This is a genomic window from Amycolatopsis sp. NPDC051758 (genome assembly GCF_044453095.1).
Taxonomy (GTDB): domain Bacteria; phylum Actinomycetota; class Actinomycetes; order Mycobacteriales; family Pseudonocardiaceae; genus Amycolatopsis.
Map to the genome: position 1 here is coordinate 392,632 of NZ_JBITCJ010000003.1, position 112,450 is coordinate 505,081.

At 71.1% G+C, this 112,450-nt stretch carries 104 protein-coding genes (2 of these 104 running past the window's edge); 42 read left to right on the plus strand and 62 right to left on the minus strand.

Annotated elements, in window-relative coordinates:
• Positions 1-616 carry the 3' portion of a potassium channel family protein gene (locus ACIA5G_RS17205; protein ID WP_395924053.1) on the plus strand. 41 nt of this gene lie to the left of the window's left edge, so the window shows 616 of its 657 coding nt (coding positions 42-657); the start codon falls outside the window, past its left edge; it ends in the stop codon at positions 614-616.
• A 49-nt stretch (positions 617-665) separates the two neighbouring features.
• On the opposite strand, the gene ACIA5G_RS17210 is transcribed toward ACIA5G_RS17205, so the two are convergent.
• Both ACIA5G_RS17210 and ACIA5G_RS17215 read right to left on the minus strand, forming a co-directional pair.
• Positions 666-1,391: a DUF3159 domain-containing protein gene (locus tag ACIA5G_RS17210; protein ID WP_395924055.1), complete on the minus strand. Its 726-nt coding sequence runs from the start codon at positions 1,389-1,391 to the stop codon at positions 666-668.
• Between the two features lie 9 nt (positions 1,392-1,400).
• Positions 1,401-1,781, minus strand: coding sequence for an OB-fold nucleic acid binding domain-containing protein (locus ACIA5G_RS17215; protein ID WP_072480405.1), 381 nt, complete (start codon positions 1,779-1,781; stop codon positions 1,401-1,403).
• 136 nt (positions 1,782-1,917) lie between these two features.
• On the opposite strand from ACIA5G_RS17215, the gene ACIA5G_RS17220 reads away from it, so the two are divergent.
• Complete coding sequence (locus ACIA5G_RS17220; RefSeq protein WP_395924927.1) at positions 1,918-2,601, plus strand: alpha/beta fold hydrolase; 684 nt, start codon at positions 1,918-1,920, stop codon at positions 2,599-2,601.
• Between the two features lie 57 nt (positions 2,602-2,658).
• Here the strand turns inward: ACIA5G_RS17220 and ACIA5G_RS17225 are convergent, their stop codons facing one another.
• Both ACIA5G_RS17225 and dut read right to left on the minus strand, forming a co-directional pair.
• Entirely contained in the window at positions 2,659-3,321 is a 663-nt protein-coding gene (locus tag ACIA5G_RS17225) for a DUF3710 domain-containing protein (protein ID WP_395924058.1), read from the minus strand.
• Positions 3,321-3,824 carry a dUTP diphosphatase gene (dut, locus tag ACIA5G_RS17230; RefSeq protein WP_395924060.1) on the minus strand — a complete coding sequence of 168 codons (504 nt, stop codon included), beginning with the start codon at positions 3,822-3,824 and terminating at the stop codon, positions 3,321-3,323. The genes ACIA5G_RS17225 and dut overlap by 1 nt, the downstream gene beginning before the upstream one ends.
• A 24-nt stretch (positions 3,825-3,848) precedes the next feature.
• Here dut and ACIA5G_RS17235 point away from each other — a divergent pair, with 24 nt between their 5' ends.
• Positions 3,849-4,331: a DUF3093 domain-containing protein gene (locus tag ACIA5G_RS17235; RefSeq protein ID WP_395924062.1), complete on the plus strand. Its 483-nt coding sequence runs from the start codon at positions 3,849-3,851 to the stop codon at positions 4,329-4,331.
• 135 nt (positions 4,332-4,466) lie between these two features.
• On the opposite strand, the gene ACIA5G_RS17240 is transcribed toward ACIA5G_RS17235, so the two are convergent.
• Positions 4,467-4,775 (minus strand): DUF4193 domain-containing protein, encoded by a 309-nt coding sequence (locus tag ACIA5G_RS17240; RefSeq protein ID WP_086676737.1) that lies wholly within the window; start codon positions 4,773-4,775, stop codon positions 4,467-4,469.
• 514 nt (positions 4,776-5,289) lie between these two features.
• Here ACIA5G_RS17240 and cei point away from each other — a divergent pair.
• Positions 5,290-5,973: an envelope integrity protein Cei gene (gene cei / locus ACIA5G_RS17245; RefSeq protein WP_395924064.1), complete on the plus strand. Its 684-nt coding sequence runs from the start codon at positions 5,290-5,292 to the stop codon at positions 5,971-5,973.
• A gap of 243 nt (positions 5,974-6,216) precedes the next feature.
• On the opposite strand, the gene ACIA5G_RS17250 is transcribed toward cei, so the two are convergent.
• Positions 6,217-7,035 carry an inositol monophosphatase family protein gene (locus ACIA5G_RS17250; RefSeq protein ID WP_395924066.1) on the minus strand — a complete coding sequence of 273 codons (819 nt, stop codon included), beginning with the start codon at positions 7,033-7,035 and terminating at the stop codon, positions 6,217-6,219.
• Positions 7,036-7,099: 64 nt separating this feature from the next.
• On the opposite strand from ACIA5G_RS17250, the gene ppgK reads away from it, so the two are divergent.
• The 3 genes from ppgK (at position 7,100) to ACIA5G_RS17265 (ending at position 10,409) form a co-directional block, all read left to right on the plus strand.
• Positions 7,100-7,867: a polyphosphate--glucose phosphotransferase gene (ppgK, locus tag ACIA5G_RS17255; protein ID WP_395924929.1), complete on the plus strand. Its 768-nt coding sequence runs from the start codon at positions 7,100-7,102 to the stop codon at positions 7,865-7,867.
• A gap of 197 nt (positions 7,868-8,064) precedes the next feature.
• The gene (locus ACIA5G_RS17260) at positions 8,065-9,456 is read left to right on the plus strand and encodes an RNA polymerase sigma factor (protein ID WP_395924068.1); all 1,392 of its coding nucleotides are present in this window, start codon (positions 8,065-8,067) and stop codon (positions 9,454-9,456) included.
• Between the two features lie 101 nt (positions 9,457-9,557).
• A complete protein-coding gene (locus ACIA5G_RS17265) occupies positions 9,558-10,409 on the plus strand; it encodes an LLM class flavin-dependent oxidoreductase (RefSeq protein WP_395924070.1) in 852 nt (283 codons plus the stop codon).
• 6 nt (positions 10,410-10,415) lie between these two features.
• Here the strand turns inward: ACIA5G_RS17265 and ACIA5G_RS17270 are convergent, their stop codons facing one another.
• From ACIA5G_RS17270 to ACIA5G_RS17330, 13 genes are all read right to left on the minus strand, one after another.
• The gene (locus tag ACIA5G_RS17270) at positions 10,416-11,609 is read right to left on the minus strand and encodes a hypothetical protein (protein WP_395924072.1); all 1,194 of its coding nucleotides are present in this window, start codon (positions 11,607-11,609) and stop codon (positions 10,416-10,418) included.
• Between the two features lie 40 nt (positions 11,610-11,649).
• Complete coding sequence (locus tag ACIA5G_RS17275; RefSeq protein WP_395924074.1) at positions 11,650-12,042, minus strand: hypothetical protein; 393 nt, start codon at positions 12,040-12,042, stop codon at positions 11,650-11,652.
• Positions 12,043-12,197: 155 nt separating this feature from the next.
• On the minus strand, positions 12,198-14,405 hold the full coding sequence (glgB, locus tag ACIA5G_RS17280) for a 1,4-alpha-glucan branching protein GlgB (protein ID WP_395924076.1): 2,208 nt from the start codon (positions 14,403-14,405) through the stop codon (positions 12,198-12,200).
• Positions 14,406-14,409: 4 nt separating this feature from the next.
• A complete protein-coding gene (locus ACIA5G_RS17285; protein WP_395924078.1) occupies positions 14,410-15,786 on the minus strand; it encodes a phosphotransferase in 1,377 nt (458 codons plus the stop codon).
• A gap of 5 nt (positions 15,787-15,791) precedes the next feature.
• Positions 15,792-17,600 (minus strand): maltose alpha-D-glucosyltransferase, encoded by a 1,809-nt coding sequence (gene treS / locus ACIA5G_RS17290; protein WP_395924080.1) that lies wholly within the window; start codon positions 17,598-17,600, stop codon positions 15,792-15,794.
• Between the two features lie 36 nt (positions 17,601-17,636).
• A complete protein-coding gene (locus ACIA5G_RS17295; protein WP_395924082.1) occupies positions 17,637-19,619 on the minus strand; it encodes a maltotransferase domain-containing protein in 1,983 nt (660 codons plus the stop codon).
• Between the two features lie 300 nt (positions 19,620-19,919).
• Entirely contained in the window at positions 19,920-22,067 is a 2,148-nt protein-coding gene (gene glgX, locus ACIA5G_RS17300) for a glycogen debranching protein GlgX (RefSeq protein WP_395924084.1), read from the minus strand.
• Between the two features lie 51 nt (positions 22,068-22,118).
• Positions 22,119-23,831 carry a malto-oligosyltrehalose trehalohydrolase gene (gene treZ, locus ACIA5G_RS17305; RefSeq protein ID WP_395924086.1) on the minus strand — a complete coding sequence of 571 codons (1,713 nt, stop codon included), beginning with the start codon at positions 23,829-23,831 and terminating at the stop codon, positions 22,119-22,121.
• Positions 23,828-26,104, minus strand: a complete 2,277-nt coding sequence (gene treY / locus ACIA5G_RS17310) for a malto-oligosyltrehalose synthase (RefSeq protein WP_395924088.1) — start codon at positions 26,102-26,104, stop codon at positions 23,828-23,830. The genes treZ and treY overlap by 4 nt, the downstream gene beginning before the upstream one ends.
• Positions 26,101-28,221, minus strand: a complete 2,121-nt coding sequence (gene glgX / locus ACIA5G_RS17315) for a glycogen debranching protein GlgX (protein WP_395924090.1) — start codon at positions 28,219-28,221, stop codon at positions 26,101-26,103. The genes treY and glgX (ACIA5G_RS17315) overlap by 4 nt, the downstream gene beginning before the upstream one ends.
• A 91-nt stretch (positions 28,222-28,312) precedes the next feature.
• Positions 28,313-30,277: a 4-alpha-glucanotransferase gene (gene malQ, locus ACIA5G_RS17320; RefSeq protein ID WP_395924092.1), complete on the minus strand. Its 1,965-nt coding sequence runs from the start codon at positions 30,275-30,277 to the stop codon at positions 28,313-28,315.
• 60 nt (positions 30,278-30,337) lie between these two features.
• On the minus strand, positions 30,338-30,538 hold the full coding sequence (locus tag ACIA5G_RS17325; protein WP_395924094.1) for a hypothetical protein: 201 nt from the start codon (positions 30,536-30,538) through the stop codon (positions 30,338-30,340).
• Positions 30,535-31,119: a hypothetical protein gene (locus ACIA5G_RS17330; protein WP_395924096.1), complete on the minus strand. Its 585-nt coding sequence runs from the start codon at positions 31,117-31,119 to the stop codon at positions 30,535-30,537. The genes ACIA5G_RS17325 and ACIA5G_RS17330 overlap by 4 nt, the downstream gene beginning before the upstream one ends.
• A gap of 109 nt (positions 31,120-31,228) precedes the next feature.
• On the opposite strand from ACIA5G_RS17330, the gene ACIA5G_RS17335 reads away from it, so the two are divergent.
• The 3 genes from ACIA5G_RS17335 (at position 31,229) to ACIA5G_RS17345 (ending at position 34,712) form a co-directional block, all read left to right on the plus strand.
• Entirely contained in the window at positions 31,229-32,401 is a 1,173-nt protein-coding gene (locus tag ACIA5G_RS17335; RefSeq protein ID WP_395924098.1) for a sensor histidine kinase, read from the plus strand.
• A 34-nt stretch (positions 32,402-32,435) separates the two neighbouring features.
• Positions 32,436-33,089: a response regulator gene (locus ACIA5G_RS17340; RefSeq protein ID WP_395924100.1), complete on the plus strand. Its 654-nt coding sequence runs from the start codon at positions 32,436-32,438 to the stop codon at positions 33,087-33,089.
• A 150-nt stretch (positions 33,090-33,239) separates the two neighbouring features.
• Entirely contained in the window at positions 33,240-34,712 is a 1,473-nt protein-coding gene (locus ACIA5G_RS17345; RefSeq protein ID WP_395924102.1) for an amino acid permease, read from the plus strand.
• On the opposite strand, the gene ACIA5G_RS17350 is transcribed toward ACIA5G_RS17345, so the two are convergent.
• The 3 genes from ACIA5G_RS17350 to ACIA5G_RS17360 form a co-directional block, all read right to left on the minus strand.
• Positions 34,690-35,472: a DUF6885 family protein gene (locus ACIA5G_RS17350; RefSeq protein ID WP_395924104.1), complete on the minus strand. Its 783-nt coding sequence runs from the start codon at positions 35,470-35,472 to the stop codon at positions 34,690-34,692. The two genes, ACIA5G_RS17345 and ACIA5G_RS17350, sit on opposite strands and share 23 nt — an antisense overlap.
• An 8-nt stretch (positions 35,473-35,480) precedes the next feature.
• Positions 35,481-36,833 carry a glutamine synthetase gene (locus ACIA5G_RS17355; RefSeq protein WP_395924931.1) on the minus strand — a complete coding sequence of 451 codons (1,353 nt, stop codon included), beginning with the start codon at positions 36,831-36,833 and terminating at the stop codon, positions 35,481-35,483.
• A 592-nt stretch (positions 36,834-37,425) separates the two neighbouring features.
• Positions 37,426-38,229, minus strand: a complete 804-nt coding sequence (locus ACIA5G_RS17360; protein ID WP_395924106.1) for an EamA family transporter — start codon at positions 38,227-38,229, stop codon at positions 37,426-37,428.
• Positions 38,230-38,571: 342 nt separating this feature from the next.
• On the opposite strand from ACIA5G_RS17360, the gene ACIA5G_RS17365 reads away from it, so the two are divergent.
• Positions 38,572-38,751 carry a hypothetical protein gene (locus ACIA5G_RS17365; protein WP_013224457.1) on the plus strand — a complete coding sequence of 60 codons (180 nt, stop codon included), beginning with the start codon at positions 38,572-38,574 and terminating at the stop codon, positions 38,749-38,751.
• 138 nt (positions 38,752-38,889) lie between these two features.
• On the opposite strand, the gene ACIA5G_RS17370 is transcribed toward ACIA5G_RS17365, so the two are convergent.
• The 5 genes from ACIA5G_RS17370 to ACIA5G_RS17390 all read right to left on the minus strand — a co-directional run bounded on the left by ACIA5G_RS17370 (position 38,890) and on the right by ACIA5G_RS17390 (position 46,062).
• Positions 38,890-40,071, minus strand: coding sequence for an ROK family protein (locus tag ACIA5G_RS17370; RefSeq protein ID WP_395924108.1), 1,182 nt, complete (start codon positions 40,069-40,071; stop codon positions 38,890-38,892).
• Between the two features lie 11 nt (positions 40,072-40,082).
• Positions 40,083-41,549, minus strand: a complete 1,467-nt coding sequence (locus ACIA5G_RS17375) for a sugar ABC transporter permease (RefSeq protein ID WP_395924110.1) — start codon at positions 41,547-41,549, stop codon at positions 40,083-40,085.
• A 20-nt stretch (positions 41,550-41,569) separates the two neighbouring features.
• Positions 41,570-42,343: an ATP-binding cassette domain-containing protein gene (locus ACIA5G_RS17380; RefSeq protein ID WP_247063508.1), complete on the minus strand. Its 774-nt coding sequence runs from the start codon at positions 42,341-42,343 to the stop codon at positions 41,570-41,572.
• A 142-nt stretch (positions 42,344-42,485) separates the two neighbouring features.
• Entirely contained in the window at positions 42,486-43,625 is a 1,140-nt protein-coding gene (locus ACIA5G_RS17385) for a sugar ABC transporter substrate-binding protein (protein ID WP_395924113.1), read from the minus strand.
• 700 nt (positions 43,626-44,325) lie between these two features.
• On the minus strand, positions 44,326-46,062 hold the full coding sequence (locus ACIA5G_RS17390; protein ID WP_395924115.1) for a DEAD/DEAH box helicase: 1,737 nt from the start codon (positions 46,060-46,062) through the stop codon (positions 44,326-44,328).
• 212 nt (positions 46,063-46,274) lie between these two features.
• Here ACIA5G_RS17390 and ACIA5G_RS17395 point away from each other — a divergent pair, with 212 nt between their 5' ends.
• Positions 46,275-47,423, plus strand: a complete 1,149-nt coding sequence (locus tag ACIA5G_RS17395; protein ID WP_395924117.1) for a YihY/virulence factor BrkB family protein — start codon at positions 46,275-46,277, stop codon at positions 47,421-47,423.
• Between the two features lie 88 nt (positions 47,424-47,511).
• Entirely contained in the window at positions 47,512-50,664 is a 3,153-nt protein-coding gene (locus ACIA5G_RS17400) for an efflux RND transporter permease subunit (protein WP_395924119.1), read from the plus strand.
• Positions 50,665-50,893: 229 nt separating this feature from the next.
• Here ACIA5G_RS17400 and ACIA5G_RS17405 read toward each other — a convergent pair whose 3' ends face one another.
• Positions 50,894-51,730 (minus strand): hypothetical protein, encoded by an 837-nt coding sequence (locus ACIA5G_RS17405; protein WP_395924121.1) that lies wholly within the window; start codon positions 51,728-51,730, stop codon positions 50,894-50,896.
• Positions 51,731-51,893: 163 nt separating this feature from the next.
• Positions 51,894-52,136, minus strand: coding sequence for a DUF3039 domain-containing protein (locus ACIA5G_RS17410; RefSeq protein WP_328458792.1), 243 nt, complete (start codon positions 52,134-52,136; stop codon positions 51,894-51,896).
• Positions 52,137-52,203: 67 nt separating this feature from the next.
• Here ACIA5G_RS17410 and ACIA5G_RS17415 point away from each other — a divergent pair, with 67 nt between their 5' ends.
• From ACIA5G_RS17415 to ACIA5G_RS17435, 5 genes are read left to right on the plus strand one after another with little or no spacing between them, the layout of a single operon-like run.
• Positions 52,204-52,992: a sporulation protein gene (locus ACIA5G_RS17415; protein WP_395924123.1), complete on the plus strand. Its 789-nt coding sequence runs from the start codon at positions 52,204-52,206 to the stop codon at positions 52,990-52,992.
• Positions 52,992-53,483: a pyridoxamine 5'-phosphate oxidase family protein gene (locus ACIA5G_RS17420; RefSeq protein WP_395924125.1), complete on the plus strand. Its 492-nt coding sequence runs from the start codon at positions 52,992-52,994 to the stop codon at positions 53,481-53,483. Before ACIA5G_RS17415 ends, ACIA5G_RS17420 begins: the two co-directional genes overlap by 1 nt.
• Positions 53,480-54,097 (plus strand): HD domain-containing protein, encoded by a 618-nt coding sequence (locus tag ACIA5G_RS17425; RefSeq protein WP_395924127.1) that lies wholly within the window; start codon positions 53,480-53,482, stop codon positions 54,095-54,097. The genes ACIA5G_RS17420 and ACIA5G_RS17425 overlap by 4 nt, the downstream gene beginning before the upstream one ends.
• A gap of 9 nt (positions 54,098-54,106) precedes the next feature.
• Entirely contained in the window at positions 54,107-55,012 is a 906-nt protein-coding gene (locus tag ACIA5G_RS17430) for a pseudouridine-5'-phosphate glycosidase (protein ID WP_395924129.1), read from the plus strand.
• Entirely contained in the window at positions 55,009-55,881 is an 873-nt protein-coding gene (locus ACIA5G_RS17435; protein ID WP_395924131.1) for a carbohydrate kinase family protein, read from the plus strand. Before ACIA5G_RS17430 ends, ACIA5G_RS17435 begins: the two co-directional genes overlap by 4 nt.
• On the opposite strand, the gene ACIA5G_RS17440 is transcribed toward ACIA5G_RS17435, so the two are convergent.
• Both ACIA5G_RS17440 and ACIA5G_RS17445 read right to left on the minus strand, forming a co-directional pair.
• Positions 55,878-56,213 (minus strand): DUF3099 domain-containing protein, encoded by a 336-nt coding sequence (locus ACIA5G_RS17440; protein ID WP_395924133.1) that lies wholly within the window; start codon positions 56,211-56,213, stop codon positions 55,878-55,880. The two genes, ACIA5G_RS17435 and ACIA5G_RS17440, sit on opposite strands and share 4 nt — an antisense overlap.
• Before the next feature lie 17 nt (positions 56,214-56,230).
• Positions 56,231-57,496, minus strand: a complete 1,266-nt coding sequence (locus tag ACIA5G_RS17445) for an amidohydrolase (RefSeq protein WP_395924135.1) — start codon at positions 57,494-57,496, stop codon at positions 56,231-56,233.
• 28 nt (positions 57,497-57,524) lie between these two features.
• On the opposite strand from ACIA5G_RS17445, the gene ACIA5G_RS17450 reads away from it, so the two are divergent.
• From ACIA5G_RS17450 to ACIA5G_RS17465, 4 genes are all read left to right on the plus strand, one after another.
• Positions 57,525-59,027 (plus strand): methyltransferase, encoded by a 1,503-nt coding sequence (locus ACIA5G_RS17450; protein ID WP_395924137.1) that lies wholly within the window; start codon positions 57,525-57,527, stop codon positions 59,025-59,027.
• Positions 59,024-59,449, plus strand: coding sequence for a D-aminoacyl-tRNA deacylase (dtd, locus tag ACIA5G_RS17455; RefSeq protein WP_395924139.1), 426 nt, complete (start codon positions 59,024-59,026; stop codon positions 59,447-59,449). The genes ACIA5G_RS17450 and dtd overlap by 4 nt, the downstream gene beginning before the upstream one ends.
• A gap of 287 nt (positions 59,450-59,736) precedes the next feature.
• A complete protein-coding gene (locus ACIA5G_RS17460) occupies positions 59,737-60,765 on the plus strand; it encodes a sigma-70 family RNA polymerase sigma factor (protein ID WP_395924141.1) in 1,029 nt (342 codons plus the stop codon).
• 723 nt (positions 60,766-61,488) lie between these two features.
• Entirely contained in the window at positions 61,489-63,150 is a 1,662-nt protein-coding gene (locus ACIA5G_RS17465; protein ID WP_395924143.1) for a fumarate hydratase, read from the plus strand.
• Between the two features lie 112 nt (positions 63,151-63,262).
• Here ACIA5G_RS17465 and ACIA5G_RS17470 read toward each other — a convergent pair whose 3' ends face one another.
• The 13 genes from ACIA5G_RS17470 to ACIA5G_RS17530 all read right to left on the minus strand — a co-directional run bounded on the left by ACIA5G_RS17470 (position 63,263) and on the right by ACIA5G_RS17530 (position 74,199).
• A complete protein-coding gene (locus ACIA5G_RS17470) occupies positions 63,263-63,964 on the minus strand; it encodes a hypothetical protein (RefSeq protein ID WP_395924145.1) in 702 nt (233 codons plus the stop codon).
• A gap of 102 nt (positions 63,965-64,066) precedes the next feature.
• A complete protein-coding gene (locus tag ACIA5G_RS17475; protein ID WP_395924147.1) occupies positions 64,067-65,476 on the minus strand; it encodes a DHA2 family efflux MFS transporter permease subunit in 1,410 nt (469 codons plus the stop codon).
• A 65-nt stretch (positions 65,477-65,541) separates the two neighbouring features.
• On the minus strand, positions 65,542-65,979 hold the full coding sequence (locus ACIA5G_RS17480; RefSeq protein WP_395924149.1) for an SRPBCC family protein: 438 nt from the start codon (positions 65,977-65,979) through the stop codon (positions 65,542-65,544).
• Positions 65,980-65,993: 14 nt separating this feature from the next.
• Entirely contained in the window at positions 65,994-66,503 is a 510-nt protein-coding gene (locus tag ACIA5G_RS17485; protein WP_395924151.1) for a hypothetical protein, read from the minus strand.
• Positions 66,504-66,642: 139 nt separating this feature from the next.
• The gene (locus ACIA5G_RS17490; RefSeq protein WP_395924153.1) at positions 66,643-67,146 is read right to left on the minus strand and encodes a hypothetical protein; all 504 of its coding nucleotides are present in this window, start codon (positions 67,144-67,146) and stop codon (positions 66,643-66,645) included.
• Positions 67,147-67,195: 49 nt separating this feature from the next.
• Complete coding sequence (locus ACIA5G_RS17495) at positions 67,196-67,993, minus strand: ABC transporter permease (RefSeq protein WP_395924155.1); 798 nt, start codon at positions 67,991-67,993, stop codon at positions 67,196-67,198.
• Positions 67,971-68,822: a 2-aminoethylphosphonate ABC transporter permease subunit gene (locus tag ACIA5G_RS17500; RefSeq protein ID WP_395924157.1), complete on the minus strand. Its 852-nt coding sequence runs from the start codon at positions 68,820-68,822 to the stop codon at positions 67,971-67,973. The genes ACIA5G_RS17495 and ACIA5G_RS17500 overlap by 23 nt, the downstream gene beginning before the upstream one ends.
• Positions 68,819-69,868, minus strand: a complete 1,050-nt coding sequence (locus ACIA5G_RS17505) for an ABC transporter ATP-binding protein (protein WP_395924159.1) — start codon at positions 69,866-69,868, stop codon at positions 68,819-68,821. The genes ACIA5G_RS17500 and ACIA5G_RS17505 overlap by 4 nt, the downstream gene beginning before the upstream one ends.
• On the minus strand, positions 69,865-70,869 hold the full coding sequence (locus ACIA5G_RS17510; protein WP_395924161.1) for a 2-aminoethylphosphonate ABC transporter substrate-binding protein: 1,005 nt from the start codon (positions 70,867-70,869) through the stop codon (positions 69,865-69,867). Before ACIA5G_RS17510 ends, ACIA5G_RS17505 begins: the two co-directional genes overlap by 4 nt.
• On the minus strand, positions 70,866-71,534 hold the full coding sequence (locus ACIA5G_RS17515; protein ID WP_395924163.1) for a phosphonatase-like hydrolase: 669 nt from the start codon (positions 71,532-71,534) through the stop codon (positions 70,866-70,868). The genes ACIA5G_RS17510 and ACIA5G_RS17515 overlap by 4 nt, the downstream gene beginning before the upstream one ends.
• On the minus strand, positions 71,531-72,649 hold the full coding sequence (locus ACIA5G_RS17520) for a TIGR03364 family FAD-dependent oxidoreductase (RefSeq protein WP_395924165.1): 1,119 nt from the start codon (positions 72,647-72,649) through the stop codon (positions 71,531-71,533). Before ACIA5G_RS17520 ends, ACIA5G_RS17515 begins: the two co-directional genes overlap by 4 nt.
• A gap of 333 nt (positions 72,650-72,982) precedes the next feature.
• Positions 72,983-73,363 (minus strand): DoxX family protein, encoded by a 381-nt coding sequence (locus ACIA5G_RS17525; RefSeq protein ID WP_395924167.1) that lies wholly within the window; start codon positions 73,361-73,363, stop codon positions 72,983-72,985.
• 59 nt (positions 73,364-73,422) lie between these two features.
• Positions 73,423-74,199 carry a GntR family transcriptional regulator gene (locus ACIA5G_RS17530; RefSeq protein ID WP_395924169.1) on the minus strand — a complete coding sequence of 259 codons (777 nt, stop codon included), beginning with the start codon at positions 74,197-74,199 and terminating at the stop codon, positions 73,423-73,425.
• Positions 74,200-74,576: 377 nt separating this feature from the next.
• Between ACIA5G_RS17530 and ACIA5G_RS17535 the strand changes: the two genes are divergently transcribed.
• Complete coding sequence (locus ACIA5G_RS17535) at positions 74,577-75,383, plus strand: S1 family peptidase (RefSeq protein WP_395924171.1); 807 nt, start codon at positions 74,577-74,579, stop codon at positions 75,381-75,383.
• A 66-nt stretch (positions 75,384-75,449) separates the two neighbouring features.
• On the opposite strand, the gene ACIA5G_RS17540 is transcribed toward ACIA5G_RS17535, so the two are convergent.
• On the minus strand, positions 75,450-76,550 hold the full coding sequence (locus ACIA5G_RS17540; RefSeq protein ID WP_395924173.1) for an NAD(P)H-dependent flavin oxidoreductase: 1,101 nt from the start codon (positions 76,548-76,550) through the stop codon (positions 75,450-75,452).
• Positions 76,551-76,564: 14 nt separating this feature from the next.
• On the minus strand, positions 76,565-78,181 hold the full coding sequence (locus tag ACIA5G_RS17545; RefSeq protein ID WP_395924175.1) for an acyl-CoA synthetase: 1,617 nt from the start codon (positions 78,179-78,181) through the stop codon (positions 76,565-76,567).
• Positions 78,182-78,256: 75 nt separating this feature from the next.
• Between ACIA5G_RS17545 and ACIA5G_RS17550 the strand changes: the two genes are divergently transcribed.
• The gene (locus tag ACIA5G_RS17550; RefSeq protein ID WP_395924177.1) at positions 78,257-79,045 is read left to right on the plus strand and encodes a crotonase/enoyl-CoA hydratase family protein; all 789 of its coding nucleotides are present in this window, start codon (positions 78,257-78,259) and stop codon (positions 79,043-79,045) included.
• 3 nt (positions 79,046-79,048) lie between these two features.
• Here the strand turns inward: ACIA5G_RS17550 and ACIA5G_RS17555 are convergent, their stop codons facing one another.
• Positions 79,049-80,242 (minus strand): FAD-dependent monooxygenase, encoded by a 1,194-nt coding sequence (locus tag ACIA5G_RS17555; RefSeq protein WP_395924179.1) that lies wholly within the window; start codon positions 80,240-80,242, stop codon positions 79,049-79,051.
• A 62-nt stretch (positions 80,243-80,304) separates the two neighbouring features.
• On the opposite strand from ACIA5G_RS17555, the gene ACIA5G_RS17560 reads away from it, so the two are divergent.
• Positions 80,305-81,036, plus strand: a complete 732-nt coding sequence (locus ACIA5G_RS17560) for a TetR/AcrR family transcriptional regulator (protein WP_395924181.1) — start codon at positions 80,305-80,307, stop codon at positions 81,034-81,036.
• 25 nt (positions 81,037-81,061) lie between these two features.
• Positions 81,062-81,211 (plus strand): hypothetical protein, encoded by a 150-nt coding sequence (locus ACIA5G_RS17565; RefSeq protein ID WP_395924183.1) that lies wholly within the window; start codon positions 81,062-81,064, stop codon positions 81,209-81,211.
• A 1-nt stretch (position 81,212) separates the two neighbouring features.
• Here the strand turns inward: ACIA5G_RS17565 and ACIA5G_RS17570 are convergent, their stop codons facing one another.
• Positions 81,213-82,748 (minus strand): acyl-CoA synthetase, encoded by a 1,536-nt coding sequence (locus ACIA5G_RS17570; RefSeq protein WP_395924185.1) that lies wholly within the window; start codon positions 82,746-82,748, stop codon positions 81,213-81,215.
• Between the two features lie 82 nt (positions 82,749-82,830).
• Between ACIA5G_RS17570 and ACIA5G_RS17575 the strand changes: the two genes are divergently transcribed.
• Genes ACIA5G_RS17575 through ACIA5G_RS17590 form a run of 4 tightly spaced genes read left to right on the plus strand, consistent with a single transcriptional unit; the run spans position 82,831 to position 86,622 of the window.
• Positions 82,831-83,814, plus strand: a complete 984-nt coding sequence (locus tag ACIA5G_RS17575; RefSeq protein ID WP_395924187.1) for a Zn-ribbon domain-containing OB-fold protein — start codon at positions 82,831-82,833, stop codon at positions 83,812-83,814.
• Positions 83,815-83,821: 7 nt separating this feature from the next.
• Positions 83,822-84,835, plus strand: coding sequence for a thiolase domain-containing protein (locus ACIA5G_RS17580; RefSeq protein WP_395924189.1), 1,014 nt, complete (start codon positions 83,822-83,824; stop codon positions 84,833-84,835).
• A complete protein-coding gene (locus ACIA5G_RS17585; protein WP_395924191.1) occupies positions 84,832-85,995 on the plus strand; it encodes a thiolase domain-containing protein in 1,164 nt (387 codons plus the stop codon). The genes ACIA5G_RS17580 and ACIA5G_RS17585 overlap by 4 nt, the downstream gene beginning before the upstream one ends.
• Before the next feature lie 15 nt (positions 85,996-86,010).
• Positions 86,011-86,622, plus strand: coding sequence for a TetR/AcrR family transcriptional regulator (locus ACIA5G_RS17590; protein WP_395924193.1), 612 nt, complete (start codon positions 86,011-86,013; stop codon positions 86,620-86,622).
• Here ACIA5G_RS17590 and ACIA5G_RS17595 read toward each other — a convergent pair.
• The gene (locus ACIA5G_RS17595) at positions 86,597-87,616 is read right to left on the minus strand and encodes a YhjD/YihY/BrkB family envelope integrity protein (protein WP_395924195.1); all 1,020 of its coding nucleotides are present in this window, start codon (positions 87,614-87,616) and stop codon (positions 86,597-86,599) included. The two genes, ACIA5G_RS17590 and ACIA5G_RS17595, sit on opposite strands and share 26 nt — an antisense overlap.
• A 145-nt stretch (positions 87,617-87,761) precedes the next feature.
• On the opposite strand from ACIA5G_RS17595, the gene ACIA5G_RS17600 reads away from it, so the two are divergent.
• A complete protein-coding gene (locus tag ACIA5G_RS17600; protein ID WP_395924197.1) occupies positions 87,762-89,948 on the plus strand; it encodes a GH92 family glycosyl hydrolase in 2,187 nt (728 codons plus the stop codon).
• Here ACIA5G_RS17600 and ACIA5G_RS17605 read toward each other — a convergent pair.
• Positions 89,941-90,732 carry a transglutaminase family protein gene (locus ACIA5G_RS17605; RefSeq protein WP_395924199.1) on the minus strand — a complete coding sequence of 264 codons (792 nt, stop codon included), beginning with the start codon at positions 90,730-90,732 and terminating at the stop codon, positions 89,941-89,943. The genes ACIA5G_RS17600 and ACIA5G_RS17605 overlap by 8 nt on opposite strands.
• Positions 90,733-90,754: 22 nt before the next feature.
• Here ACIA5G_RS17605 and ACIA5G_RS17610 point away from each other — a divergent pair, with 22 nt between their 5' ends.
• On the plus strand, positions 90,755-91,336 hold the full coding sequence (locus tag ACIA5G_RS17610) for a dienelactone hydrolase family protein (protein ID WP_395924201.1): 582 nt from the start codon (positions 90,755-90,757) through the stop codon (positions 91,334-91,336).
• Here the strand turns inward: ACIA5G_RS17610 and ACIA5G_RS17615 are convergent.
• On the minus strand, positions 91,308-92,534 hold the full coding sequence (locus tag ACIA5G_RS17615; protein ID WP_395924203.1) for a cytochrome P450: 1,227 nt from the start codon (positions 92,532-92,534) through the stop codon (positions 91,308-91,310). The two genes, ACIA5G_RS17610 and ACIA5G_RS17615, sit on opposite strands and share 29 nt — an antisense overlap.
• Before the next feature lie 232 nt (positions 92,535-92,766).
• Here ACIA5G_RS17615 and ACIA5G_RS17620 point away from each other — a divergent pair, with 232 nt between their 5' ends.
• Positions 92,767-93,924 carry a steroid 3-ketoacyl-CoA thiolase gene (locus tag ACIA5G_RS17620; protein WP_395924205.1) on the plus strand — a complete coding sequence of 386 codons (1,158 nt, stop codon included), beginning with the start codon at positions 92,767-92,769 and terminating at the stop codon, positions 93,922-93,924.
• On the opposite strand, the gene ACIA5G_RS17625 is transcribed toward ACIA5G_RS17620, so the two are convergent.
• Positions 93,908-94,141 carry a hypothetical protein gene (locus tag ACIA5G_RS17625; protein WP_395924207.1) on the minus strand — a complete coding sequence of 78 codons (234 nt, stop codon included), beginning with the start codon at positions 94,139-94,141 and terminating at the stop codon, positions 93,908-93,910. The genes ACIA5G_RS17620 and ACIA5G_RS17625 overlap by 17 nt on opposite strands.
• On the opposite strand from ACIA5G_RS17625, the gene ACIA5G_RS17630 reads away from it, so the two are divergent.
• Complete coding sequence (locus ACIA5G_RS17630; protein WP_395924209.1) at positions 94,121-94,594, plus strand: asparagine synthase-related protein; 474 nt, start codon at positions 94,121-94,123, stop codon at positions 94,592-94,594. The genes ACIA5G_RS17625 and ACIA5G_RS17630 overlap by 21 nt on opposite strands.
• Before the next feature lie 4 nt (positions 94,595-94,598).
• Here the strand turns inward: ACIA5G_RS17630 and ACIA5G_RS17635 are convergent, their stop codons facing one another.
• A complete protein-coding gene (locus ACIA5G_RS17635) occupies positions 94,599-94,985 on the minus strand; it encodes a RidA family protein (protein ID WP_395924211.1) in 387 nt (128 codons plus the stop codon).
• Positions 94,986-95,028: 43 nt separating this feature from the next.
• Between ACIA5G_RS17635 and ACIA5G_RS17640 the strand changes: the two genes are divergently transcribed.
• Complete coding sequence (locus ACIA5G_RS17640) at positions 95,029-95,826, plus strand: alpha/beta fold hydrolase (protein WP_395924213.1); 798 nt, start codon at positions 95,029-95,031, stop codon at positions 95,824-95,826.
• A gap of 146 nt (positions 95,827-95,972) precedes the next feature.
• Positions 95,973-97,517, plus strand: a complete 1,545-nt coding sequence (locus ACIA5G_RS17645; RefSeq protein WP_395924215.1) for a hypothetical protein — start codon at positions 95,973-95,975, stop codon at positions 97,515-97,517.
• A 14-nt stretch (positions 97,518-97,531) separates the two neighbouring features.
• On the opposite strand, the gene ACIA5G_RS17650 is transcribed toward ACIA5G_RS17645, so the two are convergent.
• The 4 genes from ACIA5G_RS17650 to ACIA5G_RS17665 are packed head-to-tail and all read right to left on the minus strand — an operon-like array spanning position 97,532 to position 101,544.
• A complete protein-coding gene (locus tag ACIA5G_RS17650; protein ID WP_395924217.1) occupies positions 97,532-98,734 on the minus strand; it encodes an amidohydrolase family protein in 1,203 nt (400 codons plus the stop codon).
• Positions 98,731-100,152, minus strand: coding sequence for a sodium:solute symporter (locus tag ACIA5G_RS17655; RefSeq protein WP_395924219.1), 1,422 nt, complete (start codon positions 100,150-100,152; stop codon positions 98,731-98,733). Before ACIA5G_RS17655 ends, ACIA5G_RS17650 begins: the two co-directional genes overlap by 4 nt.
• Positions 100,149-100,346, minus strand: coding sequence for a hypothetical protein (locus ACIA5G_RS17660; protein ID WP_395924221.1), 198 nt, complete (start codon positions 100,344-100,346; stop codon positions 100,149-100,151). The genes ACIA5G_RS17655 and ACIA5G_RS17660 overlap by 4 nt, the downstream gene beginning before the upstream one ends.
• Positions 100,347-100,350: 4 nt before the next feature.
• Positions 100,351-101,544 (minus strand): M20 family metallopeptidase, encoded by a 1,194-nt coding sequence (locus ACIA5G_RS17665; RefSeq protein WP_395924223.1) that lies wholly within the window; start codon positions 101,542-101,544, stop codon positions 100,351-100,353.
• A gap of 68 nt (positions 101,545-101,612) precedes the next feature.
• On the opposite strand from ACIA5G_RS17665, the gene ACIA5G_RS17670 reads away from it, so the two are divergent.
• Positions 101,613-102,677, plus strand: coding sequence for an Lrp/AsnC family transcriptional regulator (locus ACIA5G_RS17670; protein ID WP_395924225.1), 1,065 nt, complete (start codon positions 101,613-101,615; stop codon positions 102,675-102,677).
• Positions 102,678-103,506: 829 nt separating this feature from the next.
• Here ACIA5G_RS17670 and ACIA5G_RS17675 read toward each other — a convergent pair.
• From ACIA5G_RS17675 to ACIA5G_RS17690, 4 genes are all read right to left on the minus strand, one after another.
• The gene (locus ACIA5G_RS17675) at positions 103,507-104,460 is read right to left on the minus strand and encodes an SCO0930 family lipoprotein (RefSeq protein WP_395924227.1); all 954 of its coding nucleotides are present in this window, start codon (positions 104,458-104,460) and stop codon (positions 103,507-103,509) included.
• Positions 104,461-104,499: 39 nt separating this feature from the next.
• A complete protein-coding gene (locus tag ACIA5G_RS17680; protein ID WP_395924229.1) occupies positions 104,500-106,011 on the minus strand; it encodes a DUF1996 domain-containing protein in 1,512 nt (503 codons plus the stop codon).
• Between the two features lie 314 nt (positions 106,012-106,325).
• A complete protein-coding gene (locus ACIA5G_RS17685) occupies positions 106,326-107,117 on the minus strand; it encodes a zf-HC2 domain-containing protein (protein ID WP_395924231.1) in 792 nt (263 codons plus the stop codon).
• A 7-nt stretch (positions 107,118-107,124) separates the two neighbouring features.
• On the minus strand, positions 107,125-107,685 hold the full coding sequence (locus tag ACIA5G_RS17690; RefSeq protein WP_395924233.1) for a sigma-70 family RNA polymerase sigma factor: 561 nt from the start codon (positions 107,683-107,685) through the stop codon (positions 107,125-107,127).
• 241 nt (positions 107,686-107,926) lie between these two features.
• Here ACIA5G_RS17690 and ACIA5G_RS17695 point away from each other — a divergent pair, with 241 nt between their 5' ends.
• From ACIA5G_RS17695 to ACIA5G_RS17715, 5 genes are read left to right on the plus strand one after another with little or no spacing between them, the layout of a single operon-like run.
• The gene (locus ACIA5G_RS17695; RefSeq protein WP_395924235.1) at positions 107,927-108,505 is read left to right on the plus strand and encodes a hypothetical protein; all 579 of its coding nucleotides are present in this window, start codon (positions 107,927-107,929) and stop codon (positions 108,503-108,505) included.
• Positions 108,489-109,289, plus strand: coding sequence for a DUF4142 domain-containing protein (locus ACIA5G_RS17700; protein WP_395924237.1), 801 nt, complete (start codon positions 108,489-108,491; stop codon positions 109,287-109,289). The genes ACIA5G_RS17695 and ACIA5G_RS17700 overlap by 17 nt, the downstream gene beginning before the upstream one ends.
• Entirely contained in the window at positions 109,282-109,899 is a 618-nt protein-coding gene (locus ACIA5G_RS17705) for a ferric reductase-like transmembrane domain-containing protein (RefSeq protein WP_372668320.1), read from the plus strand. Before ACIA5G_RS17700 ends, ACIA5G_RS17705 begins: the two co-directional genes overlap by 8 nt.
• Position 109,900: 1 nt before the next feature.
• Positions 109,901-110,131, plus strand: a complete 231-nt coding sequence (locus tag ACIA5G_RS17710) for a ferredoxin (protein WP_093953060.1) — start codon at positions 109,901-109,903, stop codon at positions 110,129-110,131.
• Positions 110,124-111,563 (plus strand): NAD(P)/FAD-dependent oxidoreductase, encoded by a 1,440-nt coding sequence (locus tag ACIA5G_RS17715; protein WP_395924240.1) that lies wholly within the window; start codon positions 110,124-110,126, stop codon positions 111,561-111,563. The genes ACIA5G_RS17710 and ACIA5G_RS17715 overlap by 8 nt, the downstream gene beginning before the upstream one ends.
• Positions 111,564-111,930: 367 nt before the next feature.
• Here the strand turns inward: ACIA5G_RS17715 and ACIA5G_RS17720 are convergent, their stop codons facing one another.
• A protein-coding gene (locus tag ACIA5G_RS17720; RefSeq protein ID WP_395924933.1) for an MFS transporter crosses the window boundary here: on the minus strand, positions 111,931-112,450 show its 3' portion. It continues 968 nt past the right edge of the window; only the last 520 of its 1,488 coding nucleotides appear in the window; its start codon lies beyond the right edge, outside the window; it ends in the stop codon at positions 111,931-111,933.

Sequence of the window (112,450 nt, forward strand, 5' to 3'; positions counted from 1 at the left end):
CATCGCCGCCGAGCTGATCGACGGCAGGCACCAGGTGATGCTCATCGAGCGGGAGGCCGACCAGTTCGAGCCGCACACCGTCGAGGAGGCCGACTGGGTGCTGGGTGACGCCTGCGAGGTGTCGACCCTGGAGGAGTCCGGGATCGAGCAGTGCGACGTCGTCATCGCCGCCACCGGCGACGACAAGGCGAACCTCGTGGTCTCGCTGCTGGCCAAGACGGAGTTCGCGGTCCGGCGCGTCGTGGCGCGGGTCAACAACCCGGCCAACGAGTGGCTGTTCACCGACGCCTGGGGTGTCGACGTCGCCGTCTCGACCCCGCGGATGCTCGCGGCGATGGTCGAGGAGGCGGTCAGCGTCGGCGACCTGGTGCGGCTGATGACGTTCCGGCAGAGCAACGCGAACCTCGTCGAGCTCACCCTGCCGGCAGAGACCCCGCTGGCCGGCAAGCCGGTGAGCGCCGTCCAGCTCCCCCGCGACGCGGCCCTGGTGACCATCCTGCGCGGCGACCGCGTGATCGTGCCGCAGCCGGAGGACCCCCTGGAGCCGGGCGACGAGCTGCTGTTCGTGGCCACCGCGGACGTCGAACCGGAGATCCGGACGGCCCTGGGTTACTGACGCTCACGAGAAAGGCCCCCGACGAGCGTCGGGGGCCTTTCTCGTGGACTCAGGCTTCGGGGGCTGCGTACTTTTCGCGCAGCCGGGCTTCGACCTCGGCGTCGGTCTCCGGCTTCGGCTCGTCCTCGGCCAGGGCTTTCAGCCGCTTGTCCGAGCGCCGGACCGCCCAGACGACCACCAGCAGGCCCAGCGCGTAGAGCGGGTAGCCCATGGCGATCTTCGCGAAGGCCAGCCAGCCGGTGTAGTCCTCCTGGTAGAGCCACCGCTGCACGACGAACCGGGCGGCGAAGATCAGCGCCATGGCCAGCGTGGCGACGTCGTAGCCGTAGCGGGACGGCTTGTCCTTGCGCCACGCCTGGCCGGTGCCGTTGAGCATGTTCCAGACGACACCCGCGATCGGCCGGCGGACCACCACGGACAGCACGAAGATGCCGCAGTAGACCAGGCTGGCGTAGATCCCGAAGAGGAAGAACCCCTTCGCCGACCCCGTCCGGTAGGCGATGAACGCGGCGATCGCGACGCCGAAGAACCCGGAGATCGCCGGCTGCAGCGGCTCCTTGCGGACCACTCGCAGCACGGTGATGGCCACCGCGCTGCCGATCGAGGTCCAGATGGCCGCGGTCAGCCCGAAGAACGAGTTGGCCAGCACGAACACGATCACCGGCAGCGAGGAGTAGATCAGGCCGGACACGCCGCCCATCTGCTCCAGCAGGGTCGGCTGCGGCTCGTCTTCGCCGCTGTCGGTCTTCTTCTCGCTCGGGGCGGGATCAGTCACGATAGGTGATCAACTCACTGGGCTCTGGAGCTCGTAATAGGGGTTGTACAGCACCTTCTGGCCGTCACGCTCGGCCATCCGGCCGCGCACCTTGATCGTCCGGCCAGGCTCGATGCCCGGGATCCGGCGGCGGCCGAGCCAGATTAGCGTCACGCCCTGTGTCCCGTCGAACAGCTCCGCCTCCAGCGTGGCGGCCTCGTTCGTCGGGCAGAGCTCCACGCTGCGGAGTCTCCCCATCACGGTGACCTCTTCGCCGGAACGGCAGTCACAGGCCCGCTGCGCGCCCTCGGCGCCGGACCTCATCGACATCTCGTCGGCGTCGAGCTCATCGACGTCGCTGGTCAGCTTGCGTACCAACCGGCTGAAGTAGCCGCCGTCTTTGGCGGACATAGGTGCTCCTGTGCTCCGGGGCCCGGCGACAAACTGCTTGCGGCCCGTGCGATTCCAGCGTACTGCGGTCCCCGCCAGGGAAACGCCTTTGCGCAAAGATCGCAACGTGACGTCCGCAATCAAGGTTCCCGCCGCGGTGCTCCTGCCCGGCACCGGCTCGGACGAGGTGTTCGTCCGGGCGGTCTTCGCCGGCCCTCTGCGCGCCCTCGGTGTCCCGCTCATCGCGCCACCGCCGCCGGCCGGTGCGGCCCTCGCCGACGGCTACCTGGCGACCCTGGACGCGCTGGCGGACGAATACGGCGAACTGCTCGTCGGCGGCATTTCGTTCGGCGCGCACCTGGCCGCGGAGTGGGCGGTGCGCAACCCGGGCCGTTGCGGGGGCCTGCTGGCCGCGCTCCCGGCCTGGAACGGCGTCCCCGGCTCAGCACCCGCGTCGCTGGCCGCGACGCTGTCCGCGGATCTGGTGGCCGGTTCCGGGGTGGACGCGGCCCTGGCGCAGACCGCGGGCAGCCCGGACTGGCTGCGGGCGGAGCTGGACCGGGCGTGGCGGCGCCACGGCGACGGGCTCGCGGCCGGTCTGCGGGTCGCGGCCAGCCGCCCGGCGCCGACCCTGGACGAGCTGGCGGCGCTGGCCGTCCCGGCCGGGATCGGCACCTGCACCGACGACCCGATCCACCCGACGAAAGTCGCATCGGAGTGGGCCGCGGCACTCCCCCGCGCGGCCCTCGGCGAGACGACGCTCACGGCGCTGGGTGCCGAGCGCGAGTCCCTGGGCCGCGCGACGGTCCTGGCCTACCTCCGGGCGGCGCAAAAACCGTGAAGGGCACCTTCAGGGCGTCTCAAGCCGTGAAGGTGCCCTTCAGGACATCGGGTGGGGTCAGCCCTGCTCCTGCTGCGCCGCGATGTGCTCCGCGACGGCTTCCGGCAGCGTGATGGTCAGCGGGGTGCGGACCGGCATCGGCGCGTCGCCGCGGTCGACGATCGTCCGGCGGACGATCCCCCGCAGCACCTCCACCGCCGCCGCGGCCTCCGACTGCGGCCCGGCGATGACGCCGCGCAGCATCCAGCGCGGCCGGTCGATGCCGACGAAGCGCAGCGAGACGTCGCCGACGATGGCCGAGATCTCCAGGCCCCACACACCGCGGCCGATGTTGACCTTGGCGCCGTCGGCCCGCAGCTGCTCGGCCAGCTCGGTGCTGACCTCCCGCCAGAGCCCGCCCGTGCGCGGCGCGGCGTAGGCGCTGACCGTGATCTGGCCCTGCTCGGTGACGACGTGCACGGCACGCACGCCCCCGGTCTCCGGGTCCATCTCGACCTGCACCTGGGAGCCGTCCGGCACCGGCACCTTCACCGAGCCGAGGTCGATCCGCGGGACGCCGTCGTCCTCGAAGTCCGCGACGTCGAACGGCCCGTCGGACACGTCCGACAGCTCGTCCTCCTCGTCGTACGCCTCGTCCTCGATCGTGTCGTCGGCCTCGGGCGCGCCGTGCCTTCCGCCGGACCCGCCCTCGGTCCGCCGCTTGCGTCCGAAAATCCCCACTACTTCTCCGTTCCTTCCCCAGCCCCGGCGCTCGCGGCGAGCGCGTCTGCTCCCAGTGTGGCGTGTCCGCCCGTGGAGCCGTAGCCGCCGGCACCCCGTTCGGTGGCGTCGAGCTCGGCGACCTCGACGAACTCGGCGACCTCGACCCGCTGCACGACCAGCTGGGCGATGCGGTCGCCGCGCGTGAGCTTCACCGGGTGCACCGGGTCGTGGTTGATCAGGCAGACCTTGATCTCCCCGCGGTACCCCGCGTCGATCGTGCCCGGCGTGTTCACCACCGAGAGGCCGACCCGGGCGGCCAGGCCCGACCGCGGGTGGACGAACCCCGCGTAACCCGGGGGGAGCGCGATCGCGACGCCGGTGCCGACCACCCCGCGTTCCCCGGGCTCGAGGACGATATCCGAGGTGGTGACGAGATCGGCGCCCGCGTCGCCCGGTCGGGCGTAGGCGGGCAGCGGGACATCCGGGTCGAGCCGGGAGAGGAGTACCTGAACGCTGGACACGGGCGGCGAGATTACTCTCTACCCGTGGGTGAATCAGCGAAGACGGCCGCGAGCGCCGCGGTCCGGCACTCCGAGCGGCTCTACGTCCCGTGGTGGGGCTGGCCGCTGCCGGTGCTGGGCGCGATCCTGCTGGCCGCCGAGATCGACCTCGGGTACCCGGGGATCCGGGCGTGGCTGCCGTACGTGATCGCGCTGCCGGTCGTCGTGGCGCTGCTGCTGTCACTCGGCCGGTCGAAGGTCCGGGTCACCGGCGGTGACGAGCCGGAGCTGTGGGTCGGCGACGCGCACCTGCCGCTGCGCTACGTCGGCGAGGTGGAGATCTTCGACAAGGAAGCCAAGCGCAAGGCCCTCGGCCGTGACGGCGACCCCGCCGCCTTCGTGCTGCACCGCGGCTGGGTCGGCCCGGTCGTCCGGATCCGGCTCACCGACGCCGAGGACCCGACGCCGTACTGGCTGTTCAGCACCCGGCACCCCGAGCGGGTCGCCGAGCTGCTCAAGGGCGCCTGAGCCAGGACATGGGAAGGGGGCCGGCCTGCCCGGCCGGCCCCCTTGTCCCCAGCGCGCTTCGAGCCCTCCCCTGTCCCTCAGGGCCCTCCGTCGCGTCTGTTCGTCCCCTGAACCCTGGTCGAGATCCCGCGCGTGTCAGGCGCAGTCGCGGCAGATCAGGCGTCCGCCGCTCTCCTCGGCCAGCCGGCTGCGGTGGTGCACCAGGAAGCACACGGAGCAGGTGAACTCGTCCGCCTGCTTCGGCACCACCTTCACGGTCATGTCCTCACCGGAAAGCCCGGAGAGGTCGGCACCCGGCAGCTCGAAGTTCTCGGCGGTCGCGTCCTCGTCGACGTCGACGACGCCGGACTGGTTCTCGTTCCGCCGGGCCTTGAGCTCCTCCAACGAGTCTTCGGCCAGCTCGTCGGCTTCGCTGCGGCGCGGAGCGTCGTAGTCGGTAGCCATGTGTCCCTCACCCCTGCGATCAGCTTGTGTAGTCGTTTTCCCGGACCCCCGGGTGCGCCCGAAAGTCCGCCGTGCCGCTGGTCAACGTTCCAGGGCCGCTGTTTGTGCCCGACGGCCGAAGTGACCGAGGTCTCTTCTTTTGCGCCTCTTCCTGCGGCCGGAGCCCGGGAAGGGTAGCTCACCGCCCCGCGCGTTCTGCAACGAGTCAGACATTGCCCGGGAATCGTCACCCGACAGGGGGAACCCGCAGGTAAGACGCGTTGTCGTCCATTCGGGTTGCCCCCGGGTGGAGAACTTCACGCGCGGCCCGTGTCCGCTTGCTCCGGCGGTCCCCGTCGTGGTGCGATCGCCGCACGGGGATCGGTCCCGGGCGACGCCTCGGACCGCGGTCAGGACACCGGGAACCAGCGGGGTGCCCCGGGACGCCGGGCGCCGGTCGTTACGCCTAGGCTCATCGGCCACGACGGTGCCGGTGCGCACCGTGCGGTTTCGGCGTTCGGGAAGGGACGGGCAGGTGGCGTCGGGGAACGGCATCGGGGACCGTGGGGCGCGGCCGTATCGCAAGCACAAGCCGCTGCCGGCGCTGATCGTGATCGGCGTACTGGCCCTCGGCGCGATCATCGTCTGGATCAACGCCGCCGTCGGCAAGGGCGACGTCGACGAGGCCGTCCGCTGCGACCCGCCGGCCAGCCCGCCGCCGGGTGTCACGCTGAACACCCTCCCCCACACCGCGCTCGACGACCGCGCGCCGGTCCCGCCCGACAAGGTCGCGGTGAAGGTGCTCAACGCCTCGAGCACCCGCGGCCAGGGTGGCATCACGACGACGTCGCTGAAGGAGCTCGGCTTCACCGGCGCCGGTGAGCCCGGCAACGACCCCGCCTACGAAGGCCGCGAGGCCAAGTGCCGCGGCCAGATCCGCTTCGGCGAGAACGGCGTCACCGCGGCCCGGACGCTCAGCCTCGTGGTGCCGTGCGCCGAGCTGGTCCAGGACAACCGCAAGGACGCGAGCGTCGACCTGGTGACGGGCACGCTCTTCGGCGACCTCCGGCCCCGCGCCGAGGCCCGCCAGATCCTCACCCAGCTCGCCGAGTGGTCCAAGGCCCACCAGGGCGGCGGCAGCAACGAGCAGTCGGCCGGCGGCCAGGCCCCGGTCATCGACCAGACGCTGCTGGCCTCGGCCCGCGACGTCGCCTGCTGAACCTCACCCTCGAGCGCCCCAATGTGGCGTTGGGTGCGTCCAACGCACCCAATGTGGCGTTCGGTGCATCCAACGCACCCAATGTGGCGTTCGGTGCGTCAGATGCACCCAACGCCACATTGGGGCGTTTGAGACGACCCTCCAGGCACGCGAGCCGACTCCCTGGGTACGCGAGTCGTCCGTCCGGGTACACGAGTCGGCCGTCCAGGTACGCGAGTCGTCCGGTTTCGCTTGGCGAACCCGTCAGACCTCCGCCGCGCCGCAGTCCACGAGTGCCTTCCGCAGCGGGTCCGCGATCGACGGCGCCGCCGCGTACGTCGCGTCCGCGCCCAGTTCCGGCACCGAACCCGGGACGAACACCTCCGCGCCTGCCTCCGCCGCGATCAGCGCCCCGGCCGCCCAGTCCCAGCGGTGCAGCCCGTGCTCGACGTAGGCGTCCAGCCAGCCCGCCGCCACCGCGCACAGGTCGAGCGACGCCGCTCCGTTGCGGCGGATGTCGCGCACCCGGCCCACCAGCTCCGCCGCGAACCGCGACTGCCGCCTCCGCCGCTCGGCCGAGTACGCGAACCCGGTGCCCACGAGCGTCAGCTCCAGCCGCGCCGGCGCCGACACGGCCAGCCGGCGGCCGTCCAGGAACGCACCCTGGCCGCGGGCCGCCGACCACACGCGGCCGCTCACCGGCTCGACGACCGCGCCGGCCAGCGAGACCCCGCCGACCTGCGCCGCCACCGACACCGCGAACCACGGCAGGCCGTAGAGGAAGTTGACCGTCCCGTCGATCGGGTCGACCACCCAGGTCACGCCGTCGCCGGCCGCGCCGCCGCCCTCCTCGCCCAGCACCGGCTCACCCGGGCGCAGCTCGGCCAGGCGCGCGCGCACGAGCCGTTCCGACTCGTGGTCGACCGCGGTCACCACGTCGGTGTCGGCGGACTTGGTGTCCACCGCGACCGACCGACCCCCCGCCATCTCTTCCCAGGCGGTGCGAACCAGCCTGGCGGCCTCCGTCGCGACCTGCTCCGCGACGCTTTTCAGCAACGACTCGTCAACTCCCACGTCCGCCATGTCACCACATCCGGTTAAAGTCTCCGAGGCAGGCTTCTGAATCGTGCGAGAAGGGACCACGTCCGTGGTGGAGGCGACCCGCCGAGGTTTCGGCATCGACATCGGCGGCAGCGGGATCAAGGGTGCCTTGGTCGACCTGGACAAGGGGCAGCTCATCGGCGACCGGATCCGGATCGAGACGCCGAAGCCGTCGACCCCGTCGGCGGTGGCGGACGTCGTCGCCGAAATCGTGACCCAGGCGGGCTGGACCGGCGCGGTCGGCGTGACGCTGCCGGCGGTGGTCAAGAAGGGCGTCGCGCACACCGCGGCCAACATCGACAAGCAGTGGATCGGCACCGACGCGGACGCGCTGTTCGCCAAGCGGCTCGGGGTCGGCGTCGACCAGGTCGCGATGCTCAACGACGCCGACGCGGCGGGCATGGCGGAGGTCCGCTTCGGCGACCCGGTCGCGCGCAAGGGCGTCACGGCGCTGCTCACCTTCGGCACCGGCATCGGCAGCGCGGTGTTCCAGGACGGCAAGCTCGTCCCGAACACCGAGTTCGGCCACCTGGAGATCGACGGCCACGACGCCGAGAAGCGCGCGGCCGCGTCGGTGAAGGACAACGAGGGCCTGTCCTACCCCGAATGGGCCAAGCGGGTGCACCGTTATCTGACCGTGCTCGAAAACCTGATCTGGCCGGATCTGTTCATCGTCGGCGGCGGGGTCAGCAAGAAGGCCGAGAAATGGGTGCCGCTGCTGGACCTCCGCACTCCGGTGCTGGTCGCGACGCTGCAGAACAACGCTGGAATCGTGGGCGCCGCGGCGGCCGCGGCCGAGGGCATCGAGCACTAGCACGGGGCGCGATCCGGGCCCGCCGGCGGCCCGGAGGGTGATCGCTTCGCGACGCATGCGCGTACCGTCGTTACAATGGAACACGGCCCACGGCTGCGGAGGCCAAAACCGCAGGCCGAGGCGTGTTCCCCGAATGTGAGGCAGCAGCGACCCCGTGTCCGCTGCTCGTCATGATCGACCGCTGCGAAAGGGCGTAAGTGGCAGCCGCAAGAACCGCAACCCGAGGCGGGACGAAGACAGCGACCGCAGCCGGCGAGCCGGCCGCCGAAGAGGCAGCCACCGGGACGGCGAAGCCAGCGGCGCGCAAGACCACCACCGCCAAGAAGGCGCCGGCCAAGAAGGCACCGGCGAAGAAGCCTGCGACCAAGGGCGCCGACGGCGAGCCGGACGGTCCCGCCGAGCTCGACGAGGCCGAGCTCGACACGCCCGACCTGTCGGACCTGGAAGAGGTCGAGGTCGACGTCGTCGACGAAACGGTCACCGACGAGCCGGAGGCCGATTCGGCCGACGACGATGACGATGACGACGAGGAGACCCCGGCGCAGCGTCGTCGCGGCGCGGCCGCCGACACGGCGGCCGCGGCCAAGAGCTCCGACAACCCGGACTTCGTCTGGGACGAGGAGGAGTCGGAAGCCCTGCGCCAGGCGCGCAAGGACGCCGAGCTCACCGCGTCGGCCGACTCCGTGCGTGCCTACCTCAAGCAGATCGGCAAGGTCGCGCTGCTGAACGCCGAGGAGGAGGTGGAGCTCGCCAAGCGGATCGAGGCCGGGCTCTACGCCGCCGAGCGCGTGCGCACCGCCGAGGAGGAGGGCGAGAAGCTCGTCACCCAGATGCGCCGCGATCTCAAGTGGATCGTGCGTGACGGCGAGCGTGCCAAGAACCACCTGCTGGAGGCGAACCTCCGGCTCGTGGTGTCGCTGGCCAAGCGCTACACCGGCCGCGGCATGGCGTTCCTGGACCTGATCCAGGAGGGCAACCTCGGCCTGATCCGCGCGGTGGAGAAGTTCGACTACACCAAGGGCTACAAGTTCTCGACGTACGCCACGTGGTGGATCCGCCAGGCGATCACCCGCGCGATGGCCGACCAGGCCCGCACCATCCGCATCCCGGTGCACATGGTCGAGGTCATCAACAAGCTCGGCCGTATACAGCGCGAACTCCTGCAGGACCTCGGCCGCGAGCCGACGCCCGAGGAGCTCGCCAAGGAAATGGACATCTCCCCGGAGAAGGTCCTGGAGATCCAGCAGTACGCGCGTGAGCCGATCTCGCTCGACCAGACGATCGGCGACGAGGGCGACTCGCAGCTCGGTGACTTCATCGAAGACTCCGAAGCGGTCGTCGCGGTCGACGCGGTGTCGTTCACGCTGCTGCAGGACCAGCTCCAGTCGGTGCTGCAGACGCTGTCCGAGCGCGAGGCGGGTGTGGTCCGGCTGCGCTTCGGCCTCACCGACGGCCAGCCGCGCACGCTCGACGAGATCGGCCAGGTGTACGGGGTGACCCGGGAGCGCATCCGGCAGATCGAGTCGAAGACGATGTCGAAGCTCCGGCACCCGTCGCGGTCGCAGGTCCTCCGGGACTACCTCGACTGATTTCCTTACGGAACAACGAAGAACCCCGTCACCATCGTGGCGGGGTTCTTCGTTTTCCGGGATCTTGGAAGGAAGATCGACTTTCCTTCCGAGGAGTATTCATGCAGATCGGCATCGGACTGCCGAACCAGGTCCGGGACATGCGCCCGGCCCTCCTTCCCGAGTGGGCTTCGCGCGCCGAAGCCGCCGGGTTCGCCACACTCGGCACCGTCGGCCGGATCGCCTACCCCGGCGTGATGGACACCGTCGCGCTGGCCGCCGCGGCCGGCGCCACGTCGCGGATCGGCCTGGTCAGCAACGTCCTGCTCGGCACCGTGTGGCCGCCCGTGCTGCTGGCGAAGGAGATCGCCGGCATCGACGGCGTCTCCGGCGGCCGGCTCACCCTGGGCATCGGGATCGGCGGCCGGCCGGACGACTTCGTCACCGATGGCCTCGGCCCGAAGGGGCTCGGCAAGCGGATCGACGCCGACCTCGAGGTCTACCGGGACGTCTGGAACGGCAAACCCGTCGGCGGCGGCGACAACCCCGCGGTGCCGCCCGGCACCCGCGAGGTGCCACTGCTGTTCGGCGGGTTCGCGCCGAACGCCCTGGCCCGGATGGCGAAGTGGGGCCGGGGTTACGTCGGCGGCTCGATGCCGCCCGCGATGGTCGCCGGAGCGTTCGACAAGGCCCGTGAAGCCTGGCGCGAAGGCGGCCGGGACGGCGAGCCGCGGCTCGTCGCCATCGTCTACTACGCGCTCGGCGAGCCGGACACCGGACGCGAGAAGGTCGGCGACTACTACAGCAACATGGGCGACATGGCCAAGGTCGTCGTGGACAACATTCGCACCACACCGGACGCCGTGCGGGCCGCGGTCAAGGAGTTCGCCGACCTCGGCGCGGACGAGCTGATCTTCAACCCGGCCACCGACGAGATCGACGGTGTAGAGCGGCTCGCCGAGCTCGTGCTCTGACGCCGGTCACGGCCGGCCGGTGAGCGCCGTCCACGGGACGTGCACTGTCACGCGCTCGCGGAGCTGCTCGTTGAGCAGCCACAGCTCACCGGTGGCCGGCCAGTAGGACAGGTTCTGGCTGTTCACCGGCGCCTGCCCGGACAGGCGTGCCGTCGAGACGCCGCCGACCCCGCCGTGCAGGCACGACGGGTGGTCGCCGGCCACCCCGGCGTACTCCGGGCAGACGCCGGTGAGCACGAAGTAGCCGTTGCGGGAGACCGCGCCCTGCATCCCCCACACCGGTGACGAGAAACCCTCCTTCGCGTGCACTTGCCCGTCGGCGGCCGGCTTCAGGCGGCCGGTGGCCGGGTCGAACGGCCAGCGCAGGATCCGGCCGCCCGCCGCGGCCGGGACGTGCTCGGCGGTGACGAACGTGGAATCGGTGTGGTCGAAGGAAAGCGTCGACAGGCACGGCCGCGCGCCGGTCGCCGTGATGCACGCGCCGCCGCCGGGGTACCAGTAGGCGCCGACCTGCGGCATCGCGTAGTCGTAGTAGGCGGCGTGGTACTTGCCGTCGCTGCCCAGGCCGACGGTCGCAGAACTGGCGTCGACCTTCCAGAAGTGCGTGGTGTCGAAGACGCGGATCAGGCCGCCGGTGGTCGCGACGTAGAGCAGGTTGCCGGCCCAGGTGATTCCGTGCCCGTGCCCGGCGACCGCGGCGAAGTTGTTGTCGGACGTCGGTTCCACGAGCAGGACGTGCCGGTAGCCGAGGCCAGTGGCGTCCACAAAGGACAGTCGGACCATGGTGTCGCCGGGGGTGTGCCACGACGTCACGACGACGCGCTTGCCGCCGACGGTCCCGGTCGCCGGTTCGGCGTCGCCGGAGCCGGTGAGGCCCTGCGGGATCCAGTCGTTGGTCTTGTCGTCGTTGGCGTCTTCCCAGCAGAAGCCGGCGGGCTTGAGCGCGGCGGCGAGGTACGTGCCGTGGCAGAGCGGGCGGGCCTTGCGGTTGGTGTCGCCGAGCAGCGTCGAGAGGCCGAGCGGCGGCAGTTTCTGGTCGAGCGCGGCGACCCGGCTGCCGTAGGTGGCGAAGGTGTCCCCCGCGGTGAGCCGGTAACCGTCGACGGTGGCCGCGTCGAGCCGGGGGAAGTTCGCGGCGGCCTGGGCCGTCGTCGTCAGGCTGAGCAGCAAGACCGCCACTACGCCGAGCAGGAATCGCATGCCGGCAGCGTGCCCGGCGGGTGTACACGTCCCGTACAACTCAGGGGACGGCCAGGCCGCGCTCCCGCAGCGACTGCTCGACGCGCAGGCGTTCGATCTCGCGGTCCATCCCCTCGGGCAGCTCCTCGAGCCGGTGCAGGACGCCGATCTGGCGGCAGGCCTGGGTGAGCAGCTCGTCGTAGGCCTGCCGCGTGCCGAACCGCCGCGCGGCCGGGGTGCCGGACGGATAACCGGCCAGCAGCCGGTGCACCCGGCGCAGGTCCGCGGCGACCCGTTCGATCGGCGGCCCTTGCGGCTGGGGCTTCACACGCTTCTCGCGCACCCAGCGCAGGAGCGCGGGGAAGCGCAGGGCACACCAGAAGAGCACCGTGGGAGCAATGCAGACCACGGCGAACAGGATCAGGTTCGCGAGGACGCCGCCGGCGCCGGTCATGAAGTGATGGTAAGCCCGCGACGCGCGTCGTCAGAAAGAATTTTTGCGCCGGCCCCATGATCGGACCCGGAACTCGCGTGATCGAGCACGTAACTCGCGTGATCAGAGACGGAACTCGTGAGTTCCGGCTTCGATCACGCGAGTTACGGCTCAGATCACGTGAGATCGGGGTCGGCGGGGGTCTCTTCGGTGAGCCAGAGGACGCCGGCCGGCGGGAGCTGGAGGACGGCCGAGGCCGGTTGGCCGTGCCACGGTGAATCCACGGCCTCCACCGTGCCGAGGTTGCCGACCCCCGAGCCGCCGTAGGCTTCGGCGTCGGTGTTGACCACCTCGTGCCAGCGGCCCGCCGACGGCAGGCCGACCCGGTAGTCGTGGTGCGGGACACCGGCGAAGTTGGCGACGCAGGCCAGCCGCGAGCCGTCGGCGCCGATGCGCAGGAAGCTGAGCACGTTGCCGCCGGAGTCGTTGGCGTCGATCCAGCTGAAGCCGTCCGGGGACGTGTCCTGGCTGAACAGCGCCGGAGTCGACTTGTACACCGAGTTCAGCGACCGCAGCAGCTCCTGGACGCCGCGGTGCAGCGGCTCCTCCAGCAGGTGCCAGTCCAGCGACCGCTGCTCGGACCACTCGCCTTCCTGGCCGAACTCGCCGCCCATGAACAGCAGCTGCTTGCCCGGGTGCGCCCACATGAACGCCAGCAGCGAGCGCAGCCCGGCCGCCTTGTTCCACGCGTCGCCCGGCATCCGGCCCCACAGGGATCCCTTGCCGTGCACCACTTCGTCGTGCGACAGCGGCAGGACGAAGTTCTCGCTCCACGCGTACACGAGCGAGAACGTCATCTCGTTGTGGTGGTACGCGCGGTGGATCGGCTCGTGCGAAAGGTACCGGAGCGTGTCGTGCATCCAGCCCATGTTCCACTTGAAGCCGAACCCGAGCCCGCCCAGGTGCGTCGGGCGCGTGACGCCCGGCCACGCGGTCGACTCCTCCGCCACCATCACGACACCCGGGTGTCGCTTGTAGACGGTCGCGTTCAGCTCCTGCAGGAACTTCACCGCGTCCAGGTTCTCGCGGCCGCCGTACTGGTTCGGCAGCCACTCCCCGTCCTTGCGGGAGTAGTCCAGGTAGAGCATCGACGCCACCGCGTCGACGCGCAGGCCGTCGAGGTGGAACTCCTCGATCCAGAACAGCGCGTTGGCCACGAGGAAGTTGCGGACCTCGTTGCGGCCGAAGTCGAACACGAGCGTGCCCCAGTCGGGCTGCTCGCCACGGCGCGGGTCCGCGTGCTCGTACAGCGCGGTGCCGTCGAACTTCGCCAGCGCCCAGCTGTCCTTCGGGAAGTGCGCGGGCACCCAGTCCACGAGCACGCCGATCCCCCGCTGGTGCAGGCGGTCGACGAAGTACCTGAAGTCGTCCGGGGAGCCGAAGCGGGACGTCGGCGCGTAGTAGGACGTCACCTGGTAGCCCCAGGAGCCCCCGAACGGGTGCTCCGACACCGGCAGCAGCTCCACGTGCGTGAAGCCGGTCTCGAGGACGTAGTCGCCGAGCTGGTCGGCCAGCTCGCGGTAGTCCAGGCCGGGCCGCCACGACCCGAGGTGGACCTCGTAGACGCTCATCGGCGCCGACGCCCACTGGGTCGCCTCGCGCCGCGCGACCCACTCGTCGTCTTCCCACGCGTGCGCGGTGCCGGTGACGACCGACGCCGTCGCGGGCGGCTGCTCGGTGCCGAACGCCATCGGGTCGGCCTTCTCGTACCAGTTCCCGTCGGCGCCGAGGATGCGGAACTTGTAGCAGGTGCCGGTGCCGACGCCGGGCACGAAGATCTCCCAGATCCCGGACGAGCCGAGCGAGCGCATCGCGTGCCCGCGCCCGTCCCAGCCGTTGAAGTCGCCGATCACGCGGATGCCGCGGGCGTTCGGCGCCCACACCGCGAACGACGTCCCCTCGACGTCGCCGTGGGGCGTCTCGTACGACCGGACGTGCGCGCCGAGGGCCTCCCAGAGCCGCTCGTGCCGGCCCTCCCCGATCAGGTGCAGGTCCAGCTCGCCGACGGTGGGCAGCCAGCGGTACGGGTCGTCGGAGGTGACGGTGTGCCCGTCGTACTCGACCTCCAGCCGGTAGTCGCCGGGGTGCTCGGGCACCGCGACGGCGAACAGCGCGTCGATCACGGGCTCCATCGGGTACCGCTGCTCCCCCGCCCGCAGCGTGACGGCCTTGGCGCCGGGCAGCAGTGCGCGAGCCGCGAAGGCGCGGCCCACGGCGTGCACACCCAGCACCGAGTGCGGGTCGTGGTGGGACCCGGCGAGCAGCCGGTCGATGTCCGCGGCCGGCGGGGCCGCGGCGGGGAAGCCTTCCGGAACGGCGTTCACGGCGTCATCCCTCTCCGCTAGTGATCCGGGCGATCGAAGCGAGCGGCACACCCAGCCAGTCGGGCCGGTTGGCGTGCTCGTAGCCCACCTCGTAGATCGCCTTGTCCAGTTCGAAGGCGCGCAGCAGCACGCCCTGGTCGCGCGGGTCGGCCGCGACCGCGGCGTACCCCTCGCAGAACGCCGCCCGGTTGCGGTCGGACCACTCCTGGGCCCGTGCGGCCAGCGCCGGCTCGTCCGGCTGGCCGACCAGCAGCTGCTGGGCCGCGTAGTCGAACGACCTCAGCATGCCCGCCACGTCGCGCAACGGCGACCGCAGCGCGTGGCGTTCCTCCACCGGGGCCGCCGGTTCACCCTCGAAGTCGATCAGCAGCCAGCCGCCGACGGTCCGCAGCACCTGGCCGAGGTGCAGGTCGCCGTGGATGAACTGCATCCGCACCGAGTCGGCGGGCAGCATGCGCAGCTTCTCGAACGCCGCCTTCAGCCCCGGGACGTGCTCCGCCAGCTCGGGCACCCGCTCGGCGAGGTGCTCCAGCCGGGTGACCATCGCCTTCATCGTGCGTTCCAGCTCGTCGGCGTCGACCGCCTCGGTGCCCAGCGCCTCGGCCAGGTCGGCGTGCACCTCGGCGACCGCGCGCCCGAGCCGCTCGGCCTCGCCGGCGAAGTCGCCGCCGACCTCCTCGGCGTGCAGCTCCGGCGCGGCCATCAGGTCGCGGACGCTGGTGGTGGCCATCGCCCAGCCGTCGACGGCGTCCGCGACGAACTGCTGGAGCATGCCGACCGTGGTCGGCTCGCCGCCGAGGTCGCCGGTGATCGAGCCGAGCACCTGCGCGATGTGCTTGCTGCCGACGCCCTGCAGCGCCCGGTGCAGCAGCAGGTCCTTGTTCTTGCCCGGGGTGAGCTTGCGGAACAGCTTGAGGATGTACTGCCCGCCGTAGACCAGCGAGGTGTTGCTCTGCTCCGACGTGATCGGTCGGGCCCGGAGGCCGCTTTCCAGCTCGACGCCGGGCTCGCGCTCGAAGATCAGCGAGCCGACGCGGCCTTCGGTGGCCATCAGGTCCAGCAGCACGCCGGTGAGGTCCAGGTCCCCGGCCGCCTCGTAGGCGTTGAGGTCCCCGCCGGCCGCTCCGATCCAGCTGCCCGACGAGATCTCCGGCGGGTGCGTCCGCCGGCCCAGGAGCAGCTGGTAGGGCTCGCGCCGGTCACCCTGGGCGACCTCGACGACCACGTGCAGCAGCTGCGGGTCGCCTTCGACCAGCTCGGTCACGCCGAGCGGCCGGACACCGGTCACCGGCCGGTCCTTGCCGGCGAACCAGCGCTGCTCCGGCAGCCAGCGCTTCAGGTCCTCGGCCAGTTCGTCGACCAGCTCACGCGGGTCGGACAAGGGACTCACCTCGTTTCGCCTTCGTCTCCCGGGCTCGTCAGCTGGAACCAGTAGAAGCCGTGCCCCGGCAGCGTCAGCAGGTACGACAGGTCCCCGATGCTGGGGAACCGCACGCCGCCGGTGAGCTCCACCGGCGTGCACCCGCGGTGCGCGGAGAGATCCAGCTCCACCGGCTGCGGGAACCGGGAGAGGTTGTTCACGCAGAGCACGACGTCTTCGCCGCCGTCCGGGCGCAGCCACTGCCGCTTGTAGGCCAGCACGCTCGGGTTGGACCCGCCGAGGTCGACGAACTCGCCCTCGGCGAACGCGTGGTGCTGCTTGCGCACCTCGATCATCCGCCGGGTCCAGTTGAGCAGCGAGGACGCGTTGTTCGACTGCGCCTCGACGTTCAGGCCCTGGTAGCCGTACACCGGGTCCATGATCACCGGCAGGTAGATGCGGCCCGGGTCGCAGGCGGAGAACCCGGCGTTGCGGTCCGGGGTCCACTGCATGGGTGTGCGCACCGCGTCGCGGTCACCGAGCCAGATGTTGTCTCCCATGCCGATCTCGTCACCGTAGTACAGAACGGGCGAGCCCGGGAGGGACAGCAGCATCGCGGTGAACAGCTCCTGCTGGTTCCGGTCGTTGTCCAGCAGCGGGGCCAGCCGGCGGCGGATGCCGATGTTGGCCTTCATCCGCGGGTCCTTGGCGTACTCCGCGTACATGTAGTCGCGCTCGTCGTCGGTGACCATCTCGAGGGTCAGCTCGTCGTGGTTGCGCAGGAAGATGCCCCACTGGCTGCCGCTGGGGATCTCCGGGGTCTGGGTCATGATCTCCGAGATCGGGAACCGCGACTCCCGCCGCACCGCCATGAAGATCCGCGGCATCAGCGGGAAGTGGAACGCCATGTGGCACTCGTCGCCGCCGACCGCCGGGTCGCCGAAGTACTCGACGACGTCCGACGGCCACTGGTTCGCCTCGGCGAGGAGAATGCGCCCCGGGTACTCGTCGTCGACGACCTTGCGACAGCGCTTCAGGAACTCGTGCGTGCGCGGCAGGTTCTCGCAGTTGGTGCCCTCCTGCTCGAACAGGTACGGCACGGCGTCCAGGCGGAACCCGTCGATGCCCAGGTCGAGCCAGAAGCGCAGGGTGTCGATCATCGCGTTCTGGACGTCGACGTTCTCGAAGTTCAGGTCGGGCTGGTGGGAGAAGAACCGGTGCCAGTAGAACTGGCCGCGCACCGGGTCGTAGGTCCAGTTCGACGTCTCGGTGTCGACGAAGATGATCCGTGCGTCGGCGTAGCGGGAGTCGTCGTCGCTCCACACGTAGTAGTCGCCGTACGGGCCGTCGGGGTCGCTGCGGGACTGCTGGAACCACGGGTGCGCGTCCGAGGTGTGGTTGAGCACCAGGTCGGTGATCACCCGGATGCCCCGCCGGTGCGCCTCGTTCAGCAGGAACACGAAGTCCTCGACACTGCCGAACTCCGGCAGCACGGCGCGGAAGTCGCTGATGTCGTACCCGCCGTCGCGCAACGGCGACGCGTAGAACGGCGGCAGCCACAGGCAGTCGATGCCGAGCCACGCCAGGTAGTCCAGCCGGCCGGCCAGGCCGCGCAGGTCGCCGGTGCCGTCGCCGTTCGAGTCGGCGAACGCGCGCACCAGCACTTCGTAGAACACCGCGCCCTTGAACCACTCCGGGTTGCTGGGCGCCTGTTGCGCCGAGCGGAAGTCCCCGGCCTGCGGCTCGACGAGCATGCCGTCCGCGGTCATCGCCTCACCGGTGTGCGGCACGCCTTCCAGCCCGAGCGCCGCGTCGGGGCGGGCTTCCTCCGCCATGTGTTCCACCTCAGTCCTCGATCCGTTCCTTCCCTGCTACCCGGCCAGCCGCCGCCGGACCGACACCACGTGGGCCACCGCCCGCCACGGCTCGAGCCGGACGAAGTTCGCCTGGCCCCAGTCCCAGGTGTCGCCGGTGACCTCGTCGTGCGCGATCAGCCGCTCGTGCGCCTCGAAGCCCAGCGCCCCGGTGTCGAGCCAGAGCGTGCCCTCCTGCGGCCCGTACGGGTCGAGGGTGACGACGGTGACCACGGTGTCGCCGGTGGCCGGGTCCTGTTTGGAGTAGGCCAGCAGCGCGTCGTTGTCGACGTGGTGGAAGTGCAGGGTGCGCATCTGCTGCAACGCCGGGTGCGCACGGCGGACGGCGTTCAGCTTCGCGATCCACGGCTCCAGCGACCGGCCTTCGGCGAGCGCGCGCTCGAAGTCACGCGGGCGAAGCTGGTACTTCTCGGAGTCGAGGTACTCCTCGCTGCCCTCGCGGACCGGGACGTGCTCGAACAGCTCGTAGCCCGAGTAGACGCCCCACGTCGGCGAGATCGTCGCGGCGAGCGCGGCCCGCAGCGCGAACATGCCCGGGCCGCCGCGCTGCAGCGACTCGTGGAGGATGTCCGGGGTGTTGACGAACAGGTTCGGCCGGCCCTCGTTCCAGTGGTCCCGCAGGTCCACGGCGAAGTCGATCAGCTCCTGCTTGCCGGTCCGCCAGGTGAAGTAGGTGTAGCTCTGGGTGAAGCCGAGCCGGGCCAGGCCCCACAGCCGCGCCGGGCGGGTGAACGCCTCGGCGAGGAACAGGACGTCCGGGTGGGCGTCCTTCACCGACTGGATCAGCCAGGCCCAGAAGTCCGGCGGCTTGGTGTGCGGGTTGTCGACCCGGAAGATCTTCACCCCGTGGTCGATCCAGACCGTGATGACCCGCAGCATCTCCTCGTAGACGCCCTTGGGGTCGTTGTCGAAGTTGATCGGGTAGATGTCCTGGTACTTCTTCGGCGGGTTCTCCGCGTAGGCGATCGAGCCGTCCGGGCGGGTGGTGAAGAACTCCTGGTTCTTGAGCACCCAGGGGTGGTCGGGCGCGGCCTGCAGCGCGAAGTCCAGCGCCACCTCCATGCCGAGTTCTTCGGACCGGGCGACGAAGGCGTCAAAGTCGTCGAAGGTGCCGAGGTCCGGGTGGATCGCGTCGTGCCCGCCCTCGTCGGCGCCGATGGCCCACGGCGAGCCGACGTCGTCCGGGGTCGCGTCGAGGGTGTTGTTGGGGCCCTTGCGGTTGACCCGGCCGATCGGGTGGATCGGCGGCAGGTAGACGACGTCGAAGCCCATCTTCGCGACCCGGTCGAGCGCGGCCGCGGCGGTGGTGAAGGTGCCGTGCACCGCCTTGCCCTCGGCGTCGAGCCCGCCGGTGGAGCGGGGGAACAGCTCGTACCAGGAGCCGTACGCGGCCCGCCGGCGGTCGACCCACAGCTTGTGCGGCTTGCCCTTGGTGATCAGCTCGCGCACCGGGAACTCGTGCATGAGCTGGCGGATCTCGGGTGACAGCGCGGGCCCGACACGCTCGGCGAGGCTGCGCGTCCCGTCGCGCAACGCCGTCACCGCGCCGGTCAGCAGCGCCTTTTCCGCGCGGCGGTCCGGGCGGCGGGAGACGCGCTCCAGCAGCCGGGCGCCGTTCTCGATGTCGTTGGCGAGGTCTTCGGGACCCTGCCCGGCGGCGACCTTCACCTCGACGGCGTGCTCCCACGTCGCCCAGGGATCACCCCAGGCGTCGATGCGGTAGGTCCACATCCCGGTGGTGTCCGGGACGACCACCGCGGCGAACTCGTCGGGGTGGTCGGGACCGCGCGGCACCATCCTCGTCTGGCGCGTCAGGCGGTCGCCGGGACCGCGCCACGCGACGGTGGCCGCGACGGCGTCGTGACCCTCGCGCCAGACGGTCGCGGTGACCGGAATGTGTTCCCCCGCAACGGCTTTGGCCGGATACCGGCCGCAGCTCACGCTGGGGGAGACGTCATCGATGCCGAGCCGGCCGGTCATGGGCACGCCCCTCGGTGTGTCAGTTGGACGCAGGCAACGTCAGTCTGCCCGACTCGATCAAGCGCCCACGAGGCAGGGTTCTCTTGCGGTGTACCCAGGCTTCCCCGGACGAAACGCTTTCGCCGCAACGAATTTCCGGCGGATGTCCGGCAGGTTACGCCCGCGCGGCGACCCGGGGACGCACCGCGACGGCCGACACGCGGACCCGAACGGCCACCAGCCGTACCCGAATGGACGACACGCGTACGCAGATGGACGACTCGCGTGTCGTCTGTCCAGGTGCGCGTGTCGTCCGGTTCGTCAGGGGCCTTCGGTGGGGTGTTCCGCGGCCAGGCGCGGGGCGCGGAGCAGGAGGAGCGAACGGGACTGGAGCGTCACGCGGCTCTTGGCCTCGAGCGCGCCCGGGGTCGCCGGGCTGCCGTCGGCGGTGCTGGTGTCGAGCGTCGGTTTGAACGTCTCGCCGTACTCCCGGCCGGGGAGGACGACCTCGGTCGGCGCGTCGCCGGCGTGCATCCACAGCAGCCACGAGTGGTCGGGCACCAGCGCGCCCTCGCGGTTGCGCGCCTGGCTGTTCGAGCCGTCGATCCACATGCCCAGCGTGCGGCGGTCCTCGAACCAGTCGTTCTCGCCGAACTCCTCGCCGTCCGGGCGGAACCAGATCAGGTCCGGCTTGCCGGTCGGCGTCGTCCGGCCTTCGAAGAACTCCGGCTGCCGCAGCGCCGGGCTGCTCGCGCGCAGCCGCACCACCCGGCGGGCGAAGGCGAGCATGGCCTCGGCCTCCGGGTCGTCCGGCGTCCAGTCGAACCAGGACGTCTCGTCGTCGAGGCAGTACGCGTTGTTGTTGCCGCGCTGGGTCCGCCAGAACTCGTCACCCGCGGTGAGCATCGGCGTGCCGGTGGACAGCAGCAGGGTGGCGAAGAGGTTGCGCGCCTGCCGGGTCCGCAGCGCGCGGATCGCCGGGTCGGTGGTGTCCCCCTCGGCGCCGTGGTTCCACGAGCGGTTGTCGTTGGTGCCGTCGCGGTTGTCCTCGCCGTTGGCCTCGTTGTGCTTTTCGTTGTAGGACACCAGGTCCCGCAGCGTGAAGCCGTCGTGGGCGGTGATGAAGTTGATCGACTGCCACGGCCGGCGCAGGTTGTGGTCGTAGAGGTCCGACGAGCCGGACAGCCGGTAGGCGAGGTCGCGGACGCCGGTCGCGCCGCGCCAGAAGTCACGGATCGTGTCGCGGTAGCGGCCGTTCCACTCGGCCCACTGGGCGCCGAAGCCGCCGACGCGGTACCCCTCGCCGGTCGCGTCCCACGGCTCGGCGATCAGCTTGCAGCGCGAGAGCACCGGGTCGGTGGTGATCGCGGTGAGCAGCGTCGAGGCGTCGTCGAACGGGCCGCCGCGCGGCCGGCCGAGCGTGCTGGCCAGGTCGAACCGGAAACCGTCGACCCCCAGCTCCTGCGTCCAGTACCGCAGCGAGTCGGTGACCAGCCGGACGACCGTCGGCGAGCCGGCCTCGAGGGTGTTGCCGCAGCCGGTGATGTCGGCCATGTGGCCACGCTCGGTGTGCAGGTAGTACACCGGCGCGTTCAGCCCGCGGAAGCTCAGCGTCGGCCCGTCCGGCCCGCCCTCGCAGGTGTGGTTGAACACGACGTCGACGATCACCTCGATGCCGGCCGCGTGCAGCGCGGCCACCATCAGCCGGAACTCCTCGACCTCGTGGCCCGGTTCGCTGGCGTAGGCGGCGTGCGGCGCGAAGAAGCCGAGCGGCGAGTACCCCCAGTAGTTGTGCCGCCCGGCCCGCAGCAGCGACGGCTCGTCGAGGAACGAGTGCACCGGGAGCAGCTCCACCGACGTGACGCCGAGCCGGGTCAGGTACTCGATCGCCACCGGGTGGGCCAGGCCGAGGTAGGTGCCGCGCAGCGCCTCCGGGATGAACGGGTGCTGCTTCGTGAACCCCTTGACGTGCAGTTCGTAGACCACCGCCTCTTCGAACGGCACCTCCGGGTGGGCCCCGGTGTCGGGCCCGCCGGGCGAGGTGACCACCGACAGCGGCACACTGCCCAGTGAGTCCACAGTGGACATCGCGCCGCGGTCGGGGTCGCCGGTGAAGCCCTGCGCCGCGCGCAAGTCGGTGAGGCCGCCGGTGATCTGCCGGGCGTAGGGGTCGACGAGCAGCTTGTGCGGGTTGCACCGCAGGCCGCGGGCCGGGTCGTACGGGCCGTGCACGCGGTAGCCGTAGCGCTGCCCCGGCGTCACCCCCGGCACCAGGCCGTGCCAGACGCCGAAGGTGCGCTCGGTGAGCGCGATCCGGCGTTCGGACCCGTCGGCGTCGATCAGGCACAGGTCGACGGCGTCCGCGACGGCGGACGTGATCGCGAACCGCACGCCGCCGGCCTCCGGGTGGGCGCCGAGCGGAAAGGGGCGCCCGGCGAGGACGTGATCGGCGGAGGGTCGTGTGGCCATTCCTGAATCGTCCCAGATGCGGGCCGCTTCGCGCGCGGTGTGCTTCCGGGGTTACCGGGTCTCGACCAGAACGAAACCGTCCGGCGGCAGCTGCGCGGCGCCGCCCTCCACGCCGGACTCTCCCCAGGTCAGCAGGGTCGCGGTGGCTCCCAGCGGGAGCGTGACCGGGCCGGGGCCGAAGTTGACGGCCAGCCGCAGGCCGCCGCGGTGCAGCACGAGCCAAGAACCGTCCGGCGCGGCGTCCACCCGCAGGTCAGGCGTCCACGGGCCGGCCAGCTCCGGGTGTTCGCGGCGTAGCCGGATCAACGTCCGGTACAGCTCGAGCATTTCGCGGTGCCCGGGCGCGTCCACCTCGGCCCAGTCGAGCCGCGAGCGCTCCACGGTGGCCGGGTCCATCGGGTCGGGCACGTCGGACTCGCCCCAGCCGTGCCGCGCGAACTCGCGACGGCGGCCGGTGCGGACGGCCTCGGCCAGCTCCGGGTCCGGGAAGGAGGCGAAGAACTGCCACGGCGTGCTCGCCGCCCACTCCTCCCCCATGAACACCATCGGTGTGAACGGCGAGCAGAACAGGATCGCCGCGCCGCAGGCCAGCCGGCCCGCCGGGACGGTGGCCGACAGCCGATCGCCGGTCGCGCGGTTGCCGATCTGGTCGTGGTTCTGCAGGTAGGCGAGGAAGCGGTGACCGGGCACGGTCTTGGTGTCGACCGGGCGGCCGTGGGTCCGCTCGCGGAACGACGACCAGGTGCCGGCATGGAAGAACACCTCGCGCAGCACTCGCTCGACCGCGTCCTGCGCGGCGAAGTCGGTGTAGTAACCCGACGTCTCACCGGTGAGCTTGACGTGCAGCGCGTGGTGGAAGTCGTCCGACCACTGGGCGTGCAGGCCGTACCCGCCGCGCTCGCGGGGCGTGACGAGCTTCGGGTCGTTGAGGTCGGACTCGGCGATCAGCGTCAGCGGCCGGTTCAGCGCCGAGGACAGCGACTCGACCTCGACGGCGAGCTGTTCGAGCAGGTGGACGGCCCGCCGGTCGAGCAGCGCGTGCACGGCGTCCAGGCGCAGCGCGTCGACGTGGAAGTCGCGGAACCAGCTCAGCGCGTTGTCGACGACGTACCGGCGGACCTCGTCCGAGCCCGGCCCGTCGAGGTTCAGGCCCGGACCCCAGTCGTTCTGCCCGGCGAAGTACGGCCCGAACCGGTCGAGGTAGGCCCCCGAGGGCCCGAGGTGGTTGTAGACCACGTCGAGCACCACGGCCAGGCCGCGCGCGTGGGCCGCGTCGACGAACCGCTTGAAGCCGTCCGGCCCGCCGTAGGGCTCGTGGACCGCGCCCCAGAGGACACCGTCGTAACCCCAGCCCGCGGTGCCGTCGAAGGAGTTCACCGGCAGCAGCTCGACGTGCGTGATGCCGAGGTCGACGAGGTGGTCGAGCCGGTCGATCGCCGCGTCGAAGGTGCCGCCCTCGGTGAACGTCCCGACGTGCAGCTCGTAGACGACCCCGCCGGCGAGCTGCCGCCCGTGCCAGGCGTCGTCGGTCCAGTCGAACTCGGCGTGGTCGTAGACGCGCGACTCCTGGTGGACGCCGTGGGGCTGCCACCGCGACCTCGGGTCGGGCAGCGGCTTCTTGTCGTCGTCGATCAGGAAGGCGTAGTTGACACCCTCGGCGTCGGCGTGCCACCAGCCGCCCTCACCGGCGGTCATCTCGTGCACCCCGGCGTCGACGGTGACCCGGACCCGGCGGGCCGACGGAGCCCACAGGCTGAACCTCATGCGTCTCCTCGCACCAGCAACGCGACGGGGTAACGGCCGAACAGGGTGGCCAGGTCCGGGCTCGCTTCGCGGCCGGTCAGGACGTCGGTCCAGCGCCCGGCCGGCAACGGGAGCACGGTGTCGCGCCAGCCGCCGTCGGCCTCGAGACCGATCGGCAACCGGGTCACCGCGACGACCAGGTCCGCCGACCGCGTGAAGCTCAGGCAGTGCTTCGCCGCGGCACCCTCGGCCCGCAACGGCCGGTAGCCGCGGAACAGCGCGGGGTGCTCCTGGCGCAGCTTCAGCGCCCTGTGCACCACCAGCAGCTTCGCGGCGCCCGACGCGTCGACGTCCGGGAGTTCGCCGTCGGTCACGCGCGCCAGGATCTCGCGCCGGGCCGCGTAGTCGACAGGACGGCGGTTGTCCGGGTCGACCAGCGAGAAGTCCCACAGCTCGGTGCCCTGGTAGACGTCCGGGACGCCGGGCGCGGTCAGCTGCACCAGCTTCTGGCCGAGCGAGTTCGACCAGCCCGGCCGTTCGATCCGCGCGACGAAGTCCGCGATGTCGGCGGCGAGCTCGGCGTCGTCCATGACGTCTTCGGGCCAGGCGGCGACGGCGGCCTCGAACTCCTCGTCGTGGTCGGTCCAGCTGGTGCGGAGCTTGGCCTCCTTCGCCGCCTTGTCCAGGTAGTCGCGCAGCCGCGGCGGCTCGATCGGCCAGGTCGAGACCAGCGTCTGCCACGCCAGGAGGTTCAGTGACGGCTCGTTGATGCCGCGGCGCGCGGTCCACCGCCGGACGGCGGCAGCGAACTCGCCGGGCACCTCCGCGAGCACGGCCATCCGCGCGCGGGTGTCCTCCGAGCGCTTGGTGTCGTGGGTGGTCAGCGTGGTCATCGACGCCGGGTGCCCGGCTTCGCGCGCCGCGGCCAGCCGGTGGAACTCCTCGACGTCCAGGCCGAAGCGGTCCGGGTTGCCGCCCACCTCGTTCAGCGCGGCGAAGCGGGTGTAGCGGTAGAACGTGGTGTCTTCGGTGCCCTTGGCCACGACCATGCCGGACGTCTGCTGGATCCGGGTGGCCAGCTCGCTGCCGGGGTTCCGGCGCACGTGGGCGTCGAGGAGGACCAGCGCGTCGGCGAGGTCGGGCCGGGCCCGGCGGGCGCCGTCGATCGCGGCCGTCCAGTGCGCCGCGCCCTCGGGGAGGTACGAGCGGTAGACGGGGAAGGCGATCATCGTCTCGGCGACGGCTTGCCGGGCCTGCTCCGGATCGACGTCGGGCAGCAGCGCCGCGATCCGCCGGACCTCGGCCACCAGGATGTGGTCGGTGACCAGGCGCCGGGCCTCGGCCTCGACGCGGTGGTAGCCGGTCTTCACCCCGAGTTCCGTGGCCAGCACGGTGAAGTCGGGCTCGGCGGCCGGGTCGACGAAGACGCCGGCGATCTCGCGCAGCGCGTCGTAGCCGGTGGTGCCGTCGACCGGCCAGCTCTGCGGCAGCGGCTCCCCCGGGTGCAGGATCTTCTCCGCCACGATCCACGCGTTCGGCGCGCTCTCCCGCAGCCGCCGGAAGTAACCACCGGGGTCGGCGAGCCCGTCCGGGTGGTCGACGCGCAGACCCGTGACGTCACCGTCGGCGACCCAGCGCAGGACCTCCCCGTGCGTCTCGGCGAACACCGTCGGGTCCTCGACGCGGACCGCGGCCAGGTTCGTGATGTCGAAGAACCGGCGATAGGTCAGCTCCGCGTTGCCGCGGCGCCAGCCGATCAAGCGATAACTCTGCCGCTCGTGGACCTCTTGCGGCGTCCCGCTTTCCGTGCCGGGGGCCAGCGGGAAGCGGTGGTCGTAGTAGACGAGCTCATCGCCGTCGACGGTCAGTTCCGACACCGCGTCGTCGGCACCGAGGACCGGCAGCAGGATCGGGCCGCGGTCCCAGTCGACGTCGAAGAACGCGGCGAACTCGGAGCCGCGGCCGTGCTTCAGCACGTCCCACCACCAGCGGTTCACCTTCGGCACCTCGACCGACATGTGGTTCGGCACGATGTCGACGACCAGGCCCAGCCCGGCCTCCTTCAGCCGCTTCGACAGCTCCTGCCGGGCCGCCTCGCCGCCCAGCTCGGGCCGCGCGCGCGTCGGGTCGACCACGTCGTAACCGTGGGTCGAGCCGGGCGCCGCGTCCAGCACCGGTGACGCGTAGAGCGCCCCGACGCCCAGCTCACGCAGGTACCCGGCGATCTCCGCCGCGTCGCTGAAGGAGAACTCCGGGCGCAGCTGCACCCGGTAGGTCGACTCCGGCACCGTCATTCGGGCTCCGTCCGCTGCAGCACGATCAGGGAGCGGGCGGGGAGCGTGAGCTTGCCGCCGCCCTCGATGGGTTCCGCGTCGTGGGGCTCGACCTCGCCGGTCGCGGTGTCGATCACGACCGTCCAGGCCTCGCCGTACCCGTTGCCCGGCAGGGTGGTGTCGATGTCCTCGTAGTGCGCGTTGAACGCGAGCAGGAACGAGTCGTCCGACACCCCCATCCCGCGCGGGTCGAGGTCGGTGATCGCCTGGCCGTTGAGGAAGACGACGACCGCCTTGCCGAAGCCGTCGTCCCAGTTCTGCTCGGTCATCTCCTCGCCGGCCGGGGTGAACCAGGCGATGTCGCCGAGCTTGTCACCCTTGCCGACCGGGCCGCCCTGGAAGAACCGGCGGCGGCGGAACACCGGGTGGGCGTGCCGGAACGCCGTCACCCCGCCGGTGAACCGCACCAGGTCGGCGTTCTCCTTGGCGAGCTCCCAGTCCATCCAGGCGAGCTCGGAGTCCTGGCAGTAGACGTTGTTGTTGCCCTGCTGGGTGCGGCCGATCTCGTCGCCGTGCAGGATCATCGGCACGCCCTGCGACAGGAGGATCGTGGCGAGCATGTTGCGCTGCTGGCGGATGCGCAGCTCGTTCACCTCGGGGTCGTCGGTCTCGCCCTCGACCCCGCAGTTCCACGACCGGTTGTCGTCGGCGCCGTCGCGGCCGTCCTCGCCGTTGGCCTCGTTGTGCTTTTCGTTGTAGGACACCAGGTCCCGCAGCGTGAAGCCGTCGTGCGCGGTGACGAAGTTGATCGACGCGTACGGGCGGCGGCCGTCGTCCTGGTAGAGGTCCGACGAACCGGTGATCCGCGACGCGAACTCCCCCAGCGTCGACGGCTCGCCGCGCCAGAAGTCACGGACGGTGTCGCGGTACTGCCCGTTCCACTCCGTCCACAAGGGCGGGAAGTTGCCGACCTGGTACCCGCCGGGCCCGACGTCCCACGGCTCGGCGATCAGCTTCACCTGGCTCACGATCGGGTCCTGCTGAACCAGGTCGAAGAACGTGGACAGCCGGTCGACGTCGTAGAACTCGCGCGCCAGCGCCGAAGCGAGGTCGAACCGGAAGCCGTCGACGTGCATCTCGGTCACCCAGTACCGCAGCGAGTCCATGATCAGCTGCAACGTGTGCGGGTTGCGCACGTTCATCGAGTTGCCGGTGCCGGTGTAGTCCATGTAGTACTCCGGCTCCCCCTCGACCAAGCGGTAGTAGGCCTCGTTGTCGATGCCGCGCATCGACAGGGTCGGCCCGAGGTGGTTGCCCTCCGCGGTGTGGTTGTAAACCACGTCGAGGATCACTTCGATGCCGGCCTCGTGGAAGGCCTTGACCATGCCCTTGAACTCCTGGACCTGGCCGCCCTCGCCGGGCATCGCCGCGTACGCGTCGTGCGGCGCGAAGAACCCGATCGTGTTGTAACCCCAGTAGTTCGTGAGGCCCTTCTCCTCCAGGCCGTGGTCGGAGACGAACTGGTGCACCGGCAGCAGCTCCACCGCCGTCACCCCGAGTTTCTGCAGGTGCTCCACGACGGCGGGGTGCGCGAGCCCGGCGTAGGTGCCCCGCAGCGGCTCGGGCACGAACGGGTGGTTCACCGTCATGCCCTTGACGTGCGCCTCGTAGATGACCGTCTCGTTGTACGGCCGCTTCGGCTGGCGGTCGTTGCCCCAGTCGAAGAACGGGTTCGCCACCAGCGAGTACGGCACGCGCCCCGCCGAGTCCTCGTCGTTGCGCTCCTCCGGGTTGTCGAACTGGTAGCCGAACAGCGACTCGTCCCACTTCACGCCGTGTGAGACGGCCTTCGCGTACGGGTCGATGAGCAGCTTGTTCGGGTTGCACCGCAGGCCGCGCGCCGGGTCGTACGGGCCGTGCACGCGGAAGCCGTACCGCTGCCCCGGGCCGACGTTGAGCAGGTAACCGTGGTGGACGAAACCGTCGACCTCTTCGAGCGAGTACCGCGTCTCCTTGCCCTCGGCGTCGAACAGGCACAGTTCGACGCGCTCGGCCACCTCGGAGAACAGGGCGAAGTTCGTCCCGACTCCGTCGTAGGTGGCGCCGAGCGGGTAGGGCGTTCCGGGCCAGGGCCGCACTGGTGTCTCCTCGAGCTTTCACGGGTCGTGCCGGGCGCGTCCGCGTTTCACGGACACGCATCACTGGGGGTCGTGCGTCACCGGGTACCCGTTACCCGGGCAGGGGACGCGCCGCTGCGAGCGGCGCGACCGCGGCGCGCACTCCCTTCGCGGTGAAGAAGCCGTCGACGCTGACGGGAAGGGGAATCCGCCAGTTAGGGTACTGGTCGACCGTGCCGGGCAGATTCGGCTGCCGCACCTGGCCCGCGACGTCGGCCGGCGAGGTCAGCACCAGGCGTGACGCGGCTTCCGCGAGCAGGGTGTGCAGCGCGACGACCGGGTCGCCGGCCGGAATCCCTTCCCGGGCAACAAGTTCGAACAAAGCTTCACGTTCGGCGGCGGCCGACTCCGCTTCGGCTTCGGGGTCGCGGTCGAGCAGCCCCAGCTCGGCGCGCACCCGGACGTGCTCGGCGGCCAGCCAGCCGGAGACCGTCGGCAGGTCGTGCGTGGAGATGCTGGCCATCGCGTCCGGGTCCCAGTCCGCGGGGCGGGTGAACGGCTGCCCCGGCGCGTCCCAGTCGCGCTCGAACCACAGCACGGCCGAGCTGAGCATGCCGCGTTCGTGCATGGTTTCGGTGACGACGTCCTCGACGGTGCCGAGGTCCTCCCCCACCACCACCGCGCCGGCCCGGTGCGCTTCCAGCGCGAGCACGCCGACCATCGCCTCGGCGTCGTAGTGGACATACGTGCCGCGGTGCGCGGGCTCGCCCGGCGGGATCCACCACAGCCGCCAGAGCCCGGCGATGTGGTCGACGCGGATGCCGTCGGCGTAGCGCAGCACCCCCCGGATGACGTCCCGGAACGGCGCGTAACCCGCCTCGGCCAGCTTGTCCGGCCGCCACGGCGGCAGGTTCCAGTCCTGGCCCTGCTGGTTGAACGCGTCCGGCGGCGCGCCGACCCGCACGTCGGCGGCGAAGACGTCCCGCACCGCCCAGGTGTCGGCCCCGCCGGGGTGCACGCCGACCGGCAGGTCGTGCACGATGCCGACGGTCATCCCGGCGGCACGCGCTTCCTTGCGGGCCGTTTCCAGCTGCACCCGGCAGAGGTGCTGCAGCCACGCGTGGAACTCGACCCGCTCCTTGAGCTCTTCGCGCGCTTCCGCGACCTCGGGCCCGGCCGGGTCACGCAGCGGTTCCGGCCAGTCGCGCCAGTCCGCGCCGTGCCGCTCGGCGAGGGCGCAGAAGAGCGCGAAGTCCCGCAGGTCGCCGTCTTCGGGCGGCTCTTCGACGTGGTGCGGCCACAGCAGCTCGAGCGCGGCGCGCTTGGCCGTCCAGACGGCGTCGTAGTCGATCAGCTCACCGTCGCGGTCCGGGGCCAGGGAGGTGACGGCCTCCTGCGTCGCCGCGTCGGCTCGGGCGAAGGTCTCGGTGGCGGTGACCCGCAGGTAGATCGGGTTGGCGAAGCGGCGGCTCGCCGGCGAGTACGGCGAGCGCTCCACCGGGTGGGCCGGGCTGACGGCCTGGACGGGGTTGACCAGCAGCACCCCCGCGTCCAGCTCGGCGGCCGACCGGGCGGCGAAGGTGGCGAGGTCGCCGTAGTCGCCGATGCCCCACGAGCCGGCCGAGTGCAGGGCGTAGAGCTGCAGCATCCAGCCCCACGCGGGCGGCACCTCCGGCAGCTTCGCCGGCACGACGGCCAGCACGACGTCCTGCTCGGCGGTGACCACCCGGTGCCAGCCGAGCGGCAGGTCCGCGGGCAGCTCCGACTCGACGTGCCGGCTCGTGCCGTCCTCGAGCACCACCTCGGCGGCGGTCCCCAGCGGGTGGGTGGTGCCTTCCGTCACGACGATCGTCGGGGGCAGCGCGGCCGGGGCTTCCTTGGCGGTCAGCGCGTCGGCGATGGCTTCGTCACTGGTCGCGTCGACGCCGAACTGCCCCAGGATCGCGACGACGACGTCGTCGGCCACCTCGACCCAGACCTGGTCGGAGTTCTCGTACCGGGTGGCGACGCCGTAGCGGTCGGCGAGCCGGTGCAGGGCGCTGCGGGCGGGGATGTCGTCGGGCACGGGCCCCAGCATTCCGGTGCCCGGCCGTTCGCGCCATCCACACCGGACTACGTCACCCTGAGCCGGCGGCCCTCAGCCCGGGCTCTTCCGGGCCCGTCCCGCGAACAGCACCGCCGCGCCGGCCAGCAGCATCACCACGCTCGCCACGATGTGCAGCGACGGCGGCAGCAGGTGCAGCTGGACGAACCAGCTCGGCGAGTTCGCGCCGAGCAGCCGGTTGAGCAGCCCGCCGCCGCCCTGCACGACCAGCAGGATCCCGAGCAGCTCGGTCATCGCCGCACCTCGCGGGCCGGCTCGCGCTTGCCGAAGAGCTCTTCCCAGATCGGCCCGGTGGCCAGCCAGATCGCCGCCAGCACCCCCAGCCGCGGGAACCAGCCCCACAGCGGCGCGACCTGCTCCGGCGTGCCGATCGCGTAGATCGCCGCCAGCAGCGCCACCGCGGCCAGCCCGCAGGCCAGCACGCACTTGCCGAACTCGCGCCACTCGTGGCGCAGCTTCTCCCGCCCGTACCGCTTGGGCGGCGGGGGCGGCCCGCCGGCGAACCGGTGCGCGAACCGCGCGTCGGCCCAGCGGACCATGCTCGGCCCGAACACGACGCTGAAGCCCAGGTAGACGGCGGCGAGACCGTGGGTGAAGTTCGCCTTCGCCCCACCGGCCAGGTCGATCACGGTCGCCACCAGCACCACGACGTCGACCACCGGCACCATGGCGAGCAGCACCACCGACGCCCGCCGGGCGTGCAGCGCGTAGCGCACCGCCAGCCCGGCCACGATGAACACCCAGAACCCGATTTCCCCGGCCGCGATCACGGCGGCCATCGGATTCTCCGCGAGGAACTTCCCGATCTCGTTCACGTTCCCACCTTCGCCCGGGCGGGCACCCGGGCGCGTCGTCGATGAGCACGACGCTGCGTCATCACTTCGTAGGACGCGGACCCGCCACGCGATGTGATCAGATGAACTCGTGCACCTCCCACGCCTGCGCTCGCTCCCGGTGTGGCAGCAGGACGGCTTGATCGCGCTGACCACCTGGCTGATCGGCTTCCTGGTCTACGCGGCCGGGATCCACCGGCTGCTGGCGGGGTTCGACCACGCGCCGTTGTGGGTGCGGCTGCTGGAGCTGACGGCGCTGTGCGGCCTCGAGCTCCTTCGCCGCTGGGTGCCCGGCGCGCTCCTGCTGGCGACGGCGGTGCTGGCGGTGGACATCGCGCTGAGCCCGTCGCTGCCGGTGATGATCGTCTTCACCGACTTCCTCTACGCCGCGACGCTGTACGGCTCGCGGCGGACGAGCCGGGTGATGATCGGCGTCGCCGCCGCGTCGGTCGTCGTCGTGCTGGTCGCGGTGCTGGTGCTGGCCCAGCAGTGGCGCACGGCGGTGCTGGCCGGGCTGGGTGTGCTGCCGTTCGTGCTGACGCCGGTGTGGTGGGCGGCGAACGTCCGGCAGCAGCGCGACATCGCCGAGACGGAACGGGCGAACGCCGGGCAGCTGGCGAAGATCGCGGAGCTCGACAGGCGGGCGGCGGTGGCCGCCGAGCGCGGGCGGATGGCCCGCGACCTGCACGACGTGATCGCCGGGCACCTGTCGGCGATCGCGATCCAGTCGGAGGCGGCGCTGTCACTGCCGGACCCGAAGCTGGCGAAGACGGTGCTGGAGTCGGTGCGGGAGAACAGCGTCAGCGCGCTGGAGGAGATGCGGGCGATGATCGGCCTGCTCAAGGCCGAAGGCGGCGACGCGGAGACGACCGCGCCGGCGCGGCTGGCGGACCTGTCCAAGCTGGTGGAGTCGGCGCGGGCGAGCGGGCTGGAGGTGCGCGTCGGGTCCACAGTGGACGAAGTGCCGCTGCCGACGGCGGTCGACCTGACCGCGTACCGGATCGCGCAGGAAGCACTGACCAACGCGGTGAAACACGCGCCGGGCGGGCGGGTGGACGTCGACGTCCGCTACCTCGACGGCGTCCTGGCGGTGGAGGTCCGCAACGACGTCCACCACCGCCACGCGCCCCCGGCCGACGGCTCCGGCACGGGTCTGCTGAACATGCGCGAACGCGCGGACGCGGTCGGCGGCACGCTGACCGCGGGCCCGGCCGAGGGTGGCTGGCTGGTCCGCGCGGAGCTGCCGGTAGGAGGCACGACGTGAGGGAGACGACGCCGTCTCCGGCGAGGAGGACCCCATGACCGTCAAAGTCCTGGTCGCCGACGACCACAGCGCCATCCGGTCCGGCCTGATCATGATCCTCAACAACGCCGAGGGCATCCAGGTCGTCGGCGAGGCCGCCGACGGCGCCGCCGCCGTGCGCCAGGCCCGCGCGCTGCGGCCCGACGTCACGCTGATGGACGTCCGGATGCCGGGCACCGACGGCATCGCCGCCACCCGCGAACTGGTCGCCGAAGGGCTGACCGAGGTGCTGGTGCTGACGACGTTCGACCTCGACGAGTACGTGCACGCCGCACTGCGGGCCGGCGCCGCCGGGTTCCTGCTCAAGTCCGTCGCGGCGCCCCGCCTGATCGAAGCGGTGAAGCTCGTCGCGGCCGGCGAGGGCGTGCTCGCCCCGCAGGTCACGCGCAGGCTGATCACGGCGTTCGCTGCGAGCACCCGCGACCCGGCGCCCGCCCCGCACGGCCTCGACGACCTGACCGAGCGCGAGCGCGAAGTCCTCGGCTGCCTCGGCGCAGGCCTGTCCAACGCCCAGATCGGCTCCCGCCTGCACATCGGCGAGACCACGGTGAAGACGCACGTCTCCCGCGTCCTGACCAAGCTGGACCTCCGCTCCCGCGTCCAAGCGGCGATCCTCGCCCAGGAGACCGGCCTGGCCGAGGAAACCTGACCGCGGGCCGTTCTGCGGAGATGCTCGTACTCCGCGGCTGATCACCGGCGCGATGCTCAGCCGCAGCGGCGCCGTCTTGCGGGCCGCCGCCGTCATGGCCCGGCCGCGGGCCGTTCTGCGAAAAAGCTCGTTACCTTCTAACTTCTCCTCATGGGTGTGCGGAGAACGTTGAACGTGGACGAGGTCCTGAAGCGCCAGGACTCCGGTGAGCTCAAGCGGCGGCTGCGCGGGCGCGACCTGATCGGGTTCGGCGTCGGCATCATCATCGGCACCGGCATCTTCACCCTCGCGGGCGTCGAGGCGAAGACGCACGCCGGGCCCGCCGTCACGCTGTCGTTCGTGCTCGGCGCGGTGGTCGCCGGGCTCGCGGCGCTCTGCTACGCGGAGCTCGCCTCCAGCGTGCCGACGGCCGGAAGCGCTTACACCTACGCCTTCGCCACCCTCGGTGAAATCTTCGCCTGGATCATCGGCTGGGACCTGTTGCTCGAGTTCGCGCTCGGCGCCGCCGTGGTGTCGCGCGGCTGGTCGGGGTACCTGGCGAACCTGCTCGGGCTGTCACCGGAGTGGTTCGGCGAAGACGCGAAAGTCAACGTCGGCGCGGTGCTGATCATCGCCGTGCTGACCGTGGTGGCCGTGCTGGGCATCAAGGAATCGGCCTGGCTGACCAACGTGCTCGTGCTCGTGAAGGTCGCCGTCTGCGTGCTGGTGCTCGCCGTGGGCCTGTTCTTCGTCAAGGGCGCGAACCTCACGCCGTTCATCCCGCCCGCGAAGGCTCCCGAGGGCGGCTCCACCGTCTTGGAACAGCCGATCGTGCAAGCCGCGCTCGGCCTGGAACAGTCGGTCTACGGCATCGCCGGGATGGTCACCGCCGCCGCCGTGGTCTTCTTCGCCTACACCGGTTTCGAAGCGCTCGCGAACCTCGGCGAGGAGACGCTGAACCCGCGCAAGGACCTCCGGGTCGGCATCCTCGGCGCGCTGGGCGTCTGCGCGCTGCTCTACATCGGCGTGTCGATCGTGCTGACCGGCATGATCCCGTTCACCGACATCGACACGGGCGCGCCGCTGGCCGACGCGTTCGACCGGGTCGGCCAGCACTGGGTGGGCGCGCTGATCTCGCTCGGCGCGGTGACCGGGCTGACGTCGGTGATGATGGTCGAACTGGTGACGATCGGCCGGATCGGCTTCGCCATGGGCCGCGACGGCCTGCTGCCGAAGGCGCTCGGCCGCACCCACCCGAAGTGGGGCACCCCGCACCGGATGACCATCGGCGGCGCCGCGCTGATCGCCGTGCTGGCCGCGTTCATCCCGATCTCCGAGCTGGCCGACATGGTGAGCATCGGCGCGCTGTCGGCGATGATCATCGTGGCGGTGGCCGTCCCGGTGCTGCGCCGCCGCCGTCCCGACCTGGACCGGCCGTTCAAGGTGCCGTTCTCGCCGGCCGTCCCGGTGCTCGCGGCGCTGGCGTGCCTGTACCTGATGCTCAACCTCAACGTGCTGACCTGGATCCGGTTCGCCGCGTGGCTGGCGATCGGCCTGGTGATCTACTTCGCCTACGGCCGCCGCCACTCCCGCTTCGCGGGCCAGGACGAGACCACCGAGGTCAGTCCCAAAAGGACGGAGTGAGCCCGGCGACGCAGACCGCTTCGCGCGTCACGGCGGCTTGGTCCGCGTCGACGACCACCAGCACCCCGAGGCCGGCGAGCGCCGCCGTCACCCATTCGACCGGCTGGTCGTGGATCCCGTTGTCCCCCAACGACGCGTAGGTGTCCACAACGGACAGCAGGGTACCTTCGGCGCCGATGCGGATGCCCGCCAGGAGCACGAAGTGGCCGCCGGGCGGGCGCCAGCGGGACGTCCACAGTGGCGGGACACCGGTGTCGAGGTAGTCGAGCAGCGCGCGTTCCGGGGTGTCGGCGGCGCCCAGCTCGGCACCGTCGATCCGGGCGATCACCGCGACGCGCGGCACGTCCCACAGCCCGATCAGCAGGTCGAAGAGCGTCTCGGTGGTCCACTCCCCCGTCGCCGGCACCGCGGTGAGCGCACCGCCCGACAGCGAGGCGAGCGCCACCGCCAGCCCGGAAACCCGGGTGCCCGCCGCGGCCGGGTCGTCGACGACGGGCAGCGGCAGCCGGAAGTCCGGCCGGCCCGCCTCACCCGGCGCACGCACGACCGGCCCGCGGACGGTGCCCGCGGCCGCCGCGACGGCGTCCTGGTCGGGCACGTCGAGCCCGGCCGCCCGCAACGCCGCGAGCCCGCAGAACGCCGCGGCCAGGCCGTCCTTCTGGGGCAGTTCCGCCTGGGCCAGCGCAGCCAGCCGGGCCCCGCCCGGCAGCCACCGCACCCCGGACAGGTCGAGCTGCCCTCCGTCGATCCCCGAAGACATCGGTCCCCTCAGTAGCGCCACAGGTGTGCGGCGACGATCTCCTCGACACTCCGCTCCGCCGCCCACGCCGCGTCGGAGGCCCGGACCGCGCGGAAGGCCCCGAGCAGGTCGTCGCCGAGCACGCCGGCGATCCGGGGCGAGGCCAGCAGCGCGGTGTCCTGTCCGGCGGTGTCCGCCGGCAGCCGGCACACGCCGCGGGTTTCCCGCTCGCCTTCCGTCCAGCCGCCCGGGTCCTCGCCGATCGGCTCGGGCAGCGCGGGCGAGTCCTCGATGCCGGCCATCCCGGCGGCGAGCACCACGGCCAGCGCGAGGTACGGGTTGGCCGAGGCGTCGGAGGTCTTGAGCTCGACGTTCGCGTGGTCGGCGCCCAGGAGCGGCGAGCCGGGGACGTACCGCAGCGGCGCCTCCCGGTTTTCGACGCCCCAGAACGCGTACGCGCCGGCGAAGTAGCCGGGACGCAGCCGCAGCGTCGACGGGACGCTCGGCGCGGTGATCGCGGTCAGCGCCGGCAGGTCGCGCAGCAGCCCGGCCAGGTAGCCGGCGCCCTCACCGCCGGGCGCGCCTTCGCCGTCGAGCAGGTTGCGGCCCTTGCGGCGGACCGAGGTGTGCAGGTGCCAGCCGTTGCCGGCCGAACCCAGCCCGATCAGCGGCGCGAAGCTGACCACGAGGCCGTGCGCGTGCGCGGCGGCGTGGATGGTCTGGCGGGCCAGCAGCTGGTCGTCGGCGGCGGAGACGGGATCGGTGGCGGCCAGCGACAGCTCGAGCTGCGCGACGCCGTACTCGGCGTGCAGCTGGCCGATCCGCAGGCCGTTGGCCGCGAAGTCGTGCAAGAGGGCCGCGACGAAACCGTCGAGCCCGACAAGCGCGTGCGGGCTGTAGGCGGGGCCGGGGTGCCCGGGCGTCGTCACGATGTCGGCGCTGCCCGCGGGCGCGACGGCGAACTCGAGTTCGTAACCGGCGCGGAACTCCAGCCCGCGGCGCGCGCCCTCGGCAACCTGCGCCTCAAGGACGGCGCGCTGGCAGTAGGGCCACGGATCGCCGCTCTGCGTGAGCTGCCGCACGGGCGCCCAGGCGAGCGCGGGCTGCCCGGCGAGCCGCCGCAGCCGGTCGACGACGGGCACGAGCCGGACGTCCCCGGATGGCGTGGCGAGCCCGGCGTGCCCGTAGGTGATGGCGTCGTGGCTGTCGAAGACGGCGAAGAGCGAGGTCGCCCCGACCCCGCGCGAGGCGGCGTCGGCCAGGCCGCCGACGGGGACGATGCGCGAGCGCGGGATGCCGTTGTTGTCCGCCCAGGCCAGGTGCACCCCACCCACCCCGGCCGCGGCGAAGTCCTTCGCCGCCGCCGACGCCGCCTTGGTCATGGTCACCCGCTTCCGTACCGCCCGCGGTAAGTATCCCGGTCACGCCCGGCGACGGCCATCACGATCCTGCGCCCGCGGCGACCGTCAGGGACTCCGGCGAGGGTCGCGCCCGCCCGGCACAGCGCCCCGCCCGGCACAGCGCCCCGCCCGGCACAGCGCCCCGCCCGGCACAGCGCCCCGCCCGGCACAGCGCCCCGCCCGGCACAGCGCCCCGCCCTCCCAGGGGGTCCATCCCCGCTCCAGCGTATCGGCGGTGCCGGACACAAAGCCCCGAAAAGCGGCGGCCCGGGCCTGGTTGTCCACATCACGGTCGGCCTGTGGGCAACCCGGCTCGCCGGCGGAAGCCGCCACGGGCCGAGCCGGCCGTTCCGGCCACCGCTCGCGACGGCGCGCGACTCGTGCGGCCGAGTGCACCCAATGTGGCATTGGGTGCGTTGGACGCACCCAATGTGGCGTTCGCTGCATCCCACGCACCCAAAGTGGCGTTCGCTGCATGCGACCCGAGCGCCCCAAGGCGGCCTTGGTTGCGTCCGACGCACCGAAGGCCGCCTTCGTTGCGTCTCACGCACCGAAGGCCACCTTGGGACCGATCTCACCCAGGCGGCTCCGGCGCAGGCCGCGTCGACACCTCCCGCCGGCGCACCGCGACCCCCGCCACCACGGCCAACGTCCCCAAAGCCTCGACCACCGACGGCACCTGCCCCAGCAGCACGAACCCCATCACCCCGGCCGTCACCGGGAGCAACGCCAGCAGCACCGCGAACCGCGCCTGCCCCACGCGCCGCAGCACCACCTGGTCGAGCGCGTACGGCACCACCGTCGAGAGCACCCCCACGCCCACCCCCAGCAGCAGCATGCGTGGCGAAGACCACACCTCACCCGTGCCGAACGCCAGCGGGGACAACACCACCGTCGCCGCCGCGAAGCCGATTGCCAGGCTGGTGATGCCGTCGCCGTCCTCCGCCACGCGCTTGCCCAGCAGGATGTAGCCCGCCCAAGCCGCCGCCGCGCCCAGGGCGAACACGACACCGAGGAAGCTTCCGGACAGCCGGACGTCCGCGATCGCCACCACGCCGACCGCCACCAGCAGCACCGCCAGCACGTCGCGCAACGATCGCGAGCCGACCGCCGCCACGACCACCGGGCCGGCGAACTCCAGGGCGACGACGGTGCCCAGCGGGAGGCGGGCGATGGCCTCGTAGAAGAGCACGTTCATGCCCGCCGTCACGACGCCGAAGGCGATCGCCAGCAGCAGCCGGCGGCCCCGCCAGGCGGCCCGGGGCGGCCGGCGCCAGGCCAGGAGCACCACCGCCGCGCCGAGACACCGCAGCCACGCCACCCCGGCGGGCGTCGCGTGGCCGAAAAGGCCGACCGCGACGGCCGCTCCGGCGTACATGGAAATTCCGCTGAGAACGAACAACAGCGGAGCGGGTGGCGCGGAAAGCCTCCGCGACGGCGTCACCGTACTCACCACTCCATGGTGCCTGACCACGGAAAACGTAACTCTCCGGGTATTCGTCTCCTGCATTGCGGGATGCGGCTACGGCATCCGGGGTAAATCGACGTGACTCAGGTCCCACCGGCGCGGGAACACTTGCGGGCAGCGAAACGTCTGGAACAGTAGAAGCACGAACACCGCGGAGCCGGAGGCGATCGCCGCAGCCGGCATCAGTCCCGATGTGGGCGTAGCTGGATCGATGGCACCGGGCAACCGGTGCCGGGACGGAGGGAGACCCCCATGACAACGCCGACGCTCACCCGCCCCGAACTGACCGCCGCCGACCGCTGTGACCGGTGCGGAGCAGCAGCTCAGGTACGCGCCGTCCTCAGCACGGGCGGCGAGCTTCTCTTCTGCGGGCACCACGCCCGCGAGCACGAGGCCAAGCTCAAGGAACTGTCCGCCGACATCCAGCGGTAACGACCCCGAAACGCCGAAGGCGGCCGGTGCGCACAGGCACCGGCCGCCTTCGTTTTTCTGCAACTTGCAAAGTGCGTGGCGGTTATCACGGCAAGGCCACGGAAGATACCTATTCCGGACACGGAACCGGACAGGAAATCAGACAGAATCCAGCACGACTTCGAACGCGACTTCCGCGGCGCCCAGCAACTTCACGTCGGCCCCCAGGGCCGAGCTGATGATCCGGGTGCCGCCGACCGCCCGGCTCACCAGGCTGCGCCGCCGCACCTCGGTGCCGACGTGGCGCAGCACCGCCTCCGGCAGCACCGTCAGCAGGTCGCCGAGGATCACCAGCTGCGGCCCCAGCAGGTTGACGACGTTGATCAGTCCCAGCGTCAGCCACTCGGCGAACTCCGCGAGCCGGGAGAGCGCCGCATCGGGGTCCCGGCCGAGCTCGCGCAGCTCGAACAGGATCGCCCCGCGCGGGGTGTCCTCGGGCAGGCCGAGGGCCCGGCACAGCGCCGCCTCGCCGACCTCGGTCTCCCAGCAGCCGCTGCTGCCGCAGTAGCAGGGCCGCCCGTCCGGGCGGATCACCATGTGCCCGATCTCGCCGACGTAGCCGGAGCCGCCGCGCAGCGCCGAGCCTTCGGCGATGACACCGCCGCCGACCCCGACGTCCGCCGAGATGTACACCACGTCGGACGACCCGCGGGCCGCGCCGCGCAGGTGCTCGGCGACCGCGCCGAGCTCGGCGTCGTTGCCGACCAGGATCGGGATCTGCAGCACCGCGCCGAGCCGCTCACCGAGCGCGACGTCGGTCCAGCGCAGGTTCGGGGCCTCGTGCACGTACCCGTCCGCCCGCCGGACGACGCCCGGCACCGACACCCCGGCCGCCACCGGGGTCACGTCGAGGTCGCCGGCCAGCACGGCCGTCGACTCGATGACGTGGGTGATGACCTCGTCGGGCTGGCCCATCCGGCCGCGCAGGTTCCAGCTGTTGCGGCCCAGGATCTGGCCGCCCAGCCCGACCAGGGCGATCGCGACGTGCTCGACCTGCAGGTCGACCGCGAGCACGACCGCCGCGTGCGGCTGGGGCAGGACCAGGAGCGAGGGGCGGCCCGCCCCTCGTCCCGGCCTCGGCACCTTCTCCTCGACGACGCCGGCTTCCGCCAGCCCGTCGACGAGGGTCTTGATCGTGCTCCGGTTGAGCCCCAGCTCGGTGGCCAGGGTCGCCCGGGTGCTCGGCCCGCCGACGTGCAGCAGCCGGAGCAGGGTTGTGCGGTTGTGCCGGCGCACCTCGTCCGGTCGTGCAACGGGTGTGCTGGTCACGGGCCTGATCATTCCATGCTGGTTCAGCGCGTGGACGCAGCCGCGCGGCGCCGGGACAGCGCGTCGACCGTGGCGGCGAGCAACAGGACCAGACCGGTGACGATGTTGACCACCGCGGCCGGCTGCTTGAGCAGGCCCAGGCCGTTGATGACCACGGCGATCACCAGGCCACCGACGACGGCGTCGGCCACGCGGCCCTTGCCGCCGAACAGCGACGTGCCGCCGATGACGGCCGCACCGACCGAGTACAGCAGCGTGTTGAGGCCACCGGACTGCGGGCTGACCGAGCCGACCTTCGACGCGGCGACGATGCCGCCGATGGCCGCGACCGCCGAGCCGATGACGAACACGCTCGCCCGGATCTTCGGCACGTCGATACCGGCGCGGCGGGCGGCTTCCTTGTTGCCGCCGACCGCGTACACGTACCGGCCGTACTTGGTCCGGTTGAGCACGTAGGTCCCGGCCACCAGCAGCACCAGCATGATCGGGATGACGTACGGGATGCCCTGGATCGTGACGACCGCCTTGTTCGGCGAGCGGTTGACCGTCAGCAGCCAGGTGCCCAGCGCCGACAGCACCACGAGCGCGGCGACCTTGACGACCACCAGCGCCGTCGGCTGGACGACCAGGCCACGCTGCAGCCGCCGGAAGTGGCTGAGCAGCGTGATCACCGCGAACCCGCCGGCGGCGACGAGGAAGAAGATCCAGCTGCCGAGGACGTTCAGGTTGCCGTTGGCGATCTTGTACAGGACGTCGGAGTTGGTGATGCCGATCGTGCCGCCCTCACCGATGAACTGCAGCAGGACGCCCTGCCACACGATGAACAGCGCCAGCGTCACGACGAAGGACGGCATGCCGATCTTCGACACCAGGAAGCCGGTGATGCAGCCGATCGCGGTGCCGACGCAGATGGCCAGCAGGATCTCCAGCCAGGCGTTGGCGGGGACGCCGATCGCGACGAGCAGCAGGCCGAGCAGCGACAGCGCGGCGCCGGCCCAGATCCGCTGGTAGGCCGACAGCAGCATGGCCGCGGCGAGGACCGCGATGAACGTGATGAACACGCCGGATCCCATGGAGCCCAGCAAGTTGCCCGCATGGACGTAGTGCAGGGCCATCACCGAAGCCGCGGTGCCGGAAGCGACACCGGCGGCGAGGTCGATCTCACCGAGCAGCAGCACGAAGACGATGCCCATCGCGATGATGATCACGCCCGCGCCCTGCGGGAAGACGTTGGCGATGTTGGCCAGCGTGAAGAAGTTGTCCGACAGCGCGCTGAACAGGATGACCAGCACGAGCAGGCCGAACAGCGACGGCAGCGAGCCGAGCTCGCCGGCCCGCAGGCGGGCGAAGTAGTCGCGAAGGGCTTCGCCGGTTGACATCGATGTCGTGTCGATGCCGAAGTCGGTGATGGCCGCGGTGGGGTTCTGGGTCTGCGCGAGCGCTTCCGCGGCCGGCGTGCCGACCTCGGGCTTGGCAGGAGTTTCAGTCATTTCCGGTTCTTTCTTCCCGCTCACAGGACCACGGCTTCGGGCCGGGCCAGGCCGAGGTCACCGGAGCGACCGGCGGTGATCAGCTCCACGATCTGGCCGTGGGAGACGTCCTTCGTGTGCACCTCGGCGACGAGGCGGCCGAGGTAGAGCACCGAGATGCGGTCGGCGACCTCGAACACGTCGGCCATGTTGTGGCTGATCAGCACGACCCCCAGGCCCTGTTCGGCCAGCCGGCGGACCAGGTCGAGCACCTGCCGGGTCTGCGCGACGCCGAGGGCGGCGGTCGGCTCGTCCAGCACGACGACCTTGCTGTTCCACAGCACCGACTTGGCGATGGCCACGGTCTGGCGCTGCCCACCGGACAGCGAGGAGACCGGCGTCCGGACCGACTTCACGGTCCGCACCGACAGGGAGGCCAGTGTTTCGCGGGCGGCCTTCTCCATGCTCGCTTCGTCGAGCTTCCACGAATTCCCGCGCTCGCGACCGAGGAACATGTTCTGGACGATGTCGAGGTTGTCGGCGAGCGCGAGGTCCTGGTACACGACCTCGATGCCGAGGTCGGCCGCGTCCTTCGGACCGCGGATGTGGGCGTCCTGCCCGTTGAACCGCACGGCCCCCGAGTCGTACGGGTGGATGCCGGCGATGCACTTGACGAGGGTCGACTTGCCGGCGCCGTTGTCGCCGACCAGGGCGGTCACTTCGCCCGCACGCACGTCGAAGTCCACGTCGTGGAGGACGTGGACGGGGCCGAAGCTCTTGTTCAGGCCCTTGATCTCGAGAATGGGCTCACTCATGGATGGCAGTTCTCCGAATTTTTGATGCCCTGTGCCGCCGCTAGGGCCTGGCGATCCCCGCAAGCGGGGAGTGGGGACCGGGCCGGGACGCGCCGTCGGGGTGCGCGTCCCGGCCCGGCTGTTCATGGGTACTGCGGGCGGCTCAGGAGATGCCGAGCGAGCTGCACTTGGCGGCGAGGTCGCCACCGCAGATCTCGGTCGCCTTCACGTAGCCCTGGGTGACGACGGTCTTGACGTCCTTCTCCAGGATCGTCGTCGGGGTCAGCAGCACGGACTTGATGTCGCGGTTGCCCTTCGGGTCGCGCAGCTTCGCCGTGGCGATCGCGTCCGCACCGGCGGTGTCACCCTTGGCGAGGACGGCGGCCAGCTTGGCGGTGGCCTCGGCCTCTTCCTTGATCGGCTTGAAGACCGTCATGTACTGCTCGCCGCGCATGACCGCCATCAGGCCGTCGGCGGTCGCGTCCTGGCCGGTGACCGGGACCTTCCCGTTGAGGCCGTTCTTCTTGAGGATGGTGATGACCGCGCCGGCCAGGCCGTCGTTCGCCGCGACGACGCCGTCGACCTTGCCGCCGTTGGCGGTGAAGATCTGCTCGAACGTCGTGCCGCCGAGCTGGTTGTCCCAGTCGTTGATCGGCTGCTTCTGGATCCGCTTCAGCGTGCCCGCCGAGACCAGCGGCTCGAGGACGGAGTCCTGGCCCTTGGTGAACAGCGTGGCGTTGTTGTCGGTCGGGGCGCCCTCGATCTGGACGAAACCCGCACCCGGCTTGCTCTTCAGCGCGTCGGCCATGGCCTGGCCCTGCAGCTGGCCGACCTTCTCGTTGTCGAACGAGACGTAGTAGTCGGCGGACCCGCCGAGGCTCGGGCGGTCGTAGTCGATGACCGGGATGCCCGCGGTCTTCGCCTTGGCCTCGACCGCGGCACCGACGGCCGGGTCACCGGGGGCGATGACCAGGACCTTGACGCCGGAGCTGATGAAACCGTCGGCCAGGGTGGCGAACTTCTGGTTGTCGCCCTGGGCGTTCTGGACGTCGACCTCGAAGCCCTGCGCGGTCAGCGCGGCGGTCAGCATCGGCTTGTCGAACGCTTCCCAGCGCGCCGAGGTGGCGGTCTCCGGGAGGATGACGCCGACCTTGCCGCTGGCGCCGCCGGCGGCGGCCGGGGCGGACGAGGAGGCGGAGTTGCTCCCCGTGCCCCCGCTGTCTGAACTGTTGGCACCGCAAGCGGTCAGCACCAGGCCGGTGCTGACTGTCGCGGCGAGGAGGGTAAGGGTTCTGCTGCGCATCCTCGTTCCTTCCGGATCCAAGCATTGGTGACGAGCGGCCCTCGACGGTCTGCGTGTCTCGGGCCTGCGGGGCGGTGATCCGGAGAGGCCCGGCGCACCGACGCGCATATGTTGTGGGCGACAACATATGCCGCTGAGCGGCTGCGGGGAAGATAGCTGGATCGATTAAATGACACCAATTGGACACGGTTCGGCAACACGAGCTGAACCTCGCCCGGAAAGAGTAGATCCGCTGACGATGTGATCGCCGGCACTCACCCTGTGTTACATCCAGGTTTCTTGACGGCTTGAAGGTACTCCGACAGGCGGCTCCGGTGTACACCGAGCGCGACACGTGTTCCGTCCACGTCCTGTGCCGGTAATCGGTCGCCGACTTGCGGGATACGGGCGGTATCCGTGCCCGAACCGCCATCGGGAGACGGAAGGTCGGGCAGGCGACGGGCGACATTTCGGGCACGCAGCGTCACGCTGGTGTGGAAGGTGCGTTCGGGCCGGGCGGGACGGACAGTGACCGGAAGCTTCAGCCTGCTGGGCGACACGGGGAGCGGTCCTGGGGGTGGCGCGGGGTCGGGCCGCGAAGCTCCGAGGCGACGCTTGGCGCTACCCCGCGGAGTGGCGACGACCACCCCGCGATCCTGCCGCACGAGCGCGAGCCGGCGCTCGGGCAGACCGGGCCCCAGGTGGTGCGCGAGCACCCGGCCTACCAGGACCGCAGTGTCACGATCCGCTCTTCGAGCTGCTCCACCGTCGCCATCGCGGTGGGCGGCCCACCGCACACCCGCCGCAGCTCGTTGTGGATTGCGCCGTGGGCCTTCTTCGTGCGGTGGTGGTACATGCCCACCAGTGCGTTCAGCTCCTTGCGCAACGCGCCGAGCCGCTCGCTCACCGACGCGGGGCGGGCCGCGGGGGGCGGCGCCTCCTCCTTCGCGGGCTTGCGGCGCTTCTCGTCCGCGACCTGCTCCGCCTGCCGCTTCCGCAGCAGCGCGCGGACCTGGTCGGGCTCCAGGAGACCCGGCAGGCCGAGGTACTCCTGCTCCTCGTCCGACCCGGAGAACACCGCGGTGCCGAACGAGTTGCCGTCGTAGATGACCTGGTCGAGCTCGGCGGAGGCGCCCAGCGAGGTGAACGCCTTCTCCTCCTCGCCCGGCTCGTCCTCGGTGCGGTTGGCCTGGGCGAGAAGCTCGTCCTCCCAGCCCTCCTGCTCGCGGTGCGGCTTGCCCAGCACGTGGTCGCGCTGCGCCTCCAGCTCGCTGGCCAGCTCCAGCAGCACCGGCACCGACGGCAGGAACACGCTCGCCGTCTCGCCCTTCTTGCGCGCTCGCACGTAGCGGCCGATCGCCTGGGCGAAGAACAGCGGGGTCGACGCGCTCGTGGCGTACACCCCCACCGCGAGCCGCGGGACGTCGACGCCTTCCGAGACCATCCGGACGGCCACTATCCAGCGCTCGTTCGTCTCGGAGAACTCCTTGATCCGGCCCGAGGCCTTCGGGTCGTCCGAGAGCACGAGTGTCGGCATCTCCCCCGAGATGCGCTCCAGGATCTTCGCGTACGCGCGCGCCGTCTCCTGGTCGGTGGCGATCACCAGGCCACCCGCGTCCGGCACGCTCTGGCGCACCTGCGACAGCCGCGTGTCGGCGGCCTGCAGCACCGCCGGGATCCACTCGCCCGCCGGGTCGAGCGCGGTGCGCCACGCCCGGGCGTTCTGCTCCGCGGTCAGCGGCTCGCCGAGGCGGGCGGTGAACTCCTCCCCCGCGCTCGTGCGCCAGGAGGCCTCGCCGGAATAGGCCAGGAAGACGACCGGCCGGACCACGCCGTCGGCCAGCGCGTCGGCGTAGCCGTACGAGTGGTCGGCCTTGCTGCGCTGGAAGCCGCCCGAGTCGGGCTCGTAGGTGACGAACGGGATGGCCGAGTCGTCCGACCGGAACGGGGTCCCGGTCAGCGACAGGCGCCGCACGGCGGGGTGGAAGGCCTCGCGGATCGCGTCACCCCACGACTTCGCGTCACCGCCGTGGTGGATCTCGTCGAGGATGACCAGCGTCTTGCGGTTCTCGGTGCGCACCCGGTGCAGCGTCGGGTGCGCCGCGACCTGCGCGTACGTCAGCGCGACGCCGTTGTAGTCCGACGACGTCACGCCCGTGGTGTTGCGGAAGTTCGAGTCGATCTGGATCCCGGCCAGCGCCGCCGAAGCCGCCCACTGGTGCTTCAGGTGCTCGGTCGGGGTGACGATCGTGACCGCCTCGATCGTGCGGTCGCTGAGCAGTTCCGCGGCGATCCGCAGGCCGAACACCGTCTTGCCGGCGCCGGGCGTCGCCACCGCGAGGAAGTCCTTGGGCCGCGTCGTCAGGTACTTGGTCAGTGCCCGCCGCTGCCACGCCCGCAGCGGGCGCGCGGTCGAGTCCTTCTCCGCGGGAGGCGCCCCGAGCTGCGTCTCCGTCATGCCGGTCCCCCCTCGCTCAAGTGCTTTGACGTGCGAAAACCCTCACTGTGGTACCGACTTCGGCGTCGGCGACTGCGGTGAGGGCACTGGAGCGAGTCTACCGGCCGGGTCCGACAGTTCCCGGCACCGGCACGGGTGATGTCCCCCGACACGCCCGGGTGCAGGGGTGGTGACGAGCCAAATCTTCACGGATGGACCATGCTGGACACGTCATGGGTGAGGTTCAGCCGTCCGGAGGGACGAAGGTGGCCCGCAAGGGGCCGTGGCGCCTCATCACGCGCACGCTCGGCAAGGCGTGGGAAGGCAACATCTTCTCCGAGGCCGCCGAGGCCGCCTTCTGGCAGACGCTCTCGCTGCCGCCGCTGCTGCTGGGCCTGCTCGGCAGCCTCGGCTTCGTGGGCGAATGGTTCGGCCAGGACGTCGTCACCCAGGTGCACGACCGGATCATCGGCTTCTGCCGGACGGTCTTCAGCGACAACGCCGTCCACGACATCATCGAGCCGACCGTCAACAGCATCCTCACCGTCGGCAAGGGCGAAATCGTCTCGGTCGGCTTCCTGATCTCGCTGTGGGCGGGTTCGTCGGCGATGTCGTCGTTCGTCGACGCCATCACCGTCGCGCACGACCAGTACGGCGTCCGCAACGACGTGTGGCAGCGGATCTTCGCGCTGCTGCTGTACCTGTGCGGCCTGGTGATCCTGGTGGTCGGCCTGCCGCTGCTGGCGATCGGCCCGGACCTGCTGCCGGAGTTCTTCCCGACCGAGTGGCGCCCGACCGTGACGTCGTGGGTGAGCACGCTCTACTTCCCGACCCTCGGGGCGATGATCACCCTCGCGCTGACCACGCTGTACAAGCTCGCGCTGCCGCGGAAGCTGCCGTGGCACCGCGGGCTGCCGGGCGCGGTGCTCGCCATGGTCGTGTTCCTGCTGTCCTCGGTCGGCCTGCGCATCTACCTGAACTGGATCACCAAGACCGGCTACACCTACGGCGCGCTGGCCGCGCCGATCGCGTTCCTGCTGTTGATGTTCTTCATCGGGCTGGCCGTGGTGGGCGGGGCGTACTTCAACAGCGCGCTCCAGGAGCTGTGGCCGGCGAAGGCGACCCGGCGGCAGCGCCGCAAGTGGCGCCGGCTGGAGATGGAACGCGCCTCCGAGCGGCTGCGCACGGAAGAGGGCCGCAAGCTGTGGGAGCGCACGACCACACCGCTGCGGCGCCCGCGCGCCGAAGACGTCACCCCCAACGGCGCCGATGAAGCGTCCGAAGAGGACGAACCGTCACCCAGCGCACCGGAACCGGCACCCAGCGCGGTTCAGGGTCGCGATTCATCCCCGCGGAGTACGCGAAATCAACCCGCAGACTGAGTCGCTCCTCAGCAACGCCGTGAAAGGCTGCCCGGGTCACTGACGCAGGCGTCGGTCGCCGCGTCGTTCCCGAGGGGGTTCCCAAGTCATGTCCGTGCTGGCCAGATTGAGCCTGCGCAACCGAAGCCTGATCGGCCTGCTCGCGCTCGTCGTCGTCGGCTTCGGCGCCTTCGCGCTGCCGCAGATCAAGCAGCAGTTGTTCCCGTCGCTGCAGTTCCCGCAGGCGCAGATCGTCACGGCGTACGCGGGCGCGTCCCCGGACGCGGTCGACAAGCAGGTCACCGAGCCCCTCGAAGGCGGTCTCCAGGGCCTGAAGGGCCTGGAGCAGCTCAACTCGACGTCGTCCGACGGCGTTTCGCGGATCGTCGCGCAGTTCGAGTTCGGGACCGACATCGACGCCGCCGTGTCGCAGATCCAGCAGGTGGTGAACCAGGTCCAGCCCCGGTTGCCGCAGAACTCCGCGCCCGCCGTGTCCGCCGGCAGCACCGACGACCTGCCGGTCGTGCTGGTCGCCGCGGGCACCGCCGGGGACCCGCAGCAGCTCGCGCCCGCGCTGACCGACCAGGTCGCGCCGGAGCTGCGGAAGATCGACGGTGTCCGCACGGTCACCGTCACCGGCGTCCAGCAGCCGCGTGTCACGATCGCGCTCGACTACGCGAAGCTGGCCGCCGCGGGTGTCGACCCGACGTCCATCGCCACCACGCTGCAGACCGCCGGCGCCGCGGTGCCGGCCGGCACGCTCACCGAAGGCGACAAGACGCTGTCGGTCCAGGTCGGCGGCAGCCAGACCACTGTGGACACGATCCGCAACCTGTATCTGACCCCGAGTGCCGCTTCCGGCGCCACGCGAGGCACGCCGCCGCGCGGGCCGGTGAAGCTCGGCGACGTCGCCGACGTCCAGACCGGGTTCGCACCGCCGACGTCGATCACGCGCACCAACGGGAAGCCGAGCCTCGGCCTGTCGATCACCATGGTGGACAACGGGAACGCCGTCGCGATCTCCGACGCCGTCCGCGACAAGCTGCCCGAGCTGGGCAAGAAGACCGGCGCCGAGATGAGCGTCGTGTTCGACCAGGGCACGCCGGTGAAGGACGCGATCAGCGGCCTGACCACCGAAGGCCTGCTGGGCCTGGCGTTCGCCGTCCTCGTCATCCTGCTGTTCCTGCTGTCGGTGCGCTCGACGCTGGTGACCGCGGTGTCGATCCCGCTGTCGGTGGTCGTCGCGCTGCTGGCGCTGTGGACCGGCGACCTGTCGCTCAACCTGCTCACCCTCGGCGCGCTGACCATCGCGATCGGCCGGGTGGTCGACGACTCGATCGTCGTGCTGGAGAACATCAAACGGCACCTGGCTTACGGCGAGGAGAAGCAGCGGGCGGTGCTCGACGGCGTCCGCGAGGTGGCCGGCGCGGTGACGTCGTCCACGCTGACGACCGTCGCGGTGTTCCTGCCGATCGCGTTTGTCGGCGGGTTCGTCGGCGAGCTGTTCTCGCCGTTCGCGATCACCGTGACGGTGGCGCTGCTGGCGTCGCTGCTCGTGTCGCTGACCGTCGTGCCGGTGCTCGCGTACTGGTTCCTGAAGCAGCCGGCGATCCCGGCGGACGCCATCGAGGCCGAGCGGGCGCGCGAAGCCGCCGTCGAGAAGGAGCGCCGCGGCCTGCTGCAGCGCGCCTACCTGCCGGTGATCCGGTTCGCCACCAAGCGGCGGCTGACTGTCGTGCTGCTGGCGCTGTTGATCTTCGCCGGCACGGTCGGGCTCGCGACGCGGCTGAACACCAACTTCCTCGACCAGTCCGGCGGCACCACGCTGAACATGACGCAGAAGCTGCCCGCGGGCACCAGCGTCGAGGCCAAGGAGAAGGCCGCCACGGCGGTCGAGCAGGCTCTGGCCGCCGAGTCCGCGGTGCAGACCTACCAGGTCAGCGTCGGCGGGGGCGGCGGGTTCGGCGGCTTCGGTGGCGGTGGCACGGCGACCAGCATCTCCGTCACCGTCGCGAAGGACACCGACCTCGACGCGCTGTCGGACCGGCTGCGCTCGAAGCTGACGTCGCGGCCCGAGCTGGGCGAGATCAAGATCGGCGCGGACGCGTCCGGCTTCAACTCCGACCAGGTGTCGGTCACCGTGACCGCGCCGTCGGAAGCCGCGCTCAAGCCCGCGTCCGACCAGGTCGTGCAGGCGCTGGGCGGGGTGTCCGGGCTGACCGAGGTGAGCAGCGACCTCGCCGTCGGGTCGCCGCGGGTGCAGGTCGAGGTGGACGCCGCCGCGGCCGCCGCGCGCGGGCTGTCGGCGAGCACCATCGGCCAGGTCGCCAACCAGGCGATCGCCGGCCGCACGGTGACGCAGCTGCCGGTCGACGGGCAGCGCACGGACATCGTGCTGCGCGCCGGCACCGCCCCGGTGACTGTCGACCAGGTGAAGGGCCTGCCCATCCCGGGGCCCGCGGGTGTCGTCCGGCTGGACGAGGTGGCGAAGGTGTCCACTGTGGACGGCCCGGCGTCGGTGCACCGCACCGGCGGTGACCTGAGCACCACGGTGACCGCCAAGAACACCGGCGACAACCTGAGCAAGACGACCGCGGACATCCAGTCCAAGCTGGACGGTCTGACGTTCACCGGCGGCGCGGCGTACTCGCTCGGCGGCGTGAGCCAGGACCAGCAGGAGGCGTTCTCGAACCTGTTCCTGGCGCTGCTGGCGGCGATCGCGATCGTGTTCCTGATCATGGTCGCGACGTTCCGGAGCCTGATCCAGCCGCTGATCCTGCTGGTGTCGATCCCGTTCGCGGCGACCGGCGCGATCGGGCTGCTGCTGGCCACCGGCACCGCACTCGGGCTGCCCGCGCTGATCGGCATGCTGATGCTGGTCGGGATCGTGGTGACCAACGCGATCGTGCTGATCGACCTGATCAACCAGTACCGCGCCGAGGGGATGAGCGTCGCCGACGCCGTCACCGAGGGCGGCCGGCGCCGGCTGCGCCCGATCCTGATGACCGCGGCGGCGACCATCTTCGCGCTGGTCCCGATGGCGCTGGGCATCACGGGTCAGGGCGGCTTCATCGGCCAGCCCCTGGCGATCGTGGTGATCGGCGGCCTGGTCAGCTCGACGCTGCTGACGCTGGTGCTGGTCCCGACCCTCTACACGATGGTCGAGACCCGCAAGGAGCGCCGCCGGGCGCGTCGTGAAGCCCGCCGGACCCCGGCGAAGGCCCCGGAGTCGGAGTCCCTCGACCCCGCTCCCACCGCCTGAAAGGGGCATCACGTGTGATCAGGGAGGCATCACGCGTGATTGGCGGGGCATCAGCGCGATGCCTCGCCAAGCACGGGCGATGCCCGCCCAGTCACGCGTGATGCCCCTTCGATCACGCGTGATGCCCGTAACTCGCGTGATCCGAGGCGGATCTCGCGTGATTGGGGCCGTGACTCGCGAGTTACGGCCCCGATCACGTGAGTTACGGGTCTGATCACGTGGGGTGCGGCTACTGGCGGAAGCGGTAGGTCATGCTGTCGAAGAGGATGCAGATGCTCGGCGACATCACGATCACGCGCAGGGTGTTGTCCCGCTCGTCGAAGTCGATGCCCTCGACCTCGAAGTTGCCGCTGCAGCCGCTGCGCAGCGGCAGCTGACCCAGCGACGTCACGTGCCCCGCGACGTCCGAACCGGCCAGCGGACCCGCCAGGTCGACCTGCAGCAGCGGCTTCGTGGTGCCGAAGAGGCTGCCGTCCGGGTCGTCGGACGCGCAGAGGAGGCGGGTCGCGGTCTGGAAGTCGCAGCCCTGGACGTCGCGGACCGGGTGGTCGAGCCGGATCGTGCCGGCGAGCGGCAGGTTCTGCGCCGGGTCGGTGGCCGCCACGCCGGGCATCGGGTGGACCAGGAGGCGGTCCATCGTGCCCCACTCCCCCGCCACCAGCCAGCGGGCGTCCGGCGAGACCGCGGCGAAGGAGTTGTTGTTCGCCTCCCACGACTCGAGGTTGTGCTTGTAGTTCTGCCACGAGCCGTCCGGGGCCTGGACGCGGAAGAGCTTCGCGCCCCGGTCGTCACGCTGGTAGGGCTCGGCGTACCAGCCCTGGGCCGAGCCCGGGTCGCCGACGTGGTTCCACCCCTGCGAGTTCAGGTCCGCCGGGATGGTGCTGATCCCGGTGTAGCGGATGGTGGTGCCCGACGGGCGGACGATCGTGGCGAGCCCCTGGCTCTCGTCGAGGGCGCGGGCTTGGTCCCGGCCGACCTCCGACCAGCCCGTGACGGCCTGCGCCAGCGCGGGGGCGAACACGGTCAGCAGGGCGGCTACGGCGACGACGATCCCGGTTCTGCGCATGTGCGACTCCGGTGGGTGAGGGAACCTGGCCCGCTGGATCTACCAGGAGTCCGGCACCCGGCACACCCGCCGAATGAAGGTTTTTCACATTTGTTCGGCAACCTGTCCGATTCCGGACAGCAGAAAGCCCCGGCGGGCACACCCGCCGGGGTTCAAGCCCGGATCACTCCCCCGGGCGCAGCCCGTCGAAGATCTCCTTGCAGGCCGGGCAGACCGGCGAACCGGGCTTCGGCGACTTCGTCACCGGGAAGACCTCGCCGCAGAGCGCCACCACGTGATTGCCCATGACCGCGCTTTCGGCGATCTTGTTCTTCTTCACGTAGTGGAACATCTTCGGGGTGTCGTCGTCGGTGGTTTCCGTGCCCTCGGGCGTGGTTTCCGGCTTCGTCAGCGTCTCGGTGCTCACCCGGCCATTGTGCCCCAGTCCCGCCGAACCTCGTACGAAAGCCCCCCGACCTGGCAGGATCTGCGGCATGTTCCAGAAGGTGCTCGCGACGTTCGGCTCGGGCGGGGCGAAGATCGACGCCCGCCTGCTCGACCGGACCGCTTCCCCCGGCCGTCCCCTGCACGGCGAGGTCCTGCTGGCCGGCGGCGAGGTCGACCAGGAGATCAAGGGCCTCTCGGTGACGCTGCTCGCCCGCGTCCAGGTGCCCGGCGCGGACAAGACCGAAGACCTCCCCTTCGGCTCCCAGCACCTGGTGGGCGCGGAGACCATCCGCGCCGGCCAGCAGGTGCGGCTGCCGTTCGAGCTGCCGCTGCCCTGGGAGACGCCGGTGACCAGCGTCTTCGGCAAGCCGCTCACCGGGACGGCGGTCGGCGTGCGGGCCGAGCTCGACCTGGCCGCAGCAGTATCCGACCCGTTCGACGCCGACGCCGTCGCGATCGAACCGCTCCCGGCGCAGAAGCGGGTCCTCGACGCGCTGAGCCGGATCGGCTTCGTCTTCCGCGAGGCGATCCTCGAGCAGGGCCGGATCAACGGCGCGAACCAGCAGCTCGCCTTCTTCCAGGAGATCCGCTTCGCGCCTTCGCCGCGCTTCGCGAGCGTCTTCAGTCAGCTCGCGGTCACGTTCCTGGCCTCGTCGGAGCGCACCGACGTCGTCCTGGAGGTCACCAAACGCGTCCGGGTGAGCAAGTCCGGCGGCTTCGGCGGCCGCGGCCAGGACTTCCTCGGCATGTTCACCATGAAGCCGGACGTCAACTGGGAGAAGCAGCTCGACGACTGGCTCGACCAGGTCGCCCGCCCGCGCGGCATCTTCGACTGATGGCCACGCCCCGCGCGGAGCGCCCGCACATGCCCGGCTACGGGATCGCGGCCGATCCGTCGGGACTGCTGCCCTGGTCCTGGGCGGACACCCGGCTGCGGGCGTCGCACGACTTCTGGCTCGCCACGGTGACCCCCGCGGGCCGCCCGCACCTGATGCCGGTCTGGGCGGTGTGGACCGGCGAGGCGCTGTGGTTCTCGTCGTCGCTTCGGTCGGTGAAGGCCCGCAACGTCGCCGCCGGCTCGGCGGTGTCGATCGCGACGGACGACCCGTACGAGCCCGTCGTCGTCGAAGGCGCCGCCGAGGTCGTCACCGACCCGGCCGCCCTGCGGGAGTTCCTGGACACGATGAACACGAAGTACGAGACGTCGTACGGCCCCGAGTTCCTCGACCCCGCCGCCAACGCGTCGATGCGGCTGCGGCCGGAGAAGGTGTTCGCCTTGCGGGAGAAGGACTTCACGGGCTCGCCGACCCGCTGGACGTTCCCGTGAAGTGGGCCGAAGCCAGCACGGCGCTGGGCGGCACGCCGGACGCCTGGCCGCGGCTCGTCGCCCGCTACGGCGAGCCCCACCGCCGCTACCACACGCTGGACCACGCGGCCGCCGTCGCACGGGACTCCGCCTGGCTGGCCGGCGACCTCGGTGAGACCGATCGGGCCGTGCTCGCCGTCGCCGCATGGACGCACGACGTCGTCTACGACGCGAAGCCCGGTGAAGACGAACGCGCCAGTGCCGCATGGGCCCGGGAAGCGCTGGAAGGCGTCCGAGAAGAGCACGTCAACCGGGTCGAAGGCCTGATCCTCACCACGATCAAGCACGACGCCCCGGCCGACGACGCCCTCGCCACCGCGCTCCTCGACGCCGATCTCGCCATCCTCGGCGCGCCGGAGGCGAGGTACGCCGCGTACGCCAAGGCAGTGCGCGAGGAGTATGCGAAGTACCCCGACGACGTCTGGCGCGAAGGCCGCATCGCCGTCCTCGAAGGCATGCTGAACAGGACGCTCTACCGCAGCGAAGCCGCGCGGACACGCTGGGCGACCGCCGCGGCGAAGAACCTCACCGCCGAGCTGACCCACTGGCGCCGGGAGCAACCCGATCACCGATGATGGTTCCTCGTGACCACCCCACTCAACCTGCACGAAGAGGTCGCTTCCGCGCTGCGTGACGGGCACCCCGTCGTCGCGCTGGAGAGCACCATCCTGTCCCACGGCCTGCCGCCGGGCCGCAACCTCGACGTCGCCCGCCGCCTCGAGCGTGTGGTGCGTGACGGCGGCGCCGTCCCGGCCACCATCGCGGTGCTCGACGGCCGGGTCGTCGTCGGCCTCTCCCCCGCCGAGCTCGAGCGGGTCTGCGCGCCGGACGCCGGTCTGGACAAGTTGTCGCTGCGCGACCTCGGCCCGGCCGTCGGGCTCGGCCGCTCCGGCGCGACGACCGTGGCGAGCACGTCGGCGCTGGCCGCCGCGGCCGGCATCGGCATGTTCGCGACCGGCGGCCTCGGCGGGGTGCACGTCGGCGCGGCGCAGAGCTGGGACGTCTCGGCCGACCTCGGCGTGCTGGCGAAGGTGAAGACCGTGGTCGTCTGCTCCGGTGTGAAGTCGGTGCTCGACATCCCGGCGACGCTCGAGGTGCTGGAGACGAACTCGGTGCCGGTGCTGGGGTACCGCACCGACGACTTCCCGGCGTTCTACCTCCGCTCGTCGGGGCACGCCGTCGGCTGGCGGGTCGACGATCCCAAGCAGGCCGCCGCCGTGGTCGCCGCGCACCGCGCCTACGCGGATTCCGGTGTCCTGCTGGCGAACCCGATCCCCGAATCGTCCGAAATGGACAAAGAGCTGCACGACCGGCTGCTCGCCGAAGGCCTCGCGCTGGTGGCCGAGCGGGGGGTGCACGGCGCCGACGTCACGCCGGTGCTGCTGGAGCACTTCCACACCGCCAGCGGCGGTGTCAGCATCGACGCGAACGAAGCCCTGGTGCTCAACAACGCGAAGCTGGCGACCGAGGTCGCGGTGGCGCTCGCATGACCGGCGTGGTGGTGGTCGGCGACGCGGCCCTCGACGTGATCGCCCGGCACGACAAGCCGTTGCCGCACGGTGGTGACGCCCGCGCGAAGATCCGGTTCACCGGCGGCGGCTCCGGCGCCAACACGGCGCTGTGGCTGCGGCACCTCGGCGCCGAGACGACGTTGCTCGCGCGGATCGGCGACGACCCGGGCGGCCGGCTGATCCGGGCCGAGCTGGAGGCGGCGGGTGTGCGGTGCGCGTTCGCGGTCGACCCCGAGGCGCCGACCTGCTGCGTCGTGGTGATGGTCGACGGCTCCGGGCAGCGGAGCATGCTCGCCGACCGCGGCGCGAACCAGCGCTTCGCGCCCGAGGACGTCACCGCCGAGGCCCTGGCCGGGGCGGGTCACCTGCACCTGTCCGGTTACGTGCTGCTGGACCCGCCGTCACGCGCCGCGGGTCTCGCGGCGCTGGCCGCGGCGAAGGAAGCCGGGCTGACGACGTCGGTCGACCCGCAGGCGGCCGCGCACATCACCGATCCGGCCGCGTTCCTCGACGACGTCCGCGGGGTCGACCTGCTGATGCCGAACACCGAAGAGCTGGTCGCGCTGACCGGTTCGGCGGACCCGGTGTCGGCGAAGGAGCTGCTCGCCGCGGTCGGCGCGGTGGTCGTGACCGCCGGCCTGGACGGTGCCAGCTGGGTCGACGCGGACGGCGTGACGAGCGTGCCCGCGGTCGAGGCGGACTGCATCGACTCGACGGGCGCAGGCGACGCGTTCGACGCGGGCGTCCTCACCGGCTGGCTGGCCGGTGAGTCCACTGTGGACGTCCTGCGCCACGGGACACGACTGGGCGCGCTGGCCGTCGGGAAGGTCGGACCGCAGCCCGGCTAACCGTCGATGACGCGGTGGGTGGTGTGCTCGATCGCGGTCGGCTCGGCCTGGTAGGTGTTGACCTTCTCGGCCTTGCGGGGCGGGCGGTCGTTGGCGACCAGCACCGCGATCCACGGCAGCGGCACCGAAATGGCCAGGAACCCCAGCGCCAGCCACCACGTGTGGTAGGTCAGCCCGGCGAGGATCAGACACGGGATGCGGCACATCATCATGATGACGTACTTGCGCTTGCGAGCCGCGAACTGCTCTTCGTACGACCGGGCCGCCCCGGTGATCAGCACCGGGTCCGAGTCCTTGGCGGGCGTGGTCACTGCACCACCTCCGTTCCCCATCGTCCCACCTGTGGCGCTCATGCGTCACCTGGGTGGGACAACCGGCTGAGCGCCGCGGTGACAAGCGTCTCGATGCCGGTGCGCAGCGTCGGGTGCAGCACCGGGGCGAAGCGCGGCGAGTGGTTGGACGGGATGTCGCGCTCGAACCGGCCTTCGGTCATCGCCGTGATCACGGTCTCCGGGTCGAAGCCGCCGACCAGCCAGAACACCGACGGCGCGCCGGCCGCGCGGCCGAACTCGCTGAAGTCCTCGCTGCCGGTGACCAGCGGCGCCGGCAGTACGGCCTCGGCGCCGAAGTGGCCGAGGAAGACCTCGGTGAGCGCGTCGCTCGCGGCTTCGTCGTTCTCCGTGATCGGGTAGGAGCCGGACCGGACGATCTCGGGTGCCTTGGGCGCGCCGGCGGTCGCGGCCTCACCGTTGACGATCCGTTCCACCGCGGCGAGCACCCGCTCGCGGACGGCCTGGTCGAACGAACGGATGTTGACCTCGAGCACGGCGTCGTCGGCGATCACGTTGCTCGCGGTGCCGACGTGCAGCGAGCCGACGGTGACCACGGCCGACTCGGTGGCGGCGATCTCGCGCGACACGATCGTCTGCAGCTTCAGCACCACGGACGCGGCCAGCACGGCCGGGTCGACGGTCGTCTCCGGGCGCGAGCCGTGCCCGCCGCGGCCGTGCAGCGTGATGCGCAGGGTGTCGGTCGCGGCCATGATCACGCCGGGCCGGGTGAGCACCCAGCCGGCCGGGCCGGGCACCAGATGCTGCCCGAACACGACGTCGGGCGGCCCGGCGATCTCGTACAGGCCGTCACGGACCATCGCGGACGCGCCGCCCGCGCTCTCCTCCCCCGGCTGGAACACCACGAGCAGCGTGCCGGACCAGGTGTCACGCCCCTTCGCGAGCAGCGCGGCGGCGCCGGAGAGCCACGTGCCGTGCATGTCGTGCCCGCAGGCGTGCATGACCGGGACGTCCTTGCCGTGCTCGTCGGTGCCGCGGGCGGTGCTCGCGTACGACAGCCCGGTCTTCTCCTCGACCGGCAGCGCGTCGATGTCCGCGCGCAGCAGCACCGTGGGACCCTCGCCGTTGCGCAGCACACCCAGCACCCCGGTGCCGGCGATGCCGGTGTGCACCTCGTAGCCGTCGCGCTCCAGCCGCCGGGCCAGCTCCGCCGCCGTGCGGGTCTCGGCGAACGAGAGCTCGGGGTGGCGGTGGAGGTCGATGTACAGCGCTTCGAGCTCGGGCAGCGCCGCGTCGAGCGGGGCGAGGACGCGTTCAAGGGTCACGAGGGCCATCGTGGCAGCATTACCCACCGTGAGCACGCGAAGCGTACTGCCCGACCTGAACGACGAAGTCTGCGCGCGGCTGCGCGAAGCCTTCCGGCGCACCGGCTACGACGCCGACGGCGTGGTGACCGCCCTCGGCGGGGCCGCGCACGCGGCGCTCGGCCGCGGCGAGCCGGAGCCGGCCGACCGCGCCAGCCGGGACGCGGGTGAGCTGGGCACCCTGATCCGGCTGTTCCTGCTCGGCGGGACCGAGCCGGAGACGCAGGTCAAGGCCGCTTTTGCGCCGCTCGCGCCCGAGGATGCGGTCGCCGCGGGTGTGCTCGCGGCGGTCCCGGACGGCTACCGCGCCGCCCTCGACGTCCGCCCGCACGGGGACGAAGAAGGCTCCTGGTGGGTGGTCTCCGACCTCGACGCCGACGTGCTCGGCGCCACCGTGCCCGAGGACCACGTGCTCGGGGTCGGCCACGCGTCGCTGTCGCTGATCCGCGCGACCACCCGCCGCCCGGTCGGCACCCTGCTCGACCTGGGCACCGGCAACGGTGTGCAGGCGCTGCACGCGACCCGGCACGCGCAGCGCGTCACCGCCACGGACGTCTCCGCGCGGGCCCTGGCGCTGGCCGCGGCGACGTTCCGGCTGAACGAGCTGGACGTCGAGCTCGTCCGCGGCGAGTGGTTCGCGCCGGTCGCGCGGCGGAAGTTCGACCAGGTCGTCTGCAACCCGCCGTTCGTGGTCGGCCCGGCGCGTGTGGACTACACCTACCGCGACTCCGGGCTGGCCGGCGACGACGCGAGCGCGCTGGTCGTGCGGCAGCTGCCCGGGTTCCTGAACGACGACGGCGTCGGCCAGCTGCTCGCCTCCTGGCTGCACACCGGCAAAGAGGACTGGGCCGATCGGGTGAGCCGCTGGCTGCCCGCCGAGACCGACGCGTGGTTCGTCCAGCGCGACGTCGCCGACCCGGCGCTCTACGTCGGGACGTGGCTGCGCGACGCGGGCATCGATCCGCGCTCGGCCGAGGGGCGGGTCAAGGCGGCGGCGTGGCTCGACTGGTTCGCCGCCAACGACGTCCGGGGTATCGGCTTCGGCTTCGTCACGCTGCGGCGCGCGGCCGGGCGCACGCCGACGGTGGTGTGCGAGGACCTGCGGCAGGCCTACGACGACCCGCTGGGCCCGGAAGCCGCGGGCTGGCTCGACCGGGTGGAATGGCTGCGCCAGTCCGGTGAATCGTTGCTCGATGTCCGTTTTGTGGTGCCCGACACGGTTTTGCTGGAAAGCATCGAGGAACCCGGGGACGAGGGCTGGGCGACGACGGTCCGCCGGCTGCACCGCACCGACGGGCCGGGCTGGCAGCACGAGGTCGACGACCTGGCCGCGCGGCTGCTCGCGGGCTGCCGCGGTGCCCTGCCGCTGGAGGACCTGATCGAGCTCCTCGCGGCCGCGCAGGGCCTCGAAGCGGACGAGCTGGCCGCGGCCGCACTGCCGGTCGTGCGTGAGCTCGTCCGGCACGGGATGCTCGTCCCGGCGGGCCGATGAGGGCCGTCGCGGCGCGCGTCACCCGGGCGGAGGTGACCGTCGGCGGCGAGGTCGTCGGCGCGATCGCCGAGCCGGGTTTGCTGGTGCTGCTGGGAATCCACGCCGACGACGACGTCGTGAAGGCCGCGACGATGGCGCGGAAACTGCACGAACTGCGCGTGCTCCGTGACGAGGAATCATGCGCCACGGCGAATGCGCCGCTGCTCGTGGTGAGCCAGTTCACGCTCTACGGCGACACGAAGAAAGGCCGCCGGCCGTCGTGGACGCAGGCCGCGCGGCCCGAGGTCGCCGAGCCGTTGGTGGACACCGTCGTGGCCGAGCTGCGGGGCCGCGGCGCCACCGTGGCAACCGGACGGTTCGGCGCGATGATGGCCGTGTCGAGCGTCAATGACGGTCCGTTCACGGTTCTCGTAGAGGTCTAGACCATGGCGGGACGGTTCACTTCCTGACCTGATTCACACGGGATTCTCAGGTTTCCCGTCGGTCGCGCGTTCTCAGCAAAAGCTCAGCAATGGTGGAGCAACCGGAGCACCCTCGGAGTCGTCTCCTTTTCAGGCGAGCCGGGAACGTTTTGGGAACCCGGAGCGTTGTGCCAGATGTCCAGCCAAGCCGGCCGGACCGGCGTACCGGGTTCCACAGGCCCCGGGCCGCGGGTACGCACCGGCGGACCACCGCAGCAGCACGTTCAGCCCGTGACCGGGGAGGCAGAATGTCAGTCCAGACTCTCGAACGCGAGTCGCGCGGGATTCGCGAGCGCATCCCGGCTCAGGTGTCCGAGGAGCCGGTGAGCGTGGGGGCGCTCGCCGACGGCGACCTCGACGCCCCGAGCCCCGCCGCCGACCTCGTGCGCGTCTACCTCAACGGCATCGGCAAGACGGCGCTGCTGTCCGCGGCCGACGAGGTCGAACTCGCGAAGCGCATCGAAGCCGGCGTCTTCGCCCAGCACATGCTGGACACCGGGGAGAACCTCACCCCGAAGCGCCGCAAGGAGCTGTCCGCCCTGGTCCGCGACGGGCACGTGGCCAAGAACCACCTGCTGGAGGCCAACCTCCGCCTGGTGGTCTCGCTCGCCAAGCGCTACACCGGCCGGGGGATGCCGCTGCTCGACCTGATCCAGGAGGGGAACCTGGGCCTGATCCGCGCGGTGGAGAAGTTCGACTACTCCAAGGGGTTCAAGTTCTCGACCTACGCCACGTGGTGGATCCGTCAGGCCATCACCCGGGGCATGGCCGACCAGGGCCGCACCATCCGCCTCCCGGTCCACCTGGTGGAACAGGTCAACAAGCTCGCCCGCATCAAGCGCGACCTGCACCAGCAGCTCGGGCGCGACGCGACGCACGAAGAGCTGGCCTCGGAGTCGGGCATCCCGGCCCACAAGATCTCCGACCTGCTCGACCACTCGCGTGACCCGGTAAGCCTGGACATGCCGGTCGGCACGGAAGAGGACGCCCCGCTCGGTGACTTCATCGAGGACTCCGAGGCGACCGACGCCGAGAGCGCCGTGATCTCGAGCCTGCTCCAGGACGACCTCCGCCGTGTCCTCGCGACGCTGGACGACCGCGAGCAGCAGGTCATCCGCCTCCGCTACGGCCTCGACGACGGCCAGCCGCGCACGCTCGACCAGATCGGCAAGCACTTCGGGCTCTCCCGCGAGCGCGTCCGCCAGATCGAGCGCGAGGTCATGTCCAAGCTCCGCCAGGGTGAGCGCGCCGACCGGTTGCGCGCGTACGCCAGCTGATCAAGCTTCGCCGGAAGGGGCGGGTGCCACCAGGCACCCGCCCCTTTTGCGTGCTTACGACCAGTTTTTGAATGGCCGCGATGGAAAATTTTCCACGAAGAACGGGTTTCGGCGCCAACATGCCTGGGTAGCAACCTTTCGCCGACACCCGTTCGGCCGGATTGACTTATGACGTGCGTCACGCCACATTCGTCTAGCGGCTTTTACGGCGCCGGCACAGACCTCGCGGCCGGGTGTGCACGCACCCGGGCGCTCTCCCCGGGAGGTCGGGTCCGTCGGGGTGGACCCGGCCTCCCGACCAGCTGCCGTAAACGCACGCCGGCGGCACAACCCGCGCCTCCTCCAGCCAGACCTCCCCGCACCCCCCATCCAGCCAGACCCCCCGCAACCCCGATCCGAAGCCAGAACACGGCCGGCGGTGCCGGGTCAAGGCACGCTTTCCCGCCTTGACGCGGTACTGCCGGCCGTAGTCACAATCGAGCTTCGGGGTGGCGGAGACACCGAACCAGCGGCCGAACACAGAACTGCGGTGCCGGGTCAAGGCACGCTTTCCCGCCTTGACCCGGCACCGCCGGCCGTAGTCACAATCGAGCTTCGGGGTGGCGGGGACACCGAACCAGCGGAACCGCGTGGGGTGGCCCACAGTGACCGGGTGCATCTGTCCGGTTCCCGAACAGCGTGCGTAGGGTGGACCGATCCCGGAGCTGGCAAAGGAGCCTGGCAGTGCCGTCCACCACCACGTTTCAGCACACCGAAGTCCTCCCGCTGGGCAAGGACACCACCACCGAGTACCGGCTGGTCACCGACGAGGGTGTCGAGACCGTCGAAGCCGCCGGGCGGAAGTTCCTGAAGGTCGACCCCGCGGCGCTGACCACGCTCGCGCGCACCGCCATCACCGACATCCAGCACCTGTTGCGCACGTCACACCTCGCGCAGCTGCGGGCGATCGTCGACGACCCCGAAGCCAGCGGCAACGACCGGTTCGTCGCCATGGACCTGCTGCGCAACGCCGCCATCTCGGCCGGCGGGGTGCTCCCGATGTGCCAGGACACCGGCACCGCGATCGTCATCGGCAAGCGCGGTGAGGGGGTCCTCACCGGCGGTGACGACGAGCGCGCGCTGTCGCAGGGCATCTTCGACGCCTACCAGCAGCTGAACCTGCGGTACTCGCAGATGGCGCCGGTCAACTTCTGGGACGAGCGCAACACCGGCACGAACCTGCCGGCGCAGGTCGAGCTCTACCACAAGGACGGCCAGGACGACCCGGCCTACGAGTTCCTCTTCATGGCCAAGGGCGGCGGCAGCGCCAACAAGACGTTTCTCTACCAGGAAACGAAAGCCGTCCTGAACCCGAAGCGGCTCGCCCGGTTCCTCGACGAGAAGCTGCGCAGCCTCGGCACCGCGGCCTGCCCGCCGTACCACCTCGCGATCGTCGTCGGCGGCATGTCGGCCGAGTTCAACCTGAAGGTCGCCAAGCTCGCTTCCGCGCGCTACCTCGACAACCTCCCGCAGGAGGGCTCCGAGCTCGGGCATGCCTTCCGCGACCCGAGCCTCGAGCAGCAGGTCCTCGAAATGACCCGCCAGTTCGGCATCGGCGCGCAGTTCGGCGGCAAGTACTTCTGCCACGACGTCCGCGTGATCCGGCTCCCCCGCCACGGCGCGTCCTGCCCGGTCGGCATCGCCGTGTCCTGCTCGGCCGACCGCCAGGCCAAGGCCAAGATCACCGCCGACGGTGTGTTCATCGAGCAGCTCGAGCGCGACCCGGCCCGGTTCCTGCCCGAGGTCACCGAAGAGGACCTGTCCGACGACGTCGTGTCCGTCGACCTCAACCGCCCGATGGCCGAGATCCGCGCGCAGCTCTCGCAGCTGCCGGTGAAGACGCGGCTTTCGCTCACCGGGCCGCTGGTCGTCGCGCGCGACATCGCGCACGCGAAGATCGCCGAACGTCTCGACGCCGGTGAGGAAATGCCGGATTACCTGAAGGACCACCCGGTCTACTACGCGGGCCCGGCCAAGACGCCGGAGGGCTACGCGTCCGGCTCGTTCGGACCGACCACCGCCGGGCGGATGGACTCCTACGTCGAGCAGTTCCAGGCCGCCGGCGGCTCGCTCGTCATGCTGGCCAAGGGAAACCGCTCGAAGCAGGTGACCTCCGCGTGCGAGGCGCACGGCGGGTTCTACCTCGGCTCGATCGGCGGCCCGGCCGCGCGGCTCGCGCAGGACTGCATCAAGAAGGTCGACGTCCTCGAGTACGCCGAGCTCGGCATGGAAGCGGTCTGGAAGATCGAGGTCGAGGACTTCCCCGCGTTCATCGTCATCGACGACAAGGGCAACGACTTCTTCGCCAGCACCGGCGACCCGGTGCTGCAGATCAGCTTCCGCTGACCACGAAAGACGCCCCGTTCGTCCACTGTGGACGAACGGGGCGCCGTCACGTGCTCAGGGCGGGGAAGGGAGCACCGGCCCGCCGCCAGTGCTCCCCTCCTTCCCTGCTCCCTCAGCCGACGCGCTCGATCACAGCGCGCCGGATGAGGAACTTTCCGGGTTCCCGAACCTGCTCGAACGCCGCGTTGTTGAGCAGCGTGCAGCTGCCCGACACCGACGTCACCTCCACGGTCGTGGACTTCGAGTTGTCGAGGTTCGTCACCTTCAGCTTGGTACCGGCCGGGAACTGGTTGCTCGACGCCGCCGGCGCGCCACCCTCACCCGAGAGCGTCACGGTTGATCCGGGGCACACCACGTCACCCGTCTGGCCCGCGTCGGCCTGGTCGCCCGCGCCGGCCTGGTCACCCGCGTTCGCCTGATCTCCCGCCGCGGCGCCGTTGTCCATGCTGTTCTGGGCCGGGGCCTGCTGGGCCGGCGCTTCCTGGGCCGGCGCGGCCTGGCCGTTGTCCGCAACGACGTTCGCGGTGCACTCCGCGACCTGCCGCCGCTGCTGGATCAGGTCCACCACCGCCTGCCGGTTGGCGATCCTCGCGGCCGACTGCGCGTCCGGGTTCGCCTGCTGGCCGGCGATGAAGTTCAGGTTGTTCTGCAGTGCGGTGTCGAGTCCTGCGCAGTTCTCCTTGGGCGCTTCGGCCGCGTTGCCCGCGGGGCTGCTCAGCGCGATGGCGGCCGCGGTGATGCCGGAAACACCCAGCAACGCGGCCAGCCCGACGGTCGCCTGCTTGCGGTGCCGACCACTACTCAACCGGGGCATGGCGGCCCCTCCTCTCTGATCATCACCTCAATCCATGACACGGCTCGGTAACGGGGACGGTTCACCGGAGTTGTGAAGAGTTTCGACGGCTTCGCAGGAAGGTCAGACGACCGGCACCGCATCGTGGTCCGGACCACTGACGCGAGCGGCGGTCGCCCGCGCCCAGCGGCCGGTGGTGACCAGCCCCAGCACGAACACCAGTACGCCGCACCCGGCGACGATGGTCCAGCCGGCGCGGCCCGTCCCGGGCGGCGCCTCCGGGCTCGCCGCCACGACCGCGCCGATCACGGCCACCCCCAGGGAAATCCCGACCTGGCGGCTGGTCGAGGCGACCGCCGCGGCGAGCCCGGCCTGCTCCCGCGGCATGCCCGACACCGCGGCGTTCGTGATCGGCGCGTTGAGCATGCCGAACCCGACGCCGAAGCACACGTAACCCACCACCAGCAGGGAAATCGGTGTCGTCGGGGTGATCCCGGCGAGCACCACACCGGAGACCGCGATCCCGCCGCCCGCGATGACCAGCGGCAGCCGCGGTCCGCGGGACCCCACCAGCCGGCCGGCCAGCGGCGCGCACACCGCCGTCACCACCGCCATCGGCAGCGTCAGCAACCCCGCGTGCAGCGCGGAAAACCCGCGCGCCTCCTGCAGGTACAGCGAGTTGAGGAACAGGAATCCGGCGAGCGCCGCCAGCCCGCTGACGGCGGTGAGCGTCGCGCCGGAGAACGGCACGCTGCGGAAGAACCTGAGCTCCAGCAAGGGATCCTGCCGACGGCGCTCGTAGGGCAGCAGGATCGCCAAGGCCACCGCGGAAAGCGCGAAGCTGCCGATGATCTCCGGCGAGGTCCAGCCGGCGCCCTGGCCTTCGATGATCCCGAAGGTGAGCCCGGCGAGCAGGACGATCACCAGCAGCTGTCCCACCGGGTCGATCCGGCGCGGGCGCGGGGCACGCGACTCGGGTACGAACACCGCCGTCAGCACGATCGCGGCCACCCCGACCGGGACGTTGATCCAGAAGATCGAGCGCCAGCCCGCCCAGCCGACGAGCGCGCCGCCGAGCACCGGCCCGACCGCCATGCTCAGGCCGACCACGCCGGCCCAGACGCCGATCGCGCGGGCGCGCTCGCGGGGTTCGGTGAAGATGTTGGTGACGATGGACAGCGCGACCGGGTTGAGCATCGACCCGCCGATCGCCTGCAGCGCCCGGAACGCGACGAGCGACCCGACGTTCGGCGCGATCCCGCACAGCAGCGAGCCGAGGCTGAACAGCGCGAGCCCGGTCTGGAACGTCCGGCGGCGGCCGATGCGGTCCGCCGTCGAGCCGGACAGCATGAGCAGGCTGGCCAGCACGAGCGTGTACGCGTCGATCGTCCACTGCAGACCCGACACCGACGCGCCCAGTTCCGCCCGGATCGCCGGGAGTGCGAGGTTCACGATCGTGTTGTCGAGCCCGACGATGAACAGGCTCATGCAGCAGACGGCGAGGACCACCCGCCGCCGGACCGGCTGTGGCACCGACTACCCCACTTAGTTGCACGGACAATATTAAGCATCGTACAACTAATTGGGCGTGGTCTTCGTCAGGCGGGGAACAGCTCCGTGAGCCGGGCCAGGGTCTTCTCGATGCCCTGGGTGTTCCTGCGCGGGAACGGGCTGAGGCTGATGGCCAGCGGGAACTTCGCCGTCGACCAGTCGAACGTCTCGGTGACCTCGGTGCGGCCGCCGTCGAGGGGCTCGAGCCGCCAGCGCCAGCGGTGGCCGTTGAAGTGCCGCCACGCGATCAGGCGGCCCTCCTCGAACTCGACCACGGTGTTGAGGATCTTGTACGACGCGCCCATCTTCATGTCCATGCCGAACTTCGCGCCGAGCGTGAGCCGGTCCGGGCCGCCGGACTGGGCGGCCCGGACCGTGCCGGATCCGTCGATGAGCGGGTGCTGGGCCGGATCGGCCAGGAGCCCGAAGATCTTCTCCGGGGTCGTGGCGACGATCGCGGTGCGTGAGACCTGGCGGCTTCCCATCACCCGAGCCTAGATCATTTGGTCGTCTTCAGTACGACCGTGCGCTGGTCCAGCGGCGCGGCCAGGGAGACGGAGATCACCGGGTACCGGATGTCCATGGTGCACATCTGGCCGGTCTGCGCCTTGGTCTCGCTCAGGTTGACGACCACGTGGTCGCCCGCCTGCTCGGTCGCTTCGCCGAGGGCGTGACCACAGCCACCCTCCTGGGCGCGGATGTTGAGGATCGTGCCGCCGTTCGCGGTCCACACCTCGTGCGGGTAGTTGGCGGGCAGCGCCGCGGCGTCGACCTTGTTCGGCGGCACCGGGGTACTGCCCTCGGGCACCTCGAGCCGGGGTTTGCCCGGCGGGTTCGCCGCGGGCGACGTCGGCAGCACCGACTCGCTCGGCGGCGTCGAAACGCTGCCGGCGGGAGTCTCGGAGCTGCCCCCGGCGGCGGGCTGACCGGTGGGCATGTCTTGGCCGGCACAAGCCGTCGCCATCAGCAGGATCGCGCCTGTTCCGACCACCTTCGCTAAGTACCTCATGTCCCGAAGACGGAGCGCGGCGGCGCGGGGTTGCACGGCCGGCCGATTCGGTGAATTTCTGGCAGAGAGGGCTCCGGACGTGGTCTGGGAGGGCGACCCCGGGCATCCCGGGGCAGCCCTCCCAGCGTTCTTGTCGTGTTCAGCCCTGGCGGAGGACGACCGTGCGCGTCCCGAGCGGCTCGGCCAGCGGCAGGGGGATCGTGATCTCCCGGATGTAGTCCGGGCACATCTGGCCCTTCTGCGCGGCGGTGACGGCGACCAGCACGACCACCTGCTGCGCCGTCTGCTCACCGACGTGCGCCGAGATGCGGCGGCAGCCGCCCTCCTCGGCCTGCAGGATCAGCGTCTTGCCGTCCAGGCTCCGGGTCAGGCTGCGCGGGTACCCCTCGGGCAGCGTGCGGGCGTCGACCTGCGTCTCGGCGACGACGTCGTCACCCGGGGCGATGCCCTGCGTCGGGCGGCCGACGGTCGGGGACGGCGGCGGGGCGGCCGTCGGGCCGACGGTCGGGGTGACCGTGCCCGGCACCGAGGACGACGTCGCCGGGGCGGGGTTGCCCGCCGGAGCGCCGCCGGAACTCGCCCCGCAGGCCGTGACCGTGAGCAGCAGCAGGCCCGTCCCCAGCAGTTTCACCGTCGTGCGCATACCTGCCAGACGGACCGGACCCCCGCCCGGTTGCATCAACTCCGGAAACCTACCGATGTGCCGCCCGGCCACGGACCAGGCCGAGGAGCACCACCCCCGCGAGGGTCACTCCGAGCAGCACGACCGTCGCCGCCGAGGCGAGGAACACCTGGCCGCGGTCCGTCAGCGCGAAGATGCTCGCCGGGAGCGTGCGCCAGTCCGGCGGGTACAGCATCATCGTCGCGCCCAGCTCGCCCATCGACATCGCCAGCGCGAGGCTCGCCGACGCCGTCATCGCCGGGAGCAGCACCGGGACCCGGATCCGCAGCAGCACCCGCACCGGGGACACCCCCAGGGACGCCGCGGCCTGCGCGAGCTGCGGATCGACGCGGGCGAGCGCCGCCGAGACCGTGCTGTAGGCGAACGGCAGCAGGATCAGCAGGTGCCCGAGCAGCACGATCCAGCGGGTGCCGTTGAACGCCAGCGGCGGCCGGCTGAACGCCACCAGCAGCGCCAGCCCGAGCACCACCGACGGCACCGCGATCGGCAGGTGGAACACCGTGTCGGCGACCCGCCGCAGCCGCCGCGGCGCGCTCTCCGCGGCCAGCGCGGCCCACGTGCCGAGCAGCACCGCCGCCGCACCCGCGATCACCCCCGTCTGGATGCTCACCGAGAGGCTCGCGAACGTCTCCCCCGACAACGCCGAGACGTAGTGCCCGAGCGTGAACCCGCCGGGCAGCACGCCGGTCCAGTGCCCGGCGAACGACGCGAGCACGATCATCACCAGCGGCGCGGCCACCACGAGGGTGAACACCACGCCGAACACCAGCCACAGCAGCAGTTTGCTACGCCGCGTCCACAGCAGCACCGCGCCTCCTTCCCGACAGCACCCGGTAACTCCCGTACAGCAGCAGCGAAATCGCGACGTCGACCAGGGCGACGACGCTCGCCGCCGGGAAGTCGAACGTGACGATCCCCTTGCCGTACACCAGCATCGGCAGCGTCGTGACACCCTTCGCGCCGAGGAACAGCACGATGCCGAACTCGTTGAGCGCGAGCAGCAGCGTCAGGCACGCCCCCGAGGCCAGCGACGGCAGCGCCGCGGGCAGCACCACCCGCCACAGCACCCGCCCGGGCCGCGCGCCCAGCGAGGCCGCGACGTCCAGGTGCACGCCGGGGACCTGGCCGAACGCCGCGAGCGCCGGCCGCATCACGAACGGCGTGTAGAAGGTGATCTCGGCGAGCAGCACGCCCCACGGCGAGTACAGGAACCCGCCCGCGCCGAACACCCCCGCGCTGCCGTAGAGGAAGGTGAACGCCAGCGCGATGAGGAACGACGGGAACGCGAGCACCGTGTCGACCAGCCGCGACAGCGTCCGCGCGCCCGGGAACGGGACGAACGCGATCACCAGCGCGAGGAACGTGCCGAGCAGCACGCAGCCGGTGGTCGCGCCCAGCGCCAGCAGCACGGTTTGCCCGGCCGCGTCACGGAACTCCGCCGAGCCGAGCACGTCGGCCCACACGGCGAGGCCGAACCCACTGTCCGTGGTCAGGGACTGCCCGGCCACCAGGACCAGCGGATACCCGAAGAACACCACGACGACCACCAGCGGCGGCAGCAGCCAGCCGCCGCGGGTGCGCCGCGCCGACGTCCGCCGGGGCCGCGTCACGACGGCTTCGAGGGCGACGCCGGTCACGGGCCGACCCCGACCAGCGGGCAGCCGTCCGGGATCGACACACCGACGGCCGTCCCGACGGAGAAGGCGTCGGGGACCTCGGCCCGGATCACCGCGCCGCCGGCCAGCTCCAGGTCCAGGCGGTAGCCGGTCCCCCGCCACTGCACCGCCCGGACCAGCGCCGGCAGGGTGTCCGCGCCGGGCTCGCCGACGCCGACGCGGTGCGGGCGCACGCCGAGCGCGACCGGGCCGGAGCCGAGGGCGCCGGTCGGCTCGGCGGTCAGCTCGCGCCCGCCGAGCCGCACGGTCGCGGGCTGCCCGTCACGCACGAGGTCGACCGGGATGAGGTTGGCCGCGCCGAGGAAGCTCGCGGTGAACCCGTCGGCCGGGCGCCGGTAGAGCTGTTCGCACGGGCCGGTTTCGACCAGCCGCGAGTCGCGCATGACGGCGATGCGATCGGCGAGCGCAAGCGCCTCCCCCTGGTCGTGGGTCACGTAGACGAGCGTGGTGTCCGGCAGCTCGGCACGCAGCCGCAGCAGCTCCGCGATCATGTCCTCGCGCAGCGCGGCGTCCAAAGCGGACAGTGGCTCGTCGAGCAGCAGCACGTCCGGCCGGATCGCCAGCGCCCGGGCGAGCGCGACCCGCTGCTGTTGCCCGCCGGAGAGCTCACGCGGGAACCGCCTTGCGTAGGCGCCCATGCCGACCAGTTCGAGGACCTCGGCGACCCGCGCCGCCACCTCGGCGCCCGGCGTCCGCCGGGCCTTGAGCCCGAAGGCGACGTTGGCGTCGACGCGCATGTGCGGGAACAGCGCGTAGCTCTGCACCACCACCCCGAGCCCGCGCCGGTGCGGCGGCAGGTCGGTAACGTCTTCGCCGGCCAGGAGAACCCGGCCCGCGCTGGGCCGGACGAACCCGGCGAGGGCCTTGAGCGCCGTCGACTTGCCGGAGCCGGACGGCCCGAGCAGCGCGAGCGTCTCACCGCGGGCCACGCTGAGGTCGAGGGTGTCCAGCGCCACGGTGTGTCCGAAGTGGACGGACACGCCGCGGAACTCGACGGCCGGCGTCATCGGCCGACGGCTTTCTTGTAGGCGGCCAGGTCGGCGTCCAGCTTGCCGAGCACGGTGGTCCAGTCCGGGTGCCAGATCTCGACGCCGTCGAGCGCGGCCTTGATCTTCTCCGCGTTCGCACCGGTGGCGGTGACGTCGGCGCGGGCCGGGATGCCGAAGGCGTCGGCGGTCTTCGCCTGGACCTCGGGTGAGAACAGGAAGTCGAGGAGCTTCTTCGCGTCGTCCGGGTGCGGCGCGTTCGTCACCAGCCCGGCGTAGTACGGCAGCGCGAACGTCGAGCGCTTGCCCTGTGCGTCGGCCGGGAAGAACACGTCGAAGCCGCCGCTCTTGGCGATCTCGGCGAGGTTCATCTGGACGTCGCCGTTCGCGACCAGCAGCTCGCCCTTGGCGACCTTCGGCTGCAGCTTGCCGGTGGACGACGACGGCCCGGCGTTGTTCGCCTCGAGCTTGCCGAGGTAGTCGAGCGCGCCCTGCGCACCGAGGACGTGCTGCAGCTGCAGGAGCACCGCGGTGCCGTCGCCGGCCTCACCGGGCGTGGAGTACTGGACCTTGCCCTTGAGCTTCGGGTCGAGCAGGTCGTCCCAGGTCTTGGGGGTGGCGCCCGGATGGTGGATGAAGCTGAGGTAGTTGTTCATCATCGCGGCGAAGCGGCCCTGCGGGTCCTTGTCGGACACCTGGCCGGTCCCCGGCGGGGTGTACGGCTGCAGCAGCCCGGCGACCCGCTGGATGAACGGCGGCAGCGTGACGAGGACGTCGGCCTGGGTGTTGGCCTTCTCCTTCTCGACGCGGGACGCGACCTCGCCGGAGCCCGCGGTGACGGCCTGCACGGTGATGCCGGTCTGCTGCTCGAACTCGGCGAACCGGGCGGTGTACCAGTCCTCCAGTCCGTCCACTGTGTACACGGTGACGGTCTTGCCGCCGGCGCTCGCGGCGCCGGTGCCACCGCAGGCGGTGAGCAGGCCGGTCAGCGCCACGGCGAGCGCGGCGAGGGTCTTCTTCATCGGGTTTCTCCTTCGAGCACGGCGGGGAGGTCACGGACGGATTCGAGGACGTGGGTGGCTTCGAGGAGGTCTTCGCGGCGGCCCGCGCCGGTGAGCACACCCGCGACGACGGACGCCCCGGCACGCAGGCCGCACAAGACGTCGGACGCGGTGTCCCCGGCGACGGCGACCTGCCGCACGTCGGTGACCTCGAGCCGCAGCGCGGCGGTGAGGACGAGGTCGGGGAACGGGCGGCCGCGCACGCCGGCACCCGGGGCGAGCGCGAGGTCGGCGAGGTCGCGCCAGCCGAGGGCGTCGAGGATGGCCTGCTGGGTGGCGGGGGCGAAACCGGTGGTGAAGGCGACCTTGACGCCGTTTTCGCGCAAGCCGCGGATGACGTCTTCGGCACCGGGGATCGGCGTGCACGCGCCGTCGCGCACGAGGTCGCCGTACGCGGCTTCGAACGCGGCATTGGCTTGCTGCGCCAGGGTTTCGTCGCCGAGCAGGGCGCGGAAGACGGTGATCTTCGACTGGCCCATCGTGTCGACGACGTACTTCAGCATCTCCGGGTACTTCTCGTCGGGCACACCGGCGGTCTTGATCGCGGTGGTGAAGGCGCGCACGACCAGGCCGTCGTCGGCGACGGTCGTGCCGGCCATGTCGAGGACGACGAGTTCGGTGGTCACAGGCCCAGCTCCTCGGCGGTGTCTTCGGCGATGGCGGGCGAACAGGTCATGCCACGCCCGCCCGGGCCGGTGACCAGGAAGGCGTTGTCCGCGACGCGCGCGCGGTGCACGATCCGGCCGGTGTCGGTGGTCTGCGCGTACACCCCGGCCCAGCGGCGCCGGATGCGCGGGAGCGGGCGGCCGAGCAGCGCCCCGGCGACGTCGGCGAGGTGCTCGTACGGGTCTTCGGTGACGTCGAAGGGGAACGGCTCGTCGTATTCGTGGGTGTCGCCGATGGTCAGCGAGCCGTCGAGCCGCTGGACCAGCAGCAGCTGCATGCGGTGGGCCTGCGCGACCTCGCCCTGCGGCTGCCCGGCTTCGAGGGTGTCGAGGGCCGGACCGCGGTAGGCCGGGTAGTAGCGGAAGCTGTCACCGTCGGCGACGCTCGTGGTGAGCGTTTCGCCCAGGGGCTCGGTCTGCGCCATCTGCAGCCGGACCTTCCGCACCGGCGGGTCCCCGGCCAGCTCCCGGACGAGGCCGCCGGTCCACGCGCCGGTGCAGAACACGACGACGTCACCCTCGTGCCGGTCACCGTGGTCGTCGACCACGCCGGTGCCGGTCAGGTGGCGGACCTCCCGGCCGGGCCGCCAGGTGTAGCGGCCGGTCCTGCTCAGCTCGGCGCGCAGGGCGGGCTGAGCGGTGCGCGGCTCGACGGCGGCGTCGCGCTCGCACCACAGCGCGCCGAGGAAGTCCCCGCGCAGCGCCGGGTTGAGCTCGCGGGCTTCCGTGGCATCGAGCAGCTTGTACCCGCGCTCGGCGGCTTCGGACCCTTCACCGGCTTCGCGCGCGACGGCGAGTTCGGCTTCGGTCCGGACGACGGTCAGGGAGCCGTTGGCCCGGAAGCCGAGCCCCGGGACGCGCTCGCCGATCCGCTCCCACAGCAGCCGGGCCCGCAGCGCGGTGTCCAGCTCGGCGCCGGTGGCGCGGCCGCCGACCCAAACCAGCCCGAAGTTGCGCACGGACGCGCCCCGGGCCTCGGGTTCACGTTCGAGCTGGACGACGTCGTGACCGCGTTCGACGGCCTGCCAGGCGTGCAGCGTGCCGAGCACGCCACCGCCCACGATGAGGATTCGCACGCCGCCCACGCTCTCCGGAGCGCGCCAACAGCCGCTGTCCCCCCGGCGAACACGGCGTGAAGCACCATCGAATATTGGACCGGATGAGTTACCGTCCCGTTATCTTCGCGGCTGTCGTGAGGGCTTGGAGGCGAGCCGTGGGCAACTCGCGCCCGACGGATCCGGGCGCGGCGACATAAACGACTCGTTCACCACGTCCGGCGGCCGGATCGGCTTATCTTCGCGGCTGTCGCGAGGGCTTGGCGGCGACAGTGACGCACCCAATGCGGCGTTGGGTGCGTCTGACGCACCGAACGCCACATTGGGTGCATCGCGCCTCGGCGAGCGAGACCGTCAAAGCCGTCCGACGGCGACGAACACGCAGACCGCGAGGATCAGCGTGTTGATCCCGACGTTCCGCCACTCGGCCGGTTTGTGCTGCCCGACCGCCAGCCGCCCGTGCATCACCATCGCCCCCACCATCACCACGGCCAGCCCGGCCGCCGCCCAGCCGGTGAGCGCCGGCGCGATGCCCAGGAGCACCGGCAGGATCAGGCCCAGCACGGCGAAGAGCTCGCAGATCGCGGTGAACCGGACCACGGGCAGCGGATAGGCCGCCGCGCCCGTCTGCCCGGTTTCGAGCATCCGCTGCCGCGACATCGTCGACTTCAGCGCGCCCGACAGGGCGAAGATCGCGGCCAGCAGGACCTGTCCGGCCCACAACGCGGTGTTCATCTCGTCCTCCCATTCGGTCAGGTGCGGGAGGAACGAAGACGCCCGGGAAAACGTGACAGTCAGTCGGCGCGGCCCAGGCGGGTCATGAAGCTGAGCCGGTCACCGCGGTAGAGCGAACGCACGCGCTCGAACGGCGCGCCGTCCGGGCCCCACGAAATGCGGTGCATGAGCAGCATGGGCAGGGCCGGGTTGGTCCCGATCAGGAGGGCTTCGCGCGGGGTCGCGAGCACGGTCTCGACCCGCTCCTCGGCGCCGTCGAACACCACGCCGAGCTTCTCGGTCAGGCACGCGTAGAGCGACTGCTCGGGGTTGAACACCTCCATCAGGGTCGGGAACCGCTCGGCCAGGAGATATGTCGACTCCAGGCCCACGCGCTCCTCGTCGGCGAGCAGCACCCGCTCGATGTGGATCACTTCGGCGTCCGACGTCACCTGCAGGTCGGCGGCCAGCGCGCTGCCGGCCACCCGCCGCTCCAGCGTGATCACGTTCCGGCCCGGCCGGATGCCCTGGCGGCGCAGCCCTTCGGTGTAGCTGACCAGGGCCAGCGGCTGGATGAGCTTGGGCCCCGCGACGTAGGTGCCGCTCCCCTGGCGGCGGCTGAGCTTGCCCTCGAGCACCAGTTCCCCGACCGCCTGCCGCACGGTCGCCCTCGACACCTCGAAGCGCTCGCACAGCTCCCGTTCCGTGGGCAGCACCGCCCCTTCGCCGAGTTCCGCGATCACCGCCAGCAGTTCCACCTTGACCGCGTAGTACCGCGGCACACGGCCGTGCTCGGGAATCCCGTCGAGGACGGGACCGTCGGCGGACAGGCGGGAATGGCGTAAGGGGGCAGGCACGGAATCGACCCTATTCGGTTCCCGCAGCGCCGTGGTTCGCTGTGGCGCGTAACACGGCTGTCACCCGGAGGATCACCCGGTTGCGCCCGGCGCCGATTCCCGGACGGGATTCACCAGGAAATCGGCAGGTTTACGCCCGGGGAAAGGTCGGTGAATTCCGGGACGAACAGGCCGGGCTCGCCACCGCGGTCCGGAACCCGGAGTCCGGTTACCGGGCCCTTCGGCCCACGGCGTTCGACGCCTCCGCCGGTGAGAAATCACCCAACCGCCCGAAACATCCGAAGAAAGTTGGTTGTCCCGGTTGTGAGCACCTGGTGTAGTCATGGGGCCGCTGACGGCAACGGCTTCCACTGTGGACACTGGAAGGACTGATCCCCTTGGCTCCCAAGCGCTGGTTCACCCTGCTCAGAAACGTCACCACCGCCGTGGCCGCGGTCGCCGCGGCCGCGTCGCTGGCCACCCCGGCGATCGCCACCGCGGCCCAGCCGCCGTCCACCGACGTCGTCGGCGGGACCCGGGCCGCCCAGGGCGAGTTCCCGTTCATGGTGCGGCTGTCGATGGGCTGCGGCGGCGCGCTGTACACCAACCAGATCGTGCTGACGGCCGCGCACTGCGTCAGCCGGACCGGTTCGAACACGTCGATCACGGCGACCGTCGGCGTGGTCGACCTGCAGAGCACGAGCGCCAAGAAGATCAAGTCGACCTACGTCTACCAGTCGCCCACCTACGGCACCTCGACCGGTGGCGACTGGGCGCTGATCAAGCTCGCGAGCCCGGTCACCGGCCTCTCGACGCTGCCGATCGCGACGACCTCGACGTACAACACCGGCACGTTCACCGTGGCCGGCTGGGGTGCGGCGACCGAGGGCGGCGCGCAGCAGCGGTACCTGCTGAAGGCGACCGTGCCGTTCGTGTCCGACAGCACCTGCCAGGCCCAGGGCGGCAGCTACCCCGACCTGATCCCGAGCGCCGAGATCTGCGCCGGCAACCTGAGCGCCGGCGGCGTCGACACCTGCCAGGGTGACTCCGGCGGCCCGATGTTCCGCCGGGACAACAACAACGCCTGGATCCAGGTCGGCATCGTCAGCTGGGGTGACGGCTGCGCCCGGCCGCACGCGCCCGGCGTCTACACCGAGGTGAGCACGTTCGCGTCGAAGATCGCCGCGGCCGCCTCCTCGCTCTAGTTCTCCCCATGCCGTCAAGGCCACCTTACGGGCGTCTGACGCTCGTAAGGTGGCCTTAACGGCTTTTCAGCGGGTCTTGTCCAGGCGGGACAGTGCTTCTTCGTAGCCGGCGACGAGTTCGGCGACGACGTCGGCGACCGGGCGGACCTGGTTCATCCGGCCGACGATCTGCCCGACCGGCATCGACACCACGCTCGGGTCATTCGCCGCGTGGATCCGGTTGTGGGCGTGGGAAACCAGCAGGTTCTGCAACGGCATCGGCAACGGCTCGGGCGCGTCGGCCGCGGCCCACGCCTCGGTCCACCGCGTCTTCAGCAGCCGCGCCGGCTTGCCGGTGTAGATCCGCGTCCGCACGGTGTCCGACGACGTCGCGCCGACCAGCGCCTGCTGCATCGCCACCGACTCGCCCATGGTCTGCAGGTACTCCTCGGTGGCGAGCCACATCGAGCCCATCCAGACGCCGGACGCGCCGAGCGCGAGCGCCGCGGCGACCTGGCGGCCGGAGCCGATCCCGCCGGCGGCGAGCACCGGCACGTCGACGGCGTCGACGATCTCCGGCACCAGCACCATGGACGCGATCTCGCCGGTGTGCCCACCGGCTTCGTACCCCTGCGCGACCACGAAGTCGACGCCGTTCTCGACGTGCCGGACCGCGTGCTCGGCCTTGCCGGCCAGCGCCGCCACCGGCACCCCGCGGTCGTGGCACTGGCCGATGACGTCCGCCGGCGGGGAGCCGAGGGCGTTGGCGATCAGCTTGATCGGGTGGTTGAGCGCCACCTCGACGTGCGACCGGGCGACCGAGTGCAGCCAGCCGAGCACGCCCGCGCGTTCGTCGGTGTCGTCCGGCAGCGGCGGCACCGCGAGGTCGCGCAGCACCCGGTCGACGAAGGCGCGGTGGCCCTCCGGGATGTGCTTCGAGAGGTCGACCTGGGTGCCCTCGGCGGGGATCTTCGCCGGCATCACGATGTCGACGCCGTAGGGCTTGCCGCCGGTGTTCTCGTCCATCCAGGTGAGCACCCGGTCGAGCTCGGCGGCGTCGTTGAACCGGACGCAGCCGAGCACACCGAGCCCGCCGGCGCGGCTGAGCGCCGCGGCGACGTGCTCCGACGGGGTGAACCCGATGATCGGCAGGTCGATGCCGAGCCGGTCGCAGAGCGGTGTCCGCACTTGGGGTGTCCTCCTCAGACGGGCTGGGCCGTGGCCGGCTCGTGCTCGGCCGCGTAGCGCTGGGCCCACGGGTAGTCCGGTTTGCCGCTGGGCGAGCGGCCGATCTCGTCGGCCAGCCAGACCGTGCGCGGCACCTTGTACCCGGCGATCTCGCCGCGGACGTGCGCGTCGAGGCCGGCGAGGTCGGTGCCGGCGCCCGCGCGCAGCTGGACGACGGCGGCGACGCGTTGGCCCAGCCGGTCGTCCGGCACGCCGATGACCAGCGCGTCGAAGACGTCGGGGTGCGACTTCAGCGCCCCTTCGACCTCTTCGGGGTAGACCTTCTCGCCGCCGGTGTTGACACACTGGGAGCCGCGGCCGAGCAGCGTGACCGTGCCGTCCTCTTCGTAACGGGCGTAATCACCCGGGACGACGTAGCGGACGCCTTCGAGGTCGACGAAGATCTTCTTGCTCTTCTCGGGATCGCCGTAGTAGCCGAGCGGGACGTGCCCGCGGCGGCCGATCAGCCCGACCGCGCCGGGCTTCTTCTCGACGAGGTGCCCGTCGTCGTCGAGCAGGATGGCGTCCTTGCCGAAGTTCACCCGGGGGCCGGCGCTGTGGTCGGATCCCTTGGCCACCATGCCGATCCCGGTGAAGCCGCTTTCCGACGCGCCGATCGCGTCGGTGATCACGGCGTTCGGCACGAGCTCGACGAACTCCTGCTTGACCGACTGCGAGAACAGCGCGGCGTGGCTCGACACCGCAACGAGCGACGAAGCGTCGTAGTCGCCTTCACGGAAGGCCTCGATGAGCGGGCGCGCCATCGCGTCGCCGACGATCGTGAGGACCTGGACCTTGTTGTCCTGCACGGCTTTCCACACCTCGTGCGCGTCGAACCGCGGCACGAAGACCACCGGGCTGCCGGTGAACAGCGCGCCGAACGCGGCCCACTGCGCGGCGCCGTGGATCAGCGGCGCGGCCGGCAGGCGGGTCAGGCTGCCGGCCTTGCCCTGCTCGGCGAGCGTCCATTCGTCGGGGACGTACTCGCCGGTGACGAAGTTGATCCCGCCGCCGAGCGCGCGCCAGATGTCTTCGTGGCGCCAGAGCACTCCCTTGGGGTAACCCGTGGTGCCGCCGGTGTAGAGGATGTAGAGGTCGTCGTTGCTCCGCTCGGCGAAGTCGCGCTCGGGCGACTGAGCCTCCAGTGCGGCCTCGTAGTCGACGCCGCCGTAGCTCCCGTAGTCGCCGTCACTGCCGTCGTCGATCACGACAACGTGTTCCAGTTTCGGCGCCTCGGGCAGCGCCGCGGCGACCTTGTCGGCATAACTTCTCTCGTGCACGAGCGCAACGAGATCGGCGTCGTTGAAGAGGTAGACGAGCTCGCCGTGCACGTACCGGTAGTTGACGTTGACGGCGATCGCGCGCAGCTTGTACGCGGCGATCATCGCCTCGAGGGCCTCGATCGAGTTGCGGGAGTAGACCCCGATGTGGGATCCGCGTCCCACGCCGTGCGCGGCGAGGTGGTGGGCGAGCCGGTTGGCCCGCGCCTCCAGTTCGGCGAAGGTGACTCGCCGGTCGCCGCACACGACCGCGACGCGCTCCGGCACGGCGTCGACGGCGTGCTCCAGAAGATCCGCGATGTTGAGTGCCACGTCCTCAAAGTAGAACATGTTATCGTTCTGGGCAATGGCACTGCTCCGATGACACTGCTTCTCCAGGAGGTTTCCGTGGGTGAACCGCACGCGCTGGTTTCGCAGGACGGGCCGACGCTCATCGTCACGATGAACCGGCCCGAGGCGCGCAACGCGATCACCGGCGAGATGATGTCGATCATGGTCGACGCCTGGGACCGGGTGGATTCCGACAACTCGATCCGCAGCTGCATCCTGACCGGCGCGGGCGGCGCGTTCTGCGCGGGCGCGGACCTGAAGTCGATGTCCCGGAACTCGCCCGCGAAGTCGTTCGACGAAGGCAAGTTCGACCCGGCCAACATCCCCGGCCTGCTGAAAGGCCGCCGCCTGACAAAGCCGTTGATCGCGGCGGTCGAGGGCCCGGCGATCGCCGGCGGCACCGAGATCCTGCAGGGAACGGACATCCGCGTCGCGGGTTCGAGCGCACGCTTCGGGGTCTCGGAGGCCCGGTGGGGACTGTTCCCGATGGGCGGTTCGGCGGTGCGCCTGCCCCGCCAGATCCCGTACACGATCGCGGCGGACATCCTGCTGACCGGCCGCCACCTGACCGCCGACGAGGCCCTCGCCATCGGTTTGATCGGGCACGTCGTCCCGGACGGCCAGGCGCTCACCCGCGCGCTGGAGCTGGCTTCGCTGGTGAACGCCAACGGCCCGCTGGCCGTGCGGGCGATCCTCCGGACGATCCGGGACACCGAGGGGCTCCACGAAGAGGAAGCCTTCAAGCTGGATTCGCAGTACGGGATCGAGGTTTTTGCGTCGGAGGACGCGAAGGAGGGGCCGCGGGCCTTCTCGGAGAAGCGGAAGCCGGAGTTCCGCGGCCGCTGACGATCAGCTCCGGACCGTCTCCTCCCACTCGATGTGGTGTTCGTAGATCCACCGACTCGGGTCGGCGCCGGTGCGGGCCATGCGCTTCATCGCCAGGCTCATGACGACGTCGCGCGGCACCCGGGCCAGCGGGCCGAGCGCCTTCCAGCCACCGGTCCGGTTGCCCTGCTCGACGACGCGTTCCACCCGTTCGCGACGCAGCCGTTCGTAGGCGGTGAACGCGGCCTCGACGCCCGAGCCGTCCCGCAGGCACCGGGCCAGCACGACGGTGTCTTCGATGGCCATCGCCGCGCCCTGCCCGATCGACGGGGCGGTGGCGTGGGCGGCGTCCCCGATGACGATCATCCGGCCGCGGTGCCACCGCGGCACAGTGGGGACGTCGTAGGTGTTCCAGCCCGCGAAGATCTCTTCGGTCGCCGCGATGATGTCCACGGCGGGCCCGCGGTCCCGCCGGAACAACTCGATCAGCCGAGACCGCCACTGCTCCGGGCTGATCGCGGCCAGTTCGGCCGGCGTGGGTTCGGTGGCGCTCGCCGGGTTCGCCACCCACCAGACTTCGCCGTTGGGGTGCGCGGTGTGGGCGAAGAAGGAGCGGCGGCCGAAGATCGCGTGCATCATGCCCGGCTCACCGGCCGTGACGCCGCGTGCGTAACCACCGGTGTTGAGCAGCCCGGTGTATCGCGCGCCGGGCGCACCGGGGGTGATGATTTCGCGGGTGCGCGAGCGCAGGCCGTCCGCGCCGATCAGCAGGTCGCCTTCGGCCGTCGTGCCGTCGGCGAACCGGGCTCGCACACCGTCGGCGGTGCTTTCCGCGGCCACCAGCCGCTTGCCGTACTCGATGGGCACGCCGCACCGGACGGCCTGCTCGCGCAGGGTGCGGTAGAGGTCGGCCCGCTTGACCGTCCGGCTCACCGTGCCGTCCGCCAGGGCCGCGCCGTAGGGCAGCTCGCCGAGCTTCCGGCCGGACCCGCTGCTGATCGTGATCCGCGGGGTGTCGAAGCCGAGCCCGCGGACGTCCACGTCCACCGCGCGCAGGGCGTCGAGGGCGTTCACCGCGAGCGTCAGGTAGACACCTGCGTTGTCCGCCGTCCGGTCGTACGCCTCGTGGACGACCGATCGGATCCCGGCCTTGTGCAGGGCGATCGCACTCGACGCGCCGGCGATCCCGCCGCCGATGATCAGGGCTGTGTATGTCATACACAGCAGTTTATGGCATATACTAGACGGGAAGGCAAGCCTCTCGAACGGATACGAGGACGATGACCGACAAGCTGCCGGCCGGACTGGACCTGCTCTGGGGACGCGACGACGAGCAAGAACCCAGGCCGGGGTTGAGCGTGCCGGCCATCGTGCGCGCGGCCGTGGAACTGGCCGACACCGAAGGGCTCGGCGCGGTGTCCATGGCCCGGATCGCCGAGCGGCTGGGCTTCACCACGATGTCGCTCTACCGGCACGTGAAGAGCAAGAACGACGTGCTGCTGCTGATGCTGGACTCGGTCGCGGCCGTGCCCGCCGAGCTCGACCAGCCCGGCGACGACTGGCGGCTCGGCCTCGAGCGCTGGTGCCGGGCGCAGTGGGTGATGCTGCGCGCGCATTCCTGGGTGGTGCACCTGCCCATCACCGGGCCGCCGGTCACGCCCAACCAGCTGACCTGGACCGACCGTGCCCTGCGCGCGCTGCGCGGGACCGGGCTCACCGAAAGCGACAAGGTCGGTGCGGTCCTGCTGGTCGCCAACTACCTGCTCACCACCGCCCGGCTGAGCACCGAACTCGGGGCGGCCGCGTCGGGCGAGTCGGTCGCCGCCTACAGCACCCTGCTCGGCGATCTTGCCGACGCACAACGGTTTCCGGCGCTGCGCACGGCGATCGACGCGGGCGCGTTCGACTACCCGGCGGACACCGCGGAGGAGGACCGGCAGCTCGACTACACGTTCGGCCTGGACCGGATCCTCGACGGCGTCGCCACGCTCATCGAGCGGCGAACCGGCTGACTCACACCACGTACTTCTCCCGCAGGTGGCGCTTGTACAGCTTCCCGTTCGGGTCCCGCGGCAGCTCCGCTACCCGGCGGACACCGCGGAGGAGGACCGGCAGCTCGACTACACGTTCGGCCTGGACCGGATCCTCGACGGCGTCGCGACGCTCATCCGGCAGCGAACGGGCTGACTCACACCACGTACTTCTCCCGCAGGTGGCGCTTGTACAGCTTCCCGTTCGGGTCCCGCGGCAGCTCCGCCAGGTAGTCGATCGACCTCGGCAGCTTGAACTTCGCCAGCCGCGTCGCCGCGTACTCCAGCAGTTCCGCGGTCAGGTCGGACGAAGGCGCGACGCCGGGCGCAGGCTGCACGACGGCCTTGATCTCCTCACCCCAGTCCTCGTGCGGCACACCGAACACTGCCACGTCGCCGACCGCCGGATGCATCACCAGCTCACCCTCGATCTCCGCCGGGTAGATGTTGACCCCGCCCGAAATGATCAGGTCCGCCTTGCGGTCGTGCAGGTACAGGTACCCGTCCGCGTCGAGGTGCCCGACGTCGCCGAGGGTGAACAGGGACCCGACCCGCGCGGCGGCCGTCTTCGCCGGGTCCTTGTGGTACGAGAACTCCGAAGCTCCCATCTGCAGGTACGCCGTGCCGATCGAGTCCGGCGGGAGCTCGGCCCCGGTGTCGTCCAGGACCTTGATCGTCGAGCCCGGCCACGGCCGCCCGACCGAGCCCGGCTTGCGCAGCCAGTCCTCCCCCGTGATCACCGTGCCGCCGCCCTCGGTCGCCGCGTAGTACTCCGTGACGACCGGGCCCCACCACGCCAGCATCCGTCGCTTGACCTCCGGCGGACAGGGTGCCGCGCCGTGGATCATCACCCGCAGCGAGCTCAGGTCGTGCCGCGATCGGACGCCGGAAGGCAGCGCCAGCAAGCGCCGGAACTGCGTCGGAACCATATGGCTGTGCGTCACGCGGTGCCGCTCGATCAGCGTGAGCATCTCCGCCGCGTCCCACCGGTCCATCAGCACCGCGGAGTGCCCCAGCTGCAAGGAAATCACGACGAAGTTGAGCACCGCCGTGTGGTAGAGCGGCGACCCGCACAGGTGCACGTGCCCGTCGCGCGGCTCCAGGCCGAAGATGCCGAAGAACCACGTCGAGGCGACCGGGACCTCGTCCGGGTCGGCGCCGGTCAACGGCCGCCGCACGCCCTTCGGCCGACCGGTCGTGCCGGACGTGTACAGCATCGGCGAGCCCGCCGTCCGCCGCGGCGGACGTCCGTCACCTTCGCCGGCCCCCAGCTCCTCGATCCGGTGGAACCCCGGAACGTCGCCGACCGCGAAGCGCGCCGAAGCAGGCAACCCCGCTTCGTCGGCGGCAGCGATCGCGACGTCGGCGAAGCGCTCGTGCGCGAGGAACGCCTTCGCGCCGCTGTCGCCGATGATGTAGGCGACCTCGGGGCCGATCAGGTGCCAGTTGACCACCACGACGTACAGCCCGGTCTGGATCGCCGCGAAGTAGGCCGCGAGCAGCTCGTCGCCGTTCGGCTGGAGCAGCACGACGACGTCGCCGGCTCCGAGCCCGAGCTCCTGGAGCCCGCGCGCGTACTTGTTGGCCTTCGCGGTCAGCTCGCCGTAGGAGACGACCCGGCCGACCGGGTCGACGACAGCCGTCTTCTCCGGCTCTTCGGCGGCGATGTTCCACAGGCCGAGCGTCTTCGTCATCACCCAAATCTAGAACTCGTTCCACATGCGAGCAACCACCCGGCGGCGAATCTTGCCGCAGAATCGAGAACGTGTTTCACTCATGGGCGTGACCGAGACACCACTGGCGGCACCCCTCAACGTCGGCTTCGACTACACCCGCTCGACGGGCCCGGTGCTGGGCCGGTTCGTCAACGCGCTGCGCGAGCACCGCATCGAAGGCATCCGCGGCAGCGACGGGCGGGTGCACGTCCCGCCGGTCGAGTACGACCCGGTGACGGCCGAGCAGCTCACCGAGTTCGTGCCGGTCGCCACCGAGGGCACGGTCGTCTCCTGGTCGTGGTGCGCGGCCCCGCTCGACGGCCAGCCGCTGAGCCGCCCGTTCGCCTGGGCGCTGGTCCGGCTCGACGGCGCCGACACCGCGATGCTGCACGCCGTGGACGCCGGCTCGCCCGAGAACATCCACAGTGGACAGCGGGTCCGCGTCCGCTGGGCCGAGGACGCCGTCGGGCACATCCGCGACATCGCGTACTTCCTCCCCGTGGGCGCCGAGGACACCACGCCGACCGAGCCCGCTCCCCCGGTCGCCGACCGCGAAGAGGGCGCGCCGGTCAGCGTGGTCATCACGCCGGTCCACCTGCGTTACCAGCACTCCGCGTCGCCGGAGGAGAGCCGCTACCTGCGCGGACTCGCCGAAGGCAAGCTCATCGGCCAGCGCTGCCCCGCCTGCCGGAAGGTCTACATCCCGCCGCGTGGCGCCTGCCCGACCGACGGCGTGCCGACCACGGACGAGGTCGAGCTGGCCGACACCGGCATCGTCACGACGTTCTGCATCGTCAACGTCCCGTTCCTCGGCCAGCGGCTCAAGCCGCCGTACGTCGCCGCGTACATCCTGCTCGACGGCGCCGACATCGCCTTCCTCCACCTCGTCCTCGGCTGCGACGCGAAGGACGTCAAGATGGGCATGCGCGTGCGCGCGGCCTGGAAGCCCCGCGACGAGTGGTGGACGTCGCTGGAGAACATCAGCCACTTCGAGCCGACCGGGGAACCGGACGCGGCCTACGAAACCTTCGCCCACCACCTGTGAGGTCCTGATGCCAGACGTCGCGATCGCCGGGTTCGCGCAGGCCCCGAACGTCCGCGAGACCCCGGGCACCACCAACGGCGTGGAGATGCTCGTCCCGATCTTCGCCGAGGTCTTCGAGAAGACTGGACTGTCCAAAAAGGACATCGGGTTCTGGTGCTCCGGCTCGTCGGACTACCTCGCCGGGCGCGCCTTCTCGTTCATCGCCGCGGTCGACGCGATCGGCGCGTTCCCGCCGATCCACGAGTCGCACGTCGAGATGGACGCCGCCTGGGCGCTGTACGAGGCGTGGCTGAAGATCAAGATGGGCGAGGTCGAGACCGCGCTCGTCTACGGCTTCGGCAAGTCCAGCGCCGGCGAGCTGCGCCGGGTGCTCGCCCTGCAGCTCGACCCGTACGTCGTCACGCCGCTGTGGCCGGATTCAGTCTCGATCGCCGGGATCCAGGCGCGAATGGGCCTGGAAGCCGGGCTCTGGTCCGAAAAGGACCTCGCCGAGGTCGCCGCCCGCGGCACCGAAAAGGACGTCAGCGAACTGCTCGACACGCCGTACTTCGCCGACCCGTTGCGCAGGCACGACATCGCACCGATCACCGACGGCGCCGCCGTGGTCATCCTGTCCACGGTGGAACGCGCCCGGGACATCGTCGAGCACCCCGCGGTGCTCACCGGGATCGAGCACCGCGTCGACTCCCCCGTGCTCGGCGCCCGCGACCTGACCCGCTCGCCGTCGACCGAGATCGCGGCGAAGGCCCTCGACCTCGACGGCGTCGACCTCGCCGAGCTGCACGCGCCGTTCACGCACCAGGAGCTGATCCTGCGCAGCGCGCTCGGGCTGGGAGAGCACGTGAAGATCAACCCGTCCGGCGGCGCGCTGGCCGCGAACCCGATGTTCTCCGCCGGGCTCGCCCGCATCGGCGAGGCGGCGGCCCGCATCCACCGGGGCGAATCCCGCAAGGCCGTGGCGCACGCGACGAGCGGCCCCGCCCTGCAACAGAACCTCGTGGCCGTGCTGGAGGCACGATGACCAAGCAGCTCACGGCCGTGCTCGGCACCGGCCAGACGCACCACCGCGCCAAGCGCACCGACGTCTCGATGCCGGGCCTGCTGCGCGAGGCGATCGACCGCGCGATGGCCGACGCCCAGGTCGAGTGGGCGGACATCGACGCCGTGGTGCTCGGCAAGGCGCCCGACCTGTTCGAGGGTGTGATGATGCCCGAGCTGTTCCTGGCCGACGCGCTCGGCGCCAACGGGAAACCGTTGCTGCGGGTGCACACCGCGGGTTCGGTCGGCGGGTCGACGGCGCTGGTCGCGGCTTCGCTGGTGCAGTCCGGCGTGCACCGCCGGGTGCTCACGGTGGCTTACGAGAAGCAGTCCGAGTCGAACGCGATGTGGGGCCTGTCCATCCTGCCGCCGTTCCAGATGCCGGTCGGCGCCGGCGCGGGCGGCTACTTCGCGCCGCACGTGCGCTCCTACATCCGCCGGTCCGGCGCGCCCGAGCACATCGGCGCGATCGTCGCGGCGAAGGACCGGCGCAACGGCGCGCTCAACCCGTACGCGCACCTGCGGCAGGCGGACATCACCGTCGAATCCGTGCAGGCGTCGCAGATGCTGTGGGACCCGATCCGCTACGACGAGACGTGCCCGTCGTCCGACGGCGCGTGCGCGATGGTGCTCGGCGACGAAGCCGCCGGGGACGCCGTCGAGGGTGGCGCGGCCTGGATCCACGCGACGGCGATGCGCACCGAGCCGACCACGTTCGCCGGCCGTGACCAGGTCAACCCGCAGGCGGGCCGCGACGCCGCGGCCGCGCTGTGGGCCGAAGCGGGGATCAAGGATCCGCTGTCCGAAGTGGACGTCGCCGAGATCTACGTGCCGTTCTCCTGGTTCGAGCCGATGTGGCTGGAGAACCTCGGGTTCGCGGCCGAAGGTGAGGGCTGGAAGGTCACCGAGGCGGGTGAGACGGCGATCGGCGGGCAGCTGCCGGTCAACCCCTCCGGCGGGGTGCTCTCGTCCAACCCGATCGGCGCGTCCGGCATGCTTCGCTTCTCCGAAGCCGCGAAGCAGGTCATGGGCCGCGCCGGGGACTACCAGGTGGACGGCGCCCGCGTCGCCCTCGGCCACGCCTACGGCGGTGGGTCGCAGTACTTCTCGATGTGGGTGGTCGGCGCCGCCAAGCCGCGTTGATACGCTCGACCCACCATGCCGAGACTCGCGGACCACGAGCAGCGCCGCCGTCAGATCGCCGAGGCCGTCTGGCGGATCGCGAGCACGCGCGGGCTGGAAGACGTGTCCCTGCGCAAGGTCGCGGCCGAGGCCGGCGTCTCGCTGCGGCTGGTGCAGTACTACTTCGGCACGCGTGACGACCTGCTGCTGGGCGCGCTCGAGATCCTCAACGCCGACGCCGGCGAGAGCATCCGCGCGGGGATCGGCCCCGAAGAGGACACCACGCCACGGGAAGTCTTACGCGCGCTGCTCGTCGGCATGCTGCCGATCGACGACGAGCGCCGCACGCGCTACCTGGTGCACCTCGCCTACTTCGTCCGCTCGCTGTCCGACCCCGGCCTGGCGTCGGCGTTCAGCTCCGCGCCGCCCGAGCTGGAACGGCTGACCGCCGACCTGCTGTCCTGGGGCCGCGACCGCGGTGAGGTGGCGCCGGACCTCGAGCTGATGCCCGAAGCCGAGCTGCTGCTGTCGAGCGTGGACGGCCTGCAGACCAGCATCGTGCTGGGCCAGCGGACGCCGGAGGCGGTGATCGCGCTGATCGACCACCAGCTGGATCGGCTCTTCAGTCTCGCGAACGTCGCCACCTGAGCGCGAGCAGCGTCCCGACCACCCCGGTCACCACTCCGACCGTCGCCGGCACCGCCACCGGCGGGTCCACCACGATCACCGGCTTCAGCACCACCGGCGCGGGCGGCTCGACCGGCTTCGGTGGCGCGTCCGAACCGGTGGCCGTCCACGCGGTGACGTAGACGAGCATCCGTGCGACCAGCGAGATGAAGAAGATCAGGCCGATGATCGAGCCGAACGCGATGCCGGTCGGCGAATCCCCGATCAGCCGGAGGTAGATCCCGCCGGCCTGCTTCAGCAGCTCGAACCCGAGGGCCAGGGCGATCGCGCCGCGCATCGCGCTGCGCACGCCCACCGGCTGCCGCGGCAGCCGCGTCAGCACCCACAGGAAGACCAGCCAGTCGGCGGCCAGCGCCAGCGGCACCGACGACGCGGAGACGAGCTGGTGCCCCCAGCTCGTGTCGTCGAGCCCGGCGAGCCGGAGCAGGTAGCTGCCCAGCGCGGTGCCGGAGATGGTGATCGTGAACGACACCAGCAGCGCCGCGGTCAAACCGAGCAGCGCGAGCAGGTCGACGGCGATCAGGCGCGGCAGCGACTGGTCCGACCGGTTCTGCCCCCACAGCGCGGTCAGCGAGTCCCGCAGCGCGTTCATCCAGTTCCAGCCCGAGTAGAGGCCGATGGCGAGACCGAACACCCCGACGCTCGTCCGCTGCTCGACAAATCCGGTGAGCAGTTTGGTGGCCTTGGTCCCGAGCCCGCCGGGCAGTGTGCTGACGATCGCGCGCACCATCGTGTCGAGCAGGTGCGGCTGGCTGGCCAGCACGAACCCGGCGACCGACGACGCCACCATCAGCAACGGCACCAGCGACAGCAGGCTGAAGTAGGTGATCGAGGCGACGTAGTGGTACCCGCCGCACTCGATGTAGCGGTTGGTCGCGCGGGCGATGTGGTCCAGCCACCGGTACCGGGCGCGCGCCCGCGCCCAGGGGCTCGGCGCCTTCGGGGAACTCTTCACGGACACTGTTTACCCAGCCGGGCACCTTCTCGTGCAGGCAACACGCGGTCTTGACACCCGTTCACGCTCACGGCTAGATGTGAGCGAGTTCCCCACCGGGTTCCGGGGAGCTTGACAACGATGTCACCACTGGGAGGACAGCTCCATGCGCGTTCGCCTGCTTCTCGCTCCCATTCTTGCCCTGTCGCTGGTCACCGCGGTGCCGGCGGCCGCGCACCCGCACCGGTCGAACGTCGACCTGGTCAACCCGCTGATCGGCACCACCGGCGCCGACCCCGCCGAGTACGGCGGGATGATCCCGAGCACCGCGCCGCCGTTCGCGATGACGCGGTGGTCACCGCAGACGCGCGTCAACTACGTCAGCCGGCTCCCCTACCACCACGACGACCCCGCGATCACCGGGTTCATCGGCACGCACCAGCCGGCGATCTGGATGGGCGACTCCGGCTACGTCTCGGGCATGCCGGGCATCGGCGACGTCCAGGTGGGGCGGTCGATGCCGTTCACCCACGCCGACGAGCACGCGTCGCCTTCGAAGTACTCGGTGAAGATGGCCACGGGTGTCGGCGCCGAACTGACCGGGACGTCGCGCGTCGGCGTCATGCGCTTCACCTTCCCGGCGGACGCGTCACCGAACTTCGTCCTCACCGCGACGCGGGCCGGCATCACCGGCGCCGTGCACGTCGACCCGGCGCGGCGCGAGATCTCCGGGTACAACCCGGACCGCCAGGATTCGAAGCTCGGGCCGTTCAAGGCGCCGAACTTCAAGGGCTACTTCGTCGCCGGCTTCGACACGCCGGTGACCGGCTTCGGGACGTCGACCGGGACCACGCTGCACGACGGCGAACGCGACCGGACGGATGCCGGGCTCGGCGCTTTTGTGCGCTTCCCCGCTTCGGCGCGCACGGTCCAGGTGCGGATCGCGACGTCGTTCATCTCGATCGACCAGGCCCGCGAAAACCTGCGGCGCGAGGTACCCGCGGGCACCGGCTTCGACCGCGTCGCGGCGCAGACCAAGGCGGCGTGGAGCGAGAAGCTCGACCGCGTCGACGTCGAAGGCGCGACGCCGGACCAGCTGGCGACGTTCTACACCAGCATGTTCCACGCGCTGCAGTACCCGTCGGAGATGTCGGAGTACGGCCGCTACTACAGCGCCTACGACGACCGAGTCCACAATGGAGTGAGCTACACGAGTTACTCCCTCTGGGACACCTTCCGCGCCGAAAACGCCTTCCTGACGCTGTTCGCGCCCGAGCGCGTCGACGACATGGTGACGTCGATGCTGCACGACTACCGCGAAGGCGGCTGGCTGCCGATGTGGAAGAACCCGGCCGAGACCAACATCATGGTCGGCACCAACGCCGACTCGATCATCGCCGAGGCCATCGCGAAGGGCTTCACCGGGTTCGACCGCAAGCTGGCCTACGAAGCCGTCTACAAGGACGCGATGACACCGCCCGACCGGGACACGGAGCTGCGGTTCGCCGACCGTGAAGAGGGCACGCCGGTCGAGGCGCGGGCCGGGCTGACGACGTACAAGCAGAACGGCTGGGTCGCCGCCGACCGGACCGCCGAAGCAGCGTCGCGGACACTGGACTACGCCTACGAGGACTGGGCGGTGGCCCAGGTGGCTTCGGCGGTGGGCAAACCCGACGATGCCGCGTTCTTCTTGGAGCGCAGCAAGAACTACCGGAACCTGTACAACCCGGCGACCGGGTTCATGCAGGCCCGGAACTTCGACGGCGCGTGGACGTCCGGCGGCTGGACCGAGGGCAACGAGTGGGTGTACACCTTCGACGTCATGCACGACGTGCCCGGGCTGATCTCGCTGATGGGGCGCGACAAGTTCGTCGCGCTGCTGGACCGGCACTTCGGCGAGGGGCACAACAACCACACCAACGAACCCAGCCACCACATCGGCTACCTCTACGACTACGCCGGGCAGCCGTGGAAGACCCAGGCCCAGGTGCGCTCGATCGCCGCGGCGAACTACGCGAACAAGCCCGACGGGCTGACCGGCAACGACGACTGCGGCCAGATGTCGTCGTGGTACCTGCTCTCGTCGATCGGGATCTACCCGGTGACACCGGCGTCGGACACCTACGCGGTGGGCAGCCCGTTCTTCTCGAAGGTGACCCTGCGGCTGCCCGGTTCTTCCCGCCCGCTAGTGGTGTCCTCGCCCGGGAACTCGGCGTCGACGCCGTACGTGTCTTCCCTTTCCCTGAACGGCAAGCCCGTCTCGAAGCCGATGCTGACCCAGCGCGACCTGACCGGCGGCGGCGTGCTGCGGTTCGGGATGAGCGCGACGCCGACCACGTGGGGCGTCAGCTGAGCACGACCAGCTCGGTCCAGTCGTCCTGGGGCAGCGCGGTGTCCGTGGTCGCGAACACCGTGCTGCCCAGGAAGTCGAGCTCGCAGCCGAGGGTGGCGAGGAAGGAGGTGTCGGCGGCGTCCCGCCCGGTCGAAATCCGGAGCATGGTCTGCCGCGGCGCCAGGTGGGTGGCGTCGAAGACGTACCAGTGCCCGTCGACGGCGGCCTCGAAGACGGCGTGGAAGTCCATCGGCGCCAGCCCGGGCGCGTAGACGCCGACGTAGCGCGCGGGGATGTCGAGGAACCGGCACAGCGTGATGCAGACGTGCGCGAAGTCGCGGCAGACGCCTTCGCCGGCCAGCAGTGTGTCGATCGCGTCGTCGGTCCCCCGGCTGGAGCCGACCACATAGGACAGTCGCTCGTGGACGTGCCGGACGATCGTGTCCACCTTGTCCTTGGCGCGCTCCAGCGAGAACAGCTCCGGCGGCACCAGCCCGGCGATCCGGTCGGACGGGCAGTACCGGCTGGGCCGGGTGAACACCGCGGCGTCACCGCGGGTGAGCGGCTCGGGTTCGGACTCGGTCAGCGCCCGCTCGGCGTGGTAGGTGACCCGGTGCTCACCGGCGGGCAGCTCGAAGACCTCGGCGCGCGTCCCGTGCTCGAACTCGACCCCCTCGCTCTCCCCGTGCCAGGAGACCTTGAGTTCTTCGGTGTCCGCGTGCGCCGCCCCGATCGAGACGGCCGCAGCGCCGGGCTCGGTGACACGCACGGAGAATTCGACGTCGACGGTCGCTCGAGAGGCCATCGCCTCATGATGTCATGGTCCGGTGACCACCATCGTGCTCTTCCACTCGGTACTGGGGCTGCGGCCCGTCGAGCTCGGCCTCGCCGACCGGCTGCGGGAGGCCGGGCACCGCGTCGTCACGCCCGACCTCTACGCCGGCTCGACCGCCGCGACGATCGAGGAAGGCTTCGTGCTGAAGGACACCGTCGGCTGGCCTGCCATCGTCGGGCGGGCCCGGGAAGCCGTGCGAGACCTGCCCGCGGAAACCGTGCTCATGGGCGTGTCGATGGGAGCAGGCGTCGTCCAGGAGGTACTGCCCGACCGGCCCGATACGGCCGGTGTCCTGCTGTTGCACGCCGTGGGAGCACTGCCCGCGTCGGTCCGCGCGGGCCTGCCGGCCCAGGCGCACGTCGCCGACCCCGACCCGATCGCGCCCCCGGCGCAGGTCGCGGCCTGGCAGGCCGCCGCGACCCGGTCCGGCGCCGACGCCCAGGTGTTCACCTACCCGGGCATCGGCCACTTCTACACCGACGCGGCCGGCCCCGACCACGACGAACCCGCCGCCGAGCGCACCCGGCAGCGGGTCCTCGAGTTCCTCAGGCGTACCGAACGGGATAGTGCTTGATCCCGTTCAACCAGCTGGACCGCAGCCGCACCGGGGGCGCGGCTTCGGTGATGTCCGGCATCACGTCGGAGATCGCGTTGAAGATCAGGTCGATCTCCAGCCGGGCCAGGTTGGCGCCGATGCAGTAGTGCGAACCGGTGCCGCCGAAGCCGACGTGCGGGTTGTCCTCGCGCATGATGTCGAACTTCTCCGCCTCGTCGAACACCTCGGGGTCGAAGTTGGCGGAGCTGTAGAACATGCCGACACGGTCACCCTTGCGGATCTGCGCGCCGCCGAGCTCGGTGTCGCGGGTGGCGGTGCGCTGGAAGGCGACCACCGGGGTGGCCCAGCGGACGATCTCGTCGGGCGCGGTCTTCGGCCGCTGGTCCTTGTAGAGCTCCCACTGGTCCAGGTGGTCGAGGAACGCCTTCATGCCGTGGGTGATGGCGTTGCGCGTGGTCTCGTTGCCGGCGACCGCGAGCAGGATGACGAAGAAGCCGAACTCGTCGGAGCCGAGCGCTTCGCCGTCGACGTCGGCCTGGATCAGCTTCGTGACGATGTCGTCCATCGGGCACTTGCGCCGGTCCTCGGCCATGTTCCAGGCGTAGCCGATCAGCTGCGCGGACGCCTCCAGCGGCTCGACCTCGTACTCCGGGTCGTCGTAGGCGACCATCTGGTTGGACCAGTCGAAGATCTTGAGCCGGTCCTCCTGCGGGATGCCGATCAGCTCGGCGATCGCCTGCAGCGGCAGCTCGCACGCGACGTCGGTGACGAAGTCGCCGGTGCCCTTCTTGCGCGCCTCGTGGACGATCTTTTCGGCACGCTCGCGCAGTGTGTCCTCGAGCTTCGAGATGGAGCGCGGCGTGAAGCCCTTCGACACGATCCGCCGCAGCTTGGTGTGCTGCGGGGCGTCCATGTTGAGCAGTACCAGGCGGTTCGCGTTGAGGCGATCCTCGGTCATGCTCTCGTCGAAGCGGATGATCGCGGTCTTCTCGCTGGACGAGTAGAGCGCGCTGTCGCGCGAGACCTCCTTGACGTCCTCGTGCCGGGAGACGACCCAATAGCCGTCGTCGCCGAAGCCCGCGGTGTTGGTCTTCTGGGGGTTCCACCACACCGGGGCGGTCCGCCTCAACTCGGCGAACTCGGCCAGGGGCAGCCGTTGGGCATAGAGGTCCGGGTCCGTGAAGTCGAAACCGGCGGGGATGAGCGGAGCGGCCACGTTGCCTCCCACGGTTCGCCGTGAAACACGTTCTACCTCGGATTGAAGCATACGGTGTTAACTAAAGGAAGACCGTTCAGTGAAACCCGTTAACTTGACCGATGACGGCAGGTGAGCGAGCGCTCAGCCAGCAGAGATCAAGAAGGGTCCAGCCCTGCGATCGCTTGCACAGAACGATAACTTGTTCTAGTTTTTGAGTCAGTGAACACCGTTCCCCGACGAAAGGGACGACATGGGCGTGCCGGTCATCGTCGAAGCCGTGCGGACCCCGATCGGCAAGCGGGGCGGGCTGCTGGCCGGCCTGCACGCCGCCGAGCTGCTGGGTGCCGCGCAGCTCGCCCTGCTCGACCGGGCCGGGATCGACCCCGCGCTGGTCGAGCAGCTGATCGGCGGCTGCGTCACGCAGGCCGGCGAGCAGTCCAACAACGTCACGCGCACCGCGTGGCTGCACGCGGGCCTGCCCGAGACGGCGGGCGCGACGACGATCGACGCCCAGTGCGGCTCGGCGCAGCAGGCCACCCACCTGGTCGCCGGCCTGATCGCGGCGGACGCCATCGAGGCCGGCGTCGCGTGCGGCGTCGAGGCGATGAGCCGCGTCCCGCTCGGCGCGAACCGGGCGACCGGCTCACCGCGGCCGTCGTCGTGGTCGATCGACCTGCCCAACCAGTACGGCGCGGCCGAGCGCATCGCCGTCCGGCGCGGGCTGACCCGCGCCGACGTCGACACGTTCGGCGCGGCGTCCCAGCACAAGGCGGCGGCCGCCTGGGAAGCCGGGCACTTCGACCGCGAGGTGGCGCCGGTGAAGGCCCCGGTCCTCGACGCCGACGGTGGCTTGACCGGCGAAACCCGCCTGGTCGCCCGCGACCAGGGTCTCCGCGAGACGACGGTCGAGGGCCTGGCCCGGCTGAAGCCGGTGGTGGAAGACGGGATCCACACGGCGGGCACGTCGTCCCAGATCTCCGACGGCGCGGCGGCCCTGCTCCTGATGGACTCCGACCGGGCGGCGGCGCTGGGCCTGCGTCCCCGGGCGCGGATCGTCGCGCAGGCGCTGGTCGGGGCCGAGCCGTACTACCACCTGGACGGCCCGATCCGCGCGACGGAACGGGTGCTCTCCCGCACGGGCATGACGATCGCCGACCCGGATCTGTTCGAGGTCAACGAAGCGTTCGCGTCGGTGGCGCTGTCGTGGCAGCGGACGCTGGCCCCGGACGAGTCGCGGGTCAACGTCAACGGCGGCGCGATCGCCCTCGGCCACCCGGTGGGCAGCACCGGAGCGCGGTTGCTGACGACGGCGTTGCACGAGCTGGAGCGCCGGGACGCATCGACGGCCCTGGTCACGATGTGCGCCGGCGGCGCCCTCGCCACCGCGACGATCATCGAACGGCTCTGACGTCGTCGATCTCGCCGACGACCAGGTGGACAAAAGTGCCGGAAAGCCCGTAGGTGCTGACCCCCGCGAGCGCCCGTCCCGGGGAGGGCCACTCGGCTGAGGTCGGGTTCGGGCAGTGCACCGTCGCGGGCACCCGCCGGTTGCGGACCACCAGAGCGGTCTTGATCAACCCGGCGAGCCCGCCCGCCGCCTCCGGATGCCCGATGTTCGACTTCACCGGGCCGACCAGGCACGGCTGCCCCGCGGCCGGCCGGACCCGATCGCCGCCCCGATCGCCCGCAGTTCGACGACGTCCCCGGCAGGCGCTCGCCGAAGTTCCGGTGCTGCCGGGGGAAACCCCGGCGCAGCGCCGGATGCGCGAGGTGTTCCACCTGCACCTGACCCGCCGGCTGCCGGGCCGTGGGCGCACCACACCTTCGACGGCCGGGAGAAGTCCCTGCTCCGGGCGGCGGTGGCCGACCTGCTCCCGCGCAGCGTCACCCAGCGGGTCAAGGCGACCCACGACCCGGCCTACGACGTCGCGATCCGCTCGCAGGCGGCGGATCTGCTGGCGTCACCGGGCGGGCCTACCTCGACCCGGCGCGGCTGCGCGAGCGGCTGGACCGCCCCTCGGCCGACCGGGCGACGCGCGCGGGCCTCGACTTCGCGCTCAACCTGGACCTTTGGCTGACGCGTCAGGCCGGTAGGTGGGCGTCCACCTCGATTTCGATCTTCATGCGCGGGTCGGCCAGACCGCACTGCAGCATCGTCGCCGCCGGGCGGACGTCGGCAAAAGCCTTGCGCAGCACCGGCCAGCACGGCTCGAAGTCCTCGCGCGCCGGCAGCAGGTAGCGGACGCGGACGACGTCGGCGAGGGTGCAGCCCGCCTCTTTCAGCGCGGCTTCGATGTTGCGCAGGCATTGCGCGGCCTGCTCGACGACGTCTTCGGAGATGGTCATCGTGGTGTAGTCGAAGCCCGTCGTGCCCGAGACGTAGACCCGATCGCCGAGCACGACCGCCCGGGCGTAGCCGATTTGTTCCTCGAAGGTCGACCCGCTGAGGATCGCTCGCCGTTCCGTCATACCGCGCACGTTAGCTTGCGGCCGTTGTGCTTCACTTCGATGCATGATCTCGGAAAGCCGTTGCCCGGTGGAGGACGGTGAGCTCCTCGTCCGCCGCGGCGGCGAGGGTCCGGCGCTGCTGCTGATCGCGGGCGGCACCGGGTCGGGTGACTCGTACCGCGCGCTGGCGAAGCAGCTGTACGCGGATTACACCGTGATCACCTACGACCGCCGCGGCCACTTCGGCAGCACGGACACCACCACCGGCCCGGTGCCGGTGGCCCTGCAGGCCGACGACGCACGGGCCGTGCTGGAGCACGCAACCGACGGCCCGGCGCTGGTGTTCGGCTCGAGCGCGGGCGCGCTGATCGGCCTCGACCTGGTGGCGCGGTTTTCGGACCGGGTGACCACGCTGGTCGCGCACGAACCCCCGGCGGTGCACCTGATGCCGGACGCGGGTAGCTGGCTCGAAGCGGCCGCCGAACAGGTGCGGCTGGCCCGTTCGGGTGAGCTGATGCGGGCGGTGACCCGCTTCGCCGACGCGATCGCGGGCGCGGCCCTGCCCGACCTGCCGACGATCCGTCTCCCCCACGAGGCCGACTGGATCCGGCTGTTCGACCGCGAGCTGACGGAGTTCTTCGACTACCTGCCGGACCTGCGCGCCCTGCGCCGCGCGAGTACGGAGATCTTCCCGGTGGCGGGCGAAGGCAGCCGCGGTCGTTACCACTACCAGCCGGCGAAGATCCTGGCCCTGGAGCTGGGCTTGCCGTTCGGCGAGATGCCCGGCGCACACCTGGCGCCGCAGCGAAACCCGTCGAAGTTCGCGGCGGCGTTGAAGGACCTGCTGAGCCCGGAGTTCTGACGACGGGCCTTCACCCCGTTCGTTGCGCTGTTCAGGCGTGTCTTTCTCGATGCTGTAACGAGCCTCTCGGTCCTCGCGACGTGGGTGGGGTCGAAGTCCTCGCTCACCACCAAGATCACGCGAGCCACCCTGGACCAGGGAGTCTCATGGCGCAGGCCCTCCAGATGCACCTCAACCAGGCTCTCATGCGGATCCCGCGCCGAGCGGAAAGCGCCGACCGGTCGACGTTGGCCGCCACCTACGTCGCCGCGGGGTCCTTCTCCGCGATGATCAACTCCGCGGACCACCAGATCCTCTTCGGCCGGCGCGGTACCGGCAAGACCCACGGGTTGCTGCACCTCCACGATCTCGTCGAACAGACCGGAGACGTCGCGATCTACCTCGACCTGCGGACGATCGGGTCGACCGGGGGCTTGTACGCCAACGAGGCCCTGACCCCCGCCCAGCGCGGCACGCAACTCCTGGTGGACACGCTCGAAGCGGTCCACGACCAGCTCCTCGCCTTGGCGGTCGACGGCCGGGTGCCCGACCAGGACGGGTTTCTGCGTGGCCTCGACGCGCTGGTCGCCGCCGCGACCGAGGTCGAGGTCGTCGGAGAAACCGAGCAAGAGCAAACACTCGGCGACGCCGTCGAGCGGCAGAGCGCGCTCGAAGCGTCGTTGGGACGGAAGAGCGGGGTCAAGGCGTACGCGCGGCACAAGGCGTCCAAGTCCGCGTCGAGCCGGCAAAAGCGCACCGGCATCGAACAGCACCGGGTCATGTTCGGTCCGCTGAGCAGAGCGATCCAGGCCGTTGCCGACGGAATCCGGCCGGCGCGGCTGTGGCTGCTCCTCGACGAGTGGAGCAGCGTTCCGCTCGACCTGCAGCCGTTTCTGGCAGATCTGCTGCGGCGCAGTGTCCTGCCGATCCGGGGCATCACGGTGAAGATCGCCGCCATCGAACACCGCGCCCGGTTCTTCGTCCCCCTCCACGACGACTACCTGGGGATCGAGGTCGGCTCGGACGCGGCGTCCACGGTCAGTCTCGACGACGCCCTGGTCTTCGACCAGTCGCGGGAAAGAGCTCAAGCTTTCTTCCGGCAGCTGTTCTACAACCACGTCCGGCCGGTCCTGACTTCGATGCTGCGGACGGCGGCTCCCGGCATCGACGAGTTCACCTCCGGGACGTTCCAGGAGGGAGCGTTTCCCGAACTCGTCAGAGCCGCCGAAGGAGTTCCCCGGGACGCGATCAACATCGCCGCGCTCGCCGCTCAGCACGCCCACACTGCGAAGATCGACCTCCCGCACGTGCGCCGGGCCGCCCGCGACTGGTACCTGCGGGACAAGAAGCTCGCGATCAGCAGGTACGAGGACGCCGACCGGATCTTGAGCCTCCTGGTCGACGAAGTCGTCGGTCAGCGTAAGTCCCGGACCTTCCTTCTGTCCGTGCGGAACCGGCCTGCCGCGATCGACGCTCTGTGCGACGCACGCCTGCTCCACGTCCTCCGGCGCGGCATCGTCGATCCTCGCCACCCGGGACAGCTTTACGACGGCTTCGCCATCGACTACGGCTGCTACGTCGCGCTGCTCATCGAACGGGACGCGAACCTCAGAAGCCGCGGCAAGGCCCAGAACGACGACTTCATGAGCGTCCCCGCCGACGTCTTCCGGTTCGACAAGGCCGTCGTGGATCTCGACCGGCTGGGCACCTGAGGCATCCTCCGGTGTCAGACCACCCGGGTGCCGTCCTTCCAGACCTCCCGGATGTTCGACGCCAAAGCCGGGAAGTCGTACGGATCCCCCGCCACCACCACAAGATCGGCCCGCAGCCCCGGCTCGACGCGGCCCAGTTCGCCGTCCAGGCCCATCAGCCGGGCCGCCGACGAGGTGGTCGCCTCCAGGACGTCCGCCTGAGTCATGCCGCACGCCGCCATCAGGGCCAGTTCCTCGAGGTTGGTCCCGTGCGGGCCGACGCCGCTGTCGGTGCCCATCGCGATCCGGACGCCCGCCGCGTACGCGCGGCGGACCGAGTCGCGGTGGATTTCCACCACTTCGCGGGCCTTCGCCACCACCGCCGCCGGGAGGTCGACGCCCGCGTCGGCCGCGCGGACCACGTTGACCGGGGCGATCAGCGTCGGCACCAGCCACGTGCCGTGGCCGAGCATCAGCTCGATCGCCTCGTCGTCGAGGTAGATGCCGTGCTCGATCGAGCGCGCGCCCGCGCGGACGGCGTTCTTGATGCCCGCCGCGCCCTGGGCGTGCGCCATCACCGGGCGGCCCTGCATCGACGCCTCGGTGACCAGGACCTCCAGCTCCTCCGGCGTGAACTGCGAGTGCCGCGGGTCGTCACGCGGGGAAAGGACACCGCCGGTCGTGCACACCTTGAGCACGTCCGCGCCCGCGCGAAGCAGCGTCCGGGCGACGCGGCGCACCTCGTCGGGGCCGTCGGCGGTGGCGTCCGGCCGGCCCGGGTGCGGCACCAGCAACGGCACGCACGTGCCCGACGGGTACCAGTCGTCCCCGTGGCCGCCGGTCGGGGTGATCAGGCCGATCGAGATCTGCAGCCGCGGCCCCGGGATCAGCCCGTCGTCGACCGCCTGCTTGATGCCGAGGTCCGCGCCGGCCGCGTCGCGCACCGTCGTGATGCCCAGCCCGAGCGTCGCCCACAGGTTCCGCGCGGCCTCGTAGAACTGGTACGAGAACGGCTTCTGCACGCGGGAGAGCATCCCGATCTCCGACACCGTGACGTGCACGTGGCAGTCGAACAGCCCGGGCAGCAGCACCGCGCCGGCGCAGTCGACCCCCTCGTCGCCGTCCAGGTCCGTGCCGACGTCGACGATCCGGCCGTGCTCGACGACGACGTCGGCCGCCGCCGGCTCCGCGCCGGTGCCGTCGAACACCGAACCGCCCGTGAAGACCGTGCGCGTCACGCCGCCTCCTCAGAAGAAGCCGAAACAGCCAGCCGTTCCACCAGGACGGCCAGCCCGAGCACCACGACGTTCACCCCGAGCCCGATCAGGCCCACGTTCACCGTGCCGGCCAGGTGAGTGTCCACAAAGGTCAGCCAGACGACCACGAGCTCGCCGGCGATCAGCCCGGCGAACACCGGGCCCTTGCCGACGGGCACCCGCCGGAGGAAGCCGAGCAGGTTGGCCGGAGCCAGCTGGACCGAGCCCGAATAGGTGAGCAACAGCAGGTTGGCCAGCAGGTCCGGCCGGAAGATGCCGAGCACGAGGGCAAGAGTACTCGCGAGCACAACCGTGCCGTGGTTGATCCAGAACTGCTTGCGGCCACTGCGGACGCGGACTATGTTCCGCGCCACCAGCGACGAGATGCCGATCAGGATCCCGGCGGCCGGGACCATGGCGGTGGCCGTCGCGGCGACCACGATGATGCCGGTCACCCAGCCGGGCAAAGCATCCTTCGACAGCGTCAGCAATACGCCGTTCGGGTCACTCCCCTTGGGCACCACGAGGATCGCGGCGAACCCCACGATCATCGGCAGCAGCAGGCACAGTTCGTACACCGGCATCCAGGCGTAGTTGCGCCGCAGCACCTTCGGGTCGCGTGCGGACATCAGTGCCGGCCACGAATGCGGCAGCGTCATCAGCCCGACGCCGACGGCGCTGACCAGCATGCTCGTCACGAACCAGACGTGGTCGTTCGCTCCACTGTGGACGATCAGCTTCTCGGGGTGCAGCTGCTCGATCTTGTGGAACACCGCGGGGATCCCGCCCGCGAAGTGCGTCGGCACCGCGACGATCAGCACCACCAGCGCGACCAGCATGATCCCGTCCTTGAAGTAGGACGTCGCCGCGACGCCGCGCAGCCCGGCCCACAGCACGAACGCGACCACCAGCACACTGCCGGTGATCATGCTGAGCGTGCCGGACGCGCTGTCGCCGGTGACCAGCCGGACGATCAGGCCGAGGCCGGTGATCTGCAGCTGCAGGTACGGCAGCACGAAGATCACGCCCAGTACCGCGGACAGCGTCCCGAGCGCCCGACTGGAGTAGCGGTCCTCGAGGAAGTCGCCCTGCGTGAGGTAACCGCGTTCCTTGCCCAGCGTCCAGAGGCGCTTGGCCAGGAAGAACAGCACGACGTAGGCGATCGGGACGTACGGCAGCGCGTACATCGCCGCGACACCGCCGGAGAACGCGAGCCCGGCCATACCGAGGAAGGTGAAGGTCGTGAACACCTCCCCCGCCTGGAGGAACCACATCGTCAGCGCGCCGAAGCGGCGGCCGCCGACGGTCCATTCGGCCAGGTCGGCGACCGGCTTGCGGCGCCCGACAAAACCGAGCACGCCGATCAAGACGATGCCGGCGAGGGTGAAAGCGAGGATCATTCGTCGTCCTCCCGCGTGTGCAGCAGGCGTTCGGACAGCAGCAGCGCCGGGGTGAACATCAGGCACCAGAACGCGCCCCACACGATCATCCGCGGCAGCCCGAGCCACAGCCCGGTGGTGTTGACGAACGGCAGGAACGGCATCAGGACCAGCGCGACGACCGGAAGCAGCGGCGGCCAGTGGTAGCTGCGCACGACGTCACCCCGCCAGGATCTCGAGCCGGCGGACGGCGAGCTCGGCCAGCAGCGCGGCGCCGTCGCCGAGCACGCTGTCGTCGAAGCGGGCGCGGGGTGAATGGTTGTCCGGCGAGTTCTCCGGGTCCGTCGGGCACGCGCCGAGGAAGAGGTAGGCGCCGGGCACCCGCTCCAGCACGCGGGAGAAGTCCTCCGAACCGGTGATCGGATCGGCCATCTCGGTGAACCGCTCCGCACCGAAGACGTCGCGGATCGTGTCGGCGACGAAGTCGTACGCGCCGGCGTCGTTCACGGTCGCCGGGTACTCCGGCTCGTAGGTGACGTCGATGTCGAGCCCGTGCGCCTGGGCGATGCCCTGGCACACCTGCACCGCGCGCTCCCCCACCCGGGCCGCGACCTCCGGCGAGAACGACCGGAGGGTCGCCTCGAACACCGCGTCGTCCGGGATGATATTGCGCCGGGTGCCGGCGTGGAACGTGCCGACGGTGACCACGACCGGGTCGAAGACGTCGAAGCTGCGCGTGACCATCGTCTGCAGCGCGGTCACCATCTCGCAGGCCGCCGGGATCGGGTCGCGGGCGTCGTGCGGCGACGAGCCGTGGCCGCCGTCGCCGCGCACCCGCACGAACAGCCCGCCCGACGCCGCCATCAGCGTGCCCGGCCGGGCGGTGAAGTGGCCCTTCGCGTACGTCGAGGCCGAGACGTGCAGGCCGTAGGCGGCGTCGACGTGCTTGCCGGACGCCGTCAACACACCTTCCTCGATCATGTGGCCCGCGCCGTCCCAGCCCTCTTCGCCGGGCTGGAACATGAACACGACGTCACCGGGCAGGTCCGCCTTGCGGGCGGCGAGCAGGCGGGCCGCGCCGACCAGCCCGGCGGTGTGGAGGTCGTGGCCACAAGCGTGCATGGCGCCGTCGTGGGTCGAGCTGAACTCCTCGCCGCTGGCCTCGGTGACCGGGAGGGCGTCCATGTCGCCGCGCAGCAGGACCGTGCCGCCGGGTTTGCCGCCGCGCAGGACGCCGGTGATCGACGAGAGGCTCTTGCCGAGGCTGACTTCGAGACCGAGCCCGTCCAGGGCGGCGAGCACGCGTTCTTGGGTGCGCGGGAGGTGCAGGCCGATCTCGGGGATCCGGTGCAGGTCGCGGCGCAGGGTGACCAGGTCGTCGAGCAGGGCGGCGGCGTCGGAGCGCAGGGTCATCCGCCGATCATGCGAGTGTCGAGCACAATGGCCGTGGAAAATCCTCAGAACCACCGTTTCGAGGGCTGATGAGCGAAGAATCCGCCATGCTGGCCGAGCAGGACCTCAAACTGGTCGACGCGCTCCAGGCGGCGCCGCGGGCGTCCTGGTCGACGCTCGGGCGGGCGCTCGGCCTGGGCGCGGTGACCGCCGCCCGGCGCTGGGACGCGCTTGTCGAACGCGGCGACGCCTGGCTCACCGCCTACGCCGGCGGTGAGCTGACCGCGCAGCTGGCGCTGGCCTTCGTCGAGATCGAGTGCGAGCCGGGGACGGCGCTGGACGTCGCCGGTGCGCTGGCGGCGGACGAGCATGTGGTCACCGTGGAGTACCTGGCCGGGCCGTGCGACCTGCTCGTCCACGTCGTGACCCCGACGTTGCGGGAGCTCGGCGCGCACGTCCTGGACCGGGTGACGACGGTGCCCGGCGTGAGCCGCGTGCGGACGGTGCTGTCCCCGCGGATGTTCACCGAGGGCAGCCGGTGGCGGGTGCGGGCGATCTCGCCGGGTCAGCGCGAGGCCCTCTCCGCGAAGCCGGCGAAGAACCGCGCGCCGCTGCGGTTCGACGAGGCGGACCGGGCGCTGATCCTGGCGTTGGGGGTCGACGCCCGCGCGTCGGCGGCGGCACTGGCGCTCGAACTCGGCGTCGGCGCGACGACCGTCCGGCGCCGGCTGGACACGCTCCTGGCCCGCGGCGCGATCCGGGTGCGGTGCGAAATCGCTCGGTCCGTCTCTCCCGCGCCGGTCACACTGACGCTCTGGCTGCGGGTGCCCCCGGACAAGCTCGAGACGACGGCGCGATCGCTGGCGATGCTGCCGGAGGTCCGGATGTGCGCGGCGCTGTCCGGAGCGGCGAACCTGATGCTGGTGGTGTGGCTGCCTTCGCAGCACGAGAGCGTGGCGCTGGAGGCGGTGCTGGCGGCGAAGCTGCCCTGGCTGGAGATCACTGGCAGGGCGGTGACGCTGCGGAGCGTCAAGCTGATGGGCCGCCTGCTGGACCCCGCCGGGCGTGGCACCGGCCGGGTGCCGCTGGATTTCTGGGCCGCGGTCCCCGTGCCGGAGCACGGGAACCGCGGCCTGAGCCGGCCCGGGGGATGAGGGGGGTGAGGTGGAGGGAAGCATCCACCGGACCGGGGTCTCTTTTCTTGGGGGTCTCCGCGGATCTGCGGAGAGCTGGGCCGGTGACCGAGGGGCGGTCACGGGCCGGGAGATTCGGGGGCGGATCTCGCGTGACTGGACGCGGATCTCGCGTGATCGGAAACGTGACTCGCGTGATCCGAGCCGGATCTCGCGTGACTGCGGGCGGAACTCGTGTGCCTGGAGGGTCGGCTCGCGTACCTGGACGGTCGGTTCGCGTACCTGGACGGTCGGTTCGCGTACCTGGACGGTCGGTTCGTACCTGGACGGTCGGTTCGCGTACCGGGAGAGTCGGCTCGCGGAGCGGGGCGGTCGGCTCGTGCAACTGCGGAGTCGGTTTGCGTGCCCGGAGGGTCGGCTCGCGCGATGGGGGAACGTAACTCGCGTGATTGGAAGCGGAACTCGCGTGATTAAAGGGGGATCTCGCGTGATTGGGGAGGCATTACGTGTGATTGGAGGGGCATCACGGGGTGGGTGGGTGGGAGGGAGGGTTCCGGCCGGTGGACTGGGGGGGGGTGAGGTGGAGGGAAGTGTCCACCGGGCCGGAACTCGCGGGCGGGAGCGACTCCCGCCGTCTCCTCCTTCGCTGACCCGGCGGAGCCGGATCGGTGTTGGGTGAAGAATCCCGGCCCGGCGAACGGGGGGGGTGAGGTGGAGGGAAGTGTCCACCGGACCGGGGCTCGGGGCGCGGGACGGGGGTCCCGCGGTTCTTGCGGTGGTGCAACCGGCCCGGCGAACGGGGGGGTGAGGTGGAGGGAAGTGTCCGCCGGGCCGGGGTTCGTGGGGCGGGTCAGTACCCGCCGGTTGCGGAAGCGGTGGTGATCGAGGAGTCGGGCCGGCGAGCCGGGTCGACCTTGCAGCCGTTGGGTTCCACGGCGTACCAGGTGTTTCCGGCGCCGTGGCCGTTCGCCTCGCCGGGCGCGCCGTCCTGGGCGTAGGTGTAGACGGGCCAGCCGCCGACGGTCACCTGCAGGGCGCCGTCGGTCCGACGGATCCGGCCGATCAAGCTCGTGTCGACGCTTTCGGCGACGGTGATCCGGCCGTCGGCGAGCACCGGCGGCCACTTGTCCGCACAGGACCCGTCGCAGGTGGACTCGCCGGAGTCCTTGCCGTCCTTGGTGAACAGGTAGAGCGTCCGGCCCGAACGGTCGGTGAGCACCGGCCCGAGGCCGCCGATTTCGGTGGCGCCGACGGTGGTCGGCTCGGCCGGCTGGGCCGCGGAGCCGGCGGTCGCCTTCTCCCCCGTCGGTGTGACGGCCGCCCAGTCGGCGCTGACGTTCTGGCCGAGCGCGGTGCCCGAGCCGGTGTCCTTGGCGTAGGTGTAGACCGGCCACCCGCCGACGGAGACCTGCTTGCGGCCGTCGGGCCGGGTGACGAGGCTGACGAGCTGGTCGTCGATCCCGTCGGTGAGCGCCGGGACGTCGGAAAGCAGCGGTGGCCACATTTCCGCGCAGGCGTCGACGCAGACCGCCTTCGGCGGTTTGGCGCCGTCCTTGGCGTAGCGGTAGAGCGTGTGGCCCGCCGCGTCGGTCAGGACCTGGCCCAGACCCTCCACGGTGGAGGTGATCAGCCGGGCCTGGCCGGCGGTGGAGCCGGCCGGAACCGTGCCCGCCGGTTGCTGCGCGCCGAGCGCCACCGGCTGGACAGCACCGGAAGTGGCGTACGGGTTGGACCCGCAGGCCGCGACCAGCGCGAGTCCGGCGACGGTGAGCACGACGGCGGCAACCGGGCGAGCACGGTTCATCGGAAGTTCTCCTTCCTGCGTATCAGAAGGGCGGGCGGATCATTCCGCGCAGGTCTTGCCGGAGTTGATGCAGTTGACCAGGCGGCCCATGATCTTCTTGCTCATCACGTTCGCGAAGTCGTCGTGGTCCGACCGGGGGTTGTGCTTCTCCTGGGCGAACGCGTCCACTTTGTACTGGCCGTTCTGCTGGACGTCCTGCGGGACGTCGTAGACCAGCGTCACCTGCAGCTGCGGCACGTTCTTGAAGCCCTGCGGGCACTTGCCCTGCTGGTTCGCGAACACGATGTGCGTGCGGTGGTTCGCGCTGTCGGTGTTCTTGCCGTCCCAGCAGTTCGGGAAGGCGTGGATGCGCTCGACCTTGCTGCCCGCCGGGCAGATCGGGTAGAGGTCGGTGAGCCGGTCCTCGAACCCGGTGCAGGTCCAGCTGGGCCGGGCGTTGGCCGGGCCGTTGGTGCTCTGCTTGGCGTCACCGTAAAGGACACGCAGGCCGAGCGGCATGGCGACGACGTTCTGGGCGCCACCACCGATGAACTTCAGCGTCGCGGACTCCGGCTCGATGATTTCGCCGTCGTTGTCGCCGACCTCTTCGTTCTCACCCTGGGGTCCGCCGAGTTCCTCGGCCGGGGGCGCGGCGGCACTGCTGCTCTGGTTGCCGTTCTGGCCGCCGTTGTTCTGGCCACCGTTCTGGCCGCCGTTCTGACCGCCGTTCTGGCCACCGTTCTGACCGCCACGACGGCGGTCCTGGGCCTGCTGCTGGTCCTGCTGGTTCTGACCGTCCTGCTGCTGGGCGTTCTGGTCACCACCACGGCCCGCGCCACCACCGGTGTTTCGGCGCTTCTGCTCGCCGTTCTGGTCCTGGGCGTTCTGGTCCTGCTGACCCTGGTCCTGCGCGTTCTGGTCCTGCGCGTTCGGGTCCTCGGCGTTTTCGCCCTGAGCGCCCTGAGCATCCTGAGCGTCCTGGCCTTCCCCGGCCGCTTCCGCGGCCTGGGCGTCCTCGGCGCTCTGGTCCTGCTGGACGTCTCCGGTCTTGCCCTGCTGCTTCTGCTGGGCCTGCTCGTTTTCGTTCTCGTTGGCCGCGTCGTCTTCGCGGTCGATCCGGATCACGGGCCAGAAGTAGGCGGACTTGTCACCGTTCTTGCAGGTGGTGTCGCCGGCGAGCAGGCTCTTCAGGCTGGAGTCGGCGTCCGTCGTGACGTTGCCGACGTAGTCGTGCAGGTGCTGGGCGCCGTTCTTGATCCCGGGCTGGGCGATGAAGTTGTCCGGGTTGTGGTGCGCGCCGTCGGCGTTCGTTCCACAGTCGACAGTGAAGGAACCCTTGGCACCCTTCTTCTGCAAGGCCGCGTTGACGTTGTTGCCGGCGGGAACCTTGTTGATGTCGATGAAGAACGACGGGTCCGCGGGGTCGGCACTGGCCTCGCCCGTGCGGCCCGTCGTGACCGCGACGGCGAGTGCGCCGACGGCGATCGCCAGGCCGAGCGCGCCCATGGCGATCTTGGTACGGCGGGCTACACGATGCTTGCCCGTCACGGGGGACCGAGAATTCCGGGGCATGGACTAGTTCACCTCGTTCGTTTTTCCGGGCGCGCCGAACAGCGCAGCAGCCCGGCCAAGAACTACCGATAATTGAGGTCGAGATCGCTCGGAACCCGGGGGACGTGCACCGGGGCCCGGCCGCCGGCCGTTCCGGCGTTGCTGGCCCGGTGCCGCTGGTTCCGGCGTCGGGGTGCATCGGGGGATGCATTGGGGGATACGGACCCCAGCGCCGAGAGGTTCAAAAGCGACCGGCCCGTTATCTGTTCGTTATCAAGCGGAACGCAACCGGACAGCATTAACCCAGGTCATCGCGTTATCGAGACAAAAAAGATTCAGCGCTGCACGATGACGAGGACCGTGCCGTCGTCACCGCGGACCTCGAAGCGGGCGATCTGGTCCATCACCATGGAGATGGAACCCTGCAGCCGCAACGGTTCGGACGAGCCGGGGATGCCGAACCCCTTGGGGGGCACCACCCAGCTGGACACCACACGCTCGTCGCCCGCCGTCGAGACGGCGACCAGCTGGCACTTCAACGGCCCGACGATCCCGCGCAGCTCGAGGTCGACACGGCTGCCCCACTCCACCGGGGAGACGGTGACGAGGGCGCTGACCGCGGACCCGCCGCTGCCGCGGCCGTAGGTCTGGCCGCCGCCGGGCTGCGGCTGGGTGCCGGCCGGCGGCGGCGCGGTGGACGTCGCGGGCACACTCGTCACCGGCGGCGGCTGCTTGCCGCTCGGCGCGGCGAGCGAGGCGGGCGGGACGGCGTCGGCCGGCCGGACCGCGAGGGTCACCAGCGGGCCGGCCACGACGAGCGCGGCGGCCGCGACGCCGGCGATGATGCCGAGCCGCTTGCGGCGGCGGCGCTTGACGGTGGCCTCTTCCATCAGGCCGCGCAGCACCCGAGGGCCGGGCGAGAGGGTGCGCGGGCTGGGCGCGGGCATCGGGGGCTCCGGCCAGCTGCGCTTCACCAGGTCGAGGACGTCCGGCAACTGGTAGAGCTCGATCAGGTCGAGCTGGCAGTGCGGGCAGTTCATCAGGTGGGCTTCGAACTGGGTGTTCTCGGCCTCGCTGAGGACGCCGAGCACGTACGCGGCGACATCGGTGTGTGCGGACCCGGCCACCCTCAGCTCACCCCCGCTCGCGCAGGGCCCGGCGCAGCGCGCGGACGGCGTGGTGGATGCGGGACTTGATGGTGCCCGGGGGCACGCCGAGGGTCGCCGCCACCTCGTTCACGGTCCGATCGCGCAGGTAGGTCTGCTGGATGGCCTCCCGCTGCTCGGGCGAAAGGCCCTGCAGCGCTTCGTAAACGATCATCGCGGCGAGCGTCCGGTCCGATTCGTCGGACACCGCGATCGCGTCGGATTCGATCTCCTCGAGCTCCTGGGGGCGGACACTCCGGCTGCGCCAGCCGTCGATCACGGTACGCCGGGCGACCGTGAACAACCACGCGCGCAGCATCTCCGGCCGGCGGTCCAGCTTGTCCGCGTTCCGCCACGCCTTGATCAGGGTCTCCTGCACGACGTCCTCGGCCCACTGCCGGTCGTGGCCGGTCAGCCGTAGTGCGAACGCCATGAGGGACCCGCCGAACTCCTGGTAGAGCGCCTTCGCGAGATCGTCATGGGCGTCGTTGGGCTCAACAACGACTTCCTGATCTTCGACGGGTCTCAGCGCTCGAGTGTGCCGTCCCACGCGGGACATCCTGGTGGGCCGGACGGTCTACGTCTAGTACCAAATGCCGCAACGCGAGGGGCAAAACTTTTTTGAACCGTTTCCGGACCGTGTCCGTATCCCCTACCGAAGACCCCCGACAAGGCGTTGTCCCCCGCAACGCTCCGCATCCACTCCGGACCGAAAGTCCACTGTGGATCTTTCGCGCGCTTTTCCGCCGCACCCTCGGCGACAGCGCGTAGTCATGCCCCACGGAGGAGCAGTGATCCGCATTCCCCGACCGGTGGTCCCCGCCGCCGTGTGCCTCACCGCACTCGCTCTGCTCACCGCTTGCACCGCCGGCGCGGCCACCACGTCCGGTGGTTACGCCGGGCAGCAGATGCCCGGTATGCAGGCCCCGATGACCCTCGCGATGCCCCAGCCCATCACCGCGAACCCGAACGACCCGATGAAGAGCCAGCTCAGGGGCGCGAAGACCTTCGACCTCGGCCTCATGCTCGTCGACGGCACCGGTTACACGATCTACCGCTACGACCGCGACTCGACCGACCCGTCCCGGTCGAACTGCAACGACGCGTGCGCGGCGAAGTGGGTCCCGGTCAAGGCGGGCGGTCCCGCGCCGATCGACGTCGACCCGTCGCTGATCGGCCAGATCACCCGCGACGACGGCACGCAGCAGGCCACCCTCGCCGGCTGGCCGCTGTACCACTTCACCGGCGACAGCGAACCGGCCGACACGTCCGGCCAGGGCGCCGACCAGGCCTGGTACCCGATCGCGCCGGACGGCAAGAAGATCACGCTCACCCAGGACGAGTGGAGGCAAAATGCGTTCGGCGTCTGAGCTGGCCACGCTGGAGTTCGACCCGCCGTCCGTGCTCGTGCGCTCCCGCCCACTGGTCCGGATCCTGTTCGTGGTACTCGCCGTGCTGACGCTGCTCGCGCCCGGCACGGCCTCGACCGCCCAGACCACCGCGGTGTCGGACACCGACGCGGTGCTGCTGACCAAGGTCCGCCAGGCCGGCCTGTGGGAGATGCCCTCCGGCATGATGGCCATGGAGAAGGGCAGCCCGCAGGTCAAGGCGGTCGGCTTCGCGATCATGATGGACCACGGCCGGCTCGACGTCGCGACCCGCGCGCTGTCGGCGAAGCTGAACTCGCCGGTGCCCGACCAGCCCTCCGACGAGCAGCGCGGCTGGCTCCTGGAGCAGATGAACGCGGCCCCCGGGCCGGCGTTCGACCGCGTCTTCGCCAACCGGCTGCGCGCGGCCCACGGCCAGGTGTTCGCCGTCCTCGCGCAGCTGCGCGCCGGCACCCGCAACGACGACGTCCGCGCGTTCGCGACCGTCGGCAACCAGGCCGTGATGCGGCACATGACGATGCTCGAGAGCACCGGGATGGTCGACTACACGGCGCTCCCCGAGCCCGCGGTCTCGACCACCGCGGCGCCCGCCGGCGCCCCCCTCGGCCTCGACACCTCCCAGATCGCCGTGGTGGCGGCCCTGTTCCTGCTGGTCGGCGGTGGCTTGTTCTACGTGCTGCGCCAGATCAAGGGCAACCGCAGCCGCGGCCGGGTCCGGACCTCGTCCCGGCCCGCCACGGTCAGAACCGGGGGCAGTCATGGTTGAGACCTGGCACGACGCGACGCTCTTCCTCACCCAGCAGTTCCAGCCGAAGACCGACCCGGCGGCGCGGGGCCTCGCGGCCTTCGCGGCCCGGGCGTCTTACGCGGCGATGATGCTGACCCTCACCTGGGGCGTGCTCACCGCCACGGGCTGGGTGCGCTCGGTCACCGGCCGCAAGGCCCTGCGCAGCTCGCACATGGTGCTCGCGACCGGCACGCTGATCTTCGGCGGCATCCACGCCCTGGGCTTCTTCTACCTGACGATCCAGCCCTACAGCCTGCAGTACCTGTTCCTCCCGTTCCTGTCCGGCCAGGAGACCCGGCACAGCATCGGCATCGTCGGCTTCGAGGTCATGCTGGCCATCGCGCTCACCGCGGGCCTGCAGCGTTTCACCTCCTACCGCCGCTGGCTGTGGCTGCACCGCTGCGCCTACCCGGCCGTCGCGCTGACCGCGCTGCACGCGTGGTTCGGCTCGATCGCCAACGGCCACCTCGCGGTCGTCTGGCTGGGCGGCATCACGCTGCTCATCCCGGCGGTCACGGTGTCGTTGCTGCGGTTCATGCCCGCGCGGACCCTCGAACGCATCGGACTCGTGGAAGAGCAGGTGGCCTGACATGCCTCTCCGTTTGCCCGGTAGCGGGCCCCGGATCAGCGTCGACAACGACCGCTGCGAGCTCTACGGCATCTGTGCCATGGAGGCGCCGGACGTGTTCGACCTCGGCCAGGACGGCCGGCTGCGCTTCCACACGCGGCTGCTGGACGAAACCACCATGGAACAGGCGAAGATGGCGGCCCGCTGCTGCCCGATGCAGGCGGTCGTGATGAGAGGGGACCTCGATGGCTGACGGCGACCGGATCGTCATCGTCGGCGCGGGCGTCGCCGGGCTGCGTGCCGCGGAACGCCTGCGGGAACAGAAGTTCGACGGCGAGATCGTGCTCATCGGCGACGAGGCCCGGCGCCCCTACCACCGCCCGATGGTGTCCAAGGCCCTCGTGATGGGGACCGAACGGCCCAGCGACGTGGGCCTTTCGCACTACCTGCCGGACCTCGACGTGCACTGGCGCCTCGGCGCGCGGGTCACGCACCTGGACACCACCGAGCGGGTCGTGCACCTGCCCGGCGGTGAATCCCTCTGGTACGACGGCCTGATCGCCGCGACCGGCGTCTACCCGCGGCACCTGCCCGGGTCGCCGCGGCACGACCCGCGGGTGCGGATCCTGCGCACGGTCGAGGACTCGATGGCGGTGCGGCGCTGCCTCAACGCCAGCAAGAAGCCGGCCGTCGTGATCGGCGCCGGCCTGATCGGCAACGAGTTCGCCGCGAGCATGCGGCACATCGGCCGGGACGTCACCCTGGTCGGCCACGCGAAGGCGCCGCTGCACCGCTTCGGCGACCGTGTCTCGAGCGGCGTCGTCGAGGCGCACCACGAGCACCGCGCGAAGCTCGCGATGAAGAGCGAAGTGCGGCACTGGATCAGCACGAAGGACACCGTCGGGCTGCACCTGACGAACAACCAGCTCCTGGTGGCCAGCGTCGTCGTGCTCGCCATCGGCTCGGTGCCGTCGGTCGACTGGATGCGCGGCTCCGGCCTCGACATCAGCGACGGCGTGCTCTGCGACGCGAAGCTGTTCGCCGAGGGCGCGTCCGACGTCGTCATCGCCGGGGACATCGCGCGCTGGCCGAACCTGCGCTTCGACGAGACCCCGCGGCGGGTCGAGCACTGGATCAACGCCGTCGAGTCGGCCCGCCACGCGGCGGACAACCTGCTGATGGGCCAGTCCAGCGCCAAGCCGTTCACCCCGCTCCCCCGGGCGTGGTCGACGCTGTACGACACGCGGCTGCAGATGTGCGGCATGCCGTCGCTGGCCGAAGACACGGTGACGCTGGCGGACGGCATCACCGGCTTCATCCGCGACGGCCGGCTCGTCGGCGTCTCGGCCTGGGACAAGCCGCGGGCGATGCTCGACTGGATGGCCGAGCTCGACCGCCGGCTCCCGGCACCCGAGTACGTGCCCGAGCCGGAGCCCGCGCCCGTCGCGGAGGTCCCCGAGGTCCCGGTCGTCGAGCCGGCGCTCGCCGGCCTGTCGGCCGAGGTGCCGCCGGAGTTCGAGAGCGGCTTCGACCAGCAGGCCTTCGAGCGCGAGTTCGAGAGCGAGTTCGCCAACAACATCCCCACGACGGCGTTCCCCGCGCTGGCCGCGCCGCCGACGACGGCGTTCGCGGCGCAGCCCGGCGGGGCCGCGCCGCCGACCATGGCCATCCCGATGGGGAGGTAGAAAGCCGGGGCGGGGCTGCGCGCGGCGGCCCCCGTCCCTTTGCCGGTCACCACACCCCCTCCGCGGCTGGGCGGTGTGGTGGCCGGCCCCCAACGTCCCCCTGCCCGCCTCGCGTCCGGTGCTGTGACAACCGGGGCTTCGCCCCGGGCCGGGGGCTCCGCCACCCGGAGCCCCCGAAAAGCAGCATGGCCGAGCGTCCGGCGGGCCAGGAGAGGGCCATCCCGGGGGAACCCGACACCCCCGGGATGGCCTTCTTCCGGCGTGCCGGGCGGGGGCCCGGGGGTCGAGTCGCGACGGCCTCACCGCTGTCGTGGTGTGCCAGCCGTGAAGGTCTTGCCGGGGGAAGGGTATGCCGCCGGCAAGACCTTCACGGCCGGTGTTCTGTCGGGGTCGGGGTTGCACCGGTGCGAAGCCGTCCCGGGGGAAACGGGAACCCCTGGGACGGCTTTCCCTTGCCCCGACGCGAAAACCGCGACTCCCCGACCACGAGCGCGCCGAGCACGAGCACGGCGACACCGACCACCCGCAGCCCCGCGTCCGCACCCGAGACGAACGCCGTGACGACGTCGTGCGCACGATCGGGAGCGGCCGCGAGAGCTTGCGCCACGGTGTGACCGCCGACGTCCGCCGGGAGCGCGGCGGCGAACTTCCCGGTCAGCACCGTGCCGATGACGGCGACCCCCAGCGCGCTGCCGAACTCCCGCGTGGTGGCCTGCAGGCCGGTGCCCACCCCGGCCTGGGCCGGCGGCAGTGAGCCCGCGATGACACCCGAGAGCGTCGGCAGGGCCAGCGTCACGCCGATCCCGGTCACCACGAGCCACGCCGCATAACCGGCGTACGGCGTCTGCGTGTCACTCGTGGACAGGCCGAGCAGGCCGCCGCCGACA

Excerpts from the sequence above, each read along its gene's own strand:
- ACIA5G_RS17635 (WP_395924211.1), bottom strand. The coding sequence starts at position 94,985 with ATGACGGAACGGCGAGCGATCCTCAGCGGGTCGACCTTCGAGGAACAA.
- dtd (WP_395924139.1), top strand. The coding sequence starts at position 59,024 with ATGAGGGCCGTCGCGGCGCGCGTCACCCGGGCGGAGGTGACCGTCGGC.
- treY (WP_395924088.1), bottom strand. The coding sequence starts at position 26,104 with ATGACGGTGCCGGAGTCGACCTACCGGGTGCAGCTGCGCCCGGAGTTC.
- ACIA5G_RS17590 (WP_395924193.1), top strand. The coding sequence starts at position 86,011 with ATGCCGAGACTCGCGGACCACGAGCAGCGCCGCCGTCAGATCGCCGAG.
- ACIA5G_RS17490 (WP_395924153.1), bottom strand. The coding sequence starts at position 67,146 with ATGCGCACGACGGTGAAACTGCTGGGGACGGGCCTGCTGCTGCTCACG.
- ACIA5G_RS17680 (WP_395924229.1), bottom strand. The coding sequence starts at position 106,011 with ATGCCCCGGAATTCTCGGTCCCCCGTGACGGGCAAGCATCGTGTAGCC.
- ACIA5G_RS17560 (WP_395924181.1), top strand. The coding sequence starts at position 80,305 with ATGACCGACAAGCTGCCGGCCGGACTGGACCTGCTCTGGGGACGCGAC.
- ACIA5G_RS17600 (WP_395924197.1), top strand. The coding sequence starts at position 87,762 with ATGCGCGTTCGCCTGCTTCTCGCTCCCATTCTTGCCCTGTCGCTGGTC.
- ACIA5G_RS17385 (WP_395924113.1), bottom strand. The coding sequence starts at position 43,625 with ATGCGCAGCAGAACCCTTACCCTCCTCGCCGCGACAGTCAGCACCGGC.
- ACIA5G_RS17380 (WP_247063508.1), bottom strand. The coding sequence starts at position 42,343 with ATGAGTGAGCCCATTCTCGAGATCAAGGGCCTGAACAAGAGCTTCGGC.
- ACIA5G_RS17265 (WP_395924070.1), top strand. The coding sequence starts at position 9,558 with ATGCAGATCGGCATCGGACTGCCGAACCAGGTCCGGGACATGCGCCCG.
- treS (WP_395924080.1), bottom strand. The coding sequence starts at position 17,600 with ATGGCGGAGGAAGCCCGCCCCGACGCGGCGCTCGGGCTGGAAGGCGTG.
- ACIA5G_RS17640 (WP_395924213.1), top strand. The coding sequence starts at position 95,029 with ATGATCTCGGAAAGCCGTTGCCCGGTGGAGGACGGTGAGCTCCTCGTC.
- ACIA5G_RS17555 (WP_395924179.1), bottom strand. The coding sequence starts at position 80,242 with ATGACATACACAGCCCTGATCATCGGCGGCGGGATCGCCGGCGCGTCG.
- ACIA5G_RS17580 (WP_395924189.1), top strand. The coding sequence starts at position 83,822 with ATGCCAGACGTCGCGATCGCCGGGTTCGCGCAGGCCCCGAACGTCCGC.
- ACIA5G_RS17420 (WP_395924125.1), top strand. The coding sequence starts at position 52,992 with ATGGCCACGCCCCGCGCGGAGCGCCCGCACATGCCCGGCTACGGGATC.
- ACIA5G_RS17295 (WP_395924082.1), bottom strand. The coding sequence starts at position 19,619 with ATGACCGGCCGGCTCGGCATCGATGACGTCTCCCCCAGCGTGAGCTGC.
- ACIA5G_RS17715 (WP_395924240.1), top strand. The coding sequence starts at position 110,124 with ATGGCTGACGGCGACCGGATCGTCATCGTCGGCGCGGGCGTCGCCGGG.
- ACIA5G_RS17435 (WP_395924131.1), top strand. The coding sequence starts at position 55,009 with ATGACCGGCGTGGTGGTGGTCGGCGACGCGGCCCTCGACGTGATCGCC.
- ACIA5G_RS17395 (WP_395924117.1), top strand. The coding sequence starts at position 46,275 with ATGGGTGAGGTTCAGCCGTCCGGAGGGACGAAGGTGGCCCGCAAGGGG.
- ACIA5G_RS17620 (WP_395924205.1), top strand. The coding sequence starts at position 92,767 with ATGGGCGTGCCGGTCATCGTCGAAGCCGTGCGGACCCCGATCGGCAAG.
- ACIA5G_RS17470 (WP_395924145.1), bottom strand. The coding sequence starts at position 63,964 with ATGCCCCGGTTGAGTAGTGGTCGGCACCGCAAGCAGGCGACCGTCGGG.
- ACIA5G_RS17710 (WP_093953060.1), top strand. The coding sequence starts at position 109,901 with ATGCCTCTCCGTTTGCCCGGTAGCGGGCCCCGGATCAGCGTCGACAAC.
- ACIA5G_RS17480 (WP_395924149.1), bottom strand. The coding sequence starts at position 65,979 with ATGGGAAGCCGCCAGGTCTCACGCACCGCGATCGTCGCCACGACCCCG.
- ACIA5G_RS17645 (WP_395924215.1), top strand. The coding sequence starts at position 95,973 with ATGGCGCAGGCCCTCCAGATGCACCTCAACCAGGCTCTCATGCGGATC.
- ACIA5G_RS17415 (WP_395924123.1), top strand. The coding sequence starts at position 52,204 with ATGTTCCAGAAGGTGCTCGCGACGTTCGGCTCGGGCGGGGCGAAGATC.
- ACIA5G_RS17630 (WP_395924209.1), top strand. The coding sequence starts at position 94,121 with ATGCCCGATGTTCGACTTCACCGGGCCGACCAGGCACGGCTGCCCCGC.
- ACIA5G_RS17570 (WP_395924185.1), bottom strand. The coding sequence starts at position 82,748 with ATGACGAAGACGCTCGGCCTGTGGAACATCGCCGCCGAAGAGCCGGAG.
- ACIA5G_RS17705 (WP_372668320.1), top strand. The coding sequence starts at position 109,282 with ATGGTTGAGACCTGGCACGACGCGACGCTCTTCCTCACCCAGCAGTTC.
- ACIA5G_RS17655 (WP_395924219.1), bottom strand. The coding sequence starts at position 100,152 with ATGATCCTCGCTTTCACCCTCGCCGGCATCGTCTTGATCGGCGTGCTC.
- ACIA5G_RS17700 (WP_395924237.1), top strand. The coding sequence starts at position 108,489 with ATGCGTTCGGCGTCTGAGCTGGCCACGCTGGAGTTCGACCCGCCGTCC.
- ACIA5G_RS17240 (WP_086676737.1), bottom strand. The coding sequence starts at position 4,775 with ATGGCTACCGACTACGACGCTCCGCGCCGCAGCGAAGCCGACGAGCTG.
- ACIA5G_RS17440 (WP_395924133.1), bottom strand. The coding sequence starts at position 56,213 with ATGGGGAACGGAGGTGGTGCAGTGACCACGCCCGCCAAGGACTCGGAC.
- ACIA5G_RS17405 (WP_395924121.1), bottom strand. The coding sequence starts at position 51,730 with ATGCGCAGAACCGGGATCGTCGTCGCCGTAGCCGCCCTGCTGACCGTG.
- ACIA5G_RS17400 (WP_395924119.1), top strand. The coding sequence starts at position 47,512 with ATGTCCGTGCTGGCCAGATTGAGCCTGCGCAACCGAAGCCTGATCGGC.
- ACIA5G_RS17215 (WP_072480405.1), bottom strand. The coding sequence starts at position 1,781 with ATGTCCGCCAAAGACGGCGGCTACTTCAGCCGGTTGGTACGCAAGCTG.
- ACIA5G_RS17505 (WP_395924159.1), bottom strand. The coding sequence starts at position 69,868 with ATGACGCCGGCCGTCGAGTTCCGCGGCGTGTCCGTCCACTTCGGACAC.
- ACIA5G_RS17350 (WP_395924104.1), bottom strand. The coding sequence starts at position 35,472 with ATGTCTTCGGGGATCGACGGAGGGCAGCTCGACCTGTCCGGGGTGCGG.
- ACIA5G_RS17575 (WP_395924187.1), top strand. The coding sequence starts at position 82,831 with ATGGGCGTGACCGAGACACCACTGGCGGCACCCCTCAACGTCGGCTTC.
- malQ (WP_395924092.1), bottom strand. The coding sequence starts at position 30,277 with ATGCTGGGGCCCGTGCCCGACGACATCCCCGCCCGCAGCGCCCTGCAC.
- ACIA5G_RS17275 (WP_395924074.1), bottom strand. The coding sequence starts at position 12,042 with ATGACCGGCGCCGGCGGCGTCCTCGCGAACCTGATCCTGTTCGCCGTG.
- ACIA5G_RS17605 (WP_395924199.1), bottom strand. The coding sequence starts at position 90,732 with ATGGCCTCTCGAGCGACCGTCGACGTCGAATTCTCCGTGCGTGTCACC.
- ACIA5G_RS17375 (WP_395924110.1), bottom strand. The coding sequence starts at position 41,549 with ATGACTGAAACTCCTGCCAAGCCCGAGGTCGGCACGCCGGCCGCGGAA.
- treZ (WP_395924086.1), bottom strand. The coding sequence starts at position 23,831 with ATGAGGTTCAGCCTGTGGGCTCCGTCGGCCCGCCGGGTCCGGGTCACC.
- ACIA5G_RS17325 (WP_395924094.1), bottom strand. The coding sequence starts at position 30,538 with ATGACCGAGCTGCTCGGGATCCTGCTGGTCGTGCAGGGCGGCGGCGGG.
- ACIA5G_RS17675 (WP_395924227.1), bottom strand. The coding sequence starts at position 104,460 with ATGAACCGTGCTCGCCCGGTTGCCGCCGTCGTGCTCACCGTCGCCGGA.
- ACIA5G_RS17250 (WP_395924066.1), bottom strand. The coding sequence starts at position 7,035 with ATGGCGGACGTGGGAGTTGACGAGTCGTTGCTGAAAAGCGTCGCGGAG.
- glgX (WP_395924084.1), bottom strand. The coding sequence starts at position 22,067 with ATGGCCACACGACCCTCCGCCGATCACGTCCTCGCCGGGCGCCCCTTT.
- ACIA5G_RS17665 (WP_395924223.1), bottom strand. The coding sequence starts at position 101,544 with ATGACCCTGCGCTCCGACGCCGCCGCCCTGCTCGACGACCTGGTCACC.
- ACIA5G_RS17270 (WP_395924072.1), bottom strand. The coding sequence starts at position 11,609 with ATGCGATTCCTGCTCGGCGTAGTGGCGGTCTTGCTGCTCAGCCTGACG.
- ACIA5G_RS17525 (WP_395924167.1), bottom strand. The coding sequence starts at position 73,363 with ATGAACACCGCGTTGTGGGCCGGACAGGTCCTGCTGGCCGCGATCTTC.
- ACIA5G_RS17460 (WP_395924141.1), top strand. The coding sequence starts at position 59,737 with ATGTCAGTCCAGACTCTCGAACGCGAGTCGCGCGGGATTCGCGAGCGC.
- ACIA5G_RS17485 (WP_395924151.1), bottom strand. The coding sequence starts at position 66,503 with ATGAGGTACTTAGCGAAGGTGGTCGGAACAGGCGCGATCCTGCTGATG.
- ACIA5G_RS17345 (WP_395924102.1), top strand. The coding sequence starts at position 33,240 with ATGGGTGTGCGGAGAACGTTGAACGTGGACGAGGTCCTGAAGCGCCAG.
- ACIA5G_RS17360 (WP_395924106.1), bottom strand. The coding sequence starts at position 38,229 with ATGTACGCCGGAGCGGCCGTCGCGGTCGGCCTTTTCGGCCACGCGACG.
- ACIA5G_RS17510 (WP_395924161.1), bottom strand. The coding sequence starts at position 70,869 with ATGAAGAAGACCCTCGCCGCGCTCGCCGTGGCGCTGACCGGCCTGCTC.
- ACIA5G_RS17365 (WP_013224457.1), top strand. The coding sequence starts at position 38,572 with ATGACAACGCCGACGCTCACCCGCCCCGAACTGACCGCCGCCGACCGC.
- ACIA5G_RS17390 (WP_395924115.1), bottom strand. The coding sequence starts at position 46,062 with ATGACGGAGACGCAGCTCGGGGCGCCTCCCGCGGAGAAGGACTCGACC.
- ACIA5G_RS17370 (WP_395924108.1), bottom strand. The coding sequence starts at position 40,071 with ATGATCAGGCCCGTGACCAGCACACCCGTTGCACGACCGGACGAGGTG.
- ACIA5G_RS17355 (WP_395924931.1), bottom strand. The coding sequence starts at position 36,833 with ATGACCAAGGCGGCGTCGGCGGCGGCGAAGGACTTCGCCGCGGCCGGG.
- ACIA5G_RS17585 (WP_395924191.1), top strand. The coding sequence starts at position 84,832 with ATGACCAAGCAGCTCACGGCCGTGCTCGGCACCGGCCAGACGCACCAC.
- ACIA5G_RS17670 (WP_395924225.1), top strand. The coding sequence starts at position 101,613 with ATGAGCGAAGAATCCGCCATGCTGGCCGAGCAGGACCTCAAACTGGTC.
- ACIA5G_RS17340 (WP_395924100.1), top strand. The coding sequence starts at position 32,436 with ATGACCGTCAAAGTCCTGGTCGCCGACGACCACAGCGCCATCCGGTCC.